Origin of the sequence: Mesorhizobium sp. M8A.F.Ca.ET.165.01.1.1, assembly GCF_004792065.1 — a bacterium.
GTDB lineage: Bacteria > Pseudomonadota > Alphaproteobacteria > Rhizobiales > Rhizobiaceae > Mesorhizobium.
The window spans coordinates 56298-160563 of the sequence record NZ_SRTH01000001.1 but is presented as its reverse complement, the minus strand read 5'-3'; the positions used below and the strand labels follow the sequence as shown (position 1 = coordinate 160563).

The window sequence follows — 104266 nt, the reverse complement described above, 5'->3', positions numbered from 1 at the left end:
TCTTGAATTTCGCTGAGGGCAGTCTTAGAAGCAAACTTCTTCGTCGCCAGCGGCGCACCGCCCTCGTTCGTGAGGCGTATATAGTCGCCACCTACCAAAACTGTCAACACACCTTCGCAAAGTTTTTGAACTTTTTGCGACAGAAATTTTGGGCACGCTTTGTGGATAGCCGACTGCCCCAGGGGAACAGGGGATAACAGGAGGCCACGGCCACGAAGGAGCCCTATTGCCGCCGCATTGCCGTTCGACACCAAGGCCAACAAGAGAGGCGCAAGCACAGCCGTGCAATGGCGTCTTTATTGAGCCTCGAAGGGGCGCGCGCGGGAGTCTTATGAATGAAGGCACGCCGCCCGCTTTTCAGAGCGCTCTATAAGAGAAGTGCACGAGGGGAATTCGACCGGGGCCCGAGGCTTCGTTGACTTAACCTGCCGTGACAGGCAAATGTCATGGCCACAACAAAAGCGACAAGCCGTCCCGCCCGGGGAAGAAGCAGCCTTTCTGGATGCCAGATACGGAAGATGTCATAGCCGAACTCGGCAATGAGCCGCCGCTTATCGCGGATGGCCGCAGCGGCCCGCCCGATCGGCGTGAGGTTTCCGCGCGCTGGCTGTCGGGAACATTCCTCACCGGCGTGACCTCGAGCGTGCTGATGGGCGTGGCGCTGTTTGCCGCCCTAGACGGGCGCCAGCAACTGGCGACCCCACCAGAGATCGCCGAACTGATTGGCCTCGCCAGCAATGGCGATTCCGGCGAAGTGGCCAAGACCACCAGGCTGGTGGCGCCGCGCCAGATTGCCAAGGCCAAGGACCGTCGTCGCATGGAAGTGTCGATGGTTACCAAGGTCGGCGACCGCGATGTCATCCACACCATGCCTTTCGTGCAGATCAAGATGGCGCTCGCCGCCGGGCACACCACTAGCCGGCCCTACCCGCCCTTCGACCCGATGCAGGTGTTCGGCAACGATAGCGACGACGGCGCCGCCGCACAGCCGGCGGCGGCGGCGTCCGCCGCTTCCGGCCAGATCTACGGCGCCAAGGTCGAAAGCGAGATGAGCCTGAAGACCGTCGATTTCCCGATCGAGACGGCCTCCTTCGACGAAAAGGGCGACCTTTCCGCCGACGAAGTTGAAAAAGTCGTGCGCGAAGCCGGCACCGACCTCAGCGACGGCGCCGTACAGGTCGCTTCGCTCCATTATGTCGACCCGCAGCGCTTCGGCGATGCTTTTGCCGAAAGCATGGCCGGCTCCTATGACGTCAAGATCGTCCCCGAAAACGTCTCCGTGGCGCCGCGCGCCAACGCTGACGACCAGGCGCCGGCTTTCGCCGAAGAAATCATCCCTTTCACCAAGGACACGGACCTCACCGAGGCCTTTGCCGATTCGGGGTACACGGGCGACGATGCCACCGGCATGGCCGAAGCGATTGCCAAGCTGCTCAACGCCCCGGCGCTCAAGGCCGGAACCGTGTTGCGCGTCGGTCTCGAGGTCCATGGTGACGCCGCCAAGGTGGTTCGCACCAGCGTCTACGACAAGGCCACGCACATCGTCACCATCGCGCTCGACGATCGCGGTCAGTACGTGCCGGCGCAGGAGCCGGAACCCAATCCCGAATTGCTGACGGCGTTCGATGACTCGTCGGCTCCGGTGGTGGTGCGCGGCAACCTGCCGAACATTTATGACGGCATCTATCGGACCGCCTATTCCTACGGCATGTCCAAGGCGATGACTCAGCGGCTGATCAAGCTGCTTGCGTCCGATGTCGACTTCCAGTCGCGGCTCAATCCCGCCGATCGCCTCGAAGTGCTGTTCTCGCAGCCCGATGGCGATGACCAGACCTCCGACAATTCCGAGCTCCTCTACGTCTCGGCGACGTTCGGCGGAACGACGCGCAATTTCTACCGTTTTCAAATGCAGGACGGCAGCACGGATTATTTCGACGAGAATGGCAGCAGCGCCCAGCAGTTCCTGCTGCGCAACCCACTGCCGAACGGCAGATTTACCTCCGGATTTGGCGCTCGCAAGCACCCGATCCTTGGCTATGTCCGCATGCACACCGGCACCGACTGGGCAGCGCCCATCGGGACGCCGATCATCGCCGCGGGCAATGGCGTCATCGAGAAGGCCGGCTGGGCCGGCGGCTATGGCAAGCAGATCATCATTCGCCACGCCAATGGCTACGAAACCTCCTACAATCACCAAAGCGCCTTCGCCAAAGGCATCGCCGAGGGCGTGCGCGTCCGCCAGGGCCAGGTTATCGGCTATCTCGGTCAGACTGGCCTGTCCACCGGACCGCATCTTCACTACGAGTTGATCGTCAACGGCACCAAAGTCGATTCAATGCGTGTGCGCTTGCCGGTCGGCAAGGTGCTGAAGGGCGACGACCTCGTCGCCTTCAAGCGCGAGCGTGAACGCATCGACGATCTCCTGAAGCAGGAAGACGGCAACTCGCTGAAGGTCGCCAGCGCAAAGATCGAAGGCTGAGTCTTAGCCTTTGTGCTGCCGAGGTTCGGCGCGCCGCGGCCACGGCAGCGCCTCGCCGGAAATCGTCATCCACGCAATGACAGCGGAAAGCAGGCATAGCAGCGCGGTTACCGAGGAGACGGCGGAAAAAGCGGCGTCGCTGGCGGCGATTCTTGCCGCATCGAGTGCCGGCGAAAGTCCCGTTGGCGGCGGTTCGCCGAAGCCAGGCAGGCCGGGCCCGGCGTTTCCCTCCAGGGCATTGGCGTAGATCCAGGCAGCGAGCGACCCCATCGCCGCCACCGCGATCAGACCGCCGATGCGCGAGACGGCGTTGTTGATGCCGGAAGCCGCGCCGGTGTCCTTGTCTTCCACCGCCGTCATGATCGCGGTCGACAATGGCGACACGACCAACGCCATGCCGAGTCCCATCAGCGCCATCAACGGGAAGATGCCAGTCCAGAAATGGTGAAAGCCGGCATGGGTGAGCAAGGCCAGCCCGGCGAAGGCAATCGCCACGATCAGACTGCCGCAGGCAATTGGAAGACGTGGCCCGATCCGGTCCGACAGCTTGCCGACGGGTCCTGACAAAAGCGCGATCGCTGCGGACAGCGGCAGGAAGATGAAGCCGACCCCGGCCGTGCTCAGCCCCCAACCGGCTATCAGCAGCATCGGCAGGTAAAAAAGATTGGCCGACAGCGCGAAATAGAGGAAGAACGTCGCGACATTGGCCCCGGCGAAAGCACCGATGCGAAACAGGCTGAGGTCGATCATCGGCTCGCGCTGCCGCCGCTCGAACAGGATGAAGACTACAAGCAGCACGGCGCCGGCGGCAATCGTTGGACCGGCCATGCGGCTCTCGCCGCTGGCGCTCATCGAAGTCAGCCCATAAGCGAGCGCTCCGAAGGCCAGCGTCGCAAGCGCACCACCGGCAAGGTCAAGGCTGCGTTTCTGCGTCGGCGCATCGGCCGGAATCTTGGCGAGCAGCAGATAGATCGAGATCAGGCCGAGTGGCAGGTTGACGGCAAAGATCGCCCGCCAGATGCCATCGCCGAAAGCCGACAGCACCAGGCCGCCGAGCACCGGGCCGAGAGCGGTGGTCAGCGCCGAGGCCGCCGCCCAGATGCCGATCGCGCGACCGCGTTCCTTCTTCGGATAAGCCTTGGCGATGATGGCGAGACTGCCCGGCACCATGATCGCGGCGCCAATCCCCTGGAGAGCGCGAAAAGCGATCAGCACGACAGCGTTCGGCGCCAGCGCACAGGCAAGCGAGGCCGCGACGAACAGCGCAATGCCGGCCACGAAAGCACGGCGGAGCCCGAACCGGTCGCCTGCAGCACCGCCGGCGAGGATCAGCGCCGAGAGCGTCAGCGCATAGGCATTGGAGATCCACTGCGCCTCGGCAAGGCTGGCGCCGAGGTTGACGCGGATCGCCGGCATGGCGATCGCCAGGATCGACCCGTCGATGAAGCCGAGCGCCGAGGCCAGGATCGCCGCGACCAGCACATAACGCCGCTGCGATTGCGGGCAGAACGTGCCATTCGCGACCGGAGCGGTCAGCGGAACGGCGGCGGCTTCATTGGGTGAATGCATGCCACCTGATTAGACCGGCGGCGCACCGGCAACAACCAGCCAGAGACTGGTTGCCCTTGAAACCAGCCCTATTGCTAGGGATCGCATCTGCCCCGATGCAAACCGCGGCAGTCATGCTAGGTTTTCTCCAGAGCCGGGGGCAGGAGATTCGATGAAGCGTCCACTCGAAGCCTCCGTTGAGGGGCGCGGCCGTATCGTCGGTATCACCGATGGCGTATTCGCCATCGCGCTTACCCTGATCGTGCTCGAGATCAGGGTGCCGGTGCATCAGGCGATTCATTCCGAACACGATCTGCTTGTCGCCATCGCCGCACTGGCGCCCCGCTTTCTGACCTATGCCTTGAGCTTCCTGACCCTGACCATCTTCTGGTTCGGCCAGCAGGCGCAGCATGGTTTGATCGCCAAATCCGACAGGCGGCTGGCCACGCTGAACCTGTGCTTTCTCGCCTTCATCGCGCTCTTGCCGTTCTCGACCGACTTGCTGGCTGATTTCCTCGAATTCAAGACCGCGGTGCTGGTCTACTGGGTCAACCTGCTGATGCTCGGCGTCACGCTGTTCGCCAGCTGGCGCTACGCGGATAAGAACGGCTTTGTCGCGGAAGATGTTGACGCGCAGACGAGGCGCACGGTCTATCTGCGCATCGTCAAGGCCCAGATCCTGTGGGCGGTCGGCGGCGCACTCTGCCTGATCAGCCCGCTGCTCAGCGTCGGCTTCATTCTGGTCGTGCAGTTGATCTATGCCGCGGCGCCACGCGGCTCATTGCTGCGCAACGTCATCGGCTGAAGGTCCGCCAAGGAATTCCACGGTAACGCCTGGCGACACCAGCTTGGCGAGCTCGCGCGCGTCCCAGTTCGTCAGGCGGACGCAGCCATGGCTTTCGGTCTTGCCTATCTTCGACGGCTCGGGCGTTCCGTGGATGCCGTAGGTCGGTTTGTCCAAGGCGATCCAGACCGACCCGACAGGTCCGTTGGGGCCTGGCGGAACGGTAAGAATCTTGTCGTTCTCGCCTTGCTTGAAATTGATGTTCGGATTGTAGGTGTAGTTCGGGTCGAGCGCGATGCGCGACACGGCGTGGATGCCGGTGGGCGACGGCGTGTCCGCCGAGCCGATGGTGGCCGGATAGGCTGCTACCAGCTTGCCGCCACCATCGTAGGCGTACACCTCTTTCTTGGTCTTGTCGGCGACGATGCGCACGACCGGCGTAGACACCAGCTTGCCGAAATTGGCGACCTTGATGATCGTGCCGGGGCGGTTGAACTCGAGGCCCTTGTTGATCGACTTCAGATAGTTCTCGTCCATGTGGAAGCGCTCCGCCAGCGCCTCGGTGACAGAGGTGTAGCACATGCAGTTGAGCTGCGCCTTCTGACTGTAGTCTTCCGGGATGGAGGCGACATACGGCCCGGCTGCGTCCTCCGCCGTGATGGTGTAGTTGGCGAAGGCATCGCCGCCGGATTGCGAGAGTGCTGACTGGATGCCGACCGCATCGGTCGATTTGAGGCTGCTGCCGTTGATCTCGTTGTAGGCGGCGAGCGCCTTGTCGACATTCGAGCCGAAGCGCCCGTCGATGACGCCAGGCGAAGCACCGCCACGGTCGAGCAGCACCTGCAGCGCTGCCACATCCTGGCGTGCGCCCAGCGAAAGCGACGGGTCGACCGACGTCTTGCCGCCAGCGTTTGGCGGCAATGCCGCCTGGTCGGAGGGCGCCTGTTCCGTCGGATCTGCCGGCTGGAGGGGGTCTATCGACGCCTCGTTCAGCGGTTGGCGCTTGATGGTGCCCGGCTCTGCCGGCTGCGGCGCATCGGGATAATTGTTATCGTAATTGCCTTCGTCCTGCGGTGCCGGCGGATAGGCATCGACTGAATTGCTTCCGTCAGGGTCGTATTCGTCGGCTGGTGGCGGGATGACCCGGCCCTCTTCTTCCAGTTGCTTGCGGCGGAAGCGTGCCATGTCCTGGGGATCGTCGAGATAGTAGCGATCATCGTCGGCGGGGGCACGGCCGAGTTCTCGCATCCGCGTCTCGCGGCGCAGCGCCCGCCGGTCGAGCCTGGTCTGCGGCGGCTGGATGGCGATCACCTTGCCGGTATCGGCATCGACGATGACGCGGTTGCCCCTGGCATCGTAATAAATGTCGAGATTGCCGTCCTGGGCGAGCAGAATGCCGCCACTCTCGGCCGCGCGAACAGGCTGGGCCGCGCCGTCATGCGTCGGCGCCGCGAACGCGTTGGAAAACACCAGTCCCGCAGCAAGCGCCGAAAGGGTGAAGATAGTGCGCAGCATAGTAGCGAAACTCTCCGGTCCGTATGTGCCGCCGCCCGGCATTGTGCAGTTCGGCGAACCCCTTCGCCAGCAAACCAGTTACCCACCATATGGTTCCATCATGAACCGGGCATGAAGATGGCGGTCTTCCGACGCCTCGAGGAATATTAGCTAGCCCACGCCAAGCCCCAATTCCTTGCGCGCCTGCTTCGTCAGCTTCAGAGCAACCAGGCGATGACTCTCGCGCAAATAGTCCTTCAGCGCACCATCATCCATGCTCTGGCTTGTCTGACGCTGGATCCACTTCATGCCGCGGGAGGCAAGATAGGGCGCGGGGCGCAGGCCGGGCTGCTCCTTGAGCACGTCATAGGCAAAATCGGAGCATTTGAAGGTGACGAAAAGCTGCTCACCCTGATCCCAGCCACCGATCGCAAACACCTTGGTCCCGGCCTTCCAGACATGGGCGCCGCCCCATTGCACCACGTGGATCGTTGCCGGCAGCGAGCCGCAGAAGCCGTTGTAGTCGTCCAGCGTCATCCGGCCCCCCCATGATATATGAAGACGCCGCGCGCCCATACTGGACACGCGGCGTTGGATCAGGCCGCCGCCTCGGCGGCGACGATCGTCGGCCTGGAGCGGAAATTCAGCCGGTCGGAACCGGCCGTAACCTTGACCGTCGAGCCGTCGAGAATCTCACCAAGCAGGATCTTTTCCGCCAGCGGATCCTGCAGCTCCTTCTGCATCACGCGCTTCAGCGGCCTGGCACCATAAGCGGGGTCGTAACCCTTGGCCGCCAGCCACTCGACCGCCTCGGGATCCAGCGACAGCGTGATCTTGCGATCGGTCAGCAAGCTCTCCAGCCGCTTGAGCTGGATTTCGACGATGCGGTCCATGTCCTTGCGGCGCAGCCGGTGGAACAGGATCACCTCGTCGACACGATTGAGGAACTCGGGCCGGAACGATGCCCTCACCACGCCCATCACCTCGTCCCGTACGGCATCGACATCCTGGTCCTCGCCGAGATTGACCAGATATTCCGCGCCGAGATTCGACGTCATGATGATCAGCGTGTTGCGGAAATCGACGGTACGCCCCTGCCCGTCGGTGAGCCGGCCGTCATCGAGCACCTGCAAAAGCACGTTGAAGACATCGGGATGCGCCTTCTCGATCTCGTCGAACAGCACGACCTGATAGGGCCGGCGCCGCACCGCTTCGGTCAGCGCGCCGCCTTCCTCATAACCGACATAGCCGGGAGGCGCGCCGATCAGCCGGGCGACGGAGTGCTTCTCCATGTACTCGGACATGTCGAGGCGCACCAGCGCCGTTTCATCGTCGAACAGGAAGTTGGCCAAAGCCTTGGTGAGCTCGGTCTTGCCGACGCCGGTCGGGCCAAGGAACATGAACGAGCCGATAGGCCGGTTCGGATCCTGCAGGCCTGCACGCGCGCGCCGCACCGCCTTGGAAACGGCTTGCACCGCCTCGCCCTGGCCGACAACACGCTTGCCGATCTCGTCTTCCATGCGCAACAGCTTGTCGCGCTCGCCCTGGAGCATCTTGTCGACCGGAATTCCGGTCCAGCGCGACACGATATGGGCGACGTGGTCGGGCGTGACCACTTCCTCGACCATGCCGGCCTTGCCGTCCTGGGCTTCGGCCTCCTTCAGCTTCTTTTCCAACTCGGGGATCTTGCCATAGGCAAGCTCCCCGGCGCGCTGGAACTCACCCTTGCGCTGGGCAATGGCAAGGTCGTTGCGCGCCTCGTCGAGCTGCTTCTTCAGATCGGCGGCAAGCCCAAGCTTCTGCTTCTCGGCCTGCCACTTCGAAGTAATCTCGCTCGATTCCTCCTCAAGGCCGACAAGTTCCTTTTCCAGGCGGGCGAGCCGGTCCTTCGAGGCTTCGTCCGTCTCGACCTTCAGCGCCTCGCGTTCGATCTTGAGCTGCATGATGCGGCGGTCGATCTCATCCAGCGCCTCAGGCTTGGAATCGACCTGCATCCTGAGCCGCGAGGCGGCTTCGTCGACCAGGTCGATCGCCTTGTCCGGCAGGAAGCGGTCGGCGATGTAGCGGTTGGACAGCGTCGCCGCCGCCACCAGCGCCGAATCGGAGATACGCACCTTGTGGTGCTGCTCATATTTCTCCTTCAGGCCGCGCAGGATCGAAACCGTGTCCTCCACCGTCGGCTCGTCGACGAAGACGGGCTGGAAACGGCGGGCAAGGGCTGGATCCTTTTCGACATGCTTGCGGTATTCATCGAGCGTGGTCGCGCCGACGCAGTGCAGTTCGCCGCGCGCCAGCGCCGGCTTCAGCAGGTTCGACGCATCCATGGCGCCATCGGCCTTGCCGGCGCCGACCAGTGTGTGCATCTCGTCGATGAACAGGATGATATTGCCACTGGCCGAGGTGACTTCGGAAAGCACGGCCTTCAGCCGCTCCTCGAACTCGCCGCGATATTTGGCGCCGGCAATCAGCGCGCCCATGTCGAGCGCCATCAACTGCTTGTCCTTCAGCGATTCAGGCACGTCGCCATTGACGATGCGCAGCGCCAAGCCTTCCGCGATCGCCGTCTTGCCGACGCCCGGCTCGCCAATCAGCACCGGGTTGTTCTTGGTGCGGCGCGACAGCACCTGGATGGTGCGGCGGATCTCGTCGTCGCGGCCGATGACCGGATCGAGCTTGCCCGCGCGTGCGTCGGCGGTCAGATCGCGCGCGTACTTCTTCAGCGCGTCATAGCCCTGTTCGGCACTCGCCGAATCGGCGGTGCGGCCCTTGCGGACGTCGTTGATGACCTGGTTCAGCGCCTGCGCGGTGACGCCGGCCTTGGCCAGGATTTCGGCCGTCTTTGCCGATTTCTCCATGGTAAGCGCCTGCAGCAGCCGCTCGACGGTGACAAAACTGTCACCGGCCTTCTTGGCCAGGTCCTCGGCGGTCGAGAACACCTTGGCCAGCGGCTGAGCCAGATAGAGCTGGCCATTGCCACCCTCCACCTTGGGCATCGCCTCGAGCGCCGTCTCGACGCCGAGCTTGACGTCGCGGACATTGCCGCCGGCACGCTCGATCAGCGACGCGGCCAAGCCCTCGTCATCGTCGACGAGGACTTTCAGAATGTGTTCGGGGGTGAATTGCTGATGGTTGCGGGAGAGCGCCATCGTCTGCGCGGACTGGATAAAGCCGCGCACGCGCTCTGAGTATTTCTCAAGGTTCATATCTGTCTCCTTCCATCACCAGCCCGCTTTGCGGCACCGGATCAGATTGCGGTGACGGACCCGCCCATTCGAGCCGGATCCCGTTCAGCCGAGATATGGTGCATGGGGCATGCTGTCTCAAGACGCATTGATGTCTGTCAATCGATAATATTCCACGTCAGCCCAAACGAAAACGGCGGGGATTTCTCCCCGCCGTTCAATGTCTTGCGGTGCCGTTCGATCAGTTGTCGATGTCGGTGATCACCGGCTCGGCGCTGCCGCCGTCGACCGGAGCCGCGGCCGTCTCGCCCGCATCCGCATTGTCGCCGCCACCCTCGACCTGGTCGGGATTGGTGCGCGGACGGCGCGGACGCCGTGGGCGGCGAGCAGCACCGCTCTCGGCCGCCTCGTTGAGTTCGGCTTGAGCGGCCAGACCTGCCGGTGAGAAATTCTCGAACCGTGGAGCCGGCTCGGCTGCCGCCACGGTCTCGGACGGCGAAGCGGGCTCTGCCTGCACTTCAGTCTGTCCCGAGGCCTCGTTGCGCTGCTGCTGGCCGCCTTGTTCGGCCGAAGCATAGTCGCGCTGGCCGTTCTGGCCGTAGCCGCCGTTAGGGCGACGATCGCGATGGCGCCCGCCATTGTTGTTGTCGCGGCCGCTGTTGTTGCGCCCGCCATTGTCACGCCCGCCATTGTCGCGCCCGCTATTGTCACGATTGTCGCGACCGTCCCGGTTTAGCGCAACCTCGGCCGGCATGCCCTCGATCACCGGCTGCGGGCCAGCGCCGTGGTTGACCACGGGAATCTGTGGATCGGAACCAGCATTGCCGCTGCTATTGGACGCCCCACTGTTGCCGGCCCCACTGTTGCCAGCATTGTCGAACTCGTCGCGATCCTCATCGCCGTCCTCGTCGAACTCGTCGCGGTTCTGCTGGACGTTCTGGATCGGCATCTGTGCCTGCGCGGCGGCAATGATGCGATTGTAGTGCTCGGCGTGCTGGAGATAGTTCTCCGCCATGACCCGGTCGCCGGAACTTTGCGCATCGCGGGCCAAGGTGGCGTATTTTTCGGCGATCTGCTGAGCCGATCCACGGATCTTCACGTCCGGGCCGTTGCTCTCGTAGTTGCGCGTCAGGGGATTTGGTCCCTTGCGGTTGTTGTTATTGTTATTGTTATTGCCACCGCCGCCGCCATTGTTGTTGCGACCGCGCATGCGCCTGTTCTGCTGTTGTGGCCTCATTAGACTCTCTTCATAGTGAAATTTTCGAAAAACTCTTCACGAACGGAGGCGCTCATGCAGCCAGCCGTTTCGTTTCTTCACCGGCGTTCGCCCGCATCGATTGCGTTGGCGCCACGTGCCATCCTGTTCCGGTTACATCACTTGCCGGACGATTCCCGCACGAAGCTTGGGCGTCGTTTGCGCAAGAAGGCAGCTATTTCCAAGGAAACCGAATCGCTAAGAGCACTGCCTGCTTCGTCTCATCCGGTAAGGCGACCCTAGCTGCATTCCCCGGCATTGCCAAGCGGTTTTTTCGCACTGCGTCAAGGTGTTGCCCGTTGAAAAACAAGAACCCTGTCGTTTCCGCCGAGATCGCAAAACACCTCGCCGCCCGCGTAACCGGCCGCGCCAAATATATCGTTGACCTCGTTGCTTTGCGTGTGGCCGATCTCGACCGCAATCCTGCCTTCGGCTTTCAGAAACCTTGCCGCCTCGGCGGCGATGATCCTGTAGGGGTTCAACCCATCCACGCCGCCATCCAAGGCCAGGCGCGGGTCGAAATCGCGGACTTCGTCCTGCAGATTTCCAATGTCTTGCGAAGGTATATAGGGAGGGTTTGCGGCAATTACATGGTATCGGCCGGAAACTTTTTCGAACCAGTCCGACTGAACCGTCATGAACCGGCCGCCGAGCCCGAACTGCACGGCATTGCGGGCCGCCATTGCCAGTGCGCCGGCGGAAATGTCGACACCGGTGGCGGTCGCCGCCGGCACGACGCTCAGCAGCGCCAGGGCAATGGCGCCCGTGCCGGTGCCGAGGTCGAGGATGCGGCATACCCCCTCCCGTGCGGCCACCGCCTTGACAAAGGGCAGCACCGCCTCGACCAGTGTCTCGGTGTCCGGTCGCGGCTCCAGCGTCTCCGGTGACAGCGACAGGCGCAAACCGTAGAATTCGCGATAGCCCAGGATGCGATGCACCGGCTCGCCACCGGCTCGCCGTCTCAGGGCGTCGTCGATCGCGGCGATGGCGTTTGCGTCGATCATGCGTTCGGGGTCGGCGATGGCCTGCGTACGCGTCGTGCCGGAATAGTGCTCGACGATCAGCCGCGCATCGAGCGCGGGATCATCGACACCGGCCGCGGCAAGATTGGCCCGCGCTTTCCGCAGCAGCGGCCCCAGCGCCTCGGGCGAATGCTCAGCCATCGAGGCCGATATCGGCCAGCAGCTTCGATTGGTGATCGGCGATCAGCGCCTCGACGATTTCGTCGAGTTCACCCATCATCACCCGGTCGAGCTTGTAGAGCGTCAGGTTGATGCGGTGGTCGGTGACGCGGCCTTGCGGAAAATTGTAGGTGCGGATGCGCTCCGAGCGGTCGCCGGAGCCGACCTGCGACTTGCGCGATTCGGAACGCTCCTCATCCGCCTTGCTGCGCTCCATGTCATAGAGCCGGGCCCGCAGGATCTGCATGGCCTTGGCCCGGTTCTGGTGCTGCGACTTCTCCGCCTGCACCACCATGATACCGGTCGGCAGATGGGTGATGCGGACCGCCGAATCGGTGGTGTTGACGTGCTGGCCGCCGGAGCCCGAGGCACGCATCGTGTCGATGCGGATGTCCTCGGCCCTGATGTCGATGTCGACCTCTTCCGCTTCCGGCAGCACGGCGACGGTGGCGGCGGACGTGTGGATGCGCCCGCTGGCCTCGGTTGCAGGCACCCGCTGGACGCGATGCACCCCGGACTCGAATTTCAGATGGGCGAACACACCCTTGCCCGAGATCGTGGCGATGATTTCCTTGAAGCCGCCGGCATCGCCGTCGCTCGCCGATACCGTTTCGAACCGCCAGCCGCGTTCGGCGGCGTAGCGCTCATACATGCGAAACAGGTCGCCGGCGAAGAGCGCCGCCTCATCGCCACCGGTGCCGGCGCGGATTTCGAGGATGGCGTTCTTGTCGTCGGCGGCATCCCTGGGCAGAAGCAGGATCTGGATGTCCTTCTGCAGCGCCTCGATGCGATCTTCCACTCCAGGCAGATCGGCTTCGGCGAGCGCCCGCATCTCGGCGTCTGTGCCCTTGTCGGCGAGCATCGCTTCGAGGTCGGCCTGCTCATGCTCGGCCGAGCGCAATTCCCTGACCTTGGCCACCATGTCCTGCAACTCGGCATATTCCGATGCCATCTTCACATAGGCATCCGGCGCCGGTCCGGCCGACATCTGCGCTTCGAGCATCTCGAAACGCTTAACGACTTGATCCATACGATCGCGGGGCAAATTGACCATGATGCGGGTGCTACAACGGGATCGAGCGGTCGTCGGCGAAGGCCTGCAGCAACGCCCGCATCGGCAGCCCTTGCGCCGGCGCCATCAGATTGTCGTCGAAGAAAGCCTTCAGCTCCTCCAGCGGCAGCTCCGTCAGCATCGCCTTGACCGGGCCGATCGAGGCTGGCGACATCGAGATCGAGCGGAAACCGAGGCCGATCAGCGCCATCGCCGAGATCGGCTTGCCGGCGAGTTCACCGCACAGGGTGACGGGCGTATGATTGCGTGCGCCGGCGTCGGCGATCTGCTTGAGCACGCGCAGAAATGGCGCCGAGAGCGTGTCGAAGCGATTGGCCAGTTGCGTATTGCCGCGGTCGACCGCCATGACGAACTGGAACAGGTCGTTCGACCCGACCGAGACGAAGTCGACCGCCTTCATTAGTTCGTCGAGCTGGAACAGAAGCGACGGCACTTCCAGCATGGCGCCCAGCTTGAGACTGGTCGGCAGGTGGTGGGCGAAGCGTGAGAGATGCCGCACCTCGCGGTCGATGATTTCGCGCGCCTGGGCGATTTCGCCAAGTTCGGTCACCATCGGCAGCATCAACTTGAGTTCACGCCCGCCGCTGGCCTTGAGCAAGGCGCGGATCTGGGTGCGCAGCAAGCCCGGCCGGTCGAGCGTCAGGCGGATCGCGCGCCAGCCGAGCGCGGGATTTTCTTCCTGGATCGCGCCCTTGAAGTAGGGCAGCACCTTGTCGCCACCGATGTCGATGGTGCGGAAGGTGACCGGCTTGCCGCGCGCGGCCTCGAGCACGTCGCGATAGAGTTTTTCCTGGGCCTCGGCGCGTGGAAAGGTCGAAGCGACCATGAATTGCAGTTCCGTGCGGAACAGGCCAATGCCGGCAGCTCCCGCCTCGGCAAGCTGCGGCAGGTCGACGGCAAGCCCGGCATTCATCAACAGATCGACCTGGACACCGTCCCTGGTCGTCGACGGCTTCTTGCGCAGCTCGCGGTAGACCTCCTGCCGGCGCGCCCGGAACCGCACCTTTTCGGCATAGGCGGCTTCGAGATCGGACTGCGGCCGCAGATGGATCGCGCCTTCCTCGCCGTCGACGATGATGGGGTCGCCGTTTTCCGCCATGGAAACGGCGCCCTTCATCTGGCCGGCGACCGGAATACCCATGGCGCGCGCGACGATGACGACGTGGCTGGTCGCCGCGCCATCCTCGAGCACCAGGCCACGCAGCTTGTCACGCGGATAATCGAGCAGTTCGGCAGCGCCCATCGAGCGGGCGACGATGATGGCGTCCTTCGGCAGCGAGGCCGCGACATCCTCGGGCCCGCGGCCCATCAACTGGCGGAGCAGCCGGTTGGCGAGATCGTCGAAATCGCTCATCCGCTCGCGCAGGTAGGGATCGGTCATGTGCAGCATGCGGGCACGCATGTCGCTCTGCACCTTTTCCACCGCCGCTTCCGCTGTCAGGCCGTTGCGGATCGCCTCTTCCAGCCGGCGCACCCAGCCGCGGTCGTTGGCGAACATGCGGTAGGCTTCCAGCACCTGGCGATGCTCGCCCTCGAAGGCGACATCGCGGCGTTCCAGCATGTCGTCGATCGAGAGCCTGAGCGAACCGAGCGAGGCTTCGAGCCGGCGGACCTCTTCCTCGCTGTCCTCGTTGAACAGATTGGTGACGACGATGCGCGGCTCGTGCAGCACGACATGGCCAAGCCCGACGCCGTCGTTGAAGGACAGGCCGGTGAAGCTGACGGGCCGGCGCAGGTCGAGTTCGAGGCCCGGCCGGGTCAGCCGCGCCAGATCGCCGGTGGCGATCATCTCGGCGATGACCATGGCGGTGGTTTCCAGCGCCTCGACCTCGTCGTCGCGGTAGTGGCGCATGGTCTTGTTCTGGACAACCAGGACGCCGAGCGTACGCCCTGCCCTGAGCACCGGGACGCCGAGGAAGGAATTGTAGATCTCCTCCCCGGTCTCCGGCAGGTAGGCGAAGGCCGGATGTTCCTGTGCGTTGGACAGGTTGAGTGGCCTGGCACTCGCCGCGATCGTACCAACCAGGCCTTGTCCCAGCCGCAGTTGCGCCAGGTGGACAGCGTTCGGGTTCAGGCCTTCGGTGGCGTAGAGTTCGAGCACCGAATCGGCGCGCAGCACATAGAGCGAGCACACTTCGGCGACCATGTTGGAGGCGATGTCGCGCACGATGCGGTCAAGCCGCTCCTGCGGCTCCAGCGGCTCCTGCATGAGCTCGCGGAGCCGTTTCAGCAAAACGCGCGGGCCGCTGGCCTGGTCACGCATCGCGGCTTCTTCTCCAATGAAACACTTGCCGCCGCAGTTTCCGCCGCGGCCGGCATGCGCGCAACAACTGATTCAGTCTTGCTACTGCTTATCCAGACCGTAGACGGAATGCAAAGTGCGAACCGCCAGTTCGGTATAAGGACCGTCGATCAGTATCGAAATCTTGATCTCGGAGGTGGTGATTGCGCGGATGTTGATCGCCTTGTCGGCCAGCGCCTTGAAGGCGGTGGCGGCAACACCCGCATGGCTCCTCATGCCGATGCCGATGACCGAAACCTTCGACATGCCGGCTTCCGACTGCACGACATCGTAGCCGATCTCGGCCTTCAGCCGGTCGAGCACGGCCAGCGCCTTGTCGACATCGCCCGACGGCACGGTGAAGGTCATGTCGGTCAGCTTGCCGTCCTCGGAGATGTTCTGGACGATCATGTCGACATTGATGTTGGCCTCGGCCAGCGGGCCGAAGATACCGGCGGCGACGCCTGGCCGGTCGCCGACACGGCGCAGCGAAATCTGCGCCTCGTCCTTGGCGTAGGCAATTCCGGTGACGACCTGCTGTTCCACGATCTCTTCCTCGTCGCAAATGAGCGTTCCCGGAGGATTGAGCAAATCCCCCATTCCGGGCGCATCGGGATCGTCGAAGGACGACCGCACGAAGGTACGCACCCTGTGCACCATGGCAAGCTCGACCGAACGCACCTGTAGAACCTTGGCGCCGAGCGAGGCCATTTCAAGCATTTCCTCGAAGGAGATCTTGGCCAGCCGGCGCGCCTTCGGCTCGATGCGCGGGTCGGTGGTGTAGACCCCGTCGACGTCGGTGTAGATGTCGCAGCGGTCAGCCTTGACCGCGGCGGCGATCGCCACGGCGCTGGTGTCGGAGCCGCCGCGGCCAAGCGTTGCGATGCGGTTGTCCGGTCCGATGCCCTGGAAGCCGGCGACGACCGCCACCTGCCCCTCGCCAAAGCGCTTGACCAGGAAGGCGCCGTCGATGTCGAGGATGCGCGCCGCGCCATGCGCGTTGTCGGTCTTGATCGGGATCTGCCAGCCCTGCCAGGAACGCGCGTGCACGCCCATGTTCTGCAAGGTGATGGCAAGCAGGCCGGCCGTGACCTGTTCGCCGGAAGCGACGACCGCGTCATATTCGCGTGCGTCGTGCATTGGCGAGGCCTCGCGCGTCCAGCCGACCAGTTCATTGGTCTTGCCGGCCATCGCCGAAACCACCACCGCCACCTCGTGGCCGGCATCGACTTCGCGTTTGACGTGACGCGCCACGTTGCGGATGCGGGCGATGTCGGCGACGGAGGTTCCGCCGAATTTCATCACGATACGCGCCATGGAAGCGAAATGCCTTTGACTGGAGCCGGCCCGGAGCCGAAAACGGAAGAAAAGCGCCCGGCTGGCGCCGGCTGCTGGATGCGCGGCCTCCTTAGCCAAATGAGGAAGGTTTCGCAAGGCTGACCGCAGCAACACGGAATATTGCCTTCCAGGCCGGCGCCGCTTACCAAATGCTGCTTGCGGGGAATTCCTTTGGTTCGGCATAACTGATGATTGCTCGTCTTCGGCGCGCCATGCGATTGCAACCGCTCCCGATTGTCGCCGGCTTCGCCGCGCTGGCGTTGATCGTCGGCGCCCGAGCCGTGCTCGTCGAGAGCCAAAGGGCCAATCGTGCCGCCGCGCGCGAAACAATCGAATACCAGGAGCAGCTTTCCGGGCTGCTTTCACTGGCGCAAGACGCCGAGAGTAGTCAGCGCGGCTACCTGTTGACCGGTGAAAAATCCTATCTGGAGCCTTATCGGAAGGCCGTCGAGGCAATTCCGGGACAATTGGCGCGGATCGAGAGCGCGGCCACTCCCGACGACCAGATCGTCCAGCAGATCAGCCACATCAAGGAAGCGCTTTCGCAAGAGCAGGCTGAGTTGTCCCAGACGATCGCCCTCTATGATCGAGGCGATGCGGCAAAGGCCCTGCAACTGGTCCGCAGCGGCCAGGGCAAGGCGGCCATGGACGAAATCCGGGCCAGCATGGACACGATCCGGCGTATTGGCGCCGCCGCCGTGGCCGCGCGAGACGAGCAAACCGACCGGGTCGAGGCCTGGTTGCGCATCGGCTCGCTGGCTGCGTTGCTGGCGATTTTCCTGCTTGGCGTCTGCACCATCCGTCAATCCCGCCGCCGCTTCCGCGATGTGCTCGTCGTCCAGGAAGAGCTGATGCGCAAGAACATCGAGCTCGGCAACGAGATCCAGACGCGGGAAAATGCCGAATCCCAGATGCGCCAGATGCAGAAGATGGAAGCCGTCGGGCAGTTGACCGGTGGGATCGCTCACGACTTCAACAACATGCTGGCGGTCATCCTCAGCGCGATGAACCTTGCCCAGCGCAAGCTGAAACGGGGCGAACATGACATTGAAAAGCTTGTCGAGGCCGCGACGGACGCGGCCAGCCGTGCCGCCGATCTGACCTCCCGCTTGCTTGCCTTCTCCCGCCTGCAGCCTTTGGCGCCGCAGGTTGTCGACACCAACCGGCTGTTGACCGGCATGTCCGATCTTCTGCGCCGGGCCCTGGGTGAAGGCATCCGCATCGAAACCGTGCTTGCGGGCGGCCTGTGGAAAACCCATGCCGATCCTTCCCAACTTGAGAACGCGATCCTCAATCTGGCCGTCAATGCCCGCGATGCCATGGATAATGACGGCAAGCTGACCATCGAGACCGTCAACAGCCACCTCGACGAGGCTTATGCATCGACGCATGCCGAGCTCGCGCCTGGCCAATATGTGATGATCGCGGTAACCGACACCGGTGCGGGCATGTCGCCCGAGGTCATCGCCAAGGCCTTCGAGCCCTTCTTCACGACGAAGCCGGCCAACAAGGGCACGGGACTTGGGCTGAGCCAGGTGTTCGGCTTCGTCAAACAGTCGGGCGGCCACGTCAAGATCTACTCCGAGCCCGGCGAAGGCACGACGATCAAGATCTATCTGCCCCGGTTTTTCGGACCAGAGGAGCCGGCATCGCCCACCGGGCGCGGCAAGAGCGCCGCCAAAGTCACCGAGACGATCCTCGTCGTCGAGGACGACGCCCGCGTGCGGGCTGCCACGACCGACGTCATGCGCGACCTCAGCTACACCGTCATCCATGCGGCAGGTGGACCGGAGGCCCTTGAGAAGCTCGCCGCGACACCCGGCATCGCCCTGCTTTTCACCGACATCGTCATGCCGGTGATGAATGGCCGCAAGCTCGCCGAAGAAGCGCTCGCGCGCCAGCCCGGATTGAAAGTCGTCTTCACCACCGGCTTCACCAGGAACGCCGTGGTCCACAACGGCGTGCTCGACCATGACGTGCACTTCCTGGCCAAGCCGTTCACCATCGAGCAGCTGGCGGCCAAGCTGCGCGACGTGCTGGACTCGAAATAGGCTGGCCTTTGGTCGGCCAGTCACTTTGTCAGCATTGAAAATTGTTGCCTTGACATTCGATGCCTCACGCCCGACTTCGTAGCGTCCGAGGAGACCAACCTATGCCTGAGCCCCGACGATCGACGATCGATGCCGGAGAAGTGGAACGCTTTTCCGCCCTTGCCGCCGAATGGTGGAACCCGAACGGCAAGTTTCGTCCGCTGCACAAATTCAATCCGGTCCGGCTTTCCTATATCCGCGACCAGATCGCGGCGCGCTTCGGCCGCGACCCGCGTGCGGCGCGGCCGTTCGAGGGCCTGCGTATCCTCGACATTGGCTGCGGCGGTGGCCTTTTGTGCGAGCCGATGGCGCGGCTCGGCGCCGAGGTGATCGGAGCGGACGCCTCCGAAACAAACATCGAAGTGGCGAAACTGCATGCCGCCGAGGGCAATGTGAGCATCGACTATCGCGCCACGACGGCGGAAGATCTCGCCGAGGCCGGCGAAAAATTCGATGTCGTCCTCAACATGGAAGTGGTCGAACATGTCGCCGACATCGACCTGTTCGTCGCCAAATGCGGCGAGATGGTCAAGCCCGGCGGCATCATGTTCGTGGCCACCATCAACCGCACGCTGAAGGCGCTCGGCCTCGCCATCATCGGCGCCGAATATGTGTTGCGCTGGCTGCCGCGCGGCACTCATCAGTTCGGCAAGCTGGTGCGCCCGGAGGAGCTGGAAAAGGCGCTGGACGGCGCCGGCCTGACCATCATCGACCGCACCGGCGTCACCTACAATCCGCTTGCCGACCGCTGGGCGCGGTCGAAGGACATGGACGTCAACTATATGGTGCTGGCGGAAAAGGGATCGGTCTGATCAGCCAAATCCTCAGCCTCAGCCGCCGCCGATACCCACTGCCGGAGCCGGCGGCGGGGCTAAAGAAACTTAGGCGGCCTGGCTCTGCGCCCTCGTAGCGGTCTGGCTCTGCGCCTTGGTGGTGATGAACACGCCGGCGGTGATGATGACCGCGCCGACCCAGGTCAGCAGTTGATAGTGCTCGCCAAGGAAGATCGTACCGGCAAACAGCCCAACGGCCGCAGCGACATAGCCGATCTGGCTGAGATAGACCGGGCCGCCCACCGCCTGCAGCCGGAAGAAGAAAGCAAACATCGCCGATGCCGAGGCCATCTGTGCCACGACGATGAGCGGCACGGTGCCGAGCTGGGCGAAGGCCTTGCCTCCAAGCAAGGTCAGGATGCCGACGAGCAGCATCGCCGCGGACGCCAGATGGCTGCCGACCGCGAGTTCGATAGGACCGGTTCCTTCCGGCCAGTCGATGGTGCGATAGATGTTGCCGGCGGCAAGGCTGACGGGAATGAGCAGGCCCATGATGACCCAGAAGACATCGGCCGGCTGGCCGGCCTCGCCACGCGTCACCGCCACCATGACCGCGCCGACGAAACCGACGGCGATGCCTGATATGGCCAGCATGTTGGGCCGCCGCACGCCGAGCAGGATCGACAACACCAGCGTGACGACGGGCGACAGCGTGAACATGATGCCGGTGTAGCCGGCGCCCAGATGCGGTATGGCCGAGAACATCAAAAGGTTTGGCACGGCATAAGACACTGCGGCGGTGACGAAGAAATAGCGAAGCTTGTGCGCCGTGAGCCGGATGCGCTGGCCGCGCAGCAGCAATACGACGAGAAGCACGCCGCCGGCGCCGAGCGAGATGACGAAGGCCCAGACCATGGCCGGCACGCCGGCCGCCGTGGCGAGCTTGCCGAAAGGCAGCGTCAGGCCAAGCAGCCCCCCGGTGACGATCAGCAGGCCGAGCGCCGAATCCCAGAGAAGTTTCATGATCGATCCCTGTCCGCACGGCTCTTGGCCGGCATTGCATCTTGGGATAAGATAATGGAAAGATTCTTAACGTCAAGATACATTACGGTGAGATAGATGGACCGTGCAGGGAAAGCCATCGAGCAGTGGAAGCGGGAGCGGCCGGACCTAGACGTATCACCGATGGCCGTGATCGGGCGCTTGAATGAGGTCTCCTCGCTGATCGCCCGCGACCGCCTTGCGCCGCTCTTTGCCCGTTTCGGATTGCAGGCGGGAGAGTTCGATGTGCTGGCGACGCTGCGCCGCTCAGGCTCGCCTTACGCGCTGACGCCGACGGCGCTTTACGAGGCGACGATGGTGACCTCCGGGGCCATGACCAACAGACTGGATCGGCTCGAAACATCCGGCCTGATCCAGCGCGCGCCACACCCCAACGACCGGCGCGGCATCATCGTGCGGCTGAGCGACAAGGGCCTTGCGCTGATCGACGAGGCTGTCACCGCCCATGTGGCGAACGAGCATCAGATCCTGTCCGGCCTGACGCTGACCGAAAGAGAAACACTTTCGCGTCTGCTGGAAAAACTGATCAGCAGCGTGAGCTAAGTGCTCAGTTCCGGTCGTCCGGAAACACTGGAATCGGCATGAAATCGACGCCGTCCTCGGCAAGGCCCTTGGCCTCTTCCAGCGTCGCCTCGCCATAGATGCCGCGCGCATCGGTTTCGCCGAAGTGGATCTTTCGCGCTTCCTCGGCGAACTTGTCGCCGACATAGTCGGCGTTCTCGCGCACTTTCTCGGCCATCGCCTTCAGTTGCGCCAGCGCCTGCTTCTGCGCCTCGCCCATGGCAAGCGCTATGGTTTCCTGCTTGCGGGCCGTGGACACGGCGGGCGCCATCAGCGCTTTCTCGACCTTGTGCGAACCGCAGCTGGGGCAATCGACGAAGCCGCGCTTCTTCTGGGTGTCGAAATCGTCATTGCTGCGAAACCAGCCCTCGAACTCGTGCTCGTTTTCGCAGATCAGGGAAAAGCGGATCAAGAGGCGGCACCCCTGAGACGTGGCGCGTCAACCTCGCCGGCATTGATTGTGAAATCCCGCGCATTCTTCAAATTGGGGATCTTCTTGCGCGCCGCAAGCGATTGCGCCGGGTCGATCTCGGCGACGATCACCCCAGGCTCGTCATGCGCGGCTTCCGCGATGATGCGGCCCCAGGGATCGACGATCAGAGAATGCCCATAGGTCTCGCGGCCATCCTCGTGCAGGCCACCTTGCGCGGCGGCAACGACGAAGGCGCCGTTCTCGATGGCGCGTGCCCTGAGCAACACGTGCCAATGCGCCTCGCCGGTCTGGCGGGTGAAGGCGGCAGGCACGGAAAGCAGGTCGGCGCCGGCCATCGCCTCGGCGCGGAACAGTTGCGGAAAGCGCAGGTCGTAGCAGACGGCGAAGCCGAGCTTCGCGCCGCCGACCCCGGTGACGACGGCCTCCGTGCCAGGCTCGTAGGCGGCCGATTCACGCCAGCTCTCGCCATTGTCGAGATCGACGTCGAACATGTGGATCTTGTCGTAGCTGGCGAGCGTCACGCCATCGGGGCCGAACAGGAGCGCGCGGTTGGCGAGCTTGCCGTCGGCGCGCAGGATAGCGGTCGAGCCGATATGCAGGAACACGCCGAGTTCGCGCGCCAGCCCGCGCGCGGTCGCGACGATGATGTCCTTGTCTTCGGAGGTGAAGGAAGCGGCGCGCGCTTGCCTGTCGCGGATCAGCGCTCCGGTCATTTCCGGCGTCTGGATGTAGGTCGCACCTTGGGCCGCGGCCTCACGCACCAATCGTTCGAGATCGACCGCATTGCGCTCGGGGCTCTCGCCCGAACGCATCTGGATTGCCGCTGCCTTGAAAGCACCCATTGTCACACCTCAAATCGACGAGCCGTTGGCGAGCAGTTTGTCCAGTCGGCCCTCCGCCTCCAGATCATGGAGGTCGTCGCAGCCGCCGACATGCGTGTCGCCGATGAAAATCTGCGGAAAGGTCGTGCGGCCGTGAGCGCGCGACATCATTTCCTGGCGCAGCTCCGGCGAAAACGAGGCGTCGTGCTCGGTATAGGCGACACCCTTGCGCTCCAGCAGCCGCTTGGCCGCCGTGCAGTAGCCGCACATCATGCGCGTATAGATCGTGACATCGACCATGACGAATTCCGTTTCCGTTGCCGACTTATATAGTCGTGGACTCGTCCGCCCGGAAGTCCCCAGGCAACACGCGGGCAAAGGTCAGCACGTCGACGGCGGCAGCGCCTCCCTTTTTCAGCGCCTTGGTGGCGGCACGCACGGTGGCGCCGGTGGTGTAGACATCATCGATCAGAAGCACCCTGCGGCCTGCAATCTCAATCTCCGCCTCGGCGGGCACGCGAAAGGCGGCGCGCACGTTCTCCTCGCGCTCCTGCCGCTCCAGCCCGACCTGCTGGCGGGTGAGTTTGACACGACGCATGGCGGAAGGCGCGAAAGACAGCCCGCTGAGCTCGCAAACCGAGCGCGCCAGTTCCGCCGACTGGTTGAACCGCCGCCTGAAAAAACGGCGCCAATGCAGCGGCACAGGCACCACCACATCCGCGTCGGCGATAAGGTCGGCGCCCACGCGAACCATCCAGCGCGCCATCCAGGGAGCGAGATCGGTGCGGTCCTGGTATTTCAGCCCTTGCACCATCTGGCGGGCCACGCCGGAATAGGCGACCGCTGCCCGCGCCCGTTCGAAGGGCGGCGGATCGGCGATCGCCTCCGCCGACAGAAAACCATCCCCCATGTGATGGGTGAACGGCGTGCCCATCACCGGGCACCAGGGCCGCTCCAGCAGCCGCAGCTTCGGCCAGCAGGCGCCGCACAGCACGCCGGGCTGCGAGACTTGGCGGCGGCAACCGGCGCAGACCGGCGGAAACAGGATGCGCGCCGGCCAGCCCAGAGCCGACCGGGCTGCCGACCCGGCCAGCTTCCTGATCTCGTCGGACTTGATCTTGGACATCGGATCGGCCACGTGGTTGGTTTCTCGTCGCCCACCATACGAACCATATCAGGGCGCGGACATACAAGGACCATCCCTTGCAGCCTATAATGGATACCTCTCTGTGGCTGGCGCACAAGCGGCGCGCGCTCATCCATCCGGTTGACGGTGCCGACTTCCTCATGCATCGCGCCGCCGAGGATCTTGCCGACCGGCTGGGTGCCGTCGAGCGCAGGTTCGCCCAGGCGGCGGTGCTGTTTTGCCAGACCTCGGCCGCGGCCGATGTCCTTGCGCAGAGCGGCAAGGTAGCCGATATCGCCCGTGTCGAGACGGACGCGGCTTTCCTGAATGGTGCCGCCGGCCTGATTGCACCGCTCGAGACCGTGCCGTTCGAGCCGCAGGGTCTCGATCTGGTGGTGTCGCTTTTGTCGCTGCAAACCATGAACGACATCCCGGGCATGCTGATCCAGATCCGCCGCGCCCTGCGGCCGGACGGACTTTTCCTCGGCGCCTTCGCGGGCGCCGGCACCCTGTCGGAACTGCGCGAAAGCCTGCTTGCCGCGGAGACCGATATCTACGGTGGCGCCAGCCCGCGCGTCATCCCGTTCACCGATGTGCGCGATGCTGGCGCACTGCTGCAGCGCGCCGGTTTCGCGTTGCCGGTCGCCGACGTCGAGACGGTGACGGTGCGCTATGCCAATCTGTTTGCGCTTATGGCCGACCTGCGTTCCATGGGCGAAACCAGCGCGCTTGCCGACCGCAGCCGGCGGCCGGGCTCGCGCAGACTGTTTGCCCGCGCCGCGGAAATCTACGCCGAACGCTTCTCCGACCCCGACGGTCGCGTCAGGGCAAGCTTTTCGATTGTCTGGATGTCCGGCTGGGCGCCCGACGCGTCGCAGCAAAAGCCGCTGAAGCCCGGTTCGGCCAAGGTTTCGCTAAAGACTATACTGGAGGGGCCTGAAGGGCATTGACCTGTTCGCAGGCTCTAGTGCGCGAAAGCGTTCGCAAGCCTGCTGCCGTTGTCGCTGAACAGCCAGGTGATCGAGTTGAAGACCTGGCCGATACCGCCGATGATCGTCAGCGACAGTACGCAGACAATCAGGCCGTATTCGACGGCCGTGGCGCCGTTTTCGTCCTTCAGAAAGCGCAGCAGCACTGTTTTCATCACCTCATTTCCCCCTTGCCACGATCTTACGGCCGATCTGTTAAGAAAGGTTAACGGCAAAGGCTTAACAGGCGATGAAATCGCCGCCTTTCAGCAATGCCTTAACCTTGTCAGCAGTCGCCGCTGCTTTTGCCATCGGAGCGGATAATGCAGACCCCACCGGGTTCGGCCTGCAGCACGCTGCGGCGCACTGTATACGTGCTGCGGTGGCTGATCGAACCGGTAGCCGTCATGTCGAGGCCGGGGAAACCATCGCGGGCCGTTTGCGAACGCGTCTGGCTGTCGAGGAAAGGGGTCGCGATCAGCGCCAGCGCCACCGCAGCCGACCCGAACAGCAGCGCGATCCGCAGGACGCCCATGCCGGCATCGGCGGCACGAAAACCGCGCTCGGGCCGGATCGAATCCCACTCCCTGTCCAGGCTCATTCCTCGCTCCCCAGCGAAATTGTGGCGGCCACGCGAAAAACGGCCATGCATCAATTTTTCATGATGAGATAAATCTTCCATTAACGCTGGCTGATATGGACCGCGGTCCATCAGCTCTCGATCGTCAGAGGAGATCGATCAGGAACGGGATCAACGGCGCATCGGCCGGCGGCATCGGATAGTCGCGCATCTGTTTCGGCCGCACCCATTTCAGCGCCTGCCCTTCCCTCGGCTGGGCGATGCCGCGGAAGCGGCGGCAGACAAACAGCGGCATCAAGAGATGGAAGTCGTCGTAGGAATGGCTGGCAAAGGTCAGTGGCGCCAGGCATGGGATTTCGGTTTCGATGCCGATCTCCTCATGCAGTTCACGGATGAGGCATTGTTCCGGCGTCTCGCCGGGCTCGACCTTGCCGCCGGGAAACTCCCACAGGCCGGCAAGCTGCTTGCCTTGCGGACGCTGCGCCAGCAGTACGCGGCCATCGGCGTCGACCAGCGCGCAAGCGGCGACCAGGAGCAGGCGCTTGCCGCTGGATGTCAGATCATTCATGGCCGGGCGGCCGGCGGTAGTGGTAGCGGTAGACTTCCTCGAAGCCGAGCGCGCGGTAGAGCGCCAGCGCCGGCGCGTTGCCGGCCTCGACCTGCAGCCAGGCCTCCCGCGCGCCGCGCAGCCGCGCCCATTTCAACGCCGACAGGATCAGGTTGCGGCCGTGCCCCTTGTTGCGCGCCGCCTTGTCGGTGGCGACCTCGAACAGGCCGGCAAGATCGCCGTCATGCACGCAGATCAACGTCGCCAGCGGCTCCGCCCCATCCTCGAGCGCGAACAGCCCGGCTTCGGGCTGGATAGCGCCGATGATCTCCGACAGGCCCGGCCGCAACGATATGTCCGAGCCGCTGACCTTGAGCAATGCGCCGATGAAGCGGCTGATGTCCTTGAGCGGAATCTGGTCCATGGCGTCGTCGAGCCGCGCGTCGGCCAACTGCAGCCGCATGACGAGCGATTCGTCGAACCGGCTCCAGCCTTCCTTGTCGAGATGGCCGGCAAGATCGGGGCCCGACAGTGGCGACATGCGGAACGTCAATGGCCGGCCATAGGCGTCGAAGCGGCGGCTGGCGCGGCCAATGCGGTCGGCGATGTGCTGGATGTCGCCGGGATCGAGTGGATTGACCGAGTTCAGCCGCTTGGCCGGATGTCCCGCGGTCAGGCGCACCACCCACGTGCCGTCATAATGGACGGCGGCCGCGGGCCAGGCGCGAAAGCCGGCCGCCTCGTAGCGGCGCACGGTCGCGAGCATGCTTGCCGGATGACGCGAAACCAACGCGATCAGCTCCGGTAGTCGCCGTTGATGGCGACATATTCCTTGGTGAGATCGCAGGTCCACACCGTCGCCTTGCCGCGGCCGATGCCGATATCGGCGCGAATGCGGATGTCATCGCGCTTCATGTAGGCCGAGGTCGCTTCCTCCGAGTAGGCCGGGTCGCGCTCGCCCTCATGCGCCAGCCGGTTGTCGCCGAACCAGATCGACAGCCGGTCGCGGTCGGCGGGCTCGCCGGCCTTGCCGACGGCCATGACGACGCGGCCCCAATTGGCATCCTCGCCGGCGACCGCTGTCTTGACCAGCGGCGAATTGGCGATCGACAGCGCGATGCGCTTGGCCGAGCGGGCCGACTTGGCCCCGGTGACGGTGACTTCGACCTGCTTGCGCGCGCCCTCGCCGTCACGCACCACTTGCAGCGCCAGCGACTTCAGCACCTTGCCGAGCGCCCGGCGGAACTGACCAAGGCGGGCATCCCTGGGATCAGTGATTTCAGGCGCGCCGCGCTTTGCCGCCTTGCCGGTGGCGAACAACAACAGCGTGTCGCTGGTCGAGGTGTCGCTGTCGACGGTCACCGCGTTGAATGTCTTGGCAGTGCCGCGCGACAAAAGGTCCTGCAGGACCGGTGCCGCGATCGGCGCGTCGGTGGCGATGAAGGAGAGCATCGTCGCCATGTCTGGCGCGATCATGCCGGCACCCTTGGAAATGCCGTTGATGGTGACATCGGCGTCGCCGAGCTTGACGGTCTGCGTCGCCACTTTCGGATAGGTGTCCGTGGTCATGATGGCCTTTGCAGCCTCGGTCCACAGGTTCGGCTTGCCCTCTCTGACCAGCCCGGCGAGCAGATGGCTGAACTTGGATGTGTCGAGCGGCTCGCCGATGACTCCGGTCGAAGCCAGGAAAACCTCGCCTGGCGTGCAGCCCGCGGCCTTCGCCGCCGCTTCGCCCGTCATCGCGGTGGACTCGCGGCCCTTCTTGCCGGTGAACGCGTTGGCGTTGCCGGAATTGACGACCAGCACCCGCGCCTGGCCGGCGCCAAGGTTCTGGCGGCAGAAATCGACCGGCGCCGAGGGGCATTTCGACTTGGTGAACACGCCGGCGACCGCGGTACCGGCGTCGAACACCATGGCCAGCAGGTCGGTGCGGTTCTTGTACTTTATCCCCGCTTCGGCGGTGGCGATGCGCACCCCTTCGATTTCCGGCATTTTGGGGTATTTCTTCGGCGCGAGCGGCGAAATCGTCGTGGACATGGAGACCTCGGGCGGGAAAATCGCAAGGGGAAGGCCGGTTTGCCCGATACGGCGCGCGGGCGCAAGCGCGTTTTCGTCGCTCCGGCCAGGGACAAACCCGGTCAGGATTAAGCTTGCATTTCAAATCCGTTGGCATCGCCGGGGTCCGTGGCGCTATGATCTTCCCCATGGGCAGGCTTGCGATCCTCGCTTGGGCATTTCTCGGACTTCTGTTGCTGCGCGCCGACGCCGAGCCGGGGCGGCGCGTCGCGCTCGTCATCGGCAACGGTACCTATGCCGACGCCGGCACGCTGGCCAATCCGGTCAACGACGCGCTCGACATCGCCGACAAGCTGCGTTCCATCGGCTTCGAGGTCATCGAAGGCAACGACCTCGGCAAGCGCGAGCTTGAACACAGCATCGGCGAGTTCTCCGATGCGCTCGAAGGTGCCGGCGTCGGGCTTTTCTACTATGCCGGCCACGGCCTTCAGGTCGACGGCCGCAATTACATCGTGCCGGTCGACGCCAGGCTCGACATGCCGGTGAAGCTGCAGCTCGAAGCCGTGCCGATCGACGAAGTCCTCGACATCATGGAACAGCAGACCAAGGTCAGCCTGGTCTTCCTCGATGCCTGCCGCAACAACCCGTTTGCCCGCAGCCTGAGCCGCACCGCCACCACCCGCTCGGCGACGGCGCTGGCGGGTCTGGCGCAGTTCGATTCGACGCGCGGTTCCTTCATCGCTTTTTCGACCGCGCCAGGTGCTGTCGCCATGGACGGCAGCGGGCGCAACTCGCCCTTCGCCCAGGCCCTGCTGCGCCACATCGCCGAACCCGGCCAGAGCATCAACGACATGATGATCGCGGTGCGCCGCGACGTGGTTTCGCAAACCCGCGAGGCCCAGCGACCGTGGGAACAGGGATCGCTGCTCGAACGCTTCGAATTCGTGCCGGGCAAAGGACCGGTGAAGGCCCCGGAACCGGCGGCCGCAGCCGCGCCCTCGACGCAAGTGGCTGCGCTCGAGCGTTCGGTCGGCGACGACAAAAGCGCGATCGAGAAGTTCCTGCGCGACGACTACCTGTCGCCGGACGTCAAGGACATGCGCGCGGACGTCAAGCGGCTCTATGGCCCCTCCGCTACCATCTTCGGCACGCCTTACGATCCCGAGACGCTTGCGAAGGTGAAGAGCGACTGGTTCGCGCAATGGGCTTCATGGTCGCTTGGCCTCGACCCCGGCAGCCTGGAGGTTACACCGCACGGCGAGGGCAGCGCCCAGGCCGTCTTTGCCATGAGCTACGACTACACGCCAAAGGACAAGTCGGCGGCGCGCGTGGCCGGCAAGGCGCGGGTGACGCTGGAATTGATCAAGACCGATAAGGGATGGCGCATCGTGTCCGAGACGTCGCAGCCGATGTGACGACCACCGCCTGATGACGGCGCCTCTGCATCCAAAAACGGATCGTTTCGTTTCATCACCGGATCACTTATCATGCCGGCGAGTTGAAACGAGGACGACAGGAATGGCCGAGGCGGCGGATACGGCGCGCAGATCGATCGGGGCGCGGCGCAATCCCGACAGTGCGGACGCCATTCTGGAGGCAGCCGAGGCCGTGCTCGTCGAGGCCGGCTATGCCGGCTTTTCGATCGAGGCGGTGGCGCGGCGCGCGCGCGCCGGCAAGCCGACCATCTATCGCTGGTGGCCGAGCAAGGCGGCGCTGCTGCTGGAAGTCTACAAGCGCCAGAAACGCGTTGACGTTCCCGATACGGGAAAACTGGAAGAAGATCTCGTCGGCTTCCTGAAGAACCTGTTCTTCCACTGGCGCGAGACATCGTCGGGCAGCGTGTTCAGGTCGCTGATTGCCGAGGCGCAGTCGGATGAGACCGCAGCCGAGGCCCTTGCCGGTTACGCCAGCGGACGCCGCGCCCACACCGGCCAGATCATCGAACGTGCCAAGGCAAGGGGCGAAATCGCCAGCGATATCGATTCGGCCGTGGTCGCCGACCTCCTGGCTTCCTACGCCTGGCGGCATCTCCTGACCAACCGGCTCGACGAGCCCGAAGCAACGATCCGCAAGGTGGTCCGCTATCTCGTGGAAGGCATAGCAGCGCCCGGCAGATAGGCGCCCGTTGGCACGTGCCAACAAAAAGGGCGCGGCGCCTTCCGGCTGCCCCGCCCTTTTTCGAAGCTGTTCGGGCTTACTTGGCGCTTTCCAGCGTATCGACGGCCTTCTTCAGGTTCGCGTCGGGGATCTCGACCTTGGCACCGGCGCGCAGCGACTTGACCAGCGCGAAATACTTGTCGCGGATGACGGCCTGCTTGGCCTGGTCCTTGACGTCGTCGAAGGCCGGCGGCTGCTTGGCGCGCTTGTCCTCGAGCTTGATGACATGCCAGCCGAACTGCGACTGCACCGGCTGCTCGGTGTACTTGCCGACATCGAGCGCGAAGGCGGCCTTGTCGAACTCCGGCACCATCTGGCCAGGCCCGAACCAGCCGAGGTCGCCGCCATTGCTCTTGCCGCTCGGATCAGAGGTGTGTTCGTTGGCGAGCTTCTGGAAGTCGGCGCCGCCGTCGAGCTGCTTGATGATCGCCTCGGCCTCTTCCTTGGTCTTCACGAGGATGTGACGGGCATGCACCTCGTTGACCGGCGGCGTGTTTGCGATTTCCTGGTCGTAGCGGGCACGGACCTCGGCATCGGTAACCTTGTCGACGACGCCCTTCTCGACCATCTCGCCATGCAGTGCGCGCTGCTGCAGGAAGGCCATGCGGCGCTGGAAGTCGGGATCCTTGTCAAGACCGTCGGTTACGGCCTTGGCCGCCATGACGCGGATTTCGATCGCCGCCGAAAGGGCGGCGGCGCGGCGCTGCTCAGGCGGCAACTGCGCGAACTGCTGCGACAGCTCGCCCTCGGCAAGCACCAGATCGGCTTCGGTCAAGGGCTGGCCGTTGACGGTGGCGATCACGGTGTTCGGATCGACCGGCGCCGCGGCCGGTGCGGCCGCATCCGCCGGGGCGGCCGGTGCGGGAGCGGTCTCCTGCGCCATCGATGGCGACAGGCAAAGAGCCGACAGGCCGAGGGCCAGGCCAAGGCTGGCAAGCGACGCACGGCTGAACAACAAGGACATAAGGATGACTCCGGTGAGGGATTGTAAGGAGGGCGGCTTCCAGATCAGCCAGATTGTGGCGGAATTTGGCGCGACCGGCAGGGCCAGCGCGGCGTTGACATCAGTTGAGCCCCCTCTTATCTGTCCATCGACTTGGCGTCCAGAACCGTTTTCCGGGCGCTTTTTGTGTTTGCCCGTATTCAGGCGGTGCGTTCACGTGGATGTGATGGGGCCGGCCGGCGCCTGTCTCAAGATTGAGAATTCTATCGAAAGGACCATTGGATGGTCAGTCTCGGCGGTCTCGCCCGTAAGGTTTTCGGTTCCTCCAACGACCGTCGGGTCAAATCGACCCGCCCCCGTGTCGAGGCGATCAACGCCATGGAAAACGAGATGCGGGCGCTCTCCGACGCCGAGCTTGCCGGCCGCACGGAAAAATTCCGCCAGGACATCACCAACGGCGCCAGCCTTGACGATCTGCTGATCCCAGCCTTCGCGACCGCCCGCGAGGCGGCGCGCCGTGTGCTTGGCATGCGTCCCTTCGACGTCCAGCTGATCGGCGGCATGGTGCTGCACAATGGCGGCATTGCCGAGATGCGCACCGGCGAGGGCAAGACCCTGGTCGCGACGCTGCCGGTCTATCTCAACGCGCTCGCCGGCAACGGCGTCCATGTCGTCACCGTCAACGACTACCTCGCCACCCGCGACTCCGAATGGATGGGCCGCGTCTACAAGTTCCTCGGCCTGTCGGTCGGCGTCATCGTCCACGGCCTGTCGGACGAGGAGCGTCGCGTCGCCTACGCCTCCGACGTCACTTACGCCACCAACAACGAGCTCGGCTTCGATTATCTGCGCGACAACATGAAGTACGAGCGCGCCCAGATGGTGCAGCGCGGTCACAATTACGCGATCGTCGACGAGGTCGATTCCATCCTGGTCGACGAGGCGCGCACGCCGCTGATCATTTCCGGTCCGCTCGAGGACCGTTCGGAAATGTACAACACCATCGACACCTTCATCATCAAGTTGCAGCCGCAGGATTACGAGATCGACGAGAAGCAGAAGACCTCGATCTTCACCGAGGAAGGCACCGAGAAGCTCGAGAACATGCTGCGCGATGCCGACCTGCTCAAGGGCGAGTCGCTCTACGACGTCGAGAACGTCGCCATCGTCCATCACGTCAACAACGCGCTGAAGGCGCACCGGCTGTTCCAGCGCGACAAGGACTACATCGTGCGCAACGGCGAGATCGTCATCATCGACGAGTTCACCGGCCGCATGATGCCCGGCCGCCGCTATTCGGAAGGCCTGCACCAGGCGCTCGAAGCCAAGGAACATGTGGCGATCCAGCCGGAGAACCAGACGCTGGCCTCCGTCACCTTCCAGAACTACTTCCGCCTCTACAAGAAGCTTTCCGGCATGACCGGCACGGCGCTGACCGAAGCCGAGGAATTCGGCAACATCTACGGCCTAGAAGTCACCGAGATCCCGACCAACCTGCCCGTTATCCGCAAGGACGAGGACGACGAGGTCTACCGGACGGTCGAGGAGAAGTACAAGGCGATCGTCAGGGAGATCCGCGAAGCCAGCGCCAAGGGCCAGCCGACGTTGGTCGGCACCACCTCGATCGAAAAGTCCGAGCAGTTGGCCGAGCGCCTGCGCAAGGAAGGCTTCAAGGATTTCGAAGTGCTGAACGCCCGCCACCACGAGCGCGAGGCGGCGATCGTCGCCCAGGCTGGCAAGCCCGGCGCCATCACCATCGCCACTAACATGGCCGGCCGCGGCACCGACATCAAGCTCGGCGGCAATGCCGAGATGCGCATCGCCGACGAACTGGGCGACATGCCGGAGGGTCCCGAGCGCGAGGCGCGGGAAAAGGAGATTTATGCCGACATCGAGCGCCTGAAGGAAAAGGCGCTGGCCGCCGGCGGCCTCTACGTGCTCGCCACCGAGCGCCATGAGTCACGCCGCATCGACAATCAGCTCAGAGGCCGTTCCGGCCGCCAGGGCGACCCGGGCCGCTCGAAATTCTTCCTGTCGCTGCAGGACGATCTGATGCGCATCTTCGGTTCCGAGCGCATGGACGGCATGCTGCAGAAGCTCGGCCTCAAGGAAGACGAGGCCATCATCCATCCCTGGATCAACAAGGCGCTGGAAAAGGCGCAGAAGAAGGTCGAGGCCCGCAACTTCGACATCCGCAAGAACCTGTTGAAATATGACGACGTCTCCAACGACCAGCGCAAGGTGGTGTTCGAGCAGCGCATCGAACTGATGGACGGCGAAGGCCTATCGGAAACCATTGCCGAGATGCGCGAAGGCGTCATCGACGAGGTCGTCGCCAAGGCCATTCCCGAAAACGCCTATGCCGAACAATGGGACATCGCGGGCCTGAAGGCCGAGGTCGCCGAATTCCTCAACCTCGACCTGCCGATCGAGGACTGGGTGAAGGAAGAAGGCATCGCCGAGGACGACATCCGCGAGCGCATCTCTCAAGCCGCCGAAGCCGCGGCACAAGAACGCGCCGACCGTTTCGGCCCCGAGGTGATGACCTATGTCGAGCGCTCCGTGGTGCTGCAGACGCTCGACCATTTGTGGCGCGAGCACATCGTCAATCTCGATCACCTGCGCTCGGTCGTCGGCTTCCGCGGCTACGCCCAGCGCGATCCGCTGCAGGAATACAAGGGCGAGGCGTTCGAGCTGTTCCAGGCCATGCTTGGCAATCTGCGCCAGGCCGTCACCGCGCAGCTGATGCGCGTCGAACTGGTCCGCCAGGCCGCCGAAGCCCCGCCGCCGGAAGCGCCCGACATGTTCGGCACGCATATTGACGGCACCACCGGCGAGAATGATTTCGAAGGCGGCGAAACGGCTCTTCTGGTGCGCCAGGAAAGCAACGCCATCGTCGCTCCCGAGGATCGCGACCCCAACAACCAGGCCACCTGGGGCAAGGTCGGCCGCAACGAAGCCTGCCCCTGCGGCTCCGGCAAGAAATACAAGCACTGCCACGGCGCGTTCGCGTAACGGACGCTTCTTCCTTCTCCCCGTCCCTATACGGGGAGAAGGTGGCCCGAAGGGCCGGATGAGGGGCGGCGCCGACAGTCGCGATTGGCGTTTGTCTGCGACCAAAACAATGCCTCGCCCGCTCCCGGCGCGCCGATTCGTTTTGCGGATGGCTTTTCTTCTTCCCGCATCCACAGTGCAAACTCCAAAGCCGGCGCCGCCCCTCATCCGCCTGCCGGCACCTTCTCCCCGTGAACGGGGAGAAGGAAGCGCCCCCACCCACGCTTTCTTAAGGTGTCTTCGCTACACCAAAGCGTGAAAAGAGGCGGAAAACGGAGAGAAATCGGGGTGCGCTTTTCCGCGGCCACGACTGCTGGGCGGTTCTTGCCGCAGCGTTTGGCGCTGCGCGTGGGGCCGCTGCTTGACCGCATCGACGCCGTGCTGTTCACCGCCGATGAGCGCGGCGAAGCCGGCCGCATGTCGGTCATCGCCTTCTCCATCCGCATCGTCAGCGCCGTCATCGCCTTCATCAGCCAGGTGCTGATGGCGCGCTGGATGGGCTCGTTCGAGTACGGCATTTTCGTCCTGGTCTGGGTGACGATGGTCATCGTCGGCAACCTCGCCTGCCTTGGCTTTCACACATCGGTCATCCGCTTCATTCCCGAATACCGCGAGCGCGGCCTGATGGACGAATTGCGCGGCATCGTCGTGGCCAGCCGCCTGTTCGTGCTGATCGCCTCGACACTGATCGCGGGCCTTGGCGCCCTCGGTGTCTGGCTGGCCGCACCCTGGATTGAAAACTACTACGTGATACCGTTCATCCTCGGTGTCATCTGCCTGCCGATGATTGCGCTGTCGGATTTGCTGCAGGGGCTGGCGCGTGCCAATTCATGGGCATTGTTCGCGCTGTCGCCGACCTACCTGATACGGCCGGTGCTGATCCTGCTGTTCATGGCGCTGATGCTTTGGGCGGGTTACGCCCCCGACGCGCGGACGGCGATCTTCGCCTCGATCGCCGCCACCTACGTCACCACTCTGTCTCAGTTGATCGGCGTTACCCAGCGCATGGAAAGGCAGATTCCCGCCGGCCCGATGAAAGTGCATTTCGCGCAATGGTTCGTCGTTTCGCTGCCGATCTTCCTGGTCGAGAGTTTCTTTTTCCTGCTCACCAATGCCGATGTGCTGATGGTCGGCGCCTATATGGATCCCAACGACGTCGCCGTCTATTTCGCTACGGTCAAGACGCTGGCGCTGGTGCATTTCGTCTATTTCGCGGTCAAGGCCGGCGTCGCCCAGCGCTACGCGCAGTTCACCCATGGCGAGCCGGAAAAGCTTGCCGCCTTCGCCCGCGAGACGGTATCGTGGACGTTCTGGCCCTCGCTGCTGATGGCGATCCTGGTGCTGGCGCTGGGCGAACCGATGCTGGTGCTGTTCGGCCCGGAATTCACCTCTGGCTATCCGCTCCTGTTCCTGCTCGTCTTCGGCGTCGTGGCGCGGGCCGCCGTCGGCCCCTGCGAAAGCCTGCTCACCATGAGCGGCAACCAGAATGTCTGCGCCGCCGTCTATGCCATGACACTGGCCTTCAACATCGGGCTCAACGTGGTGCTGATCCCGCTTTTCGGCCTGTGGGGCGCGGCCATGGCTACCGCCTTTGCCATGATCTTCGAGGCCAGCGCGCTGTCCTTCACGGTCTGGCGCAAGCTCGGCATCGTCATGGCGATCTTCGTGCCAGCCAAAGGAGCCGCCTGATGGCAGCCATCCCCTTGCTCGAGGAAACCAACGGCGGTCCGGCCGGCGCCATGGTGTCCGGCCTTGCCGGGCTGGCGCGCGACGCCGATCCGGCCCATATCGAGATCCTCGCCAACAACCGGCCCGAGCGCAAACTCGCCATCTACCCGGCATCGGCCGGCTTCGACCTGGTCGAGGAACTGGACTATCTCTGCGCCCGCACGATCGAGCCGAACGTCTTCTTCAACCCGCGCTTCCTGGCGCCGGCCATGCCCCGCCTGGAAGACCGCGAGGTGCGTCTTGCCGTGATCCGCGACGGTGATGAATACCGCAACCGGCTGCGCCTGCTGGTGCCGATCTCGGTGGAACGGCCGGTGGTGCCGCTCGGCGTGCCGGTCATGCGCACATGGTCGAGCCCGTTCGGCCCGCTCGGCACGCCGCTGATCGACCGCGACGATCCGGTCGGCGTGGTCGAGGATTTCTTCTCGATGCTGTCGCGCCCGCATCTGAAGCTGCCGAAAGTCCTGGTCCTGCCTGACATCAGGCTCGACGGTCCGGTGGCGAGCCTGATCGGCACCGTGGCCGAGACGCGCGGCCTGATGCTGGTCACCACGGGCCAGATCTCACGCCCCGTACTGGAGAGCGAACTCGACGGCGACGATTATCTGAAGGCTTCGCTGAGCGCGCACCATTACCGCGAGTTCCGCCGCCTGAAGCGGCGCCTCGGCGATCTCGGCAAGCTCGAACATGTCGTGGCACGCGGCCCCGAGGAGATCCGTCACGCCATCGAGCACTTCCTGACGCTGGAAGCGTCCGGCTGGAAAGGCCGCGAGCGCACCGCCATGGCCATCGACCGCTTCCGCGCCGCCTTTGCCCGCGAGGCTGTGCATCGGCTCGCCGAACAGGACATGTGCCGCATCCATTCGCTGACGCTCGACGGCCGCACCATCGCTTGCCTGATCGTCTTCGTCGAGGCCGGCGTCGCCTACACCTGGAAGACCGCCTATGACGAGACGCTGGCCGTTTATTCGCCTGGCACGCTGCTGATGATCGAGGTCACCAGGCAGCATCTCGACGACCCCAACATCATGATCACCGATTCCTGCGCCGTGCCCGATCACCCGGTGATGAGCAGGCTATGGAGCGAGCGCAAGCCGGTCGGCACATTGGTGATCGGGTTGACCAGGGATGCCGACCGTCTCGCCCGCCAGGCCGCCTCGCAACTGCATCTCTACCGCGAGACCCGCAACATGGCGCGCCTGCTGCGCAACCGGATGAAGAGCTTGCTGCGGCGGCGGTAAGGGGGGGCGTCGAGACGAGCCTGGCTGCGTTCAATCAGCTTGTCCCACAGCCGGCGTATCGCGTTCCGCAATGAAGGTCGCGGTTCTCGGCAGCAGCATTAATTCAGCTTGCCAAGAGTTGTGTCCAGCGATCACTCTCGAAGTGAAAAACAGATTCAGCCATTGAGTCGCCGATGACGAAACAAGATTCCGTCCCGATGAACGACCTCAAGCGGCTGTATCAACGATACCAGGTCGAAATTGAACGTGAAGTAACAAGCACACTGCGCTCCGGATGGTGGCTCAATGGCGCGATGGGCAAGAAATTCGCCGCCAACTTCGCAGGCTTCATCGGCGTCTCGGATTGCGTCCTTGTGGCCAACGGAACGGACGCTCTCGAACTGGCCTTGGCCGCGGCTGTCGGGCGCAATGGCGCTCGGGGACGCGGAGTCATCACGGCTGCCAATGCCGGCGGCTACGCAAGTTGCGCCTGCTGGCACAACGACCTTGTCCCCCACTATGTCGACATCGATGCAGCCAGCCAGTTGATCAGCGTTTCATCGGTGCTGGCCGCGGCCAGCACGGACACCGCCGCCATCGTCGTCACGCATCTTTATGGCGGCGTCGTCGATGTCGGCGCCCTCAAAAGCGCACTTGCCGAGGCCGGCCTCTCACATATTCCGATCGTGGAGGATTGTGCGCAGGCACATGGCGCACGCATCGGCGGGCGCGTGGCGGGTTCGCTCGCGGACGTGTCCACTTTCAGCTTCTACCCAACCAAGAATCTCGGCGCGGCGGGTGATGGCGGCGCTATTTTGACGTCCGACCCGGCGATTGCCGAACATGTGCGGCGGCTGCAGCAATATGGCTGGGTGTCAAAATATCATGTCGGCGTACCCCATGGCCGCAACTCCCGCATGGATGAGGTCCAGGCGGCCGTTCTCGATGTCTTTCTGCGTGATCTGGGCGATAGAAACGAACGACGCCGTGCTATTCTGGGCCGCTACAAGTCGGCCGCCAGGCGGCGGTTGCAATTCGTGGAAGGCGGTGACGGCGCGGTCGCGCATCTTGCCGTCGCCTTGTGCGACGAGCGCGATGCGTTCAGGATTTTCATGAAGGAGCATGGCGTCGATACCGAGGTCCATTACCCCGTCCTTGACTGCGATCAGGTCGGCTGGGCAGGACTGCCGATGAAAGGAACCGAAGATCTGGTGGTCACACGGGCCAGCGTCAACCGTCTCTGCACCGTGCCGTGCTATCCCGACATGACGTATGACGAGGTCGGCCAAGTCTGTCTGGCACTCGCCCAATGGGAGGCAATGTGACGACACGCTCGATCGTTTTTCCGATCTACCGCAATCAGGCGAATATCCCCTCCCTGATGCAGGCGGTCGCCAATTTTCATGCCAGGTATGAGGGCGATATCGAGTTCGTCTTTGTCATCGATGGATCGCCGGATGAATCGGGGCCCTTGCTTCTCAATGCGCTGAAGACCTCTGGCTTCGACTACAAGATCATCTTTCACAGCCGGAATTTCGGCTCTTTCACCGCCATTCGAACCGGTCTCGAACATGCTTCTGGCGAGCATGTCGCCGCCATGGCCGCCGACCTGCAGGAGCCGCCGGAACTGATCGTGGAGTTCTTCTCGATCCTGGAGAAGGATGGCGCCGACGTCGTATTCGGGCGCAGGACGGGTCGCAATGATCCGCCGATAACGCGGGTTTTGTCGAAGGCGTTCTGGGCGGCCTACCGCAGGCTCGTCCTGCCCAGCATGCCGAGCGGTGGGGTCGATATTTTTGCTTGCAACCGCCAGGTGCTGGAAGCGATCCTGTCCATCGAGGAGCCCAACAGCTCGCTTGTCGTGCAATTGTTCTGGGTCGGCTTCAGGCGGGAATTCGTGCCCTATCGCCGCCGCGAACGAGAGCATGGGACGAGTGCGTGGAGCATGGCCCGTCGGTTCAGATACATGATGGACAGCATCTTTTCGTTCTCCGATTTCCCGATAATTCTGACCCTTTGGGTGGGCTTCGCGGGCTGCCTGCTCAGCCTGCTGTTTGCAGCCGTTACCGTCATGGCGCGGTTGCTCGGCAACATTGACGCGGCCGGCTACACAACGCTGGTTCTGCTGATCGTGGGCTTCGGATCGGCCAGTCTGATGGTCCAGGGCATTCTGGGCTGCTATCTCTGGCGGGCGGTTGAAAACACCAAGTCACGGCCCCTGCGAGTGATCAGCCGCGTCGTCGAGGGGACATCGAAATGACCGACAGGGCATTTTTTGTTCATGAGCAGGGCATCTGCGAAAGTCCGCATATCGGCCAGGGAACACGCATCTGGGCGTTTGCCCATGTTCTGAAGGGCGCCGTGATCGGTGCGGACTGCAACATCTGTGATCATGTCTTCATCGAGAATGACGTGGTGATCGGTAATGACGTGACCATAAAAAGCGGCGTTCAATTGTGGGACGGCCTCCGCCTTGGGAACCGCGTGTTCGTCGGTCCAAACGCGACATTCACCAACGATCGTTTCCCGCGCTCGAAAGAGTATCCCGAGGCATTTCTTCTGACGACGGTGGAGGACGGCGCGTCAATAGGCGCCAATGCGACCATCCTGCCAGGCATAGTCATCGGACGTCAGGCGATGATCGGCGCCGGCGCGGTCGTGACCAAGAATGTTCCCGCCAATGCCGTGGTGGTCGGAAATCCAGCCATCATCATCGGCTACCAGACCGGTCCGCAAATCCAGCCGACAGTGACGCAGACATTCCCCGATACGCCCGGCGAAAGAATGCCGCTTGGCATCGGCGGCAGCGAACTCTGGAGGCTGCCGCATTTTGGCGACCTGCGCGGCGAGATCGCACCGCTGGAGTTCGGTTCGAACCTGCCCTTCAAACCGGCGCGCTCCTTCTTGGTCTACGGTGTGCCTTCCGACAAGGTCAGGGGCGAGCACGCGCATCGCGAATGCCATCAATTCCTGATCGCGGCCCATGGGCGGCTTTCCGTTGTCCTCGACAACGGCCATGACAGAAAAGAGGTTTCTCTGGCCGAACCGTCGATCGGGCTCTACATGCCGCCGGGCATCTGGGGAATCCAATACAAATTCCAGCCGGACACGGTCCTGCTGGTCATGGCTTCGCATCACTATGATGCGGGCGACTACATCAGGGACTATACGGATTTCCTCAGCGTGGTCGGACAGGACGGCCGTTGACCGAATGCGCGCAGACGCTGTCCGCTTCCTCGTCGCCGGTGGTCTCAACACAGCCTTCACCAGCCTCATCTATTTTGCCGCCCTCGCTGTCCTGCCTTCAGGTCTTTCCTATGCCATTGCCTGGCTGACAGGTCTGTTGTTCGTCATGGTGCTCTATCCGAAACGCGTTTTCCCAGGCGGCCGCACCGCCCTTGCGGACCGGCTGGCGATGGGCGGCCTGGTGGTCGTCGTGTTCCTGATCGGATTGGCAAGCCTTCATTTTCTACGAGACATCCTCGAAAACGCGCTGGCCGCATACCTCGCCACCCTCGCCATCACGACGAGTCTCAATTTCCTGGCCTCTCGATGGATACTTCGCAGAGCGCTCTGATCGAAGTTGTCTCGGCAGCATTTCGACCCCCCACATCATGACGACCGAATGGAACATCACATAGCGGGAGCAGGTTGCCGCAACGGCGCCAGCCTGCTGCTCTGAATTGTCCCGGATGAGCCGCGAGATCCCGCGAAATACCGCCTGCGCCTGCTGTCACCTGACGGACAGCCCCATTGTCATCAGACAGCCATGGTCTCACCGGGTTCGCCTGGACCATCCGCGGGCAAGCAAAGGCGAATCAGCAGCTGAACATGGAATGGTGCCCCTAGCCGGGATCGAACCAGCACTCCTTGCGGAACTCGATTTTGAGTCGAGCGCGTCTACCAATTCCGCCATAGGGGCTCAGGCCGGGCGGCCTGGATGGGCGCGGACTATACGGTCGGAGGCCTGTTCGTCAACTGGCCTGTTGCAGATTTGCCGATGTCGGCGCGCTTGAACCCGCGCCTTACGATTTCGTAAACAGCGCTGCCATTGTGCGGCACGGAAAATCTTTCTAGACAGGCTCGCGTTCAAATGTCCGCGAAAGCGATGGCTGCGGCGCTTTAGGCCCTTGTCTCATGCATGCCGGTATCCGAGAACCGCAGCGTGCACGACATCCACTAGGAGAGCCGATGCTTCGCGGACTGTACGACTGGACCTTGTCACTGGCGGCCCGCAAATCCGCCGAATGGTGGCTGGCCTTCATCGCCTTCGTCGAAAGCTCGGTATTCCTGGTGCCGGCCGACGTGCTCTATCTGCCGATGGCATTGTCGCGGCCGGACCGGGCCTATCGCTATGCCTTCATCGCCACCGTCGCTTCGGTGCTGGGCGGCATTGCCGGCTGGTTCATCGGCCACTACGCCTATGACGCGGTGGCGCGGCCTATCCTCGAATTCTACGGCAAGTATGACGAGTTCGAACAGTTGCGCTCCTCCGCGGGCGTAAGCATCGAGTTCATCGCCCTGATGCTGGTCACCTCGGGTGCGGCGCATCTGCCGCCGATCAAGGTGGTGACGATCCTGTCCGGCGCGCTGGGCGTCAACCTGGCGCTGTTCATCGTGCTGGCCATTGTCGCGCGTGGCGGCCGCTTCCTGCTCCTGGCGTGGCTTTTGCGCCGTTATGGCGAGCCAATCCGCGAATTCATCGAAAAGCGCCTGGGCCTGATCGCCGGCGCCGCCGCGGTTGCCCTGATTTTGCTCTATATCCTGATCAAATACGTCGTCTGAGGCCCTCTCAAAACCGGTTTTGAGAGTGGCAGGCGGACCTGGCGGGCGGCGAACACAACGGACGATAGAACCATGACAGCGACCATGAATGCCGATACCGGACGCCAGCGGACACGCGCTGCCTTGTTTCTAGCGGTCGCAATGGCCGCGACCGTTGGCTCGGCGCTCGGCTTCCAGCACATTGGCGGCTACATCCCCTGCCATCTCTGTCTGGAACAGCGCACGCCATACTACATCGGCGTGCCCTTGATGGTGCTGGCGGTGATCGCATCGATGCTGCGCGCACCGGCATGGGTGACGCGCGGCCTGCTGGCCATCGGCGGCCTCCTGATGCTCTACGGCCTTTATCTTGGCGTCTATCACTCCGGCGTCGAATGGGCCTGGTGGCAGGGTCCGGCCGATTGCACGGCGGGCGCCGGCCCGGTCGACACCGGCGGCAAAGGCGTGCTCGACGCGCTCGACAAATTCGTGCCGCCCTCTTGCGACAAGGCGGCGCTGCGCATCCTTGGCCTGTCACTGGCCGGCTGGAACGCCATCGCCAGCTTGATCCTCGCCGCCATCGCCTTCCGCGGCGCATTTTCCCGCGACTGACACGTCAGTGCCGTCGTGGCCTGGTGGAGACAAGGGCAATAGCGGACCGGGAGATAAGCGGAGATAAGTCTGCCAGATAGGCTCCCGCCTCAAGCCGTGTGCTGTCGTGGTGCGGCACCAAAGGTTCGACGAAAAGCGTGGCCAAATGCGCTTTGAGAGGTGTAGCCGACACTCGCCGCCACCTTGCTAACGCTCGAATAACGTTCGGCCAGCGCGGCCCGTGCGCGCGTCATTCGCCACCTGCGGACATAGGCGAGTGGTGCCTGTCCTACGCGATGGGTAAAGGCCGCCGAGAAGGCGGCCCGCGACATCCCGGCCACGCCGGCCAGATCGGCAACGGTCCACGGCCGCGCGATATCAGCATGAAAACATTGGATCGCTCGGCCAATGCGTGGATCCACCAACGCAGCAAGCCAACCGTGGGTCGTGTCCGAAGCCGATGCGAAAGTGCGGATCGCCTGGATCATAAGAACCTCGGCCAACCTGGCCGTGACGACGGCGTTTCCCATGGCGGGCTGCCCTGCTTCCGCGTCCAACAGACCCAGGACCGCCGTGATCGCCGCGGCTCCAGTCGACGTGCTGGGGATGTGCATGAACGCCGGCAGCATATCGAGGAGAAAGGCAGCATTCCCTCGCGTAAAAGAAATTCCACCGCCGAGCGCCACCGCGTCGTCACCCCCCAGGCGCACAAGGTCATTTCCTTCGGCGTACAGTGACGAACCGTCGATCGGCATCAGGGCGGGATTGCTCGCAACCACATATTCAGTGAAGCCGATCAAGCAGCAGTCGCCCGCCTCGATCCGCTGGGGAGCAACATTGGGCAGCAGGAGCCAGCTCACCCCACGCAGAACAGCGACGAATTTCAGGCGCTCTCGCGCGGGAAACGCCAACGCCCAGTCGCCGGAGCCCTCCAAGCGCGTCCTCCGGGTCGCCCGCGCATCGAGCACCGTAAGTACATCCGATAGCGGATCGAAGGTTCGAGACGATTGCGACAAACTCATGGCCATTCAAGCATAGCACGTCCAGCGCGCCTTACCCATCTCTGGTGAAAAGGAGATGAACATGAGCATTGTTGGCAAAGTGGTGGCGATCACCGGGGCGAGCAGCGGCATCGGCCGCGCGACCGCAATTCTCCTAGCGGAAGCGGGTGCGACGGTGGTGCTCGGCGCACGGCGCGAGGACGCCCTGGCGGAGGTCGCCCGGGATATTGCCGCGGTCGGAGGCAAGGTGGCCTACAAGGTGACCGACGTGACCGTTCGTGCCGATCTTGAGGCCCTCGTGGGACTCGCGGTGGACCGTGAAGGCGGGCTGGATGTCATAGTCAACAATGCCGGTATCAGCCCTATTTCGCGCTTTGATGCCCTGAGGGTCGAAGATTGGGACGCGATGATCGACGTAAACCTGCGTGGCACGCTGTACGGGATCGCCGCTGCGCTGCCGATCTTCGCACGCCAGCGCAGCGGACATGTCATCAACGTGGTATCGACGGCCGGCATCAAGATCGTGCCGACGATGGGTGTCTATGCCGCGACCAAGAATGCCGTTCGGACAGTCAGCGAGACCCTGCGGCAGGAAGCAGGACCGCATCTGCGAGTGACCGAGGTGTCGCCTGGTATGATCGCGACCAATCTCGCCGACTCGTTCACCGACATGGCGGTCAAGGAGACCATTGCGGCACGGATCGGGGCTATCGCCATCCCGCCTGCCGCGATCGCGCGGGGCATCGCATACGCCATCGATCAACCTGATGACGTGGATGTGGGCAGCATCGTCATCCGGCCGACCGCTCAGGATTGAACGCCCATGACACGATGCGGCGCTCGGTAGACACGCCAGTAGCTACTCAGACCCCAAAATCGGGGCGGCCAGCCATCCGAATGTCGAAAACTCAAGGCTCCAGTTCGACGTCCCAGTAGAGATAATCCATCCAGCTTTCATGCAGATGGTTGGGCGGGAACAGCCGGCCGTTGTTGTGCAGATCATGCACCGTCGGCTGGTAGGGCTTCTGCAGAGGAAACATCTTGGCATGCGCCGGCATCATGCCGCCCTTCCTCAGATTGCAAGGCGAACAGGCGGCGACGACATTCTCCCATGTCGTCGCGCCGCCGCGATGACGGGGGATGACGTGGTCGAAGGTCAGGTCCTCGGGCGTGCCGCAATACTGGCACTGGAAGCGGTCGCGCAGGAAGACGTTGAAGCGGGTGAACGCCGGGTGCCTCGACGGCTTCACATAGGCCTTCAGGCTGACCACGCTCGGCAGCTTCATCGAGAAGGTCGGCGAGGACACCGCATGCTCGTATTCGGCGACGATGTTCACCCGGTCGAGGAATACCGCCTTGATGGCGTCCTGCCAGGACCAGAGCGACAAGGGGTAATAGCTGAGCGGACGGTAATCCGCATTCAGCACCAGCGCTGGAAGCCCATCCGGAGATACGGCAACCGTCACCTTGTTGACCTCCTTGGTTCGCACATGATCCCGAAAATCGAATTCGACTTTCGGAAAGGGTCACGTGCTGCTTCAAAAGCCCGACCGTTCGGCGCGGATACTGTAAGCCTGACATGACAGGGATGTGAAGCGGATTGTCGCGGGCGCGGCGTGCCAAAAACACATGATTTTTATGCTTTTTTGCGGATTCAGGCCGGCGGTGCGGCGTCTCGGCCCCTGGTTTCGCGATAATAGGACCAGAAAAGCCGCGATGCGACACCTCGCCACGGGCTCCATGATTCGGCCAAGGCGATCAGTGTTTTCTCAGGCGGGCGCGGGTCGATGCCGAGCGCGTGGCCGACGGCGCTCTGCAGGGCGACGTCACGCGCCGGGAAAATATCGGGGTGTCCGGCGGCAAACAACAGATACACTTCCGCCGTCCAGGGGCCGATACCAGGCACCGCTGTCATTGCCGCGATCGCTTCCCCGGCGTCGAGCGAACAGAGATGATGCAGGTCGAGGCCGTCGGCCACCGCTTGGGCGGCCGCGACAAGACCACGCTGCTTGGGCCGCGACAGGCCGGCCTCGCGAAACATGTCCTCGCCGGCGGCAAGGATAGCCCGCGGCGTTAGCGGATCGACCAGTTTCGTCAGCCGGCCGAAGATGGCATCGGCACTCGCCCGGGAAACTTGCTGCGACACGATGATCGAGGCGAGGCTCCTGAACCCGGGCTCCGAAAGCCTGAGCGGCACCTCGCCGGCCATGCCGCGCACTTTTTCCAGGCGCGGATCGATGATGCAAAGCGCATCCAGTCCCCGTTCAACGTCGTCCAGTGTCGCGATGCGCTGCATGGTATCCTTGTCCGCGAATGTGCCGCAAAGTAGCAACCGCCAAAACCGCAGCACAACCCGATTGCCGCCCGAGACATGACGCTCCTGACATTCCGCTTCGCGCCCAGCCCCAATGGCGAACTGCATCTGGGCCACGCCTATTCGGCGTTGCTCAACCAGAAGCTGGCAAAGGCGTCAGGCGGCCGTCTGCTGCTGCGTATCGAGGATATCGACACCACGCGCTGCACGCCGGAGTTCGAGGCGGGCATGCTTGCCGACCTGAAATGGCTGGGGCTTGGCTGGCAAGAGCCGGTGCGCCGCCAGTCCGAGCATTTCGCGGAATACCGGACGGTGCTCGAGCGCCTGATCCGCGAGGAACTGGTCTATCCCGCCTTCATGAGCCGTGGCGAGATCAGGGCTTTCATCGCCGACAGCGAAATGCGCGGGCGCGACTGGCCGCGCGATCCCGACGGTGTGCCGCTCTATCCGCCAGCCGACAAGGCATTGCCGATGAAAGCACGCAGGCGGCGGATTGCCGAGAATACACCCTTCGCCTGGCGGCTGGACGTCGGCGCCGCCATGGCGCGTGCCGGCAACGACCTCGCATGGGCCGAATTCAGCGATGAGACGCTATCCGCGACGCACCTGGTCGAGGCCCGTCCGCAGGACTGGGGCGACGTGATCGTGGCGCGCCGCGACATCCCGACCAGCTACCACCTCGCCGTCATCGTCGACGACGCGCTGCAAGGCGTCAGCCATGTCGTGCGCGGACAGGACCTGTTTTCTGCCACAGGGGTGCAGCGACTGCTTCAGGAGATTCTGGGATTGCAGCCACCCGCCTATTTCCACCATCGGCTGGTCCTAGGGCCGGACGGCCGAAAACTGTCGAAGAGCCTTGGCGATACCGGACTTGCCGCCTTGCGTGATGCCGGCACGACGCCAGACGACATCAGGCGGACGATCGGGCTCTGAGCCCAGCAATCCTTGGGAGACACCTTTTTGAGCCCTTCACCCGTTGAATTCCGGTGATGTATGGATCAACGGTTTGGTTTTGCGCGCCAGGTTGAACAGGGTTAGAGCATCGCCACGGTCAATTCTCACCAGTACGGCGGTCTCCGGAAAAATGCACAGCATCAAGCGGTTCATCCCCGCCACCTTCGTTGTCTTGTGGGCAACCGGCTTCATCGGCGCCCGCTACGCCATGCCGTGGGCGGAGCCATTCACCTTCCTCGCGGCGCGTTTCGTCATAGCCGCCATCCTGCTGGCAGTGCTGATGCTTGTGCTGGGCTCGAAGCGAGCCACCCGCGAGGAGGCGCTGCATGCCACCGGTGCCGGCGTGCTGATGCATGGCGTCTATCTCGGCGCCGTCTTCTGGGCCATCCACAGGGGTATGCCCGCCGGATTTTCGGCCCTTATCGTCGGCTTGCAGCCGCTGATCACTGCGGTGCTTGCCGGCAAGTTCCTGGGCGAGGCCATCCTGCCGCGCCACTGGCTTGGCCTTGGCATCGGCCTGGTCGGCATCGTCATTGTGCTGTGGCCAAAACTCGGCGCGCTCGGCGGCGGCGTAACGGTGGCGACGCTGACCGCCTCGCTGGTCTCGGTGCTCGGCATGAGCGCCGGAACCATCTGGCAGAAGCGCTTTGCCTCCGGCGGCGACCTCGTCGCGGCCACCATGTGGCAATATATCGGCGGCGCCTCGCTGATGATCGTGGCCGCGCTCGCCTTCGAAACGCACGCCGTCGTCATCAACGGCGAACTGATCTTCGCCATGGCCTGGCTGGTGCTGGTGCTGTCGCTCGGCGCAATCTTCCTGTTGATGGTGATGATCCGCGACGGCGAGATGTCGAAAGTGGCGTCGTTGTTCTACCTTGTGCCGGCGGTGACGGCCATCATCGCCTGGGCTCTGTTCAACGAACAACTCAACGCACTTCAAATCGTCGGCATGGCGATCACCACCTTTGGCGTGGGCCTGGCAACGGCGCGACCGGCCAGGGGAGGAATTGAGGAATTGCAGAACTGAGGAATTGAGGAACTGAAGAATTGAAGAATTGAAGAATTGAAGAAGAAGTGCACGGCGCCGGATATGGCGCCTTTTTCTCCAATTCCTCAGTTCTTCAACTCCTCAATTCTTCATTTCTTCAATTCCTCCGTTCTTCAATTCCGCCGGTCAACCCACCCGGGCACGCGCCTCCAGATAACGGCTGATCGCGGCGTTGAGCTCGCCGCCGAGGATGAAGATCGCCGAGACGATGTAGAGGAAAACCACCGCGATCATGATCGAGGCGAGACCGGCATAGGTCGTCACATAGGACGAGAAATGGTCGAGATAGGTGGCAAACATCGTCGAGCCGATAAGCCATGCCGCCAGCGTGAAGATGATGCCCGGCACCAGCGAGACGAAACGGCGCTTGCCGGCCGGCAGCCAGTAGTGAACGGCGAAAAGTCCGCCGATGATGACGGTCGAGGCAATGACGTAACGCCACAGCGTGATCGTGCCCGTATAGGGTTTGATCCACTCGAAATGGGCCTCCGCCAACCGCGCCAGCAGGGGCGCGAACACCAGGAGCACGCTGATCGCCAGGAACCCGGCGGTCGCGATCAGCACGAAGAAGATGCTCTGCACCCGGCGGTAGATGATGCCGCGCGTCTCGGTGACCCGATAAGCGCGATTGAGCGACGTGCGCAGCGCCTCGATGCCGTTCGAGGCGAAATAGGCGGCAAGCAGCACGCCATAGGTCAACAGGTCGCTGCGCCTGACGGTCAGCACGTTGAGCACTTCATGCGCGATCGGTTTGGCGATCTGCTCGGGCCATGTGTCGAAGACCAGATGCACCGCCGTGTCGGCGAACGCCTGGGCGCCGAGGAAGCTGCCCAGCGTCGTGGCGAAGATCAGGAACGGAAACAGCGCCATCAGCGAGGTGATCGCCAGATGGCTGGCCATCGCCCAGCCGTCATCGGTGTTGAAATGGCCGAGCGCGTCGTAGAGCACGCGACGCAGGGCGACAATATTCCGCAGCAAGAACGCGCGCTCCCTTCGATTGTCTCGACGCCGCGAATATGGGAAGGGAATGCGGCAAATGGCAACCCTTCGTCAAACTCCGAATTCTCCAGCGGCAGAGTTGCGCACCATCATCGTCACCGGTGCGTCTTCCGGCATAGGCGCCTATTGCGCCCGCGCATTGAAGGCCGAGGGCTGGCGGGTGTTCGCGACGGCGCGCAAGCCGCAAGACATCGCCGCGCTCGAAGCGGACGGAATTGAGGCTTTCTATCTCGACTACACGGAACCGGGATCCATCGCCGCCCTGGCATCGGCCGTGCTCGAGCGCACCGGCGGCAAGCTCGATGCCCTGTTCAACAACGGCGCTTACGCCCAGGCCGGCGCCGTCGAGGATCTGTCCGTTGCGGCGCTCAAAGAGCAGTTCGAGGCCAATTTCTTCGGCTGGCACGACCTGACCCGCCGTCTGGTTCCGGTGATGCGCCGCCAGGGCCACGGCCGCCTCGTCCATTGCTCGTCGATCCTGGGTCTCGTGCCGGTGCGCTTCCGTGGCGCCTATTCGGCATCCAAGCACGCCTTGGAAGCCTTGATGCTCTGCCAGCGCCAGGAACTAACCGGCAGCGGCATCCATGTCTCGCTGATCGAACCGGGGCCGGTGAAATCGAAGATCGCCTCCAATGGCCTGCCCTGGTTCCTCAGGAATATCGATCACGAGAATTCCGTGCATCGCGCCGACTATGCCGGGCAACTGGAGCGCATGCGCGCCGGCGGCAGCCAATCGGCACTGAAGCCCGGGCCAGAAGTGGTCCACAAGGTGCTTCGCCATGCACTTCTGTCGCGGCGCCCGCGCCCACACTATGTGGTAACAATGTCGGCCAGGATCGGGGCCGTGCTCAAACGCATCCTGCCGGCCCCAATGCTCCACCGCCTGCTTGCCAGGCGCGCCTGAACAAGCAGAGAACTGGAAACGCAAAAAATGGCCACCGTCTTCAACATCCTTGCCATTCTGGTCATGGCCGCCGTGGTGGTCGTGCTGATCAGGGGCCTCATCAACATGATGCGCGGCGGCTCCGGCGTGACGTCCAACAAGCTGATGCAGGCCCGCGTTCTGCTGCAGGCCGTGGCGCTGGCGCTGATCCTGCTGGCCGTGTATTTCACCCGCAAGTAAGGGCCTTTCGGAGGCGATGTGGTCAAGCTCAACAAGATCTACACCCGCACCGGAGACGACGGCACAACCGGCCTCGGCACTGGCGAACGGCGGCTGAAATCCGATCTCCGGGTGGACGCCTATGGCACGGTCGACGAAGCCAATGCCTGTATCGGCATGGCCCGCGTGCATACCGCACCGAGCCATCAGGCGATCGACGCCATGCTTGGCCGCATCCAGAACGACCTTTTCGACCTCGGCGCCGACCTCGCCGTGCCTGACGACGGCAAGCCGCTCGGCTACGAGCCGCTGCGCATCGTTGCCGCCCAGACCGACCGTGTCGAGCACGACATCGACCTCCTCAACAAAGACCTCCAGCCGCTGAAATCCTTCGTGCTGAACGGCGGCACGCCGGCGGCGGCCGCCCTCCATCTCGCCCGCACCGTGGCCAGGCGAGCCGAGCGGCTGATGGTGGCCCTGGCGCAGGACCCGGCCGAACACGTCAATCGCGACGGGCTGAAGTACATCAACCGCGTCTCGGATTTCCTGTTTGTCGCCGCCCGGGTGGTCAATGACAATGGAAATGCCGACGTGCTATGGGTTCCCGGCAAGAACCGCTGAAACGGACCGAAAGGCGGGAGGGGGCCGACAACCGATGTTCATCCCGCTTTACGACACCAACAGGCTGCGCCATATCAGGCTGCAATATGTAACGATCGGGCTGATCGTCGCCAACGCCGTGATTTATTGCGCCACGGCGCTCGGCGGCAAGGACTTCACCAATGCCGCCGTGCTTGGGCTCGGCTTCATTCCTTCCGTCGTTCACGACACGGCCGAACTCGACCCCCGCTTTGTCATCATCCCCGAGAGCCTGAGCTACCTCACCTACTCTTTCCTGCATGCCGACATTTTCCATCTCGGCGGCAACATGCTGTTCCTTTGGGTGTTCGGCGACAATGTCGAGGACGCGCTCGGTCACATCCGCTACCTGATCTTCTATCTCCTGTGCGCCGTCGCCGGTGCCGCTTTCCAGGGGCTCATCGCCTGGGATTCGCAAGCGCCGCTGATCGGCGCCTCGGGTGCCATTGCCGGCGTGGTCGTCGCCTACCTGATCCTCTATCCCAGGGTGAAGGTGTGGGTGCTTGCTTTTGCCCGCATCCCCTTGCGTATTCCGGCCTTCATCCCGCTCATACTATGGGTGGCGTTCCAGGTCGTCATGTTCGCGGCCGGCGGCGAGGACCAGATCTCCTGGGCCTGCCACATCGGCGGCATCATTGCCGGCGCGGTCCTTGTGCTGGTCCTGCGCAGTCGCGGCGTGCCGCTATTTGCCCCCGCCGACGAGGATGCCGTGGTTCCGACCCCCGAACAGCCGCCGGTCGTTGGCGAACCAGCGACGCCCCAAACGTCCGCCACCACGGCGCGCTGGGGCCGGGGAAACCCTTCTGGCCCAAACTGAACCGATTTGAGCAGCTTCCAGCGTATTGACGGCAAGGGTTGCCACAATTACGGAAACGTCTCCGTCGCAGCCCAAGGCGGGCAAAGACCAGAATTTCCATCCGGCCAGAATTCAGTCTGGCCGGAATTCAGTCAGGAATGTCGGCTTTCGACAACTCAGAAAGGGCGCAGGCTGCTATAGCGCGCCCAACTAGCGTGAAGAGGTGACAGGCAAATGAAGATCCTTGTGCCCGTGAAGCGGGTTGTGGACGCGAATGTGAAGGTTCGCGTGAAGGCTGATGGTTCGGCGGTGGAACTCGCCAACGTCAAGATGGCGATGAACCCGTTTGACGAGATCGCGGTCGAGGAAGCGATCCGGATCAAGGAAGCCGGCAAGGCCGAAGAGATCATCGTCGTGTCGATCGGCCCGCAGCAGGCGCAGGAAACACTGCGCACCGCGCTCGCCATGGGCGCCGACCGAGCCATCCTGGTCAAGACCGACGAACAGACCGAGCCGCTCGGCGTCGCCAAGGTGCTGAAGGGCGTGGTCGAGGCGGAGAAGCCGGGCCTTGTCATCCTCGGCAAGCAGGCGATCGACGATGATTCCAACCAGACCGGCCAGATGCTGGCCGCGCTCCTGGGCTGGGCCCAAGGGACATTCGCCTCCAAGGTCGTGCTCGAAGGCGACAAGGCCAAGGTGACGCGGGAGGTCGACGGCGGCTTGCAGACGGTGGAGCTGAAGCTGCCGGTGATCGTCACCGCCGACCTTCGCCTCAACCAGCCGCGCTATGCCTCGCTGCCCAACATCATGAAGGCCAAGAAGAAGCCGCTGGACGAGAAGAGCCCGGCCGACTACGGCGCCGACGTCAAGCCGCGCCTGAAGGTCATCAAGACCGAGGAGCCGGGTGGCCGCAAGGCGGGCGTCAAGGTCAAGAGCGTCGCCGAACTGGTCGACAAGCTCAAGAACGAAGCCGGCGTTTTGTAAGCGATCGGGAAAGGAACAGATAAAATGGCAATTCTCCTCATCGCCGAACACGACAACGCCACCCTTTCCGACCAGACCGCCAAGGCGCTTTCGGCCGCCCTGCAAATCGGCTCGGACGTTCATGTGCTGGTGGCCGGCAAAGGCGCCAAGGCCGCTGCCGATGCAGCCGCGAAACTGAAGGGCGTCGGCAAGGTGCTGCTCGCCGAGGCCGACGAACTCGCCGAGCGCCTGGCCGAGCCGACGGCGGCACTGGTCGTTTCGCTGGCTGGCGCTTACGACACGATCATCGCGCCGGCGACGTCCGCTGGCAAGAACATCGCGCCGCGCGTCGCCGCCCTGCTCGATGTTGCGCAGGTTTCCGAGATCATCGAAGTGGTGTCGCCTGACACCTTCAAGCGGCCGATCTACGCCGGTAACGCCATCCAGACGGTACAGTCGAGCGACACCAAGAAGGTGATCACCGTGCGCACCGCTTCCTTCCAGGCGGCACCCGAGGGTGGTTCGGCTTCGGTCGAGACGGTTCACGCGGCGGCCAATCCCGGCCTGTCCACCTTCGTCGAGAACAAGCTGTCGGAGACCGACCGTCCGGAGCTGACCTCGGCCAAGATCATCATCTCGGGCGGCCGCGCGCTCGGTTCCTCGGAAAAATTCCAGGAAGTCATCCTGCCGGTCGCCGACAAGCTCGGTGCCGCCGTCGGTGCTTCCCGAGCCGCCGTCGATGCGGGCTATGCGCCGAACGACTGGCAGGTCGGCCAGACCGGCAAGGTGGTCGCCCCCGATCTCTACATTGCGGTCGGCATCTCCGGCGCCATTCAGCACCTCGCTGGCATGAAGGATTCCAAGGTCATCGTCGCCATCAACAAGGACGAGGAAGCTCCGATCTTCCAGGTTGCCGACTACGGCCTCGTCGGCGATCTCTTCGTCATCCTGCCTGAGTTGCAGAAGGCGCTTTGACGCTTCCGCGCAACCGTATTAAATTACCAAGGGTGGGGTAGACGAAGTCGCCCCACCCTTTTAGTTTGCACCGCACAATAAGCAGGCCACAAAAGGCTGAGAGCAATTCCAGCGGCAGTGCGCAGGGGTTTTTGCGCCGGGAATTGCGGGAAAACAAAGAGATGGGGCGGTTCGCGATTGTGGCGAAAAACGCTCCGGACGGGATCGGGTAATGAGCAAGATCGAGACGATCGGCATCATTGGTGCGGGCCAGATGGGCGGCGGCATCGCCCACGTCTCCGCGCTTTCGGGCTACAAGGTGCTGATCTACGATATATCGCCCGACCGTATCGAAAAGGGCATCGCCACCATCAGCGGCAACATGGCCCGTCAGGTGGGGTCCGGCAAGCTAGACGAGAAGCTCCGCAACCAGGCCATGGCACGCATAGCGTCGGCACCGGCGATGGCCGATCTTGCCGGCGCCGATCTGGTGATCGAGGCGGCGACCGAGGACGAAACCGTCAAGCGCAAGATCTATGCGCAGCTCTGCCCGCAGCTCAACCCCGAAGCGATCCTGGCGACCAACACCTCGTCGATTTCGATCACAAGGCTGGCCGCGCAGACCGACCGGCCGGAGCGCTTCATCGGCATTCATTTCATGAACCCGGTTCCGCTGATGAAGCTGGTCGAACTGGTGCGCGGCATCGCCACCGAGGACCAGACCTTCGAGGCGGCGAAGACCTATGTGAAGCAACTCGACAAGACGATCACGGTCTCGGAGGATTTCCCGGCCTTCATCGTCAACCGCATCCTTCTGCCGATGATCAACGAGGCGATCTACACCCTCTATGAGGGCGTCGGTTCGGTCGATGCCATCGACACCGCCATGCGGCTCGGCGCCAACCATCCGATGGGACCGCTGCAGCTTGCCGATTTCATCGGCCTCGACACCTGCCTGTCGATCATGCAGGTGCTCCATGACGGCCTGTCGGATTCGAAGTACCGGCCCTGCCCGCTGCTGGTCAAATATGTCGAGGCCGGCTGGCTCGGCCGCAAGACCGGACGCGGCTTCTACGACTATCGCGGCGAGCACCCCGTTCCAACACGCTGACGCGTCCGCTCACGAGGCCGCGGCGAGCGGCTTGGGCAGTTCCAACCTGTCGTCGCTGATCTTGCCGTCCGGCGCCACGGAAAGGCATCCGCGCCCGGCCGCCTTGGCCGCATAGCAGGCGGCGTCGGCCCTTGCGATGATCTCGTCGACTTCGCCGCAATTGGCGCAGATCGCCGCTAGCCCGATGCTGGCGCCGATCGCGTGGGGCCGGCCATCCCAGGTGAAGTTCAAGCCGGCTATCGCATCGATGATGGAGCGCGCCGCGATCCTCGCGCCGGGTGCGGAACCCGACTTCAGAATGACAGCGAATTCGTCGCCGCCCAGGCGCGCGACGATGTCTTCAGGACCAAGCACGCCGCGCACCGCCTCGGCGACCCGCTTCAGCAGGGCGTCTCCCGCCGCGTGACCGCCCGTGTCGTTGACCAGCTTGAAATGGTCAAGGTCGATGAACATGAACTGATGGTGGCCGCCAGCCGTCGAGCCGTCCTTGCGTGCCTGATCGACCAGTCCCTCCATGGCGCGGATGAAGCTCGAGCGGTTGGCAAGCCCGGTCAGCGCATCATGGGCGGCGGCATGGGCAAGCTGGCGCTGCAGGGCGCGCGCATCGGTGAAATCCTGGAAGACGATCACCAGACCGCCGAACTCGTTGCGTTCGTTGATGATCGGCGACACGACCTGGCGGATGCTGCAGCGTGTGTCGTCGCGACGGATGAGGACCGCGCGGCTGTTCTGGTCGGAGCGCGCCTCTTCGCCTGTCGCCGGCCGCGTCATGCCGATCCTGTGGCCCGTCTCCTCGTCGACAGCCCAGTAGACATGGCTCAGCGTCTTGCCCAGCGCGTCGTCGCTGGAAACGCCGGTCAGCTTTTCGGCCACCGGATTCATGAAGGTGACGCGGTTCGCGGCATCGGTGCAGATGACCGCATCGCCGATCGATTGCAGCGTCACCTTAAGCCGCTCCTTCTCGTCGGCCAGCATCGCCGCCGAGACGATGAGCCGTTCTTCGGCCTGCTTGCGCCGAGTGATGTCGGTCAAGCTGCCGATCGCTCTGATCAACTGTCCGTTGGCATCGCGCTCGATGGCCTTGCCACGGTCGAGGATCCAGATCCGGCGGCCGTCCTTGTGGCGCATCCTGAACTCGGCCTCGAAGAATTCCGTCTGGCCGTCGAGATGGTCGCGATCGGCCTCCGCGACCGTGGCGCGGTCGTCCGGATGGATCATCGTCAGCCACCGGTCGGGGTCGCCATCGAGCTCGCCATCCCCATAGCCGAGCATCTTGACCCAAGTGGAGGAATAGGTAGTGCCCCCCTTGCGGATGTCGAAATCCCAAACACCTTGACCGGCGCCGGCGAGCGCGAAGTTCCAGCGCGTTTCGGCCTCGGCGATGCGCCCTTCGGCCTGCTTGCGCGCGTCGATATCCTCGATCTGCGAGACGAGATAGAGCGGGCGCCCACTCCTCCCATCGCGAATGACGGAGCCGGCAAGGTTAGCCCAGACGGGTGTACCGTCCTTCTTGAGATAACGCTTCTCGAAGTGGAAAGTATCGACGGTGCCCGCCCTCAGGCCGGCCATCGTTTCGCGTCCGATCTGCAGATCGTCGGGATGCGTGATCTGGAAGAAGGTCAACGCCTCGATTTCCTCGCGGCTGTAGCCAAGCATGGTGGCGAACGCAGGGTTGGTCTGGAGAATACGCCCGTCGAGGCTGACGATGGCGATGCCGATGGCCGAGTCCTCCATGGCCCGGCGGAACCGCTGCTCGCTCTCCGTGATCTGCCGTCGATCCTCCGAGATTCGACCGATGAACAGATAGGCCAGGAAAAGCGCGCAGACCGTCACCGCGACCGATATTTGAAGGCAAAGTCTGAGTGCTTCCACGCCAAGGTCCAGCCTTGACGTCACAAGCGAGGCGGCCACCACGGCAAGACCGGCCGCAAGCAGCGCCAGCGCTGCATGCTTGTACCGTCCCGACCCGATGATACTTCGCAATGTCACGATTTATGCCACCCCCGTGGGCAATCGCTTTTTTCCATCGAACCCTGAAGGATCGATTTTAAGGAAAGGTTGCGTCCGGGGCATCGGCGATATGGACAACCGGCAAACAATTGGATCGGTATTCACGGTGTCTGGACGCGGGTATCCCGCTACCAACGCACGAAAAACCGCCCGCCGAGCGCGCCAAGCAAAGCAAGGGCCGCGATGGCGATCGTGTACCAGGTGGCAACGAAAAGCGGCGAGTCGTCGAAGCAGTGCGCCGCATAGAAAGTCGCCGCCAGCCCGCCGGCAAGCAGCCCCGCGACCGCGCCGGCAAGCACCGGCCGTGTCGGCGCGCCATAGCGCAGCATCCACAGGAAGATGGCCAGCGGGCCGATGCCTATCAGCGGGATGAAGCTCATGCAGATCATCATGTTCGAGCCGATCATGCGCGTGCCCCACAGCGCCTGCGGCACCATGAAGAGCTCCAGCACCACGGCCACCGCGACCAGCAGCGGCGCGGCGATCATCGCCGCCATTGCCCGGCCTGTCGCCGCACCCGGCGTCGACAGGGCTCGGATCAGGGCGAAGGCGCTGATGGCGAGCACGATGGTGAAAACAAACTTGGACAGGAAGCGCATCGTGTGCGCGGCAACCATGAAGTCGGGGCGCGGCCCGATCGTCATCATGAAAACAGCGGCCGCGACGACGACGGCCGCGCCGGCCGCGAGCCACCAGGCCAAGCGCAATGGCATTGCTTTGCTGCGGGCATCGGCGTCGAGCGCCTTGATGAGATCGTCGGTCTTCATGTCATTCCCGTCCGAACCGCCCCTGTCCGAATCGCTTGGCTATGGCGGTAAGTCCTCGATGCAGCGACACACGCACCGCCGTCTCGCTTATGCCGAACTTCGCTGCCGTCTCGCCGATCGAGCGGCCCTCCACGGACACGGCCGACACCACGGAACGCTGTGCCGGCGGCAGGCCGTCGAGCGCCCGGTTGATGTCGCGTTCGCTGACCGTATCGGTCTCCGGCTCGGCAAAAGTCTCGGCGATTTCGTCGACATCGATCTCGATGCGCCGCCCGCGCCGCCGGAACGCGTCGATCAGCTTGAAACGGGCAATCGCATAGACCCAGGGCAGGACCGGCGCGTCCTGGCGCCAGGTGTGCCGTTTCACATGAATTGCCAGCAAGGTTTCCTGCACGACGTCCTCGGGGTCGACCCCGCCCTGCACGATCTTGCGCCTGACAAAGCCGCGGATGAGCGCGGCAATCCGGTGGAGAAAGTCGGCATAGGCCTTTTCATCTCCCGCGATCGCGGCCCGCATCAGCCGGGAAAGCTCGGCCTCGTCCTTGCCGCTCACAAGAGTTCACTCCCCGATCTTCGCGCCTCGGCGCTGGTTTGTTACGTGGACGGCGAAATAATGTCCAAGCCAAACTACGGGCAAATCACGAAAGTTTGCGGGACGGTCCGCGAAATTCCCTGATGGGTTCCCTGGTTCCCAGCCCAGGCGCGAGGAACAGCGCGGACCAAGCTTTGTTGACGTAGGGTAAACCCTTCTGTAGCGTCAAAGGATCGGAGGGCGGCCGAAATGGATTTCATTGAACGCTTTGGATTTTCTCCCGACAATGGCTCGGGAACTTTCGAGGGCAGCCTTGTCATTGCAGCCATAGTCCTTGTCGCTGCCATCTACTTCTACCGGAGACAGAGATCACTGAAGAAATAACCGCTGGAAAATCGGCGGGGACACGTCCGCCAGGAAAAACATTACCGTTGCGTCCTCTCAGCGTGGGAAACACGACATGGCAGGATCTCTGGTCAACCACATCAGAACCGCGGCCCTGCTGTTGTTCGCCGCCGAATTCTGGAAGCGTCTTGCCACCGGGCTGAAAGTGCTGTTTGCGACGATTCGCATGCTGCTATGCCGGCTGGCCAAGGGCCAGCGGCTGCCAAGCCCGGCGCAGAACGATTGCTGTATCCAGCTGCCGCCCGACATCTACAAGCGCGCCGATCCTCTTCTTTATGCCCAGTACTATCTGATGGCGCAGGGCCTCGCGGTCACCTGGGACAATCCCGACATCGACATTTTCGACGGCGCCGCGCCGGTTACCGGCGCGCTCCAGCCAGCACACATATATCGCGTTCGCGTCCGTGTCTGGAACGGGTCCTACGACGCCCCGGCCATCGGCGTCGGAGTGGCGCTGTCCTACCTGTCCTTCGGCGCACAGACCGTTTCCCGTCCGATCGCCAACACCGCCGTCAATCTCGGCGCCAAGGGCACGATCGATTGCCCTGCCTATGCCGAGTTCAGTTGGACCACGCCCGCCACCAGCGGCCACTATTGCCTGCAGGCACAGCTTTCCTGGGGCGATGACGCCAACCCCAGCAACAACCTTGGCCAGAAGAACGTCAACATTGCCGAGATGCGCTCACCGGCAAAGTTCGTCTTCAGCGTCCGCAACGAGGCCTCGGTCGTCCGGCGTTTCCAGATCGAGGCGGACTGCTACGGTCTGCCGAAGCTGCGGCCATGTGCCCCGTCACGCGGCGAAGGTCGCGACGGGACCACCGACACCCCGCAGCCGCGGCTCGGCGAGAGCAAGGCACGCTGGGCCAGGGCCCTCGAGGAACAGGCCTATGGCCGGTTTCCCATCCCGGACGACTGGTCGGTCAGGATCGTTCCAAGAACGCTTTCACTGCAGCCGCGCCAGATCACCGAGATCGCCGTCGAGATCGAAGCGAAGGACGCCGCCTTCCGTGGCTCGAAGACCTTCAACGTCCATGTGTTCGCGATCGGCGAAAGCGGATCGCGCACCATGACCGGCGGTGTGACGCTCACCGCCACGAAAGGCTGAGGCGTTCCGATGGCCTACAAGCACTATACCAGCTGCTTTCTCTATCCCGCCGGTGGCAAGCCCTACAATGAGGACGACCGGCTGGCTTTCCTCGCCGGCCAGGCGCTGCAGATCATCGTCATCACCGGGCTGGCAGCCGCGTTCGGGTTGCTGCTGGGGCCGGTCGGTGCGGCACTTGCCGCGGCAATCGCATTTCTGGCGTCCGCCACCGCGACGATCGACAAGGCCGCCGGGGAATGGCTGAACCATCGCCTGGTCTGCCTCGACAAGGACAATCCGAAATGCGCGGTCGGCATCGTCTCCTACAATCCGTTCCGCAGCGATCTCGGCGCCTTCGACAACGACCAGTATTTCGACCTCATCCTGATGCCGCATCCGACGACCGAGATCCTCAACGCCGAGACCAACGAGGCGGCTTTGGCCGCCGCCAATCACTACAATGCCGACGGCACCGTCGTCACGGAATTCGCCGCCAGCATCGCGGCCCATCCGGCCAACGACATTCTCAATGACGGCTTTCAGGGTCATGAGCTTCTGTTGCCGCGCGATGACCTGAAGACCGACCTGGGCTACGCACCCGCCGACGACCATGCCCGCTGGGGCCTGCACTGCGAGGCCGAGGGCGATTTCTGGATCAAGATGCGCCAATGGGCGCCGGCCATCGTCATCCTGCTGACGGCGGCTCTGGTCGTAACGGCGGCCGCGGCGGCCGCCGGCGCCAGTGTCGGGGCGGCTGTCGGCTGCGCCATAGGATCGTTCTTCCTGGGTGCGCTGGGCTGCGCCATCGGCTCGTTCCTGGGAGGATTGCTCGGGGCGGCCATTGGCGGCGCCATCGGCGGCGCCGCGTCCTACTTCGGCGGGGTCAAGCCGGTCCTGCAGGGACTGTTCAACTGGAACCCCGGCAATGTCGAGGACGCCAATGTCGGCGACAAGGCGCTCGGCCCGATCAGGATGGGCGATCATGTCGCCGTCCTCGGCGAACATGTCTATGACGGCTATCACAAGGGCTGGCACGAGTTTCATCCGCTGATGGCGGTGGTCAAGTTCGATGCGGCCGCCGGTGTCGACGCAAAACACTATCTTCAGTGGAACCCGGACTTTCCCGACATGGGCACAGTCCCGCCCAAACCGCCGGGCGAGGCCACCGACCTCACCGCGCAGGATATGCGTGACGGGCTTGGCAGCACGGCATTCAGGACACGCTGCGAGAACCTGCGCAGAACCTGGTGCGCCATGCTGAACGACGCGTTCGATCCGGAGACCAAACGAACACAGCAGGGCCTGGATCAGCGCTGGACCATTCATCCCATGGTCGATGGCTGCATTCCGCAGGAGCAGCCACCGGCACCGCATATCGGGTGAAGTCAAATGCGTCCGACACGCGAAACCGTGATGATGCCGATTGGCTTTCAATCTTGACTAACCCATTCATGAATTGATACTCGGACGCACCCGCAGTGCGGGCAACCCGAGGAGTACCTTATGAAATCCCCCCTTCTTGCCCTGGCCAGCGTAGCGGTGCTTGCAATCAGCCTGGCCGCCGGTCCGGCAACGGCCGAAGATGCCGGCATCATCGTCTATAATGCCCAGCATGAAAGCCTGACCAAGGAATGGGCCGAAGGGTTCACCAAGGAAACCGGCATCAAGGTCACCTTGCGAAACGGCGGCGACAGCGACTTCTCCAACCAGATCGTCTCCGAAGGCGCCGCCTCGCCCGCCGACGTGTTTTTGACGGAGAATTCGCCGGCCATGGCGCTGGTGGAGAATGCCGGCCTGTTCGCGCCGGTCGACGCCGACACGCTGGCTCAGGTCCCGCAGGACTATCAGGCGGCCAGCGGCAAATGGGTGGGCGTGGCCGCGCGCAGCACCGTTTTTGCCTACAACACGACCAAGCTCAAGGCTGATCAGTTGCCCAAGTCGATGCTCGATCTCGCCGATCCGAGCTGGAAAGGCCGCTGGGCGGCTTCGCCTTCCGGCGCCGATTTCCAGGCCATCGTCAGCGCGCTGCTGCAACTCAAGGGCGAGGCCGCCACGGCCGACTGGCTGAAGGCGATGAAGGAGAATTTCACCGCCTACAAGGGCAACAGCACGGTGATGAAGGCGGTCAATGCCGGCGAGATCGAAGGCGGCGTGATCTACCACTATTACTACTTTGGCGATCAGGCCAAGACCGGCGAAAACTCCAAGAACGTCGCGCTGCACTATTTCAAGAACCAGGATCCGGGCGCTTTCGTGTCGGTTTCCGGCGGCGGCGTGCTGGCTTCGAGCAAGCACCAGAAGGAAGCCCAGGCCTTCCTGAAATGGGTGACCGGCAAGGGTGGCCAGGACGTGCTGAAGAACGGAACCTCCTTCGAATATGCGGTCGGCAAGGGCGCCCAGTCCAATCCGAAGCTGGTGCCTCTGGCCGACCTGCAGGCACCGAAGGTCGATGCCACGACGCTCAACTCCAAGAAGGTCACCGACCTGATGACGGCAGCCGGCTTGCTTTAGTTGGCGTTCGTCCTAATAAGAACGCCGGACCGTGCTCCCGCGGACTCTCTTTCCGCGGGAGCGTTTTGTTTTTCGAGATTGCATTCGTCGATGACGACACGTTGCCTATCCGACCGCGACCGTGGTCCTTCAATTGCCGCCGCCGGGCGGCAACGGCGCGGCGTGTGAGCTGATGCAGTCCGCGGTCCATCTCGCGCGCCCGGGCCCGCCGCTCAAGATGCGCCGGCGGGCGCAACGGCGGGCGGCGCCCTGGCTTGTCGCCGCCGCCATATCTGTCTCCCTGCTGGCGCTGCTGCCGCTCTCTTTCATCCTATGGATCGCGGTGCAGACCGGCTGGGAGACCGTCTCGGCGCTGATCTTCAGGCCACGTGTCGGCGAGCTGCTGGCCAACACCGGCCTGCTGGTGCTGTTGGCCGTACCGATCGCCATCACCTTGTCGTTGATGCTGGCCTGGCTGACCGAACGCAGCGACCTGCCCGGCGCCCGGCTCTGGGCCTGGCTCTGCGTGGCGCCGCTCGCCATCCCCGCTTTCGTCCATTCCTATGCCTGGATCACCATGGTGCCGGGGCTGCACGGCCTGTGGGCGGGCGTGCTGGTGTCCGTTATCGCCTATTTTCCCTTCCTTTACCTGCCGGTATCGGCGGCGCTGCGCCGCCTCGATCCTGCCCTGGAGGATGCCGCGGCGGCGCTTGGTCTCGGACCCTGGCGCGTGTTCTGGCGTGTCGTGTTGCCGCAGCTCAGGCTCGCAATATGCGGCGGCTCGCTGCTGGTCGGACTGCATCTGCTGGCCGAATATGGCCTCTACGTCTTCATCCGCTTCGACACCTTCACCACCGCGATCGTCGACCAGTTCCAGTCGACCTTCAACGGCCCGGCCGCCAACATGCTGGCCGGCGTGCTGGTGACCTGCTGTTTCGTGCTGCTCGGTCTCGAAGTGCTGGTGCGCGGCGAGGAACGTTATGCCCGTGTCGGCTCGGGTGCTGCGCGGTATCAGCAACGCATCGGCCTAGGCCGCGCCACCATCCCGAGCCTTGCCTTGCTCCTCGTCACCACGCTGCTGGCGCTTGGCGTGCCGTTCATCACCATCGGGCGCTGGCTCCTCGCCGGCGGCGCCGATGTCTGGCGTCTCGACGAGATTGGACTGGCACTCGGCCAGACGCTGTTCCTGTCCCTTGCCGGGGCGCTGCTTGCCACTGTCGCGGCGATGCCGATGGCCTGGATCTCGATCCGCGCGCCGGGACCGCTGCAGCGCCTTATGGAGGGATGCAACTACATTGTCGGCTCGCTGCCGGGTGTCGTCATTGCGCTGGCGCTGGTCACCATCACCGTGCGCATCGCCCTGCCGCTCTACCAGACCCTGTTCACCATCCTGGTCGCATATGCCTTGATGTTCCTGCCGCGTGCCCTGGTCAGCCTGCGCGCCTCGATCGCCCAGGCGCCGGTCGAGCTCGAGCGCGCGGCGTCGAGCCTCGGCCGGCGGCCCCTCAACGCGCTGTGGTCGACGACAATCCGCCTGTCGGCGCCGGGTGCGGCGGCCGGCATGGCGCTGGTGGCGCTCGGCATCATGAACGAGTTGACCGCGACCCAGATGCTGGCACCGAACGGCACCCGCACGTTGGCGATGGCTTTCTGGTCCTACAGCAGCGAGATCGATTACGCCTCGGCCGCTCCTTACGCCTTCATCATGGTGGCGATGTCGCTGCCCCTGACCTGGCTGCTCTATGTCCAGTCGAAGCGGATGGCCGGACGATGAGCTTTCTTGAAATCGGCAATTTGCACAAGCATTACGGCCCGGTCGCTGCACTGGCCGGCGTCGACCTGAACGTCGCCAGCGGCAGCCGCACGGCGATCGTAGGACCTTCCGGCTGCGGCAAGACGACCTTGCTGCGCCTGATCGCCGGCTTCGAGGCGCCCGATCAGGGCCGCATCGTGCTCGACGGGCAGGTGCTGGCCAATGGCGGCGCCGCCGTTCCGGCGCATCGCCGCGGCATCGGCGTGGTGGCGCAGGACGGCGCCCTGTTCCCGCATCTGACCATCTCGGACAATATCGGCTTCGGTATGGGACGGGACGATGACAAGCGCGCCGAGCGCATCGTCGAACTTGCCTATATCGTTGGACTGGACAAGGCGATCCTGAAACGCCGCCCGCACGAGCTCTCCGGCGGTCAGCAGCAGCGCGTGGCGCTGGCCCGCGCCATGGCGATGAAGCCGCGGCTGATGCTGCTCGACGAGCCGTTCTCGGCCCTCGACACCGGCCTGCGCGCCTCGATGCGCAAGGCCGTGGCCGAACTTCTGGAGGCGGCCGGCATCACCACCATCCTGGTGACGCACGACCAGGCCGAGGCGCTGTCCTTCGCCAGCCAGGTGGCGGTGATGCGCGATGGAAAATTTTCCCAGGTCGGCACGCCGCGCGAACTTTATCTCAAGCCGAAGGACAGGATGATCGCCGAGTTCCTCGGCGATGCCATCATCCTGCCGGCCAGCGTCTCGGGCGGCTTCGCCAGCTCCCCGCTCGGCCGCATCGCGGTCGATACGCCGGACAGCCGCGATATCGTCCGCATCATGCTGCGGCCGGAACAGATCGGGCTGAAACGCACCTCGCGCGAGGGCATGTCGGGCACATCGGACATGCTGTTCGGCGAGGTGACGGAATCGGAGTTCGCCGGCTCGACATGCACGGTCGCGGTGCGGCTCCTGAACAATTCCGATCCGCCGGACGCCGCCGCCATCGGCGGCACGCCGCTGATCCTGCGCAAATCCGGCATGGACGCTCCGGCGGTCGGCGAGATCGTACGACTGACCGTATCGGGCAAGGCGCATGTCTTCGCTTGAGAGCGACGGCTGAAGGCGCTGAACCCCAGCGAAGTGGCCAGCTCACGCCGTGATGCGTTCGCCGGTTTCCGCTGAATAAATCGGCCATTGCTCGAGAAAATCGCAACCGTGCACCACCACGCACTGGTTGGCGCTGTCGACGAGGATGACGGCGTAGGAAGGCGGCGCCTGTTCGACGATCTCGCTCGATCGGTCGAGGGCAAGCTCGAACCGGGCATGTAGGCCGCGCTGCGCCGAGAACGGAATGCCGGCAACGGTGCCGGCAATGTCGCGATGGACATGGCCGAAGAAGATGTGGCGAACGTTGCCATGGCCCCGCAGCAGGCCGAGCAACCGCTCGGGCTGTTCGAGCGCCAGCGGATCGAGCTGCGGCAGGCCGAGCGCGACCGGCGGATGATGCAGGAAAACGTAGGCTGGCCTGCCGCCGGATTGTCCCAGCCGGGCTTCGAGCCAGGCGAGCCGGCTGTCGCACAGTTCGCCTTCTATGCGTCCTTCCGCCAGGCAGTCGAGAAACAACAGCACCTCGTTGCCGGTATCGTGGACCGACTGCACGAAGCCGTTTTCGTCGACCGGAATTTCGGGAAACGCGGCCACGAGATTGGCCCGCCGGTCATGGTTGCCCGGCAGCAGCCTGTACGGCATCGACAGCATGCCAAGCGCAACGCGCAGATCGGCATAGCTCTGCGGCGCACCGGTCTCCGTCAAGTCGCCGGTGAAGACGCAAAGCGCGGCGTCGGGGTGATGCGCATTGATGTGCGCGATGCACCGATCCAGCCGCTGATGCAGGTCCGCCCCATAGCGGCGCTCACCTCGCCGGCCAAGATGCACGTCGGTGACCTGGATGATTTTCATGCGCGTCTCTTGGCTGAGCGTTTGGGAAATCAAAGCGCCGGCTCGGGCACGGAAGCCTTGAAGACATCGAGACGGGTCCCTGTCTCCGACGAGAAGAAGTGCATGTCGTCCGGCGAGATCTTTAGGCCGACGGTGCTGCCGGGTTCGGGATGAACGGCCTCCGAGGTCATCACCGAAAACGGCGCGCCGTCGAGGTCGACATAGATCACCCGCCCCGCACCCAGTTCCTCGACCAGGTCGACAGTCGCATCGAGCGCGCCCGGCGTTCCCGGCGCCACCAGCCGGACGGCTTCCGGCCGGATGCCCATCGCCACCTTCGTACCGACCGGCAGGCCGGCGCGAGCCATGCCCAGGCGCCGGCTGCCGCCGAGCAGCGACAGCCCGTCGAGTTCGACAGTCCCCTCAAGGATGTTCATGGCAGGCGCACCGACGAAAGTGGCGACGAAGCGGCTGGCCGGGCGGGTGTAGATTTCACCTGGCGTGCCGACCTGCTCGACGCGTCCGCCATTCATCACCACCAGCCGGTCGGCCAGCGTCATCGCCTCGACCTGGTCGTGGGTGACGAAGACGGAGGTGGCGTTCAGCCGGCGATGCAGTTTGCGGATTTCCGAGCGCATCTGCACGCGCAGCTTGGCGTCGAGATTGGACAGCGGTTCGTCGAACAGGAAGACTTTCGGCTCGCGGATCATGGCGCGGCCCATGGCGACGCGCTGCCTCTGGCCGCCCGAAAGCGCCATCGGCTTGCGGTCGAGCAGCTGTTCAAGTTCCAGGGTGCGGGCCACCGCCTGGATGCGCTGGTTGCGCTCGGCCGAGGGAACACCTGATACCTTCAGCGAATAGCCGATGTTCTGCGCCACGCTCATATGCGGATAAAGCGCGTAGTTCTGGAACACCATGGCGCAGCCGCGCTCGCGCGGCTCGAGCTTGTTGACGACGGTCCCGTCGATGGCGATCGTGCCGTCGGAAATCTCTTCCAGCCCGGCGATCATGCGCAGCAAGGTGGACTTGCCGCAGCCGGATGGCCCCAGGATGACGACGAACTCGCCCGATGCGAAGTCGAGGTCGACGCCATGCACGACCTGCGTCTTGGCATAGTTCTTCTTGACGCCGCGTATTGCGATGGAGGCCATTCTTCTGTCTCCCTGTTATTTCTCGGTGGCGATCAGGCCGCGCACGAACCAGCGCTGCATCAACACCACGACAATCATCGGCGGCAGCATGATGATGAGCGTTCCGGCCATGGCGATGTGCCATTCCGGGGCGCCACCGACATTGGGGATCAGCTGCTTGAGCTCGGTCACCGCCATCGCATGCGACTGGTCGGTGGTGATGAGCAGCGGCCACAGATACTGGTTCCAGGCCCACAGGAACATGATGGTGCCGAGCGCGGCCATATTGTTGCGCGACAGCGGCAGCAGCACGTCGATGAAGAACCGCAGCGGCCCGGCACCGTCCATGCGCGCGGCCTCGGTCAACTCGTCCGGCACGGTCAGGAAGAACTGCCGGTAGAGGAACGTTCCGGTCGCGGTGGCGACCAGCGGCAGGATCAGGCCGCTATAGGAATTGAGCAGCCCCAGGCTCAGTGCAACCCGCACGCCCGATACTTTCTCGATCAGCCAGGACAGCCCGGTCAGGTCCAGGATCGTCTGATAGGGCTCGAGCACGTTGGCGACCACGGCGTAGGTCGGCACGATGCGCACTTCGAGCGGCAGCATCAGCGTGATGAAGATCAGCCAGAAGATCAGCATGCGGCCAGGATAGCGGAAGTACACGATCGAGAAGGCGGTGAGCGCCGAGATGATCACTTTGCCCGCCGCGACGCCGAACGCCATGATGAAGCTGTTGAGCAGCTTGGGGCCGAGATTGGCCGTCACCCAGGCCGTCTTGATGTTGACCCAGAAGTCACTGCCCGGCAACAGCGACATCGGCACATCGTTGACGTCCTTGAGATTGTGCGACGCGGCGATCGCCACGATGGCGAACGGCGCGACACAGAAAACGAAGCCGACGAACAGGATCAGATGCGTGAAGAAATTGAGGAACGGGGTGCGTTCGACCATGGTCATCTCACCTGTAGTGCACGCGCCGCTCAATGAAGCGGAACTGGACAATGGTGAGGGCGACGATCAGCACCATCAGGATAATGCTCTGCGCGGCCGCGCCCGAATAGTCGAGGCCTTTGAAGCCGTCCGAGTAGATCTTGTAGACCATCAGGTTGGTGGCGTTCGCCGGTCCGCCTGATGTCATGATGTCGACGATGCCGAAGGAGTCCTGGAAGCTCTCGGTGATATTGATGACGAGCAGGAAGAAGATGGTAGGCGTGATCAGCGGGAACTGGATGTCCCAGAAACGCCTGAGGACACCGGAGCCGTCCATCGCCGCCGCTTCGATCAGGGATCGCGGAATGGCCTGGAACGCCGCGAGGAAGAAGATGAAGTTGTAGCCGACATATTTCCACGAAAAGGCGACGATGATCGAGGCCATGGCATCAGTGCCGTCGAGGCCGGGATCCCAGAAGCCGGGCCAGACCTGGTTGACGACGGCCATGAAGCCGGCTTCCGGCGCCAGGATGAACCGAAATGCCAGCGCCAGCGCTGGCGCGGCGATGCCGTAGGGCCAGATGAGCACCACGCGATACAGCCACGAGCCGGCAAGCTGCCGGTCGGTCAAGGCGGCCAACACCAGCGCGATGAACATCGCCAGGCCGGTGCTGATGGCCGCGAAAATCAGGCTGGCTGTGATCGAGTTCCAGTAATCGGCGTTGGACAGGATCGAGCGGAAATTGTCGAGGCCGACCCAGATGTTGCCGCCGCCCCAAGGCTGCTGCAGCGTCAGCGACCAGTATACCGCCTGGCCGGCCGGCCAGTAGAAGAAGGTGAAGATCAGGAACAGCTGCGGCACCGCGAACAGGATACCGATCGTCCATCTGCTGAAAGTGACGCGTTTTTCCATCGGTCCGCCGACGCCGCTCAAGTGGCTCGCTTGGTGCAAGGTGAGACTAATAACGAAATGGCCGCCCGTCGACCCAAGCATGATCCCGGAAAGTGGAGAACGGTTTCGCGATCATGCTCAACGGAGTCGCCGGACGGCCAGTGCATTTCAGCGGATCAGGGCAGCGTCTTGCCCGGATAGGTCTGCTGGAAGCGGTCGAGGATGGCGTCGCCGTTCTTGACCAGCGTGTCGAGACCCTCCTGGACGCTGACCTTGTTGGCGAAGATCGCCTGCATCTGCGTGCCGAACTCGGCGCGGATCTGGGTGAAGTTGCCCAGGCGCACGCCACGGGTGATCTCTGTCGGCTCCGACGCGGTCAGGCTGGCGATCGCGACTTCACGACCCTTGTAGGGCGCCTTGTCGTAGAACCCTTGCGACTTCAGGTATTCGAAGCCCGACTTGGTCACCGGGATGTAGCCGGTGTTGGTCGACCAGAACAGGGCGGTCTTGGGGTCATGGATGAAGTTGAGGAAGGCGGCCGCGCCCTTGTATTCCGCGTCCGACTTGCCGGAAAGTACCCACAGTGAAGCGCCGCCGACGAGCGAGTTCTTGCGCTCGGTGCCGGCATAGACCGGCAGTTCGGCGACATCCCACTTCATGCCTTCCTTCTGCGTGCGGCCGACCGTGCCGTGGTCGCCGACCGAAGTCAGAATGACCTGGCAGGTGCCGGTGGCGAAGGCCTGCACCATGTCCTGGCCGAGATCCTTCGACTTGATCTTGATCAGGCCGGCGTCATACCACTTCTTCAGATCGGTGACGTACTGGACGAATTTGGTCTTGTTGACCTCCAGACGGGCATCGAGACCGTCATAGCCATTGTTCTTGGTGGCGATCGGCTGGTTGTGCAGCGCCGAGAACTGCTCCATCAGCTGCCAGCTTTCATTGGCCGAGATGTTGATCGCCATCGGGCATTCATAGCCGGCGTCCTTCAAGGCCTGGAGATCGGTGGCGACATCTTCCCATGTCTTGGGCGCTTCGGTCTTGCCGATCTTGGCGAAAGCATCCTTGTTCCAGTACATCAGCGGGGTCGAGGAATTGAACGGAAAGGACAGCATCTCGCCCTTCGACGTCGCGTAGTAGCGCGCGATGCCGGGGAAATAGTCGGCGTAGTCGATCTTGTAGCCGTTTTCTTCCATCAGCTTGTCGGCGGGCTTGTAGGCGCCCGACAGCATCATGGTGGCGGTGCCGACGTCGTAGACCTGGACGACGGCGGGCTGCTTTCCGGCGCGGAAGGCGGCGATGGTGTTCTGCAGCGTCGCGTCGTAATTGCCCTGGCTGGTGCAGGTGACTTCATAATCCTTCTGCGACTCGTTGAAGTTCTTGCACAGCGTATCGACGACGCGGGCAAGATCGCCAGAAAGGCCGAACCAGAAATCGAATTTTACCGGTTCCGCGAAGGCAGGAACCGCCACCGCCGTGCTGAGCACGCCTGCGGCAAGGGCAGCGAGGCCCCGCTTGATGATCGTCATGATTTCTTCCCTCTTGAATGACTGTTGACAAGGGTCTGCGCAAGTCCTTGCCCGCTCTCTTAGAGAAGGTATGTGACAGTTCTGTTGTGGCCTCCCGGGCCTGTGGACAGCCGGTCTTTCCTCCCCCTCGGCGGTTGCGCCGGCATGAAAACGTCACACCGGCGCCTTAGGTAGCTAGGGCGGCTGTCAGGGACGTAAAGGCCGTCATGGTTATCCGGCTAAAGGGATGATGAAATGCTGGTGAAGCAAGCGCCATGAGCCGCTGTTCGCGGCCCTTGCCGAGCGCGGCTATGATTGGCAGGCGGCCAACGACATGGACCTGCCCACCCAGCGCCGGCCTGCCGGCATGCCGGTCGGCCGCATCGACTGGTTCTTCACACGCGGCCTCGCGGCCAGCGCGCCGGCGGTCCTTCCGGCGGTGTTGCCGGACGGCAGCCCGAGCTCGGATCATGAAGCCCTGACCGTGACCGTTCGCCTGAAATAGCCGCCATCTTCAAGTCGACGCGGCTGAACCGGTCGGTGCCTTTGCGGCCAGCCTGCGCCACGAAGGCACGCTATGGTTGCAGGCGACTTTATCGATCCTTCAACAGCCAAGCATTAATCAGTCATATTTCTTTTTTTATTTCCTGTGGGCTAGGGGGAAATAAGATGCTGACGGTCTATAACTGCATCGTGCACCAGCACGATCTGCGACTGGTCGCATTGGCAGCGCTGATCTGCGGAATTTCCTGTTTCTCTGCTGTAAACCTGCTTCACCACATCAGCCGCTCGACGGACCGTAACCGGCTGGTCTGGCTGATGATATCGGCGACTTCGACGGGGTTCGGCATCTGGGCAACGCATTTCATTGCCATGCTCGCCTTCACGCCGGGCATCCCCAGCGCTTACGATCCGGGGCTCTCCGTGATCTCGCTCGCCGCCTCGGTCGCATTGACGGCGGCCGGCATGTGGATCGCCACCTTGCGGGACGAGATCGATTACCATCTCGTCGGCGGCGCCATCCTGGGCGGCGGCATCGCAGCCATGCACTACGTCGGCATGGCGGCGTTCGAGGTCCAGGGGCGGATCGAATGGAACCTGATGCTTGTCGCCGTTTCCCTGCTGGCCGGTATGACGCTTGCGGCACTGGCGCTGCATGTCGTTCTGCGCCGCCCTTCCTTGTCAGCGACATCCGCCGGCGCGGTGCTGCTGACGCTGGCTATCTGCACCTTGCATTTCATCGGCATGGGCGCCGTCTCGATCTTTCCCGATTCCTCGATTGTCATATCGCAGTACACGATCGCGCCGACCTCGCAGGCTTTCGCGGCCGCGGCCGCCACCCTGGTGATCCTGGTTCTGTCGGCATCGGCGTTGTGGATCGACCTGCGCTTCCGTCGCCAGAAACTCGAGGTCGACCGCATGCATGGCCTGGCCAATGCAGCCGTGGAAGGCCTGATCGTCTGCGATGGCAGTCGCATCGTCAGCGCCAATGACAGCATGGGCAAGCTGACCGGCGCGCCGGCTACGACCCTGAACGGCATGCAACTGGGCGAACTTTTCGACGAACGCGCAGCATCCGATGCGACCAGCCTGGAGGGCCAGCCGCAGGAAGCGGAGTTGAGGAGCCGCGATGGGACGAGAATACCCGTCGAACTGATCGCCAGGAGCATCGATTATTGCGGCAAGCCCCACAATGTCATCGCCGTACGCGACATACGCGAACGCAGGAAGGCGGAGCAGGAGATCCTTCGCCTTGCCCATTTCGATCCGCTGACGGGGCTTGCCAATCGCCGCAGTTTCTCCAGCCGTCTCGACGCGGAAATCGCATCGATGAACCGCGTCGCGACTGCCGACGCAAACATCAAGGGCCGGCATCTTGCGCTCTTGCTGCTCGACCTCGACCGCTTCAAGGAGGTGAACGACCTCTACGGGCACGGCGCCGGCGATGCCATGTTGCAGAAAGTGGCAAGCTGCGCGTCCGGCGTTCTGCGCCACGGCCAGATGCTTGCGCGCCTGGGCGGCGACGAATTCGCCATCATAGCCCCCAATTTGCCCGACCCGCAGGCGGCGGGCCGCATCGCCAATGCGGTACTCGCCGCCATGCGTGAGGAAAACCGGGCAGCGGTCGGTGGCGGGCTGGTCTCGGCCAGCATCGGCATTGCGGTCTATCCGCTCGATGCCGAGGACCAGACCAGCCTGATCAGCCATGCCGATACGGCACTCTATCGCGCCAAGACCGAAGGCAGGGGCACGTTTCGCTATTTCGAAGCCTCGATGGGCGCCGAGGCTCGCGACAAACGCGTGATGGAGCACGAATTGCGCCAGGCCGTCGTGCGCGGTGAATTCTACCTCGTCTACCAGCCCCAGAAGGAGATCAGCAGCGGCAAGATGGTTGGCTTCGAGGCCCTGATCCGCTGGCGCCATCCTGAGCGTGGCGAGGTTTCTCCTGCCACTTTCATTCCGGTGGCCGAGGACAGCGGCGCGATTGGCCAGATCGGGGATTGGGTGCTCGAAGCGGCCTGCGAGGAAGCCGCGCGCTGGGAAAACCCGCTGACTGTCGCCGTCAACGTCTCTGCGGTGCAGCTCCACAACCCAAATTTCAGCCGCAAGGTCCACGAGACCTTGCTGAAGACAGGCCTTGCCCCGACCAGGCTCGAACTCGAGATCACCGAAACCGCGCTGGTGAAGGACATGCCGCGTGCGCTGGCAACCCTGCGCCAGGTCAAGTCGCTCGGCGTGCGCGTAGCCATGGATGATTTCGGTACCGGCTATTCCTCTCTTTCCAACCTGCGCGCCTTCCCCTTCGACAAGATTAAGATCGATTCCTCCTTCATCAAGGCGGTCGACACGAACGGCCAGGTCGCGGCGATCGTGCGCGCGGTGCTGGGGCTGGGGCGCGGCCTTGGCCTGCCGGTTCTGGCCGAAGGCGTCGAGACGCTTGGCGAGTTGAAGTTCCTTGACGCCGAGGCCTGTGAGATCGGCCAGGGCTACTATCTCGGCAAGCCGGCGCCGATCGAGGCGTTCGATGACCTGACCGGCCACGGCAAGCCCACTCCGGTGCGTGCCGGCCGCCAGGATGGCAGCCTCGTGCGGTTCAAGCCGAGCGTGCGCTCGGCTTGAACCGCGACATGCATTGGCTCACGACCCGAGCGCCGTCTCGACCAACCGCTTGGCGTCCGGCCCGGACCATTCGGCCGGACCGTTCATATGGGCGATCAGGCAGCCTTCGCCGTCGATCAGCATGGTGACGGGCAGGCCGAGCGCCAGACCGCGCGTCTTGAGGTCGTTGAACAGTGTCATCGTCGAATCCCGGTAGTAGCCGAGCGTGTGCACACCGGTATCGGCGAGAAACTTCTTCGGCTTCACATCGTCGCCGGCATCGACGTTGACGGCGACGACCTGAAAGGCGTCGCTGCCTTTCTCTTTTTGCAGCGCATCGAGCGCCGGCATTTCGGCACGGCATGGCGCGCACCATGTTGCCCAGAGATTGAGCAGCACCGTCTTGCCGGCATGGTCGGCGATCGTCATCGGCTTGCCGTCCGGCCCGTTGAAGGCGAGGCTCCTCATCGACTGCGGCGGATCGGCCGGCAAAAGTGCCGCGACCTCACCGGTGGCCGCGGCCGCCACCTTCTTGGCGCGATCGCTCTTGGCGGCGCAGGCGACGTCGTCCTTGCTGTCGCCGGCGGCCACCTGCGCCGGTGCGTTGTTGCCAGACCGGCTCTCGCTGACATATACCGCGACCGCGCCGGCCAGCGCTCCCGCCACCAGGGCGGCGAGGATCAGGCGCGGGGCCGGGAAAAATCTGTTTCCGTCTGCCATTTTCTCAAAACTGCTCCGAAGCACGGGTTTTATAGCGATGAGCGACAAGAAGACCAGCAACCAGATGTGGGGCGGACGATTTGCCTCGGGTCCGGCCGCGATCATGGAAGCCATCAACGCGTCGATCTCGTTCGACCGCAAACTCTACGCGCAGGATATTCGCGGTTCGATCGCCCATAGCGAGATGCTGGCGCAGACGGGCATTATTTCGGCTGCCGATCAAGAAAAAATCGCTCACGGCCTGAACACGATCCTGAAAGAGATCGAAGCTGGCACGTTCGAATTCTCGACCAGGCTGGAAGACATCCACATGAATGTCGAGGCCCGGCTCGCCGACCTGATCGGCTCGGCGGCCGGCCGGTTGCACACCGCCCGCTCGCGCAACGACCAGGTGGCGGTCGATCTGAGGCTCTGGGTCAAGGACGAGTGTTTTCGCGTCGCCGAGGCGTTGAAGGGGTTGATCGGGGCGCTGCTGGAACGGGCCGGGGAGCATGCGGCGACCGTGATGCCGGGCTTTACCCATATGCAGGCAGCACAGCCGGTGACCTTCGGCCACCATTGCATGGCCTATGTCGAGATGTTTTCGCGCGACCTGTCGCGCGTGCGCGACGCCATCGAACGGATGGACGAGAGCCCGCTCGGCGCCGCCGCCCTTGCCGGCACCAGCTTCCCGATCGACCGCCACCAGACCGCCAGGGCGCTCGGTTTCCGCGAGCCGATGCGCAATTCGCTGGACAGCGTCTCCGACCGCGATTTCGCGCTGGAGTTCCTCGCCATGGCCGCGATCTGCGCCACCCATCTGTCACGGCTGGCGGAAGAGATCATCATCTGGTCGACGCCGCAATTCGGCTTCATCAGGCTGTCGGATAGCTTTTCCACCGGCTCTTCGATCATGCCGCAGAAGAAGAACCCCGACGCCGCCGAACTGGTGCGCGGCAAGACCGGCCGCGTCAATGGCCATCTGGTCGGCCTGCTGACGGTCATGAAGGGCATGCCTTTGACCTATGGCAAGGACATGCAGGAAGACAAGGAATCGGTCTTCGACGCCGCCGAGACGCTCGACCTGATGCTGGCCGCGATGACCGGCATGGTCTCGGACATGACGGTGAACGCAGCCGCGATGAAGAAGGCCGCCGGCTCCGGCCACGCCACCGCCACCGACCTTGCCGACTGGCTGGTGCGCACTTTGGGCCTGCCGTTCCGCGAAGCCCATCATGTCACCGGCCGCGCAGTGGCGCTGGCCGAAGAGAAGAAGGTGAGCCTGGAGAAGCTTGCGCTGGAGGATCTGCAATCGATCAACCCGGGCATCACTTCCGACATATTCTCGGTGCTGGCGGTGCAGAACTCGGTCAAGAGCCGCACCAGCTTCGGCGGCACCGCGCCGTCGGAAGTGAGGAAGCAGATCCGCGCCTGGAAAAAGCGTATCGCCAAGGCGTGATCCCGGATATTGCGATCAGCAATATCCCGATGTTGCGACCAGAAATATCCCGATGTTGCGATCGGCAATATCCGGGGTGCAATACGTTGAGAACTCGGCTAAAAGCGGCGGCTGGCAAACGTTTCGGACGGATGGATCGATGACCGGAAGCAGGATTTTGGTAACGCTGACGCTGCTTGCGGCGCTTGCCTCCGTGACCGCCTGCGGCCGCAAGGCCGGCCTCGATACGCCGTACGAGGCGGCTGTCCAGGCGCGCAAGGATGCCGAGAAGGCCCACCAGCCCGTGCCGCCGGAACCGGAAAAACCGGTCGTGGACAAGAAGTTCATCCTCGACCCGCTGATCTAGCACCCGCCAACTTCCGGAACCACTCTCGTGAACCATTTCGACTACCGCGACGGCGTGCTGCATGCCGAGGACGTGGCAATCCCTGATATCGCCGCACAGGTCGGCACGCCGTTCTACTGTTATTCGACGGCGACCCTGACCAGGCACTACCGTGTCTTCGTCAAGGCCTTTGCCGGGCTCGACGCGCTGGTCTGCTACGCCATGAAGGCCAATTCCAACCAGGCCGTGCTGCGGACCCTGGCCAAGCTCGGCGCCGGCGCCGACGTGGTCTCGGAAGGCGAATTGCGCCGGGCACTGGCCGCCGGCGTCCCGGCCAGCAAGATCCTGTTTTCCGGTGTCGGCAAGACGGCGCGTGAAATGGACTTTGCGCTCGAAGCTGGCATCCTTTGCTTCCACGTCGAATCCGAGCCGGAGCTCGAACTCCTGTCGGCCCGCGCCTCGGCTCTCGGCAAGGTGGCGCCGGTGTCGCTGCGCATCAATCCCGATGTCGACGCCAGGACCCACAAGAAGATCTCAACCGGCAAGGCCGAGAACAAGTTCGGCATTCCGTGGCAGCGGGCGCGCCAGGTCTATGCCCGCGCGGCAACGCTTCCAGGCATCAAGGTCACCGGCATCGATACTCATATCGGCAGCCAGATCACGGAACTGCAGCCTTTCGACGACGCCTTCGCCTTGCTGGTCGACCTGGTCGGCGCGCTGCGCGCCGACGGACATGCGATAGAGCATGTCGATCTCGGCGGCGGCCTCGGCATTCCCTATCGCGTCGACAACAACCCTCCCCCCTTGCCCGACGCCTATGCCCAGGTCGTCCGCAAGCATGTCACCAAGTTGGGCATGAAGGTGATGTTCGAGCCGGGCCGGCTGATCGTTGGCAATGCCGGCATCCTGGTCTCGGAAGTGATTTTCGTGAAGGAAGGCGACGCCAAGAACTTCCTCGTCGTCGACGCCGCCATGAATGACCTGATCAGGCCGACGCTCTACGATGCTTTTCACGAGATCAGGCCGGTCGTGCAGCCGCCGGCCGACACGCCGCGCATGATGGTCGATGTGGTCGGCCAGGTCTGCGAGACCGGTGACTATCTCGGCCTCGACCGCGACCTGCCGAGGCTGAAGGCGGGCGATCTCGTCGCCGTTTCCACTGCCGGCGCCTATGGCGCGGTCCAGGCCGGAACCTACAACACACGCCTGCTGGTGCCGGAGGTGCTGGTCGACGGCGACCGTTTCCATGTCGTTCGTCCGCGCCTGACCTATGACGAACTGATCGGGCTGGATTCGGTGCCGGACTGGCTTGCATAGAAGCTGCCCTGGCCGCGATGCTATAGCCGGTTCTGGATGAGCGCCCTTGTGTCGGCGATCCTGTCCTCGTCGCGGCGGTAGAAGGTCCATTGCTTGATGCGCTTGGTTCTGAGCAAGCCGGCCTGGGTAAGCACACGCATATGCTCGGAAAGCGTCGCCTGCGTGATGCCGAGCTTCTCGGCGATCAGCAGCGCGCAGACGCCGTCCTCGACCAGATCGCCATCCGCCTGTGCCCGGAAATGCGCACGCGGATCCTTGAGCCAATCAAGAATCTGTAGCCTGCGTTCGTTGGCGATCGCCTTGAATACATCAACCTCTTGCATTTAGCCATTTTGCCAAGTTACTAATTGCTGTCAATCCCGAGGAGATTTTGATGTCGCAGGGCAACACCGTCACACGCGAACGCATTGCCGCGATGGAACCGCGTATCCGCCCTTATGTCAGGCACACGCCGGTGCTGCGCATCGACATGGCCGACTTCGACCGGCCGCCACTGGCGGTCGACCTCAAGCTCGAATGCCTGCAGCATTCCGGCTCGTTCAAGGCGCGCGGCGCCTTCACCAACCTTCTGGAGCGGCCGGTTCCCGACGCCGGCGTCGTTGCCGCGTCGGGCGGCAACCACGGCGCCGCTGTCGCCTACGCCGCCATGCGGCTTGGGCACAAGGCGACCATCTTCGTTCCCGAAGTGAGCCCGCAGGCCAAGCTGGACCGCATTCGCGGCTATGGCGCCGACCTCGTCGTCGGCGGTGCCCGCTATGCCGAAGCGCTGGCCGCCTGCGAACGTTTCGCCGAGGAAACCGGCGCCCTGCAGATCCACGCCTTCAACCAGGAGGAAACGTTGATCGGCCAGGGCACGCTCGGGCTCGAGATCGAAAGCGATCTGCCTGAAATCGACACGCTGCTGGTCGCCGTCGGCGGCGGCGGCCTGATCGGCGGTATCGCCGCCTGGTATGCCGGCCGCATCCGCATCGTCGCCGTCGAGCCCGAGGGCGCGCCGACGCTTCATCGCGCCTTCGAGGCCGGCCGTCCGGTCGACGCGCCGGCCGAAGGCATCGCCGCCGATTCGCTGGCGCCAAAGCGCGTCGGCGAAATGATGTTCCCGATCGCCGAAGCCTTCGTGGAACGCTCCATCCTGGTCAGCGATGACGACATCATCGCCGCCCAGAAAGCGCTCTGGAACCGCGTGCACATCATCTCGGAACCAGGTGGGGCCGCCGCCTTCGCCGCGATCCTGTCCGGCCGCTACACGCCGACGCCGGGCGAACGGGTGGCCGTGCTGGTCTGTGGCGCCAACGCAAACCCCGCCAATTTCTGATCGCAACCATTTCGGCCGGCTTCACGTTTTCTCAAATCGCCTCGCCTTTGCCGTGTTTGCTGGTATTCTTCGAGTCGTGAGGCTTGGGCCATCCTGCCCCGCCCCACGGCATGGTCCCGAAAACTCGAATCCGGTTTTCGGAACAGATCATGCTCAAGGAGATAGAGCCCATACCGGTCCTTTCAGGACGGAACAGAGCTCTAGGAAGGGCCGATGACGCAACGACCCATCTTCAGCAACGATCGCGGCCTGGCCGGACGCCTTGCCTTGAGCCGGCTGGCGACGCGGATCGCGATAATGGTCGAGCGTGGCTGGCCGCTGCTGCTCCCGCTCATCATTGTCGTCGCTCTCTTCCTCAGCGCCTCCTGGTTCGGCATTTTCCCCCGGCTGCCGGATGTGGTGCGCGTCGGCCTTGTCGCCCTGTTCGGCCTGGCAGGGCTGGCCGCGCTCTATCCGCTGCGCTTTTTCCGCATGCCTGGCGCCGCCGAGGTCGATCGCCGCATCGAGGCCGCCAATAAACTGCTGCACAGCCCCGTACAGGTGCAGAGCGACCGGCCCAGCGGCCAGGAAAGCAGCTTTTCGCAGGCGCTCTGGCGCGAGCACCAGAAGCGCATGGCTGGAAAGCTCGACAGTCTCGGCGCCGACCTGCCGCGCACGCGCGTGCCGGAGCGCGACCCCTGGGGACTTCGCGCCGTGGCGGCGCTGCTGCTCGTCACCGCCTTTGCCTTCTCCTTCGGGCCGACCGGCGGCAGGATAGCAGACGGTTTCAGCGCACATGGCACGCTCGACGCCGTGCCGCCACGCATAGACGCCTGGGTGACGCCGCCGGCCTATACCGGCAAGCCGCCGATCTTCCTGACCGCCGACGCCAACCAGGCGACGCCAACTTTCCACGTCCCCGAGGGTAGCGACGTCTCCTTGCGCGTCACCGGAGGCTCGGGCGAGGAAACGCTTGCCTATGCTGACCAGGACGGCAACGCCCGCGCCATCGACCCGGCCAGCCCGCAAGCCGCCGCCACGGCCAAACCGGCCGCAAGCCCGGCACCGTCCAAGGTGCGCCAATTCACCGGCAAGCTGACTGGCGATGGCACGCTGACGCTGAAATCGCGCGACGACCAGCTTGGCCGCTGGGCCTTCGCCGTGATCCCTGACAAGCCGCCGCAGATCCGCTTCGTCGGCGAGCCCAAGCGCGCCGCCAACGGCGCCTTCGAGCTCAACTACCAGATCGACGATGACTATGGCGCCGCCACCGCCAAGGCGGTCTTCGCGCTGGCCGATCCGCAGGCGCCAGGTGCGCATCCGCTCTATGGTCCGCCCGACATGCCGCTGACGCTGCCGCGCCGCGGCGGCAAGTCGAATGCCGCCCGGACCACGAAAGATCTGACCGAGCATGTCTGGGCCGGCGGCAGCATCAAGCTGACGCTGGTCGCCACCGACGACGCCGGACACACCGCGTCCAGCGAAACCAAGACGCTCTCGATGCCCGAGCGGCCATTCGCCAACCCGCTGGCGCGCGCCGTGATCGAACAGCGCCGCCTGCTCGCGCTCGACGCCAATGCCAGGCCGCGCGTGCTCGACCTGATGGACGCCATCACGCTGCGGCCTGAAGACACGTTCGACAACATGTCCCACTACCTCGCCATCATGAGCGCGATGAGCCGGCTGAAACTGGCCGGGAACGATGATCAGCTGCGCGGCGAGGTCGCCTATCTCTGGGAAATCGCGCTCGGCATCGAGGAGGGCAATCTATCGGCCGCCGAAAAGCGGCTGCGCCAGGCGCAGCAGGCGCTCCAGGACGCCATCAAGAACGGCGCCAGCGACGCCGAGATCGAGAAGGCGATGAAGGAACTGCGCGAGGCGATGAACCAGTTCCTGCAGGAATTCGCCGAACGCGCCAAGCAGAACCCGAATGCGCCGCAGATGCAGCAGAACGGCCAGGAACTGCGGCAGAGCGACATCGACCGCATGATGGACCAGATCGAGAACCTGGCGAAGTCGGGCGACCGCGACAAGGCGCAGCAATTGCTGTCGCAACTGCAGGACATGATGAACAACCTCCAGGCCGGCCGCCAGCAGCAGGGCGGTGAGCAGGACAGCCAGATGCGCCAGCAGATGGACAAGCTCGGCGAGATTTTGCGGCGCCAGCAGGAGATGATGAACGACACGTTCCGCATGGACCAGATGCAGCGCGGCGAGCGACAGCGTGGCAAGAATCGCGACGAGCAGCTCGGCGAAGGCAGCGGCGAGAACCAGGACAAGCCAGGGGCTGGCGAGGACCGCGATCCGCTCGCCAGGCAAAAGCCGATGACGCCGCAGGAATTCGCCGATGCGCTGAAGCAGTTGCAAGAAGGCCAGGGGCAGCTGAAAAGCGATCTCGAACAGCTGAAGAAGGGCCTCGAAGGCATGGGCATGGAGCCCAATGAAGGATTTGGCGAAGCCGGCAAGTCCATGGGCAGCGCCGAGCAGGCGCTTGGCCAGGGTCAGGGCGACGAGGCCGTCGGCCACCAGGGCCGGGCGCTCGAGGCGCTGCGCAAGGGCGCCAAGGACATGATGAAGCAGATGCAGGCCATGCAGGGCGACCAGGGCGGCAGCCAGGAAGGTGGCCGTCAGCAGGACGCCGACCGTGACCCGCTCGGCCGGCCGCGCGCCAGCCAGGGTCCCGATTTCGGCGATTCGGTGAAAGTGCCCGATGAGATCGACGTGCAGCGCGCGCGCCAGATCCTGGAAGCGATCCGCAAGCGGCTCGGAAACGCGCTCAGCCCCGATATCGAGCGCAGCTATCTGGAACGGTTGCTGGAACTGAAATAGTAAACGGCGGAGCAACCGAAGACGTCTATGACGCCGGTTGGACCTGCCTGTTGACGAACGCCTCGCGGATCGCCTCCTGCATGCCGTCGATCGCTTCACCGGAAGCGTTCGGGTTGCGGTGCATCACCACATTGGAGGAATCGATGTCGCCGAACCCATCCGCGGACGTCAGTTCGCGGCAGTCCGCCGGAATGTTGCTGCGCGAAATCGGCGCGATAGCCAACCCTGAGGTGACGGCAAGCTTCAGGCCGCCATTGGTGTCACTGGTATAGGCGACGCGATAGGCAAGGCCGCGCTGCTCCAGCGATTTGATGGCGAAGTCCTTGCACCAGCCAGCGCGGTTGTAGAGCGCGATCGGCAGCGGCTGTTCCTCATGCATGTGATGCAGGTTCGACGTCACCCACACGGTCGGGTCGTGCATCAGCACCTCGCCGCCGGAAAGGTCCTGCCACTCGAAGACCACGGCGAGATCGAGCTCGCCGGCGGCGAGCGCCGCGACCTGCGCCCACGAATGGGCGTAGCGCACGGTGACTTCGACCTTGGGATGGCGCTTCGAGAATGCGCCGAGCGCGCGCGACAGGATGGCGTGGCCATATTCCTCCGGAATGCCGATGCGCACCGGCCCGCCCAGCGGCGCCGCCGCCATCGACGCAGCCGTCTCGTCGAGCAGCGAGACGATGCGGCGGGCATTGACGATGAGTTCGCCGCCACGCCGCGTCAGTGCGACGCCACGTGAACCGCGCTCGAACAAGGTGTCGCCGACCAACTCCTCGAGCTTCTTCATCTGCATCGACACGGCCGACTGGGTGCGGCCGGCCTGTTCGGCGGCCCTCGTGAAATTGCCGGCCTCGGCGATGGCCACGAAGGTACGCAGGAGATCGCTGTCGAGGGTTGGCCGCATGGCATCCATCATAAGTAAATTTGATTGCTGGCATCATTCCAATTCGTTTGCAACATGTCAAACGTCGACCGATAGTCGCCTCACCCATTGGATATGCAGCCGCGAAATCGGCTGCGGACCAATCGAAGAGTCCTCACTCGTGCCCGCTGCCCGAAAACGGTGGCGGGTTCTTTTTGATCTGGACAGGGGCGCCGGATCGTATGCGCGGGAGCCTGAACACGGATGCACAATAGGATGGTGCGCGGCATCCTGAGCCTGTGCCTGGGCGTGCTGGTGTTCTCGCTGCAGGACCCGCTCGTCAAAGCCGTGTCGAGCGGCTATCCGGTGACCGAGGTGATGGCGATCCGCTCGATCGTCGCCTTGCCGATCCTGATCGTTCTCGTCCATGCCGATGTCGGCTTGCGTGCCATCCTGTCGCGGCGCTTCGGCCTGCTGACGATACGCGCCTTCATTCAGTTCACCTCCTACACGGTGTACTACCTGGCCATCGCCGCCCTGCCGCTGGCCGACGCCGTGGCGCTCTATTTCATGGCGCCGCTGTTCATCATGGCACTGGCCGGGTCGTATCTTGGCGAACGCGTTTCCTGGCGGACGCTGGCGACCGTGCTGATCGGATTGCTCGGCGTGGTCGTGATGGTGCGTCCAGGCGCTGGGCTGTTCGATTGGGCGGCCTTGCTGTCGCTGGGCTCGGCGGCGCTCTACGGCTTCTCGCAATTGATGGCCCGCAAGATCGGCGACACCGAATCGTCTACCGTCATGGCCTTCTACCAGAACGGCGCCTATCTCGTCGGCGCCGCCGTGGTCGCCGGCACGTTCCACCTCGCCGGCATAACCCACGCCGTCCATCCGAGCCTCGAATTCCTGGTGCGGCCGTGGATCTGGCCGTCACTGCCGGATTTCCTGAAAATGGCGGCGTGCGGGTTCGTCGCCTCGGCCGGCATGATCCTGCTCTCGCAAGGCTACCGGCTGGCGCCGGCCAACCGCGTCGCCACCTTCGAATACACCGGCATCCTGTGGTCGCCGCTGTGGGGTTTCCTGTTCTTCGCCGAGGTACCACGCTCGACAACCGTGATCGGCGCGGCGCTCATCATCGGCGCCGGCCTGCTGGCGCTCAACACCGAGCGGCGGACCGCTCCGGCGCCGGCGCTTGTCGCCAGGGATCCAGCCTGATCAGGCGAAGCAGATCAGCGCCCGTTCGACGCGCGAACGGATCTCGGCCAGCGTGAAGGGCTTTTGCACGACATCGAGGATGATGCCGTTCAATTCCTCGGCGCGCTCGCGCTGGTCGGCATAGCCGGTCATCAGCATGATCTTCATCGCCGGGAAAAGCGCCGCGGCCGCAACCGCCATCTCGATGCCGTCCATCTCCGGCATGCGGATGTCGGAGACGACGAGATCGTAGCCGCCGTTTGCGGCGCGGATCAGCGAAAGCCCCTGCGCGCCATCGGCGGCGATATCGATTGCGTGGCCGGCGCGTTCGAGCGCGCGGGCTGCCAGGGTGCGGACGGACTCATCGTCCTCGACGATCAGAAGCTTTGCCATGGCCGGCATATTTGGCGGTGAAAAGTTGACTTTTCCTGAAGGCGGGACGGGTCAGCAAGTCTTTTTGGGGAGTGGCTCAAACGTCGCCTTTGACGACACCCACGAACGGCAATTCACGAAAGGCGTGCGCAACGTCCATGCCATAGCCGACGACGAAATAGTCGGGGCAGTCGAAGCCGACATAGTCGGCATTGAGCGCGGTCTGGCGGCGCATGCGCTTGTCGAGCAGCACGGCGATGGAACAGCTTTTCGCGCCACGCGACAGCATCAGGTCGCGGGTGAAGCTCAGCGTCTTGCCCGATTCCAGAATGTCGTCGATCAACAGCACGTCGCGGCCGGCAACCTCGTTGTCGATGTCGCGCAGCACCCTCACCTCGCCGCTGCTGGTGCCGGCGCCATAGCTGGAGATGAAGATGAACTCGACTTCCGGCGACAGGCCGACATCGTGCATGGCCCGGATCAGGTCGGCGGCGAAGATGAACGAGCCTTTCAGCACAGAAATCACCAAGAGATCGTGATAGTCGTGCCCGGCGATCTCCTTGGCGAGTTCGAGATTGCGCCGCGCGATCGCCGATGCCGAAAACAGAACTTCGATGTCCTTGCCGCGTACGATGGGCATTGATGGTCTTCCCCGGTGTCGCCTACTTGGCGAAAGTAACCAAAACGGTTCTTACGCCGTTCTTAGGCACGTCGAGCCGGCTGGCAAAGCCGAATCTTTCGCCCGACGCCAGCGAATGGCCGGATGTCCCCAACGTATAGCGGGTCGTGCGCCCGTCATTGCCCGTCACCCGGATTTCGAGCGGCGGCAGGGTCGCGGGGCTTGTTCCGTCGTTGGCGGCCTCCCCATCGACGAACAGCACCGGATTGGCGCCCGAGACGTCGACGTGTGAGGTGACGCCTGAAATGGTCAGCGCCGACGCTTGCGCGCCGGCCAGGAGCGGCGCCTGGCGCACCAGAGCGTGGCCACCGGAAACCCAGAACGCGGCAAGGGCTGCACCGATGCCGGCGATCCAGAAAATCGGACCGCCGCGCGAGGCCGGCCGCCGTTCCGCCGGCGCTTCCGGCTTGCGCAGCATGTCCATGCCATCGATGGGCGGGGTGACAATCAGGCGCGGCAGCGGCGAAACGTTTTCGACCGGTGAAGCGGGCCGCGACACCACAACATAGTCCGCATCGACGATATCTGCCACCGGACCGCGCACGATCCGGTCCGCCATGGCAATTGCCGGCGGTTCGGTCATGATTTCGCCGGAAACCGGGCGCGCGGTTCGTTCCTCAGCCATCATGGCCCCAGCATTGCGGCACGTTCGCTTTTCGTTTCTTTTGCGTAAACACAAATGGTTAACGCTTCCCCACCGGAGCCCTCTTGAAGAGCCGAAACAAGCCAGGAATTAACCGCCGGTTAACCATGCCGGCCGATGGTCTTTTCACAGAACAGGCTGGCTCGCCGCGGCCAGGAACCTCAGGTCATCGAAATTGATTCGCTTCGAAAATGTCGGCCTCCGCTATGGCATGGGTCCGGAAATCCTCCGCGACATCTCCCTGCATATACCGGAGCGCTCCTTCCAATTCCTGAGCGGGCCTTCGGGCGCCGGCAAGACGACGTTGCTGCGCCTTTTGTTCATGTCGCTGAAGCCGACGCGTGGGCTGATCACCATCTTCGGCAAGGACCGCTCCCGCATCTCACGCACCGAGCTGCCGCACCTGCGCCGGCGCATCGGCGTGGTGTTCCAGGATTTTCGCCTGCTCGACCACATGACCACTTACGAAAACGTCGCTTTGCCATTGCGCGTGCGCGGGCGCGAAGAGGCGAGCTACCGCACCGACGTCACCGAGCTCTTGAAATGGGTGGGGCTCGGCGAGCGCATGCATGTGCTGCCGCCGGTCCTGTCAGGCGGCGAGAAGCAGCGCGCCGCGATCGCGCGCGCCCTGATCGAACAGCCGGAAATCCTGCTCGCCGACGAGCCGACCGGCAATGTCGATCCGCCGCTGGCGCGGCGCCTGCTGCGGCTGTTCATCGAACTCAATCGCCTCGGCACCGCGGTGGTGATCGCTACCCACGATCTCGGCTTGATGGAACAGGTCGACGCGCGCCGCATGATCCTGGCCGGCGGAAGGCTGGATATCTATGACTGATCTGTCCGCCGAGCATTTCGAAGAGCAGGACGCCGAGGCAGCCGTCGCAAGACCGCGCGCCCAGCGCAAGATGGCGCCGATCGTGCCGGCGCAGAACATTGCCGGCCGCGCCTTGGTGCTGGTCATAGCCATCATGACCTTCCTGTCCTGCCTGACCTTCGGCGCGGTGACGCTGGTGCGCGATACGGCCTCGGTATGGGAAAACCAGATTTCGCGCGAGGCGACCATCCAGATCAAACCGACCGACGGCCTCGACATGGAGGCAGCGCTTACCCAGGCTTCGCAGATCGCCAGCGAATTCCCCGGCGTGAAGTCGACCCGGATCATCGACCGCGAAGCGACCGCCAGGCTGCTGGAGCCCTGGCTAGGTTCGGGCCTCAATATCGACGACCTGCCGGTGCCGCGCCTGATCATCGTCACCATCGACGAGAACAGCCCGCCAGACTTCGCCGCCATGCGCGCCGCGATCGCGCCGAAACTGCCGAGCGCATCGCTCGACGACCACCGCACCTGGGTCGACCGGCTGGTAGCCATGGCCCGCACCACGGTGACCATCGGCATCGCCGTTCTGGCCCTGATGCTGTCGGCAACCGTGCTGACGGTGGTCTTTGCCACCCGCGGCGCCATGGCCGGCAACGGCCACATCATCGAGGTGCTGCATTTCGTCGGCGCCGAAGCGCAGTTCATCGCGCGCGAATTCCGCCGGCATTTCCTGGTCACAGGCATGAAGGGCGCGGCTGCCGGCGGAGCGGCGGCGGTGCTCGTCTTCATCGTTTTCTCCTGGTGGTCGTCGCGCAACATGGCAACACCACAGGCCGATCAGGCAACCGCTTTGTTCGGCAACTTCGCCATCGGCTCGGCGGGTTACCTGGGTGTCGTCCTGATGGTGCTGGTGATTGGCGCGCTGACGGCGGCGACCTCACACGCCACCGTCGTCGCCTATCTCAGCGACATCGACGTTCGCCAACCCGACGCATGAAAGGAGTTCGTCTTGGCGTGGATGGAACGAGCGCGATCACGGATGGAGAATTTGCGTAACGCAAAGTGCGTCTTTTACCTACCAAACGCCGCATTTCGGGATTAACCATATGGCTATGGACGTGCGGGATTCGACCGGGACGGCTGGACAGCTGCCAGTGGTGGTTGCCCGTTGGCGCGGCCATGGCAAGGTTAGCCGTTTAAGGACCGCCCTGCGTCTCTTCGCTCTATCCCTGCTTATGCTCGCAATGGTGTTCGCTGGCGGCTTCGGCTGGTTTGCCAGCAAGGTCAGTCACCTGACCACGCCCGCCAACCCGGCCAAGGCCGATGCCATCATCGTGCTGACCGGCGGCCAATCGCGGCTCGACGCCGCGATGGAACTGCTCGCGTCCGGTAAGGGCGAGCGGCTCTTGATCAGCGGCGTCCATCCCTCGGCCAGCCGTCGCCAGCTTCAGGCGGCGACCGGCGGCGACAAGAAACTGTTTTCCTGCTGCGTCGACATCGATCGGGCCGCGCTCGACACGATCGGCAATGCCGAGGAGAGCGCCAAATGGGTGGAAAACCATGCCTATGGCACGGTGATCCTGGTCACCAACAACTATCACATGCCACGCAGCCTGCTGGAGATGGGACGGCTGTTGCATGGCGCCAAGCTTGAGCCCTATCCGGTGGTCAATTCCAATCTCGACAATGGCGGCTGGCTGACCAAGCCGCGGGCGTTGCGGGTGCTGTTCACCGAATACACCAAATATCTGCTGGCGTTGGCACGTGGTATTATCCCGGTGAAGCCGACGCCCGAAGGCATCGCGCTGGCCGAAACCGCCGCCGGCGGCTGAGCCCGCGTCATTCCTTGGCGCCAGCCCCTGAAACGCCCTTGAGGCGCGCGATCTCCCGTTCAAGGTTCTGGATGCGCCGGTCGCGCTCGGCAAGCGCCGCCGCCACATCAGCCGCCTCGAAGCGCTGCGGTATATGTTGCGGGCAATTGGCGTCCCACGCCGAGACGGTGAACAGGATGACCTGCTCGGGACGCGCCTTGTAGTCCGGCGGCATCAGCCTCGCTGTCAACTCGGCATCGTCTTCGACAATGCGCGCCGTACCCCAGATCTTGATGCGCTGGCGCATCATGTAATCGATCAGGAACAGGAAGGCCCTCGGATTGTCGGCCAGATTGCCCTGCGTGATGAACTGCTTATTGCCCAGAAAATCCGCGAAGCCGACCGTCTTCTCGTCAAGCACCTTGAGAAAGCCGGCAGGGCCGCCGCGGTGTTGGATATAGGGCTGGCCATCGCCATTGGCAGTCGACAGGAAGACGCTGGTCTGCATTTTGATGAAAGCGGCAAGGTCCGGTGTGATCGCCGATTGCCAGCCGCCGCGCTCCTCGACGCGGGCATAGGACTGGCGCGAACCCTTGCGCGCCTGGATCGCCTTGACTGTCGGCGTGAAGGCGACATCGCTCGTAAAAGCGTGTGCGTTCATCGAGACCTCCTTGCATGTTTCTAGAGCCCGAGCTCCGACAGCGTCGGGTGGTCGTCCGGCCGCCGGCCGAGCGGCCAGTGATATTTGCGCTCGGCCTCGGCAATCGGCAGGTCGTTGATGCTGGCGATGCGCAGGCGCATCAGCCCGTGCTCATCGAATTCCCAGTTCTCGTTGCCATAACTGCGGAACCATGAGCCGCTGTCGTCGTGCCATTCATAGGCGAAGCGCACGGCGATGCGGTTGTCGTGGAAGGCCCACACCTCCTTGATCAGCCGGTAGTCGAGTTCGCGGCTCCATTTGCGGGTCAGGAAGGCCTGGATAGCATCGCGCCCTTGCAGGAATTCGGCGCGGTTGCGCCAGCGGCTGTCCGCCGTATAGGCAAGCGCAACCCGCGCCGGGTCGCGCGAGTTCCAGGCATCCTCAGCCATGCGCGCCTTCTGGGCTGACGTCTCGGCGGTGAAGGGTGGAAGCGGCGGGCGGCTCTCAGACATGGGATTCCTCTGCGGCATGAAGGGTGGGGACCGATGGGCACCGCCACTCCTATCCGGATTCAGGCAGCATCTCGGGCGCAAACAACCGGAAAATCAATGTCGGTCTGGGCAACCTCATTGATATAGTTGGTCCAGACGTTCAGGGCGACATGCTGGACGATCTCGATGATCTCCCCATCGTCATAGCCTGCGAGCCTGACAGCGGCGAGATCCTCCTGGCCGACCTGTCCTCGGCTTTGCGCAACGCTGGCGGCAAAACGCACCGCCGCAGCTGCCTTGGGGTCCGAGGAGCCGCCGTGGCGGTTGGCGATCATCTCGGCATCGTCGAGCCTGGCGAGCGTCTTGCCGAGATAGCTGTGCGCGGACAGACAATAGTTGCAGCCATTGATCTCGGCGATCGCCAGCGCGATGCGCTCGCGCGTCGGCGCCGCAAGCCGGCCCTTGGCCAAAGCTCCCATCATGCCGAGATAACCTTCCAGCGCGGCCGGACTGTTGGCGACCATCCGAAACAGGTTCGGCACGACACCGAGCTGTTTTTCCACGGCCTGCAGCATTGGCTGCGCGGCGGCGGGAGCGGTTGCGATCGACGAAGGCGTGGCAATGCGGGGCATGAAGATTTCCTTGTTGAGATGCCTCGCTTATATGCAGCCTTCCATGTTGCGGATGTAGATGCCATATTTGCAATCAACCCTTCCATTTTCTGGAAGAAATGATGGATCGTCTTGAAGCCATGTCCCTTTTCGTCGCGGCGGCGGAAGGCGGCAGCCTTTCCGCCGCCGCGCGCCGTTCGGACGTTCCGCTGGCAACGGTCAGCCGCAAGGTCTCCGAGCTGGAGCGGCACCTGAAGACACGGCTGTTGAACCGCTCGACGCGGCGGCTCACACTGACCGATGCGGGCCATGCCTATCTCGCGGCCTGCCGCCGCATTTTGGACGACGTCGGCGACGCCGAACGCACCGCCGGCGGCGAATACAGCGCCCCGACAGGGGAATTGATCATCACCGCGCCGATTGTCTTCGGCCGCCTTCACGTTCTGCCCGTCGTCACCGACTTCCTGGCCGCCTATCCCCTGGTGGATATCCGCCTCACGCTCGGCGACAGGATAAGCCAGTTGGCCGAGGACCATATCGACCTCGCCATCCGCATCGGCAGGCTGCCGGATTCGCGCATGGTCGCCATCAGGGTCGGCTCGATCGGTCATGTTGTCTGCGCAAGCCCGGCCTACCTGGCCGCGCACGGCATTCCACGGACCCCGGGAGAGCTCGAGACGCACAGCTGCATCACCTTCGAGGGCCTTGGCTCGCTTGCCACCTGGACCTTCAGCGTGGACAAGGCTGATTTTATCGTACCGGTCCGCTCGAGGCTCCGGGTCAACACCGCCGAGGCGGCGATCGATGCGGCGATCGCCGGTGTCGGATTGACGCGGGTGCTTTCCTACCAGATCGTTGCCGCCGCACGATCAGGAACACTGCGCCCCGTGCTCGGGGATTTCGAACCCGAGCCTTGGCCGGTAAACCTGGTGCATGCGGGCCAGGGCCGGCTGCCGGTGAAACTGCGCGCCTTCCTCGACTTTGCCGCCCCACGCCTGAGGGAACGCCTGGCGCAGGCAACCTGGTAGGACGGGCAGCATCGCACCGTTTCCTTTTTCCCCGCGCTTGGTGTAACCAACGCACACTTCCTCACCGGACCTCCCCCATGCTCTATGTCAGATCGCTGGCGTTCAATTTCGTCTTCTACGTCAATCTGATCGTCCAGATGATCCTCTGGACCCCCTACTATTTCCTGTCACCTCGCCACCGTGCCTGGTTCGTGCCGAAATTCTGGTCGCGCACCTCGATGTGGCTCTATGACAAGATCGCCGGAACGAAGAATGACATCACCGGGCAGGAAAACCTGCCCGAGGGTTCGTTCATCCTGGCGCCCAAGCACCAGTCGTTCTGGGACGCTATCGCCTTCTTCCCTTACCTCCAGGACCCGCTCTACATCCTGAAGCGCGAGCTGACCTGGATCCCGTTTTTCGGCTGGTACATCTTGAAGATGCGCATGATCCCGGTGCATCGCGGCAGCCGCTCCAAGGCCTTGAAGGCGGTGGTCGCCGCGACCAAAGAAGAAATGGCGCGCAACCCGCGCCAGTTGATCATCTATCCCGAGGGCACGCGCCGGGCGCCGGGCGACGAGCCGGCCTACAAATACGGCATCGTTGAAATCTATTCGCAGCTTGGCGTTCCGGTGGTGCCGGTCGCCCATGTCGCCGGCCTCTACTGGCCGCGCCGCAAGTTCCTCCGCTATCCCGGAACCATCAAGGCACGCTTCCTGCCGCCCATACCGCCGGGTCTGGGCAAGGAAGAGTTCATGGCGCGGCTGATCGGCGAGACGGAAGCCGCCTGTGACCAGCTTCTTGTCGAGGCATCACGCGCGCCCAACCCGCCGGCCCTGCCGACAACGGCGGCAAAGCGGTTGCGGGAACTCGGCGCGAAGCTTGACGGCTCCGCGGCCTGATCGTCAACCGTACACAGCCAGCACCGTGGTCAACAGCAGCGTCGCGGCAAAGACCAGATTGATGATCCGCGAGGCGACAGGCCTGCGCAGGAAGCGTGCGAACGCCGCGCCGGCAACAAGCCACACGGCGTGGATGACGACGATCATCACCGCCAGAACAGTCAGTTTCGTCCACAGGCCGAGCTCGACATCGCCCTTTCTCGACGAGGCGCCGGCGAACACGGCGGCGATCGCCACATAGGCCTTGGGGTTGGCGACCGCCAGGAGAAATCCAGCCAGCCAGGTTGGGCGCGAAGCCTCGGCGACACGTGCGGCCAGCGGCGGCGCGGTGGCAATCTTGAAGGCGAGATAGAGGATGTAGGCCGCCGATGCGACAACCAGCAACGGCGCCAGCTTCGGCATCGACCCAAGCACCGCCATAACCCCGGTCGCCACAACCAGCAGCACGGCGATCGTGCCTAGGACGATGCCGCCGGTGTAGCGAAGCGAATCGCGCAGGCCGAAGGCGGCGCCGACGGCGGTAACGCTTATCGTCGCCGGCCCAGGGCTGCCCATGACGACGGTGGCGGCCAGCAACAGCGCAAGCAATTGGCGCCAAGGCTCCGGCTGCGAAAGAAGCGATCCGTCCATCTGGTCCTCCGCCCTGAGCCCGTGCGAAGGACGGTATGGCAAGGCATGAGGATCGTCTTGGACGTTCGTGCGTCCCGTCTTGCCGGCAGCCCTCAGGCGCTGGCTTTGTCGAGCTCGGCCATATCGTCGGCGCTCAACTTCAACGACACCGCCCTGATCAGGCTGTCCATCTGGCTTGGCTTGGTGGCGCTGGCGATCGGCGCGGTGACGCCCGGCCGCGCCATGGCCCAGGCAAGCGCCACTTCCGCCTGCTTGGCCGAATGCCTGGCGGATACGGCGTCGAGCGCCGCCAGAATGCGCGTGCCGCGTGGATTGAGATAGCTGCCGACATCCTCCCCGCGCTCGCTCTGGCCAAGATCGGCTTCCGTGCGGTACTTGCCGCTCAAGAAACCTTTGGCCAGGCTGAAATAGGTGATGACGCCGACATCCTCGGCCACGCAGAGGTCGCGCAGCGGGCCATCGAAGGAGGAGCGGTCGTAGAGATTGTATTCCGGCTGCAGCACCTCGTAGCGCGGCAGGCCGCGCAGGCTTGCCACGTCAAGTGCAGCACGCAACTGGCCGGCATCGAGGTTGGAACAGCCGGCATAGCGGATCTTGCCCTTGGCGAGCAGTTTCTCATAGGCGCCGAGCGTTTCCTCATAGGGCGTCGTCGGATCCGGCCAGTGCGACAGATAAAGATCGATGAATTCGGTCTGCAGCCGCTTCAGCGATGCATCGACGGCCTTTTCAATATAGGCGGCGGACAGATCCTTGTGGCCCTGCCCCATATCCGAGCCGACCTTGGTGACCACCACGACCTTGTCGCGATTGCCGCGGTCCTTCATCCATTTGCCGATGATGGTTTCCGATTCACCGCCCTTGTTGCCGGGAACCCAACGCGAATAGGCGTCGGCCGTATCGATGGCATTGAGGCCCGCGCCGACGAAGCGGTCGAGCAGATCGAAGGAGGTCTTCTCGTCAGCGGTCCAGCCGAAGACATTGCCGCCCAGAACCAGCGGCGCGATGGAAAGGTCGGTGCGACCGAGACGGCGTTTCTGCAAGACGGATCTCCGTGATGATTGGGGCCGGGCGATGCCGCCCGCTGGCTGGGTTCGGAGCCTAACCTAGGTCTTGCCGCATCGAGGTCAAAGGCCCTGGCCACCGTTTTCCGCAGAGCCAGCGCTTCACAAAGACGCTATCCCCCGTTTCACCTCCTCCAGCCAGTGGTCGCGGATGCCCAGTGCTTCCAGATGCTTCAGCGTACTCAGCACATAGTCCTCGTTGTTGCCCGATCGGCCGACCGCGCCACGCACCACGGCCGCTGCATCCGCCGCGTCCATCGCCCCGGCATATTGCTCATGCTTGCGGTCGACGATGTAGGCCACGGCCTCGACCGCGCCGCCGCCGTCGAGACGAACCTTGAGCGTCCGCTCGAGATAGACGCTGGTGACAAGCTCGCGCTCACGCAGATAGGCAATGACCTCGTCGCGCAGTTCGCCGGGCACGCGGAAGGCGAGGCCGACGCAGGACCCGCCATGGTCGAGGCCAAGCACCAGTCCCGGCCGCTGGCGCGTGCCGCGGTGCACGAAGGAATAGACGCAAAGCGAGCGGCGGTAGCCATGCAGGCGCGCACGCCGTGTCTCGACATGCGCGAAACCGGGCCGCCAGATCAGCGAACCGTAGCCGAACACCCAAAAATCGCCCATATCACCGCGCCTGATTGCAAAAGAATGGCAACACCGCACCGGAAACCGGTGTTTTTTCCGCCCGTGTCCGTCTACCTATCGTCTCTGTCCACTGGTGTTCCCGGAATCGAGCCAAAGCATGACGTCAAGTGACGAACGCCGACCGGGTAACCGTCGCCGCCTATGGTGGCTTGCCGCGTTCATCCTGGTGCTGTTCGCCATATACAGCGCCGGATGGTTCTATCTGGCCAACAGGGTCAGGTCGGAGGCCGACAAGGCGGTTGCCACGCTCAATAAGAGCGGCATCCAGGCTGGCTGCGCCAACCTCGAGGTCAGTGGCTATCCGCTGAGCTTTGCCGTCTCTTGCGACAATCTCGCCTACGAGGACGATGCCAAGAACATTGCCGCCTCGGCCGGCTCCTTCAATGCCACCGCCCAGATCGCCCAGCCCTTGTCGCCGGTTGCCAATCTGCGCGGTCCGCTCCGAACCTCCGTCCCGGGCATGATGCCGCTCTGGATCGACTGGGACAATCTGCAGGCCAACGTCAAACTGTGGTATCCGCTGCCGCGACGTATAGCGCTGCAGGCCGAGGGCCTGTCGGGCCAGACCGATCCGGCCGACGATACCGATCCAGTCGAGCTGTTCAGTGCCGGCAAGGCATCAGGCCAGTTGCAGCCGAATGGCGCGGATATCGACTATGTCGGCAGCTTTGGCGATCTTGAAATCGATCCCGACACGATCGGCGGGCGCGTGCTGCCGGCGCTCGATGCCAGCGGCGACGTGACACTGAAGAACGGCGTGGCGCTGGTCGGCACGCAGGTGAAAAGCCTGCGCGGCCAGAGGATCGAAATCCGTAATCTCGATCTGTCGTCGGGGACGGCGCGTGTCACCGTTTCCGGACCGCTGTCGGTCGATGCAGAAGGCCTGGTCGATGCCGATCTGATGATCAGGATCAAGGATCCGAAGGCCGTGGCATCTATCCTTGCCGGCGCCGTGCCCGAGCAGAAGAATGCGATCGAGCAAGGTTTTGGCGCCCTGGCTCTACTCGGCAGCGAGCCGTCGATGCCGCTGAAGGTGGTCAAGGGCAAGGCCTCGCTCGGCTTTATCCCGCTGGGCAAGATCAAGCCGGTGCAATAGCACCCATGGCAAGACCCGTGAGGCTCTTGAGTGTTGGAGCGCTGACGCTGGACACCATCCTGCGCGTCGAGTCGCTTCCGACGCATCAGGGAAAATTCATCGCCTCGGACGGCGTCCAGATCGCCTCGGGCATGGCCACGAGCGCGGCCTGCGCCGCACGTCGTCTCGGCGCCGAGATATCGCTATGGGCGAGTGCTGGCGACGATCCTGTCGGCGATCAGCTGATCGCTGGAATCGAGGCCGAGGGCGTCGATTGCAGCCATGTGCGCCGCGTCAGCGGCGCACGCTCGGCGCTGGCCTCGATCCTGGTCGATGCGCATGGCGAGCGTATCATCGTGCCGTTCTACGACACGCGTGCGCAGGCTGATCCCGAAGCCTTGCCGTTTCCCGACATCACGGCGTTCGATGCCGTGCTGGCCGACGTGCGCTGGCCGGGTGCAGCGGCACTTGCCCTGAACGCGGCGCGCGCCGCGGGCAGGCCGGCTATCCTCGATGCCGATACCGCGCCGCTGGCGGTGCTGGAGCAACTGTTGCCGCTGGCCTCGCACATCGTCGCCTCCGAACCGGCAGTGCGTATCATCTGCGGCCACGCGTTGGATCTGGAGACCGCTTGCGAGGATCTCGCCTCCAGCACCGACGCCTTCGTCGCGGTCACCGGCGGCGCGGCGGGTACCTGGTGGTTCGATCGAAGCGCCGGATCATCCCGCCATGTCGAGGCGCCGAGGATCAAGGCGGTCGACACGCTGGCCGCCGGCGATGTCTTTCATGGCGCCTTTGCCGTTGGGCTGGCGGAAGCCATGGCGATCGAGCACGCACTGCGCTTTGCGAGTGCCGCCGCCGCGCTCAAATGCCTGCGCTTCGGCGGCAGGCTGGGCGCGCCGGATCGGGCGGAAACGCTCGCCATGATGGCAGCGACCTGGCCTGAAACAGCTTAGCTCTTTGCCGGATGCTCGACCGCCTGGCGGCCAAAGTCCGGCGCGTCGATATCCTGGCCCGCCTCGATGATCGAGCGGCGCACGGCGCGGGTGCGGGTGAACAGGTCGAAGAGTTTGTCGCCATCGCCCCAGCGGATCGCGCGCTGCAGGAACGCCAGATCTTCCGAGAAGCGCGCCAGCATTTCCAGGATGGCATCCTTGTTGTGCAGGCACACGTCCCGCCACATGGTCGGATCGGAGGCGGCCAGACGCGTGAAATCGCGAAAGCCGGAGGCGGAATATTTGATCACTTCCGTCTTGGTCACCGATTCCAGGTCGTCGGCGGTGCCGACGATGTTGTAGGCGATGATGTGCGGCAGATGCGAGACGATGGCCAGCGTCATGTCGTGATGCTGCGGATCCATCGTGTCGATGTTGGCGCCGCAGCGGCGCCAGAATTCCGACAGCCGTTCCAGCGCCTCCGGATCGGTGCCCGGCACCGGCGTGAAGATGCACCAGCGATTGTCGAACAGGTCGGCAAATCCGGCATCCGGGCCGGATTTTTCGGTACCCGCCAGCGGATGGCCGGGAATGAAATGGACGCCCTCAGGCACATGCGGCTGCATCTGCGCGATGACTGAGGCCTTGGTTGAGCCGACATCGGTGAGGATCGCACCTTTTTTTAGCGCCGGCGCAATCTCCTGCGCCACCGCACCGGATGAGCCCACCGGCACCGAGACGATGACCAGATCGGCATCACGCACAGCTTCCCTGGAATCGGTGGTGTAGGAATCGCCTAGTCCCAGTTCCTCGGCTCGCTTGAGCGTTGCCACACTGCGCGTCGAGATCGCGACATGGCGAGCCAGGCCTTCGCGGCGAATGACGCGGGCCAGCGACGAGCCGATCAGGCCGATGCCGACCAGCGCGATTTTTTCGAACATCGGTGATGCCATGGTGTGTAACTTTTCAGGCGTTCTAGCTTTTCAGGAATGTCTTGAGCGCGGCGACAACGCCGCGATTGGCCTCTTCGGTACCGACGGTCATTCGCAGCGCGTTGGGAAAGCCGTAGCCTGAAACGCGCCGCAGAATATAGCCGCGCGCGCTCAGATAATCATCCGCCGCAGCCGCCGAATGCCTCTGGTCGTCGGGAAAATGAATGAGCAGGAAATTGCCGACGCTGGGCGTCACGCGCAGTCCGAGTCCAGTCATCTCCTCGCTCAGCCAGGCGAGCCAGGTCTCGTTATGCGCCACGCTGCGCTCGACATGGGCGCGGTCGCGGATCGCGGCGATGCCGGCCTCGATCGCGGTCGCATTGACGTTGAAGGGGCCGCGCACGCGGTTGATCGCATCGACAATGTGCATCGGACCATACATCCAGCCGATACGCGCTCCGCCGAGACCGATCTTGGAGAAGGTGCGGGTCATCACCACGTTCTCGGCGCTGCCGGCCAGCTCGATGCCGGCTTCGTAATCGTTGCGGCGGACATATTCGGCATAGGCCGCGTCCAGCACCAGCAGCACGTTTTTCGGCAGTCCGGCATGCAGGCGACGCACCTCCTGGAACGGCACATAGGTGCCGGTCGGATTGTTGGGATTGGCCAGGAACACGATTTTCGTGCGCGGCGTCACAGCCGCCAGCATCGCATCGATGTCGGCGCGCTCGTCGGTCTCCTTGACCACGACCGGGGTGGCGCCGGCCGACTGGATGTAGATCTTGTAGACCATGAAGGCGTGTTCGGTGAACATGGCCTCGTCGCCGGGCGCGAGATAGGTCTGTGCCAACAGGCCAAGGATCTCGTCGGAACCGTTGGAGCAGATGATGTTCTGCGCGTTGAGGCCATGCACCTCGGCGATCGCCTCGCGCAACCGCCTGGCGGTGCCGTCGGGATAGATGTCGAGTTTGCCGGCGACCTCACGCGCGGCCTCGATCGCCTTCGGCGACGGCCCAAGCGGGTTCTCGTTCGACGACAACTTGTAGACCTTGGCGACCCCGGCCGGCGCCGTGCTCTTGCCGGGCACATAGGCGTCTATGTCCATGATGCCCGCGCGGGGGGTTGGACGTGCCTGATCCGGTGTCTGGTTCATGTCTTGCAAAATCCGTCGAAAATGCCTCCATCCGGAAGCCGCTGCGGAAATACAAGCCATGGCCGGCAATGTCGAGAGGCGGCACTAGTGCCAGCCGCCGCCATTGACGGCGAGGCGGGCGGGTTCTAGAAGGGCGGTGACAGTTCCGTGGTGATTTGGCCGGTCGGCTTGCAGCCACGTTAAACAATTCGCTAAAGGGCCGTTTGCGTGACGTAACCGGCTTTGCGAAGGCAATGCCGGTTTTTTATTGTCCGCTACCGGCCCGGACGACCGCATCGGCGCCGCGAAAATCAGCGGAGATTTTCGCAAGAAACGATGCAGCAAGAGAGATTAGGAATGGCCGCTCTGCGCGCAGCAAGGACCAACAACGAGGTCGACAATCCGTCGAGCCTGGTGTTGCGTTTCGGACCCGACAAGCCGCTCAAGCTCGATGCCGGCACGGTGCTGTCGCCGTTCCAGATCGCCTATCAGACCTATGGCGTTCTGAACGATGCCCGTTCCAATGCCATCCTCGTCTGCCATGCACTGACCGGCGACCAGCATGTCGCCAACACCAATCCGGTGACCGGCAAGCCAGGCTGGTGGGAAGTGCTGATCGGCCCCGGCAAGATCATCGACACCAACCGTTTCTTCGTCATCTGTTCCAACGTCATCGGCGGCTGCCTTGGTTCCACCGGGCCGGCTTCGACCAACCCCGCCACGGGAAAGCCCTATGGGCTCGACCTTCCTGTCATCACCATCCGCGACATGGTGCGTGCGCAGCAGATGCTGGTCGACCATTTCGGCATCGAGAAGCTGTTCTGCGTGCTGGGCGGCTCGATGGGCGGCATGCAGGTGCTGCAATGGGCGTCGAGCTATCCCGAGCGGGTGTTCTCGGCACTGCCGATCGCCACCGGCGCGCGCCATTCGTCACAGAACATCGCCTTCCACGAGGTCGGGCGGCAGGCCGTGATGGCCGATCCGGACTGGCATGGCGGCAAATATTTCGAGCACGGCAAGCGCCCGGAAAAGGGGCTGGCGGTGGCGCGCATGGCCGCCCACATCACCTATCTGTCGGAAGCCGCCCTGCACCGCAAATTCGGCCGCAACCTGCAGGACCGCGAAGCGCTGACCTTCGGCTTCGATGCCGATTTCCAGATCGAGAGCTATCTGCGCCACCAGGGCATGACCTTCGTCGACCGCTTCGACGCCAACTCCTACCTCTACATGACACGGTCGATGGATTATTTCGACCTTGCCGCCGACCATGGCGGCCGGCTGGCGGACGCCTTTGCCGGCACCAAGACCCGCTTCTGCCTGGTGTCCTTCACGTCGGATTGGCTGTTCCCGACCGAAGAGAGCCGCTCGATCGTGCACGCGCTCAACGCCGCCGGTGCCTCGGTTTCCTTCGTCGAGATCGAGACCGACCGCGGCCACGACGCCTTCCTGCTCGACGAACCGGAACTGTTTGCCGCCATCAACGGCTTTATCGGTTCGGCCGCGCGCGCCAGGGGGCTCGGTGCATGACCCCGAAACGTTGCAGACTTTTCGGACCACGGTCATGCGTCAGACGGAAAGGCGAAGCCATGACCCAGAAAAATTGCGGACTTTTCGGACCATCGTCATGCGCCACTCAGGAGGCGAAGCCATGAGCGTCAATGGCAGCCAGCGTGTCGACCTTGAGGTCGTCGCCAACCTCATCCCGCCGCAATCGCGCGTGCTTGACGTAGGCTCCGGCGACGGCTCGCTGCTCGAATTGCTGCAGGAAACCAAGCAGGTCGACGGTCGCGGCCTTGAGCTTTCGCAGCGCGGCGTCAACGAATGCGTGGCGCGCGGCCTCTCGGTCATCCAGGGCGATGCCGACAAGGATCTCGAATTCTATCCCGACAAGGGTTTTGACTTCGTCGTCCTGTCGCAGACCCTGCAGGCCACCCGCAACCCGAAGCTGGTGCTCGACGAACTGCTCCGGATCGGCAATCGGGCGATCGTGTCCTTCCCCAATTTCGGCCATTGGCGGGTGCGCCTGTCGCTGTTCGTCAAGGGCCGCATGCCGGTGACCAAGGATCTGCCCTACTCCTGGTACGACACGCCCAACATCCACTTCTGCACCATCCGCGACTTCGTCAATCTGTGCGAGGAGCTTGGCGCGACGGTGGAAAAGGCGACCGCGCTCGACGCCAACGGCCAGAAGATCGGCCTGTCGATGCCCTGGTGGTTCTGGAATTTCTTTGGCCAGCAGGCGGTGTTTTTGTTGAAGCGATAAGGCTGCCGTCGGCCTCCTATGCGAGGACATCCGTGGGCTTGTGCGGATGTTCCACGCCGTCGGCCAACACCACATGGACGCAACCGCGAAGAGCTTCCGCCAATTTCAGCGGTGGCAAAAGTGTTGCGGTTGAAGCGCTAGGCGCCGGAATTCACCATTCCCTTGTCGTCAGAACGACGGCACAATGGGTGACATAACAGGTTGTTTTTTGTAGCGTCGCACTTAATCCCGATGAGGGCCAGCCAGGGGGAAGTCCGATCCATTCAACCATCCTGAAGAGCTATCGGAAAGTGCATTTTCGCGCTGGAAACAGCTGACGTGGAGCATTTGCCCCTCATCACGGTCATCACCCCGACTCACAACCGGCGCCAAACGGTGCTCCGCGCGGTGGAAAGCGTGCTTTCTCAGAGCATGGCGCGGTTTGAGCATATCGTCGTCGACGATGGCTCGACCGACGGGACGGAAGCGGCGCTTGCGCGCATTCGCGACCCTCGGCTGATCTATGTCGGCGCGAAATGGCGCGGCGCCAATGCCGCCAGGAATGCCGGCATCGAGCTGGCGAGGGCGCCCGTGGTGACTTTTCTTGATTCGGACGATCTCTTCCTGCCACACCGGCTCGAACGGACGCTGGCATGGTTCGACGACAATCCGGCGCTCGAAGTCCTGCTCTCCTCATATGTCTCGGTGAAGGCTGGCCGTGGCACCGCCTGCGTCAACCGCCGTGCTTTCCTCAATCCGGCGATGCTGGAGCGGGCGGTGGTTGCGCAGACGGCCTTCATCGCCGGGTCGGCGATAACGGCGAGGCGGGAAGCCTTGCTGGCCATCGGCGGCTATGACAGCGACATTCCCCGGATGCAGGACCGGGAGCTTCTGCTGCGCTTCGCACAGCGCTTCGGCGCGCAATTATCGGAAGATATCGACTGGACGAAGCACAATTCGCAGAACTCGATTTCGGGCCGCCGGGACGGCTATGTCGAAGCCTATGCGATCCTGATGAGTAAGCACCCGCACATCGCTCGCTCTTACCCGCATGTCCCACCCTTTATGATCACGCGGCAGATCATCGCCGATATTCTCCGGGGGCGGATACCACAGGCATTTGCTGGATACATGGCCAACCGCTCGTCCGACGCGCTTGGTTATTCATTGCCGGAACTGATCGCCGGTTATCTCTACGGCCGCCGCTGGCGGCGCGGCCTCTACGACGAGGTTCGCGGGAAGTTTGGAATTCCACCGGCCTGACCTGGCGGCAGCGCAGCGATCGAGTACGGCGCGTTGCAGGGGCCTGCCTGGCTCACGGCCAGGCCTATCGGTCCAGTTCCGGGAAATAGGGATCCGACAGGAACCGCCTGTCCCGTTCTCCCAGAAGGCAGTCGATCGGCGCGTCCATCTCGGCGGGCATGATTTTGGGCTTGTCCTGAATGCCGCTGACTTCGAGAATCAGCTTGCGCCGGATCGCCGTTGAGAATTCGGCGGCCGCATGGATCGGCAGCACGAAGGAACCAGGTCCGCCGGTCACGCACTGCGCATAATACTGATCGAGATGGCTGAAGGTCGGTGATGGCTTGATCAGGATCGGCAGGCCGTTGATGACGATGCCCTTGGCAATGGCCGCATCGCGCGTCACAGTGACCGGCGGCCCGATATTGTTGGGGCCGTCGCCAGATATGTCGATGACGCTGCGTTCGCTCGCGAAATTGGTGCCGTCGAAAAGCTCGGCGCCGAAAGCAAGCGCGCTCGAAATCGAGGTACCGCGGAAACTCCGGAAAGGGCGGGCCGCAAGCTTGTCGGCAAAGCTGTTGGCGCTCTGCGCACTGTCGATGATCTGCCAGCCGATGACCGCGTCATCGCGCACCGTGCCGGCCCACTCGAAATAGGCGAGCGCAATGCGCCCAGTATGGCCGGAACGGACCGCCTGGATGAAATCGGCGTGCCGCAGCGCCTCGACATAGCCGGCGCGTTGAAGGGCGAACTCGGTCTCGTCCATCGACAGCGAGATATCGACCGCCAGCACCAGTTCGACGTCGACAGCCAGCGTATTTGGCGCCGAAGGAACCGGGGCGGCCTCGGCGCAAGCCAGGCAGGCAAGCAGGCTCATTATCTCAAGCATGGCCAGCACGAGCGATGTTTCGATCGCGACATTCGCTCGCGATCACGGCGAAATAAAGCTTGTGGCAGGCGTGGCCGCCCAGTCCGAATGCCGGCCGTTCTATGTCTTGCGCCGAGCGGCGACTGGCGGCGGTTCGATGGCGCCCGCCCTGACACGGGCGGGTTTTAGCGGGGGCACGCCGGTATCCTTCACGATCGTCAGGGAACGCGGGAAAAATTGATTGTTGTGCAGGCCGCGCCCGATATTGATGATCGCGGCACCTTTCAGATGCTTATCCATGAGCGACAGCACCCGCCTCAGCGACGGGCCGTCGAACGCATCCATCGCTTCATCGATGATCACCCATTTCGGCTTCCGCAAGGCAAGCCTGGCGAAGGCGAGCGATCGCTGTTCGTCATCGCCCAACTCACGCTCCCAGCGGGCCGACCGGTCGAGCGAGGATGACAGCCGCTCGAGGCCGACTTCGGCAAGCACCGCCGAAATATCGGCATCGCTTGCCGGAGCGACACCATAAGGATGGTCAAGCACCTCGCGCAGCGTACCGGCGGGGAAGTAAGGGACACGGGGCACGAAGATGGGGGCTTCTCCCGCCGGCATGCCGATCTTTCCGCCTCCCCATGGCCACAGGCCGGCAATGGCGCGGAAGAACAGCGTCTTGCCGGCGCCGGGCTCGCCGGTGATCATCACGCGCTCGCCGACAAGGATTTCGACATGCTGGTCGGAGAGCTTCGTACAACCCTCTGGCGAGGCCACCTGGAGTTTCTCGAACGTCAGGCTGCCATTGGCGTTTTCATCGAAGGAGATACGCTTCTCCTTGTCGTGCAGCACATCGGTTTCATCGAGCGCGATGCGGAAGTCGGCGACACGCATCAGCGTGGCACGCCAGTCGGCGATGCTGCCGATGTTGTTGATGAACCAGCGCAACGATGAATGCACCTGGTTGAAGGCGCCGACCGCCATCATCAGCCCGCCAAAGCTGATATCGCCCGAGAAATAGACCGGCGAGGCAACCAGGATCGGGGCCACGACGGTGATCCAGCCATAGGTGTCGGTTACCCAGGACAGGTTGATCTGGGCGGTGTAGATGCGCCGCATGGCACCCAGCACCGTGCCAAGGTCGAGTTCGAGCCGTCGCCTGGCGTCATCCTCGCCCCGGTACAGCGCGATGGCATCGACGTTCTCGTTGACGCGCACCATCGAGGAGCGCAGCTCCGCTTCGCGCGTATAGCGGTCGCTGTTGAGACGGATGAGCGGCCGGCCGACCAGCCAGCTCAGCCAGGAGGCGGTGCCGGCATAGAGGAACGCCGCCCAGACCATGTAGCCCGGTATCGCCAGCGACAAACCACCAATGTGGAACACAAAGCCCGAGGACAGCTCCCACAGCACGCCGACGAAAGACACGAGCAGGATGAACGACTGCAGCAGGCCGACACCAAGATCGGTCGACAGGTCCGACAGATGCGCGGCATCCTGCTGCATGCGCTGGTCGGGATTGACGCCGATGGCGCCGGCATTGGCTAGCCGGAAAGCACGCGCCGGCCGCATCCACTGGTCGATCAAATCCAGCGTCAGCGCCTCGCGCAGCTTCAGCCGGATCATCTGGTTGAGCCATGTCTGGCCGATGTTGAGCACCAGCAGCCCGCCGGCGATCATGGCAAAGACGAGAAGCTGATGCAGGAAGGCGGCCATGTCGCGGCGCGCGAGCGCGTCGTAAAAGGGTTGGTTCCAGCGATTGAGCAGAACCTGGCCGATCGACGTCGCGACGATGACGGCCATGATGCCGGCCGACGTCCATAGCAACCATTTGCGAACCGGCGATCCGATCAGCGCCCGTTTGATCGTCGCCACCTGATCGCGCAGGCTGCTGGCCACGGCGACCGGTTGAACGGTGGCCTGATTGTCCAGTTGATCAGCCATGGCCGAGATCCTTGCATTCAGTAGCGAAGCTGAAACCGGATGAAGAGAGCCGACGGCGGCAGCCCTCAAGCACTCCGCGAGCCCAGCACGACAGATAGGTCGGAAACATGCCGCGCGATGCAAGTTTCCATTGCGATCACGAAGGTGTCACTTGCCGAGCCGACGATGCTGCACCCCTTCCCTCGGCCCGGCGGCCGAGCCGCGTCGCGCCATGCGGCGACAGCACCGGCATGAAGACGCGGCGAGATGCGCGCTGGGCCACCGGCACGCCTTGATAAAGCCGCTTCTGCGCTTCCACCACGATGACGCCGGAGAAGATCGGCCACAGCCGCCGGCCGGCACGCTCCAGCACATTGTGGAAGCGCATCATGAAGTGCCGCCGCGATGGCGGGAAGAACAGGGCATCGGACCAGGCGGCCGGCGTGAAATTCGCCTCGCGCAGCAGTTCGGTGAGCTGCCCGCGTGAGAACGGCCGCCCGTTGCCGAACGGCGTATGCTCGAAGCGCGCCCAGACACCGCGCCGGTTGGGTACCACGATGACGACGCGCCCCGCCGGCGACAGGACCCGCCAGATCTCGTTCAGCGTTTCGCGCGGGTTCTCGACATGTTCGAGCGAATGGACGAGCAGCATGCGGTCGATGCAGGAATCGACCAGCGGCAGCTCCTCGTCGAAGACCAGTGCCGTTGCCGTCGGCCCGGTCGCCGGCCAGACCACGGCGCCCTGTGTCGCCGGCATGAAGGCGAAGACCCGCTCGGCATCGGAGCCGAAGCGCTCCAGCCAGGGCAAGGTATAGCCGAGGCCGACGAGCCGCTCATTGGGCACCGCGGCCCATATCGACGACAGCGCCATGGTGATCGAGCGCTCGGCGAACCGGCCGAGCGTTGTCGAATAGAAGGAGCGAAGGTCGACGATGTCGGAATGCATGTCAGGGATGTAGCCGTGATATCAGCCGGATTCAACAAAAGGCCCAAGTGGTCGGCGCGGCGGACGTCATTTTGACATCCCGGGATGACTATTCGCTTTGTCACCCGGGATGACATTCACGAAGCGGCGCCCTATGTCTGCGGCGGTACTGCATCGGCCCGAAATCGGTTTCGATTTCGGAAAGCACGATGCAGCAGCAAAAAAATGTTAGAGCGTCCTTGTGCGTCCAGCTGGA

99 protein-coding genes, 1 tRNA gene and 1 riboswitch are annotated in these 104266 nt (G+C 63.7%); of the genes, 50 read left to right on the top strand and 50 right to left on the bottom strand.

All coding sequences use genetic code 11. The features are described 5' to 3' along the window. Positions 1-502: 502 nt before the first annotated feature. The gene (locus EN808_RS00785) at positions 503-2479 is read left to right on the top strand and encodes a M23 family metallopeptidase (RefSeq protein WP_167531484.1); all 1977 of its coding nucleotides are present in this window, start codon (positions 503-505) and stop codon (positions 2477-2479) included. A 3-nt stretch (positions 2480-2482) separates the two neighbouring features. Here EN808_RS00785 and EN808_RS00780 read toward each other — a convergent pair whose 3' ends face one another. Next, positions 2483-4048, bottom strand: coding sequence for an MFS transporter (locus EN808_RS00780; RefSeq protein WP_135914937.1), 1566 nt, complete (start codon positions 4046-4048; stop codon positions 2483-2485). Positions 4049-4199: 151 nt separating this feature from the next. Between EN808_RS00780 and EN808_RS00775 the strand changes: the two genes are divergently transcribed. After that, positions 4200-4832 carry a TMEM175 family protein gene (locus EN808_RS00775; RefSeq protein WP_135914936.1) on the top strand — a complete coding sequence of 211 codons (633 nt, stop codon included), beginning with the start codon at positions 4200-4202 and terminating at the stop codon, positions 4830-4832. On the opposite strand, the gene EN808_RS00770 is transcribed toward EN808_RS00775, so the two are convergent. From EN808_RS00770 to EN808_RS00735, 8 genes are all read right to left on the bottom strand, one after another. Beyond that, complete coding sequence (locus EN808_RS00770; protein WP_127280792.1) at positions 4806-6326, bottom strand: L,D-transpeptidase family protein; 1521 nt, start codon at positions 6324-6326, stop codon at positions 4806-4808. The genes EN808_RS00775 and EN808_RS00770 overlap by 27 nt on opposite strands. A 150-nt stretch (positions 6327-6476) precedes the next feature. Further along, positions 6477-6842, bottom strand: a complete 366-nt coding sequence (locus EN808_RS00765; RefSeq protein WP_127280793.1) for an MmcQ/YjbR family DNA-binding protein — start codon at positions 6840-6842, stop codon at positions 6477-6479. A 59-nt stretch (positions 6843-6901) separates the two neighbouring features. After that, positions 6902-9508, bottom strand: coding sequence for an ATP-dependent chaperone ClpB (gene clpB, locus EN808_RS00760; RefSeq protein ID WP_135914935.1), 2607 nt, complete (start codon positions 9506-9508; stop codon positions 6902-6904). A 220-nt stretch (positions 9509-9728) separates the two neighbouring features. After that, positions 9729-10724: a DUF4167 domain-containing protein gene (locus EN808_RS00755; RefSeq protein WP_135883452.1), complete on the bottom strand. Its 996-nt coding sequence runs from the start codon at positions 10722-10724 to the stop codon at positions 9729-9731. Positions 10725-11026: 302 nt separating this feature from the next. Next, positions 11027-11905 carry a peptide chain release factor N(5)-glutamine methyltransferase gene (prmC, locus tag EN808_RS00750; protein ID WP_127278442.1) on the bottom strand — a complete coding sequence of 293 codons (879 nt, stop codon included), beginning with the start codon at positions 11903-11905 and terminating at the stop codon, positions 11027-11029. Next, positions 11898-12977 (bottom strand): peptide chain release factor 1, encoded by a 1080-nt coding sequence (gene prfA / locus EN808_RS00745; RefSeq protein WP_135914934.1) that lies wholly within the window; start codon positions 12975-12977, stop codon positions 11898-11900. The genes prmC and prfA overlap by 8 nt, the downstream gene beginning before the upstream one ends. Before the next feature lie 10 nt (positions 12978-12987). Further along, positions 12988-15258 (bottom strand): phosphoenolpyruvate--protein phosphotransferase, encoded by a 2271-nt coding sequence (gene ptsP, locus EN808_RS00740; protein ID WP_127278444.1) that lies wholly within the window; start codon positions 15256-15258, stop codon positions 12988-12990. 81 nt (positions 15259-15339) lie between these two features. Continuing rightward, positions 15340-16593 (bottom strand): aspartate kinase, encoded by a 1254-nt coding sequence (locus tag EN808_RS00735; protein ID WP_127278445.1) that lies wholly within the window; start codon positions 16591-16593, stop codon positions 15340-15342. Between the two features lie 233 nt (positions 16594-16826). On the opposite strand from EN808_RS00735, the gene EN808_RS00730 reads away from it, so the two are divergent. Then, positions 16827-18665 carry a CHASE3 domain-containing protein gene (locus EN808_RS00730; RefSeq protein WP_135915243.1) on the top strand — a complete coding sequence of 613 codons (1839 nt, stop codon included), beginning with the start codon at positions 16827-16829 and terminating at the stop codon, positions 18663-18665. A 101-nt stretch (positions 18666-18766) separates the two neighbouring features. Then, positions 18767-19516, top strand: coding sequence for a bifunctional 2-polyprenyl-6-hydroxyphenol methylase/3-demethylubiquinol 3-O-methyltransferase UbiG (gene ubiG / locus EN808_RS00725; protein ID WP_127278446.1), 750 nt, complete (start codon positions 18767-18769; stop codon positions 19514-19516). Positions 19517-19585: 69 nt separating this feature from the next. On the opposite strand, the gene EN808_RS00720 is transcribed toward ubiG, so the two are convergent. After that, positions 19586-20500: a DMT family transporter gene (locus EN808_RS00720; RefSeq protein ID WP_127872289.1), complete on the bottom strand. Its 915-nt coding sequence runs from the start codon at positions 20498-20500 to the stop codon at positions 19586-19588. A gap of 96 nt (positions 20501-20596) precedes the next feature. Here EN808_RS00720 and EN808_RS00715 point away from each other — a divergent pair, with 96 nt between their 5' ends. Beyond that, positions 20597-21082, top strand: coding sequence for a MarR family transcriptional regulator (locus tag EN808_RS00715; protein WP_127872288.1), 486 nt, complete (start codon positions 20597-20599; stop codon positions 21080-21082). Positions 21083-21086: 4 nt separating this feature from the next. Here the strand turns inward: EN808_RS00715 and EN808_RS00710 are convergent, their stop codons facing one another. The 4 genes from EN808_RS00710 to EN808_RS00695 are packed head-to-tail and all read right to left on the bottom strand — an operon-like array spanning position 21087 to position 23492. Further along, positions 21087-21512, bottom strand: a complete 426-nt coding sequence (locus EN808_RS00710) for a DUF1178 family protein (protein ID WP_127280367.1) — start codon at positions 21510-21512, stop codon at positions 21087-21089. Further along, a complete protein-coding gene (locus tag EN808_RS00705; protein WP_127872287.1) occupies positions 21509-22375 on the bottom strand; it encodes a carbon-nitrogen hydrolase family protein in 867 nt (288 codons plus the stop codon). Before EN808_RS00705 ends, EN808_RS00710 begins: the two co-directional genes overlap by 4 nt. Before the next feature lie 9 nt (positions 22376-22384). Beyond that, the gene (gene grxC / locus EN808_RS00700) at positions 22385-22654 is read right to left on the bottom strand and encodes a glutaredoxin 3 (RefSeq protein ID WP_127280365.1); all 270 of its coding nucleotides are present in this window, start codon (positions 22652-22654) and stop codon (positions 22385-22387) included. 25 nt (positions 22655-22679) lie between these two features. Beyond that, entirely contained in the window at positions 22680-23492 is an 813-nt protein-coding gene (locus EN808_RS00695) for a ComF family protein (RefSeq protein ID WP_135914933.1), read from the bottom strand. 65 nt (positions 23493-23557) lie between these two features. Between EN808_RS00695 and EN808_RS00690 the strand changes: the two genes are divergently transcribed. After that, positions 23558-24430, top strand: a complete 873-nt coding sequence (locus EN808_RS00690; RefSeq protein WP_135914932.1) for a methyltransferase domain-containing protein — start codon at positions 23558-23560, stop codon at positions 24428-24430. 14 nt (positions 24431-24444) lie between these two features. Here EN808_RS00690 and EN808_RS00685 read toward each other — a convergent pair whose 3' ends face one another. The 5 genes from EN808_RS00685 to argJ all read right to left on the bottom strand — a co-directional run bounded on the left by EN808_RS00685 (position 24445) and on the right by argJ (position 27612). Then, positions 24445-24624 carry a Flp family type IVb pilin gene (locus tag EN808_RS00685; protein ID WP_127280913.1) on the bottom strand — a complete coding sequence of 60 codons (180 nt, stop codon included), beginning with the start codon at positions 24622-24624 and terminating at the stop codon, positions 24445-24447. Positions 24625-24734: 110 nt separating this feature from the next. Then, positions 24735-25049 (bottom strand): hypothetical protein, encoded by a 315-nt coding sequence (locus EN808_RS00680; protein ID WP_127872285.1) that lies wholly within the window; start codon positions 25047-25049, stop codon positions 24735-24737. A 124-nt stretch (positions 25050-25173) separates the two neighbouring features. After that, on the bottom strand, positions 25174-25596 hold the full coding sequence (locus EN808_RS00675; protein ID WP_135914931.1) for a (deoxy)nucleoside triphosphate pyrophosphohydrolase: 423 nt from the start codon (positions 25594-25596) through the stop codon (positions 25174-25176). Beyond that, positions 25589-26341, bottom strand: a complete 753-nt coding sequence (locus tag EN808_RS00670; protein ID WP_127872357.1) for a GNAT family N-acetyltransferase — start codon at positions 26339-26341, stop codon at positions 25589-25591. The genes EN808_RS00675 and EN808_RS00670 overlap by 8 nt, the downstream gene beginning before the upstream one ends. A 29-nt stretch (positions 26342-26370) precedes the next feature. Continuing rightward, complete coding sequence (gene argJ / locus EN808_RS00665; protein WP_135883458.1) at positions 26371-27612, bottom strand: bifunctional glutamate N-acetyltransferase/amino-acid acetyltransferase ArgJ; 1242 nt, start codon at positions 27610-27612, stop codon at positions 26371-26373. A gap of 113 nt (positions 27613-27725) precedes the next feature. Between argJ and EN808_RS00660 the strand changes: the two genes are divergently transcribed. Continuing rightward, positions 27726-29006: a caspase domain-containing protein gene (locus tag EN808_RS00660; RefSeq protein ID WP_245525013.1), complete on the top strand. Its 1281-nt coding sequence runs from the start codon at positions 27726-27728 to the stop codon at positions 29004-29006. A 103-nt stretch (positions 29007-29109) separates the two neighbouring features. Beyond that, positions 29110-29709 (top strand): TetR/AcrR family transcriptional regulator, encoded by a 600-nt coding sequence (locus EN808_RS00655; RefSeq protein WP_135914930.1) that lies wholly within the window; start codon positions 29110-29112, stop codon positions 29707-29709. A 76-nt stretch (positions 29710-29785) separates the two neighbouring features. Here the strand turns inward: EN808_RS00655 and EN808_RS00650 are convergent, their stop codons facing one another. Beyond that, positions 29786-30712: a peptidylprolyl isomerase gene (locus EN808_RS00650; RefSeq protein WP_135914929.1), complete on the bottom strand. Its 927-nt coding sequence runs from the start codon at positions 30710-30712 to the stop codon at positions 29786-29788. 261 nt (positions 30713-30973) lie between these two features. On the opposite strand from EN808_RS00650, the gene secA reads away from it, so the two are divergent. From secA to EN808_RS00615, 7 genes are all read left to right on the top strand, one after another. Next, positions 30974-33706 (top strand): preprotein translocase subunit SecA, encoded by a 2733-nt coding sequence (secA, locus tag EN808_RS00645; RefSeq protein WP_135914928.1) that lies wholly within the window; start codon positions 30974-30976, stop codon positions 33704-33706. 327 nt (positions 33707-34033) lie between these two features. Beyond that, entirely contained in the window at positions 34034-35434 is a 1401-nt protein-coding gene (locus EN808_RS00640; RefSeq protein ID WP_135914927.1) for a lipopolysaccharide biosynthesis protein, read from the top strand. Beyond that, positions 35434-36714, top strand: coding sequence for a GNAT family N-acetyltransferase (locus EN808_RS00635; RefSeq protein WP_135914926.1), 1281 nt, complete (start codon positions 35434-35436; stop codon positions 36712-36714). The genes EN808_RS00640 and EN808_RS00635 overlap by 1 nt, the downstream gene beginning before the upstream one ends. Before the next feature lie 197 nt (positions 36715-36911). Next, positions 36912-38018 (top strand): DegT/DnrJ/EryC1/StrS family aminotransferase, encoded by a 1107-nt coding sequence (locus tag EN808_RS00630; RefSeq protein ID WP_189524037.1) that lies wholly within the window; start codon positions 36912-36914, stop codon positions 38016-38018. Next, on the top strand, positions 38015-38953 hold the full coding sequence (locus EN808_RS00625; RefSeq protein ID WP_210235442.1) for a glycosyltransferase family 2 protein: 939 nt from the start codon (positions 38015-38017) through the stop codon (positions 38951-38953). The genes EN808_RS00630 and EN808_RS00625 overlap by 4 nt, the downstream gene beginning before the upstream one ends. Continuing rightward, complete coding sequence (locus tag EN808_RS00620) at positions 38950-39900, top strand: WxcM-like domain-containing protein (RefSeq protein WP_135914923.1); 951 nt, start codon at positions 38950-38952, stop codon at positions 39898-39900. The genes EN808_RS00625 and EN808_RS00620 overlap by 4 nt, the downstream gene beginning before the upstream one ends. Positions 39901-39904: 4 nt before the next feature. After that, on the top strand, positions 39905-40270 hold the full coding sequence (locus EN808_RS00615; RefSeq protein ID WP_135867532.1) for a GtrA family protein: 366 nt from the start codon (positions 39905-39907) through the stop codon (positions 40268-40270). Positions 40271-40530: 260 nt separating this feature from the next. On the opposite strand, the gene EN808_RS00610 is transcribed toward EN808_RS00615, so the two are convergent. Further along, positions 40531-40615 (bottom strand) — tRNA-Leu (locus EN808_RS00610). Positions 40616-40884: 269 nt separating this feature from the next. On the opposite strand from EN808_RS00610, the gene EN808_RS00605 reads away from it, so the two are divergent. Both EN808_RS00605 and EN808_RS00600 read left to right on the top strand, forming a co-directional pair. Further along, complete coding sequence (locus EN808_RS00605) at positions 40885-41478, top strand: YqaA family protein (protein WP_135914921.1); 594 nt, start codon at positions 40885-40887, stop codon at positions 41476-41478. Between the two features lie 72 nt (positions 41479-41550). Then, positions 41551-42069, top strand: coding sequence for a disulfide bond formation protein B (locus EN808_RS00600; protein WP_135914920.1), 519 nt, complete (start codon positions 41551-41553; stop codon positions 42067-42069). An 89-nt stretch (positions 42070-42158) separates the two neighbouring features. Here the strand turns inward: EN808_RS00600 and EN808_RS00595 are convergent, their stop codons facing one another. Then, the gene (locus EN808_RS00595; protein WP_245525012.1) at positions 42159-43076 is read right to left on the bottom strand and encodes an AraC family transcriptional regulator; all 918 of its coding nucleotides are present in this window, start codon (positions 43074-43076) and stop codon (positions 42159-42161) included. A gap of 55 nt (positions 43077-43131) precedes the next feature. On the opposite strand from EN808_RS00595, the gene EN808_RS00590 reads away from it, so the two are divergent. Further along, positions 43132-43866 (top strand): SDR family oxidoreductase, encoded by a 735-nt coding sequence (locus tag EN808_RS00590; RefSeq protein WP_135914919.1) that lies wholly within the window; start codon positions 43132-43134, stop codon positions 43864-43866. Between the two features lie 91 nt (positions 43867-43957). Here EN808_RS00590 and EN808_RS00585 read toward each other — a convergent pair whose 3' ends face one another. Together EN808_RS00585 and EN808_RS00580 are read right to left on the bottom strand one after the other, a co-directional pair. Next, on the bottom strand, positions 43958-44515 hold the full coding sequence (locus EN808_RS00585; RefSeq protein ID WP_027031236.1) for an HNH endonuclease: 558 nt from the start codon (positions 44513-44515) through the stop codon (positions 43958-43960). 188 nt (positions 44516-44703) lie between these two features. Then, the gene (locus tag EN808_RS00580) at positions 44704-45345 is read right to left on the bottom strand and encodes a DNA-3-methyladenine glycosylase (RefSeq protein ID WP_127872243.1); all 642 of its coding nucleotides are present in this window, start codon (positions 45343-45345) and stop codon (positions 44704-44706) included. Between the two features lie 75 nt (positions 45346-45420). Here EN808_RS00580 and gluQRS point away from each other — a divergent pair, with 75 nt between their 5' ends. After that, positions 45421-46296, top strand: a complete 876-nt coding sequence (gluQRS, locus tag EN808_RS00575) for a tRNA glutamyl-Q(34) synthetase GluQRS (RefSeq protein WP_135914918.1) — start codon at positions 45421-45423, stop codon at positions 46294-46296. A 151-nt stretch (positions 46297-46447) separates the two neighbouring features. Beyond that, positions 46448-47344 (top strand): DMT family transporter, encoded by an 897-nt coding sequence (locus EN808_RS00570; RefSeq protein WP_135914917.1) that lies wholly within the window; start codon positions 46448-46450, stop codon positions 47342-47344. A gap of 147 nt (positions 47345-47491) precedes the next feature. On the opposite strand, the gene EN808_RS00565 is transcribed toward EN808_RS00570, so the two are convergent. Continuing rightward, a complete protein-coding gene (locus tag EN808_RS00565; protein WP_127277868.1) occupies positions 47492-48343 on the bottom strand; it encodes a YihY/virulence factor BrkB family protein in 852 nt (283 codons plus the stop codon). Positions 48344-48401: 58 nt separating this feature from the next. Here EN808_RS00565 and EN808_RS00560 point away from each other — a divergent pair, with 58 nt between their 5' ends. The 7 genes from EN808_RS00560 (at position 48402) to EN808_RS00530 (ending at position 53929) form a co-directional block, all read left to right on the top strand. Further along, the gene (locus EN808_RS00560) at positions 48402-49268 is read left to right on the top strand and encodes an SDR family oxidoreductase (protein WP_135914916.1); all 867 of its coding nucleotides are present in this window, start codon (positions 48402-48404) and stop codon (positions 49266-49268) included. A gap of 27 nt (positions 49269-49295) precedes the next feature. Then, complete coding sequence (locus EN808_RS00555; RefSeq protein WP_127277870.1) at positions 49296-49487, top strand: twin transmembrane helix small protein; 192 nt, start codon at positions 49296-49298, stop codon at positions 49485-49487. An 18-nt stretch (positions 49488-49505) separates the two neighbouring features. Further along, on the top strand, positions 49506-50087 hold the full coding sequence (locus EN808_RS00550; RefSeq protein ID WP_135914915.1) for a cob(I)yrinic acid a,c-diamide adenosyltransferase: 582 nt from the start codon (positions 49506-49508) through the stop codon (positions 50085-50087). Between the two features lie 34 nt (positions 50088-50121). After that, entirely contained in the window at positions 50122-50922 is an 801-nt protein-coding gene (locus EN808_RS00545) for a rhomboid family intramembrane serine protease (RefSeq protein WP_135914914.1), read from the top strand. A 213-nt stretch (positions 50923-51135) separates the two neighbouring features. After that, complete coding sequence (locus EN808_RS00540) at positions 51136-51885, top strand: electron transfer flavoprotein subunit beta/FixA family protein (RefSeq protein WP_135914913.1); 750 nt, start codon at positions 51136-51138, stop codon at positions 51883-51885. A 24-nt stretch (positions 51886-51909) separates the two neighbouring features. After that, positions 51910-52839 carry an electron transfer flavoprotein subunit alpha/FixB family protein gene (locus tag EN808_RS00535; protein WP_135914912.1) on the top strand — a complete coding sequence of 310 codons (930 nt, stop codon included), beginning with the start codon at positions 51910-51912 and terminating at the stop codon, positions 52837-52839. A gap of 211 nt (positions 52840-53050) precedes the next feature. Next, positions 53051-53929, top strand: coding sequence for a 3-hydroxybutyryl-CoA dehydrogenase (locus EN808_RS00530; protein ID WP_013892834.1), 879 nt, complete (start codon positions 53051-53053; stop codon positions 53927-53929). A gap of 9 nt (positions 53930-53938) precedes the next feature. On the opposite strand, the gene EN808_RS00525 is transcribed toward EN808_RS00530, so the two are convergent. The 3 genes from EN808_RS00525 to EN808_RS00515 form a co-directional block, all read right to left on the bottom strand. Next, a complete protein-coding gene (locus tag EN808_RS00525) occupies positions 53939-55918 on the bottom strand; it encodes a PAS domain S-box protein (protein WP_135914911.1) in 1980 nt (659 codons plus the stop codon). Between the two features lie 149 nt (positions 55919-56067). Continuing rightward, entirely contained in the window at positions 56068-56706 is a 639-nt protein-coding gene (locus EN808_RS00520; protein WP_135914910.1) for an NrsF family protein, read from the bottom strand. Between the two features lies 1 nt (position 56707). Further along, positions 56708-57259, bottom strand: coding sequence for a sigma-70 family RNA polymerase sigma factor (locus tag EN808_RS00515; RefSeq protein ID WP_135914909.1), 552 nt, complete (start codon positions 57257-57259; stop codon positions 56708-56710). A 439-nt stretch (positions 57260-57698) separates the two neighbouring features. Here EN808_RS00515 and EN808_RS00510 point away from each other — a divergent pair, with 439 nt between their 5' ends. The 5 genes from EN808_RS00510 to EN808_RS00490 all read left to right on the top strand — a co-directional run bounded on the left by EN808_RS00510 (position 57699) and on the right by EN808_RS00490 (position 64070). Continuing rightward, complete coding sequence (locus EN808_RS00510) at positions 57699-58748, top strand: hypothetical protein (protein WP_135914908.1); 1050 nt, start codon at positions 57699-57701, stop codon at positions 58746-58748. A gap of 9 nt (positions 58749-58757) precedes the next feature. Beyond that, positions 58758-60110 (top strand): hypothetical protein, encoded by a 1353-nt coding sequence (locus EN808_RS00505; RefSeq protein WP_135914907.1) that lies wholly within the window; start codon positions 58758-58760, stop codon positions 60108-60110. A gap of 120 nt (positions 60111-60230) precedes the next feature. Then, on the top strand, positions 60231-61238 hold the full coding sequence (locus EN808_RS00500; RefSeq protein ID WP_135914906.1) for an iron ABC transporter substrate-binding protein: 1008 nt from the start codon (positions 60231-60233) through the stop codon (positions 61236-61238). Between the two features lie 172 nt (positions 61239-61410). Then, on the top strand, positions 61411-62991 hold the full coding sequence (locus EN808_RS00495) for an iron ABC transporter permease (protein ID WP_189524036.1): 1581 nt from the start codon (positions 61411-61413) through the stop codon (positions 62989-62991). Continuing rightward, positions 62988-64070 (top strand): ABC transporter ATP-binding protein, encoded by a 1083-nt coding sequence (locus EN808_RS00490; RefSeq protein ID WP_135914904.1) that lies wholly within the window; start codon positions 62988-62990, stop codon positions 64068-64070. Before EN808_RS00495 ends, EN808_RS00490 begins: the two co-directional genes overlap by 4 nt. A gap of 42 nt (positions 64071-64112) precedes the next feature. Here EN808_RS00490 and EN808_RS00485 read toward each other — a convergent pair whose 3' ends face one another. The 5 genes from EN808_RS00485 to EN808_RS00465 form a co-directional block, all read right to left on the bottom strand. After that, a complete protein-coding gene (locus EN808_RS00485) occupies positions 64113-64922 on the bottom strand; it encodes a phosphodiesterase (RefSeq protein ID WP_135914903.1) in 810 nt (269 codons plus the stop codon). Between the two features lie 29 nt (positions 64923-64951). Further along, on the bottom strand, positions 64952-66052 hold the full coding sequence (locus tag EN808_RS00480) for a sn-glycerol-3-phosphate import ATP-binding protein UgpC (RefSeq protein ID WP_135914902.1): 1101 nt from the start codon (positions 66050-66052) through the stop codon (positions 64952-64954). 15 nt (positions 66053-66067) lie between these two features. Then, positions 66068-66982, bottom strand: a complete 915-nt coding sequence (locus tag EN808_RS00475; protein WP_135914901.1) for an ABC transporter permease subunit — start codon at positions 66980-66982, stop codon at positions 66068-66070. A gap of 7 nt (positions 66983-66989) precedes the next feature. After that, on the bottom strand, positions 66990-67874 hold the full coding sequence (locus EN808_RS00470; RefSeq protein WP_135867552.1) for a sugar ABC transporter permease: 885 nt from the start codon (positions 67872-67874) through the stop codon (positions 66990-66992). Between the two features lie 155 nt (positions 67875-68029). Continuing rightward, on the bottom strand, positions 68030-69382 hold the full coding sequence (locus tag EN808_RS00465) for an extracellular solute-binding protein (RefSeq protein ID WP_127279191.1): 1353 nt from the start codon (positions 69380-69382) through the stop codon (positions 68030-68032). A gap of 313 nt (positions 69383-69695) precedes the next feature. On the opposite strand from EN808_RS00465, the gene EN808_RS00460 reads away from it, so the two are divergent. Both EN808_RS00460 and EN808_RS00455 read left to right on the top strand, forming a co-directional pair. Next, positions 69696-69866 (top strand): hypothetical protein, encoded by a 171-nt coding sequence (locus tag EN808_RS00460; protein WP_245511774.1) that lies wholly within the window; start codon positions 69696-69698, stop codon positions 69864-69866. Positions 69867-70030: 164 nt separating this feature from the next. After that, a complete protein-coding gene (locus EN808_RS00455) occupies positions 70031-72481 on the top strand; it encodes an EAL domain-containing protein (RefSeq protein ID WP_135914900.1) in 2451 nt (816 codons plus the stop codon). Between the two features lie 18 nt (positions 72482-72499). Here EN808_RS00455 and EN808_RS00450 read toward each other — a convergent pair whose 3' ends face one another. After that, positions 72500-73180, bottom strand: coding sequence for a TlpA disulfide reductase family protein (locus tag EN808_RS00450; protein ID WP_135883474.1), 681 nt, complete (start codon positions 73178-73180; stop codon positions 72500-72502). 37 nt (positions 73181-73217) lie between these two features. On the opposite strand from EN808_RS00450, the gene argH reads away from it, so the two are divergent. The 3 genes from argH (at position 73218) to lysA (ending at position 76260) form a co-directional block, all read left to right on the top strand. After that, on the top strand, positions 73218-74618 hold the full coding sequence (argH, locus tag EN808_RS00445) for an argininosuccinate lyase (protein ID WP_127872228.1): 1401 nt from the start codon (positions 73218-73220) through the stop codon (positions 74616-74618). A 139-nt stretch (positions 74619-74757) separates the two neighbouring features. Then, positions 74758-74964 carry a lipoprotein gene (locus EN808_RS00440; protein ID WP_015315543.1) on the top strand — a complete coding sequence of 69 codons (207 nt, stop codon included), beginning with the start codon at positions 74758-74760 and terminating at the stop codon, positions 74962-74964. Between the two features lie 27 nt (positions 74965-74991). Then, on the top strand, positions 74992-76260 hold the full coding sequence (gene lysA / locus EN808_RS00435) for a diaminopimelate decarboxylase (protein ID WP_135914899.1): 1269 nt from the start codon (positions 74992-74994) through the stop codon (positions 76258-76260). 20 nt (positions 76261-76280) lie between these two features. On the opposite strand, the gene EN808_RS00430 is transcribed toward lysA, so the two are convergent. Continuing rightward, on the bottom strand, positions 76281-76583 hold the full coding sequence (locus tag EN808_RS00430) for a metalloregulator ArsR/SmtB family transcription factor (protein ID WP_127279851.1): 303 nt from the start codon (positions 76581-76583) through the stop codon (positions 76281-76283). 50 nt (positions 76584-76633) lie between these two features. On the opposite strand from EN808_RS00430, the gene EN808_RS00425 reads away from it, so the two are divergent. Continuing rightward, complete coding sequence (locus tag EN808_RS00425; RefSeq protein ID WP_135914898.1) at positions 76634-77575, top strand: threonine/serine dehydratase; 942 nt, start codon at positions 76634-76636, stop codon at positions 77573-77575. Between the two features lie 213 nt (positions 77576-77788). Continuing rightward, positions 77789-80383 carry a TIGR02302 family protein gene (locus EN808_RS00420; protein WP_135914897.1) on the top strand — a complete coding sequence of 865 codons (2595 nt, stop codon included), beginning with the start codon at positions 77789-77791 and terminating at the stop codon, positions 80381-80383. A gap of 25 nt (positions 80384-80408) precedes the next feature. Here the strand turns inward: EN808_RS00420 and EN808_RS00415 are convergent, their stop codons facing one another. After that, on the bottom strand, positions 80409-81284 hold the full coding sequence (locus tag EN808_RS00415) for a LysR substrate-binding domain-containing protein (RefSeq protein ID WP_127280878.1): 876 nt from the start codon (positions 81282-81284) through the stop codon (positions 80409-80411). Between the two features lie 222 nt (positions 81285-81506). Between EN808_RS00415 and EN808_RS00410 the strand changes: the two genes are divergently transcribed. Further along, on the top strand, positions 81507-82454 hold the full coding sequence (locus EN808_RS00410; RefSeq protein ID WP_135914896.1) for a DMT family transporter: 948 nt from the start codon (positions 81507-81509) through the stop codon (positions 82452-82454). Here EN808_RS00410 and EN808_RS00405 read toward each other — a convergent pair whose 3' ends face one another. The 3 genes from EN808_RS00405 to EN808_RS00395 all read right to left on the bottom strand — a co-directional run bounded on the left by EN808_RS00405 (position 82455) and on the right by EN808_RS00395 (position 84112). Continuing rightward, positions 82455-82826 (bottom strand): response regulator, encoded by a 372-nt coding sequence (locus EN808_RS00405; protein ID WP_167531492.1) that lies wholly within the window; start codon positions 82824-82826, stop codon positions 82455-82457. A 76-nt stretch (positions 82827-82902) separates the two neighbouring features. Next, entirely contained in the window at positions 82903-83445 is a 543-nt protein-coding gene (hpt, locus tag EN808_RS00400; RefSeq protein ID WP_127279434.1) for a hypoxanthine phosphoribosyltransferase, read from the bottom strand. A gap of 22 nt (positions 83446-83467) precedes the next feature. Further along, positions 83468-84112 carry a hypothetical protein gene (locus EN808_RS00395; protein ID WP_135914895.1) on the bottom strand — a complete coding sequence of 215 codons (645 nt, stop codon included), beginning with the start codon at positions 84110-84112 and terminating at the stop codon, positions 83468-83470. 190 nt (positions 84113-84302) lie between these two features. Here EN808_RS00395 and ftsE point away from each other — a divergent pair, with 190 nt between their 5' ends. From ftsE to EN808_RS00380, 3 genes are all read left to right on the top strand, one after another. Continuing rightward, positions 84303-84962: a cell division ATP-binding protein FtsE gene (gene ftsE, locus EN808_RS00390; RefSeq protein ID WP_010911739.1), complete on the top strand. Its 660-nt coding sequence runs from the start codon at positions 84303-84305 to the stop codon at positions 84960-84962. Continuing rightward, a complete protein-coding gene (locus EN808_RS00385) occupies positions 84955-85941 on the top strand; it encodes an ABC transporter permease (RefSeq protein WP_135883481.1) in 987 nt (328 codons plus the stop codon). Before ftsE ends, EN808_RS00385 begins: the two co-directional genes overlap by 8 nt. A 109-nt stretch (positions 85942-86050) precedes the next feature. Beyond that, positions 86051-86776: a YdcF family protein gene (locus tag EN808_RS00380; protein WP_135914894.1), complete on the top strand. Its 726-nt coding sequence runs from the start codon at positions 86051-86053 to the stop codon at positions 86774-86776. Between the two features lie 7 nt (positions 86777-86783). Here the strand turns inward: EN808_RS00380 and EN808_RS00375 are convergent, their stop codons facing one another. From EN808_RS00375 to EN808_RS00365, 3 genes are read right to left on the bottom strand one after another with little or no spacing between them, the layout of a single operon-like run. After that, the gene (locus EN808_RS00375; protein WP_135914893.1) at positions 86784-87416 is read right to left on the bottom strand and encodes a pyridoxamine 5'-phosphate oxidase family protein; all 633 of its coding nucleotides are present in this window, start codon (positions 87414-87416) and stop codon (positions 86784-86786) included. A 20-nt stretch (positions 87417-87436) separates the two neighbouring features. Beyond that, on the bottom strand, positions 87437-87907 hold the full coding sequence (locus EN808_RS00370) for a DUF1348 family protein (protein WP_135883484.1): 471 nt from the start codon (positions 87905-87907) through the stop codon (positions 87437-87439). Positions 87908-87966: 59 nt separating this feature from the next. Further along, positions 87967-88518, bottom strand: a complete 552-nt coding sequence (locus EN808_RS00365) for a peroxidase-related enzyme (protein WP_127279428.1) — start codon at positions 88516-88518, stop codon at positions 87967-87969. 101 nt (positions 88519-88619) lie between these two features. Here EN808_RS00365 and EN808_RS00360 point away from each other — a divergent pair, with 101 nt between their 5' ends. Beyond that, positions 88620-89525, top strand: a complete 906-nt coding sequence (locus EN808_RS00360) for a LysR family transcriptional regulator (protein WP_135914892.1) — start codon at positions 88620-88622, stop codon at positions 89523-89525. 77 nt (positions 89526-89602) lie between these two features. After that, the gene (locus EN808_RS00355) at positions 89603-90406 is read left to right on the top strand and encodes a 1-acyl-sn-glycerol-3-phosphate acyltransferase (protein WP_127280817.1); all 804 of its coding nucleotides are present in this window, start codon (positions 89603-89605) and stop codon (positions 90404-90406) included. A 3-nt stretch (positions 90407-90409) separates the two neighbouring features. On the opposite strand, the gene EN808_RS00350 is transcribed toward EN808_RS00355, so the two are convergent. The 3 genes from EN808_RS00350 to EN808_RS00340 all read right to left on the bottom strand — a co-directional run bounded on the left by EN808_RS00350 (position 90410) and on the right by EN808_RS00340 (position 92721). Then, positions 90410-91036, bottom strand: a complete 627-nt coding sequence (locus EN808_RS00350; protein ID WP_135914891.1) for a LysE family translocator — start codon at positions 91034-91036, stop codon at positions 90410-90412. A 92-nt stretch (positions 91037-91128) separates the two neighbouring features. Beyond that, positions 91129-92076 (bottom strand): aldo/keto reductase, encoded by a 948-nt coding sequence (locus EN808_RS00345; protein WP_135914890.1) that lies wholly within the window; start codon positions 92074-92076, stop codon positions 91129-91131. 123 nt (positions 92077-92199) lie between these two features. Continuing rightward, the gene (locus tag EN808_RS00340) at positions 92200-92721 is read right to left on the bottom strand and encodes a gamma-glutamylcyclotransferase (protein WP_127278636.1); all 522 of its coding nucleotides are present in this window, start codon (positions 92719-92721) and stop codon (positions 92200-92202) included. 118 nt (positions 92722-92839) lie between these two features. Here EN808_RS00340 and EN808_RS00335 point away from each other — a divergent pair, with 118 nt between their 5' ends. Both EN808_RS00335 and EN808_RS00330 read left to right on the top strand, forming a co-directional pair. Further along, on the top strand, positions 92840-93838 hold the full coding sequence (locus EN808_RS00335) for a DUF2125 domain-containing protein (protein ID WP_127278635.1): 999 nt from the start codon (positions 92840-92842) through the stop codon (positions 93836-93838). A 5-nt stretch (positions 93839-93843) separates the two neighbouring features. Further along, positions 93844-94773 carry a sugar kinase gene (locus EN808_RS00330; protein WP_127278634.1) on the top strand — a complete coding sequence of 310 codons (930 nt, stop codon included), beginning with the start codon at positions 93844-93846 and terminating at the stop codon, positions 94771-94773. Here EN808_RS00330 and EN808_RS00325 read toward each other — a convergent pair. Next, positions 94770-95705: a prephenate/arogenate dehydrogenase family protein gene (locus EN808_RS00325; protein WP_189343785.1), complete on the bottom strand. Its 936-nt coding sequence runs from the start codon at positions 95703-95705 to the stop codon at positions 94770-94772. The genes EN808_RS00330 and EN808_RS00325 overlap by 4 nt on opposite strands. 22 nt (positions 95706-95727) lie before the next feature. After that, entirely contained in the window at positions 95728-96837 is a 1110-nt protein-coding gene (gene hisC / locus EN808_RS00320; protein WP_127278632.1) for a histidinol-phosphate transaminase, read from the bottom strand. Positions 96838-96974: 137 nt separating this feature from the next. Continuing rightward, positions 96975-97052, top strand: a riboswitch (SAM riboswitch). Positions 97053-97173: 121 nt separating this feature from the next. Here hisC and EN808_RS00315 point away from each other — a divergent pair. From EN808_RS00315 to EN808_RS00305, 3 genes are all read left to right on the top strand, one after another. Then, the gene (locus EN808_RS00315; RefSeq protein WP_127872217.1) at positions 97174-98343 is read left to right on the top strand and encodes a homoserine O-acetyltransferase; all 1170 of its coding nucleotides are present in this window, start codon (positions 97174-97176) and stop codon (positions 98341-98343) included. 121 nt (positions 98344-98464) lie between these two features. Then, a complete protein-coding gene (gene metW / locus EN808_RS00310; protein WP_027143503.1) occupies positions 98465-99079 on the top strand; it encodes a methionine biosynthesis protein MetW in 615 nt (204 codons plus the stop codon). A 318-nt stretch (positions 99080-99397) separates the two neighbouring features. Further along, the gene (locus EN808_RS00305) at positions 99398-100321 is read left to right on the top strand and encodes a glycosyltransferase family A protein (RefSeq protein ID WP_127872216.1); all 924 of its coding nucleotides are present in this window, start codon (positions 99398-99400) and stop codon (positions 100319-100321) included. 64 nt (positions 100322-100385) lie between these two features. On the opposite strand, the gene EN808_RS00300 is transcribed toward EN808_RS00305, so the two are convergent. The 3 genes from EN808_RS00300 to EN808_RS00290 all read right to left on the bottom strand — a co-directional run bounded on the left by EN808_RS00300 (position 100386) and on the right by EN808_RS00290 (position 104031). Then, positions 100386-101189: a DUF1194 domain-containing protein gene (locus EN808_RS00300; RefSeq protein ID WP_135883494.1), complete on the bottom strand. Its 804-nt coding sequence runs from the start codon at positions 101187-101189 to the stop codon at positions 100386-100388. Positions 101190-101288: 99 nt separating this feature from the next. Then, complete coding sequence (locus tag EN808_RS00295; protein WP_135914889.1) at positions 101289-103106, bottom strand: ABC transporter ATP-binding protein/permease; 1818 nt, start codon at positions 103104-103106, stop codon at positions 101289-101291. Between the two features lie 136 nt (positions 103107-103242). After that, positions 103243-104031: a methyltransferase domain-containing protein gene (locus EN808_RS00290; RefSeq protein WP_127280784.1), complete on the bottom strand. Its 789-nt coding sequence runs from the start codon at positions 104029-104031 to the stop codon at positions 103243-103245. Between the last annotated feature and the right edge of the window lie 235 nt (positions 104032-104266).

Excerpts from the sequence above, each read along its gene's own strand:
- EN808_RS00785 (WP_167531484.1), top strand. The coding sequence starts at position 503 with ATGCCAGATACGGAAGATGTCATAGCCGAACTCGGCAATGAGCCGCCG.
- EN808_RS00780 (WP_135914937.1), bottom strand. The coding sequence starts at position 4,048 with ATGCATTCACCCAATGAAGCCGCCGCCGTTCCGCTGACCGCTCCGGTC.
- EN808_RS00775 (WP_135914936.1), top strand. The coding sequence starts at position 4,200 with ATGAAGCGTCCACTCGAAGCCTCCGTTGAGGGGCGCGGCCGTATCGTC.
- EN808_RS00770 (WP_127280792.1), bottom strand. The coding sequence starts at position 6,326 with ATGCTGCGCACTATCTTCACCCTTTCGGCGCTTGCTGCGGGACTGGTG.
- EN808_RS00765 (WP_127280793.1), bottom strand. The coding sequence starts at position 6,842 with ATGACGCTGGACGACTACAACGGCTTCTGCGGCTCGCTGCCGGCAACG.
- clpB (WP_135914935.1), bottom strand. The coding sequence starts at position 9,508 with ATGAACCTTGAGAAATACTCAGAGCGCGTGCGCGGCTTTATCCAGTCC.
- EN808_RS00755 (WP_135883452.1), bottom strand. The coding sequence starts at position 10,724 with ATGAGGCCACAACAGCAGAACAGGCGCATGCGCGGTCGCAACAACAAT.
- prmC (WP_127278442.1), bottom strand. The coding sequence starts at position 11,905 with ATGGCTGAGCATTCGCCCGAGGCGCTGGGGCCGCTGCTGCGGAAAGCG.
- prfA (WP_135914934.1), bottom strand. The coding sequence starts at position 12,977 with ATGGTCAATTTGCCCCGCGATCGTATGGATCAAGTCGTTAAGCGTTTC.
- ptsP (WP_127278444.1), bottom strand. The coding sequence starts at position 15,258 with ATGCGTGACCAGGCCAGCGGCCCGCGCGTTTTGCTGAAACGGCTCCGC.
- EN808_RS00735 (WP_127278445.1), bottom strand. The coding sequence starts at position 16,593 with ATGGCGCGTATCGTGATGAAATTCGGCGGAACCTCCGTCGCCGACATC.
- EN808_RS00730 (WP_135915243.1), top strand. The coding sequence starts at position 16,827 with ATGCGATTGCAACCGCTCCCGATTGTCGCCGGCTTCGCCGCGCTGGCG.
- ubiG (WP_127278446.1), top strand. The coding sequence starts at position 18,767 with ATGCCTGAGCCCCGACGATCGACGATCGATGCCGGAGAAGTGGAACGC.
- EN808_RS00720 (WP_127872289.1), bottom strand. The coding sequence starts at position 20,500 with ATGAAACTTCTCTGGGATTCGGCGCTCGGCCTGCTGATCGTCACCGGG.
- EN808_RS00715 (WP_127872288.1), top strand. The coding sequence starts at position 20,597 with ATGGACCGTGCAGGGAAAGCCATCGAGCAGTGGAAGCGGGAGCGGCCG.
- EN808_RS00705 (WP_127872287.1), bottom strand. The coding sequence starts at position 22,375 with ATGGGTGCTTTCAAGGCAGCGGCAATCCAGATGCGTTCGGGCGAGAGC.
- grxC (WP_127280365.1), bottom strand. The coding sequence starts at position 22,654 with ATGGTCGATGTCACGATCTATACGCGCATGATGTGCGGCTACTGCACG.
- EN808_RS00685 (WP_127280913.1), bottom strand. The coding sequence starts at position 24,624 with ATGAAAACAGTGCTGCTGCGCTTTCTGAAGGACGAAAACGGCGCCACG.
- EN808_RS00680 (WP_127872285.1), bottom strand. The coding sequence starts at position 25,049 with ATGAGCCTGGACAGGGAGTGGGATTCGATCCGGCCCGAGCGCGGTTTT.
- EN808_RS00675 (WP_135914931.1), bottom strand. The coding sequence starts at position 25,596 with ATGAATGATCTGACATCCAGCGGCAAGCGCCTGCTCCTGGTCGCCGCT.
- EN808_RS00670 (WP_127872357.1), bottom strand. The coding sequence starts at position 26,341 with ATGCTCGCGACCGTGCGCCGCTACGAGGCGGCCGGCTTTCGCGCCTGG.
- argJ (WP_135883458.1), bottom strand. The coding sequence starts at position 27,612 with ATGTCCACGACGATTTCGCCGCTCGCGCCGAAGAAATACCCCAAAATG.
- EN808_RS00655 (WP_135914930.1), top strand. The coding sequence starts at position 29,110 with ATGGCCGAGGCGGCGGATACGGCGCGCAGATCGATCGGGGCGCGGCGC.
- EN808_RS00650 (WP_135914929.1), bottom strand. The coding sequence starts at position 30,712 with ATGTCCTTGTTGTTCAGCCGTGCGTCGCTTGCCAGCCTTGGCCTGGCC.
- secA (WP_135914928.1), top strand. The coding sequence starts at position 30,974 with ATGGTCAGTCTCGGCGGTCTCGCCCGTAAGGTTTTCGGTTCCTCCAAC.
- EN808_RS00635 (WP_135914926.1), top strand. The coding sequence starts at position 35,434 with ATGGCAGCCATCCCCTTGCTCGAGGAAACCAACGGCGGTCCGGCCGGC.
- EN808_RS00630 (WP_189524037.1), top strand. The coding sequence starts at position 36,912 with ATGAACGACCTCAAGCGGCTGTATCAACGATACCAGGTCGAAATTGAA.
- EN808_RS00620 (WP_135914923.1), top strand. The coding sequence starts at position 38,950 with ATGACCGACAGGGCATTTTTTGTTCATGAGCAGGGCATCTGCGAAAGT.
- EN808_RS00615 (WP_135867532.1), top strand. The coding sequence starts at position 39,905 with ATGCGCGCAGACGCTGTCCGCTTCCTCGTCGCCGGTGGTCTCAACACA.
- EN808_RS00605 (WP_135914921.1), top strand. The coding sequence starts at position 40,885 with ATGCTTCGCGGACTGTACGACTGGACCTTGTCACTGGCGGCCCGCAAA.
- EN808_RS00600 (WP_135914920.1), top strand. The coding sequence starts at position 41,551 with ATGACAGCGACCATGAATGCCGATACCGGACGCCAGCGGACACGCGCT.
- EN808_RS00595 (WP_245525012.1), bottom strand. The coding sequence starts at position 43,076 with ATGGCCATGAGTTTGTCGCAATCGTCTCGAACCTTCGATCCGCTATCG.
- EN808_RS00590 (WP_135914919.1), top strand. The coding sequence starts at position 43,132 with ATGAGCATTGTTGGCAAAGTGGTGGCGATCACCGGGGCGAGCAGCGGC.
- EN808_RS00580 (WP_127872243.1), bottom strand. The coding sequence starts at position 45,345 with ATGCAGCGCATCGCGACACTGGACGACGTTGAACGGGGACTGGATGCG.
- gluQRS (WP_135914918.1), top strand. The coding sequence starts at position 45,421 with ATGACGCTCCTGACATTCCGCTTCGCGCCCAGCCCCAATGGCGAACTG.
- EN808_RS00570 (WP_135914917.1), top strand. The coding sequence starts at position 46,448 with ATGCACAGCATCAAGCGGTTCATCCCCGCCACCTTCGTTGTCTTGTGG.
- EN808_RS00560 (WP_135914916.1), top strand. The coding sequence starts at position 48,402 with ATGGCAACCCTTCGTCAAACTCCGAATTCTCCAGCGGCAGAGTTGCGC.
- EN808_RS00555 (WP_127277870.1), top strand. The coding sequence starts at position 49,296 with ATGGCCACCGTCTTCAACATCCTTGCCATTCTGGTCATGGCCGCCGTG.
- EN808_RS00545 (WP_135914914.1), top strand. The coding sequence starts at position 50,122 with ATGTTCATCCCGCTTTACGACACCAACAGGCTGCGCCATATCAGGCTG.
- EN808_RS00540 (WP_135914913.1), top strand. The coding sequence starts at position 51,136 with ATGAAGATCCTTGTGCCCGTGAAGCGGGTTGTGGACGCGAATGTGAAG.
- EN808_RS00535 (WP_135914912.1), top strand. The coding sequence starts at position 51,910 with ATGGCAATTCTCCTCATCGCCGAACACGACAACGCCACCCTTTCCGAC.
- EN808_RS00530 (WP_013892834.1), top strand. The coding sequence starts at position 53,051 with ATGAGCAAGATCGAGACGATCGGCATCATTGGTGCGGGCCAGATGGGC.
- EN808_RS00520 (WP_135914910.1), bottom strand. The coding sequence starts at position 56,706 with ATGAAGACCGACGATCTCATCAAGGCGCTCGACGCCGATGCCCGCAGC.
- EN808_RS00510 (WP_135914908.1), top strand. The coding sequence starts at position 57,699 with ATGGCAGGATCTCTGGTCAACCACATCAGAACCGCGGCCCTGCTGTTG.
- EN808_RS00505 (WP_135914907.1), top strand. The coding sequence starts at position 58,758 with ATGGCCTACAAGCACTATACCAGCTGCTTTCTCTATCCCGCCGGTGGC.
- EN808_RS00500 (WP_135914906.1), top strand. The coding sequence starts at position 60,231 with ATGAAATCCCCCCTTCTTGCCCTGGCCAGCGTAGCGGTGCTTGCAATC.
- EN808_RS00495 (WP_189524036.1), top strand. The coding sequence starts at position 61,411 with ATGCAGTCCGCGGTCCATCTCGCGCGCCCGGGCCCGCCGCTCAAGATG.
- EN808_RS00490 (WP_135914904.1), top strand. The coding sequence starts at position 62,988 with ATGAGCTTTCTTGAAATCGGCAATTTGCACAAGCATTACGGCCCGGTC.
- EN808_RS00485 (WP_135914903.1), bottom strand. The coding sequence starts at position 64,922 with ATGAAAATCATCCAGGTCACCGACGTGCATCTTGGCCGGCGAGGTGAG.
- EN808_RS00480 (WP_135914902.1), bottom strand. The coding sequence starts at position 66,052 with ATGGCCTCCATCGCAATACGCGGCGTCAAGAAGAACTATGCCAAGACG.
- EN808_RS00475 (WP_135914901.1), bottom strand. The coding sequence starts at position 66,982 with ATGGTCGAACGCACCCCGTTCCTCAATTTCTTCACGCATCTGATCCTG.
- EN808_RS00470 (WP_135867552.1), bottom strand. The coding sequence starts at position 67,874 with ATGGAAAAACGCGTCACTTTCAGCAGATGGACGATCGGTATCCTGTTC.
- EN808_RS00465 (WP_127279191.1), bottom strand. The coding sequence starts at position 69,382 with ATGACGATCATCAAGCGGGGCCTCGCTGCCCTTGCCGCAGGCGTGCTC.
- EN808_RS00460 (WP_245511774.1), top strand. The coding sequence starts at position 69,696 with ATGGACCTGCCCACCCAGCGCCGGCCTGCCGGCATGCCGGTCGGCCGC.
- EN808_RS00455 (WP_135914900.1), top strand. The coding sequence starts at position 70,031 with ATGCTGACGGTCTATAACTGCATCGTGCACCAGCACGATCTGCGACTG.
- EN808_RS00450 (WP_135883474.1), bottom strand. The coding sequence starts at position 73,180 with ATGGCAGACGGAAACAGATTTTTCCCGGCCCCGCGCCTGATCCTCGCC.
- argH (WP_127872228.1), top strand. The coding sequence starts at position 73,218 with ATGAGCGACAAGAAGACCAGCAACCAGATGTGGGGCGGACGATTTGCC.
- EN808_RS00440 (WP_015315543.1), top strand. The coding sequence starts at position 74,758 with ATGACCGGAAGCAGGATTTTGGTAACGCTGACGCTGCTTGCGGCGCTT.
- EN808_RS00430 (WP_127279851.1), bottom strand. The coding sequence starts at position 76,583 with ATGCAAGAGGTTGATGTATTCAAGGCGATCGCCAACGAACGCAGGCTA.
- EN808_RS00425 (WP_135914898.1), top strand. The coding sequence starts at position 76,634 with ATGTCGCAGGGCAACACCGTCACACGCGAACGCATTGCCGCGATGGAA.
- EN808_RS00420 (WP_135914897.1), top strand. The coding sequence starts at position 77,789 with ATGACGCAACGACCCATCTTCAGCAACGATCGCGGCCTGGCCGGACGC.
- EN808_RS00415 (WP_127280878.1), bottom strand. The coding sequence starts at position 81,284 with ATGCGGCCAACCCTCGACAGCGATCTCCTGCGTACCTTCGTGGCCATC.
- EN808_RS00410 (WP_135914896.1), top strand. The coding sequence starts at position 81,507 with ATGCACAATAGGATGGTGCGCGGCATCCTGAGCCTGTGCCTGGGCGTG.
- EN808_RS00405 (WP_167531492.1), bottom strand. The coding sequence starts at position 82,826 with ATGGCAAAGCTTCTGATCGTCGAGGACGATGAGTCCGTCCGCACCCTG.
- hpt (WP_127279434.1), bottom strand. The coding sequence starts at position 83,445 with ATGCCCATCGTACGCGGCAAGGACATCGAAGTTCTGTTTTCGGCATCG.
- EN808_RS00395 (WP_135914895.1), bottom strand. The coding sequence starts at position 84,112 with ATGATGGCTGAGGAACGAACCGCGCGCCCGGTTTCCGGCGAAATCATG.
- EN808_RS00385 (WP_135883481.1), top strand. The coding sequence starts at position 84,955 with ATGACTGATCTGTCCGCCGAGCATTTCGAAGAGCAGGACGCCGAGGCA.
- EN808_RS00380 (WP_135914894.1), top strand. The coding sequence starts at position 86,051 with ATGGCTATGGACGTGCGGGATTCGACCGGGACGGCTGGACAGCTGCCA.
- EN808_RS00375 (WP_135914893.1), bottom strand. The coding sequence starts at position 87,416 with ATGAACGCACACGCTTTTACGAGCGATGTCGCCTTCACGCCGACAGTC.
- EN808_RS00370 (WP_135883484.1), bottom strand. The coding sequence starts at position 87,907 with ATGTCTGAGAGCCGCCCGCCGCTTCCACCCTTCACCGCCGAGACGTCA.
- EN808_RS00365 (WP_127279428.1), bottom strand. The coding sequence starts at position 88,518 with ATGCCCCGCATTGCCACGCCTTCGTCGATCGCAACCGCTCCCGCCGCC.
- EN808_RS00360 (WP_135914892.1), top strand. The coding sequence starts at position 88,620 with ATGGATCGTCTTGAAGCCATGTCCCTTTTCGTCGCGGCGGCGGAAGGC.
- EN808_RS00355 (WP_127280817.1), top strand. The coding sequence starts at position 89,603 with ATGCTCTATGTCAGATCGCTGGCGTTCAATTTCGTCTTCTACGTCAAT.
- EN808_RS00350 (WP_135914891.1), bottom strand. The coding sequence starts at position 91,036 with ATGGACGGATCGCTTCTTTCGCAGCCGGAGCCTTGGCGCCAATTGCTT.
- EN808_RS00340 (WP_127278636.1), bottom strand. The coding sequence starts at position 92,721 with ATGGGCGATTTTTGGGTGTTCGGCTACGGTTCGCTGATCTGGCGGCCC.
- EN808_RS00335 (WP_127278635.1), top strand. The coding sequence starts at position 92,840 with ATGACGTCAAGTGACGAACGCCGACCGGGTAACCGTCGCCGCCTATGG.
- EN808_RS00330 (WP_127278634.1), top strand. The coding sequence starts at position 93,844 with ATGGCAAGACCCGTGAGGCTCTTGAGTGTTGGAGCGCTGACGCTGGAC.
- EN808_RS00325 (WP_189343785.1), bottom strand. The coding sequence starts at position 95,705 with ATGGCATCACCGATGTTCGAAAAAATCGCGCTGGTCGGCATCGGCCTG.
- hisC (WP_127278632.1), bottom strand. The coding sequence starts at position 96,837 with ATGAACCAGACACCGGATCAGGCACGTCCAACCCCCCGCGCGGGCATC.
- EN808_RS00315 (WP_127872217.1), top strand. The coding sequence starts at position 97,174 with ATGGCCGCTCTGCGCGCAGCAAGGACCAACAACGAGGTCGACAATCCG.
- metW (WP_027143503.1), top strand. The coding sequence starts at position 98,465 with ATGAGCGTCAATGGCAGCCAGCGTGTCGACCTTGAGGTCGTCGCCAAC.
- EN808_RS00300 (WP_135883494.1), bottom strand. The coding sequence starts at position 101,189 with ATGCTTGAGATAATGAGCCTGCTTGCCTGCCTGGCTTGCGCCGAGGCC.
- EN808_RS00295 (WP_135914889.1), bottom strand. The coding sequence starts at position 103,106 with ATGGCTGATCAACTGGACAATCAGGCCACCGTTCAACCGGTCGCCGTG.
- EN808_RS00290 (WP_127280784.1), bottom strand. The coding sequence starts at position 104,031 with ATGCATTCCGACATCGTCGACCTTCGCTCCTTCTATTCGACAACGCTC.